General features: G+C 47.7%; 110 protein-coding genes, 3 rRNA genes and 5 riboswitches (1 of these 118 running past the window's edge). Of the genes, 35 read left to right on the top strand and 78 right to left on the bottom strand.

What is annotated here, in order from left to right; all coding sequences use genetic code 11:
• The 15 genes from rrf to mtnK form a co-directional block, all read right to left on the bottom strand.
• Nucleotides 1-116: ribosomal RNA gene (gene rrf / locus ACV3PA_RS00005) — 5S ribosomal RNA — on the bottom strand.
• A 46-nt stretch (nt 117-162) separates the two neighbouring features.
• Nucleotides 163-3,076, bottom strand: a 23S ribosomal RNA gene (locus ACV3PA_RS00010).
• A 164-nt stretch (nt 3,077-3,240) separates the two neighbouring features.
• Nucleotides 3,241-4,802, bottom strand: a 16S ribosomal RNA gene (locus tag ACV3PA_RS00015).
• Together the 16S, 23S and 5S rRNA genes form the textbook arrangement of a ribosomal RNA operon.
• Before the next feature lie 318 nt (nt 4,803-5,120).
• The gene (locus tag ACV3PA_RS00020; protein ID WP_456125257.1) at nt 5,121-6,041 is read right to left on the bottom strand and encodes a proline dehydrogenase family protein; all 921 of its coding nucleotides are present in this window, start codon (nt 6,039-6,041) and stop codon (nt 5,121-5,123) included.
• Between the two features lie 75 nt (nt 6,042-6,116).
• Nucleotides 6,117-7,421, bottom strand: a complete 1,305-nt coding sequence (locus ACV3PA_RS00025) for an NCS2 family permease (RefSeq protein WP_456125937.1) — start codon at nt 7,419-7,421, stop codon at nt 6,117-6,119.
• Between the two features lie 135 nt (nt 7,422-7,556).
• Nucleotides 7,557-7,658: riboswitch (purine riboswitch) on the bottom strand.
• Nucleotides 7,659-7,809: 151 nt separating this feature from the next.
• Entirely contained in the window at nt 7,810-8,343 is a 534-nt protein-coding gene (locus tag ACV3PA_RS00030; RefSeq protein ID WP_456125258.1) for a hypothetical protein, read from the bottom strand.
• Nucleotides 8,344-8,641: 298 nt separating this feature from the next.
• A complete protein-coding gene (gene guaA / locus ACV3PA_RS00035; RefSeq protein WP_456125938.1) occupies nt 8,642-10,162 on the bottom strand; it encodes a glutamine-hydrolyzing GMP synthase in 1,521 nt (506 codons plus the stop codon).
• 129 nt (nt 10,163-10,291) lie between these two features.
• Nucleotides 10,292-10,393, bottom strand: a riboswitch (purine riboswitch).
• Nucleotides 10,394-10,433: 40 nt separating this feature from the next.
• Complete coding sequence (locus tag ACV3PA_RS00040; protein WP_456125259.1) at nt 10,434-12,506, bottom strand: transglutaminase TgpA family protein; 2,073 nt, start codon at nt 12,504-12,506, stop codon at nt 10,434-10,436.
• Nucleotides 12,503-13,585, bottom strand: a complete 1,083-nt coding sequence (locus tag ACV3PA_RS00045; RefSeq protein WP_456125260.1) for a DUF58 domain-containing protein — start codon at nt 13,583-13,585, stop codon at nt 12,503-12,505. The genes ACV3PA_RS00040 and ACV3PA_RS00045 overlap by 4 nt, the downstream gene beginning before the upstream one ends.
• On the bottom strand, nt 13,582-14,538 hold the full coding sequence (locus tag ACV3PA_RS00050) for an AAA family ATPase (RefSeq protein ID WP_456125261.1): 957 nt from the start codon (nt 14,536-14,538) through the stop codon (nt 13,582-13,584). Before ACV3PA_RS00050 ends, ACV3PA_RS00045 begins: the two co-directional genes overlap by 4 nt.
• A 365-nt stretch (nt 14,539-14,903) precedes the next feature.
• Nucleotides 14,904-15,908: an ABC transporter permease gene (locus tag ACV3PA_RS00055; RefSeq protein WP_456125262.1), complete on the bottom strand. Its 1,005-nt coding sequence runs from the start codon at nt 15,906-15,908 to the stop codon at nt 14,904-14,906.
• Nucleotides 15,905-17,413 carry a sugar ABC transporter ATP-binding protein gene (locus ACV3PA_RS00060; protein WP_456125263.1) on the bottom strand — a complete coding sequence of 503 codons (1,509 nt, stop codon included), beginning with the start codon at nt 17,411-17,413 and terminating at the stop codon, nt 15,905-15,907. Before ACV3PA_RS00060 ends, ACV3PA_RS00055 begins: the two co-directional genes overlap by 4 nt.
• Nucleotides 17,410-18,492: a sugar ABC transporter substrate-binding protein gene (locus ACV3PA_RS00065; protein WP_456125264.1), complete on the bottom strand. Its 1,083-nt coding sequence runs from the start codon at nt 18,490-18,492 to the stop codon at nt 17,410-17,412. Before ACV3PA_RS00065 ends, ACV3PA_RS00060 begins: the two co-directional genes overlap by 4 nt.
• A gap of 11 nt (nt 18,493-18,503) precedes the next feature.
• Nucleotides 18,504-19,553, bottom strand: a complete 1,050-nt coding sequence (gene mtnA / locus ACV3PA_RS00070) for an S-methyl-5-thioribose-1-phosphate isomerase (protein ID WP_456125265.1) — start codon at nt 19,551-19,553, stop codon at nt 18,504-18,506.
• Nucleotides 19,550-20,716: an S-methyl-5-thioribose kinase gene (gene mtnK / locus ACV3PA_RS00075; RefSeq protein ID WP_456125266.1), complete on the bottom strand. Its 1,167-nt coding sequence runs from the start codon at nt 20,714-20,716 to the stop codon at nt 19,550-19,552. The genes mtnA and mtnK overlap by 4 nt, the downstream gene beginning before the upstream one ends.
• A gap of 78 nt (nt 20,717-20,794) precedes the next feature.
• Nucleotides 20,795-20,898: riboswitch (SAM riboswitch) on the bottom strand.
• Between the two features lie 205 nt (nt 20,899-21,103).
• Nucleotides 21,104-21,205, top strand: a riboswitch (SAM riboswitch).
• 69 nt (nt 21,206-21,274) lie between these two features.
• On the opposite strand from mtnK, the gene ACV3PA_RS00080 reads away from it, so the two are divergent.
• The 6 genes from ACV3PA_RS00080 (at nt 21,275) to ACV3PA_RS00105 (ending at nt 25,722) form a co-directional block, all read left to right on the top strand.
• Nucleotides 21,275-22,465 (top strand): 2,3-diketo-5-methylthiopentyl-1-phosphate enolase, encoded by a 1,191-nt coding sequence (locus ACV3PA_RS00080; protein ID WP_456125267.1) that lies wholly within the window; start codon nt 21,275-21,277, stop codon nt 22,463-22,465.
• Nucleotides 22,462-23,121, top strand: coding sequence for a 2-hydroxy-3-keto-5-methylthiopentenyl-1-phosphate phosphatase (locus ACV3PA_RS00085; RefSeq protein WP_456125268.1), 660 nt, complete (start codon nt 22,462-22,464; stop codon nt 23,119-23,121). Before ACV3PA_RS00080 ends, ACV3PA_RS00085 begins: the two co-directional genes overlap by 4 nt.
• Nucleotides 23,118-23,738: a methylthioribulose 1-phosphate dehydratase gene (locus tag ACV3PA_RS00090; protein ID WP_456125269.1), complete on the top strand. Its 621-nt coding sequence runs from the start codon at nt 23,118-23,120 to the stop codon at nt 23,736-23,738. Before ACV3PA_RS00085 ends, ACV3PA_RS00090 begins: the two co-directional genes overlap by 4 nt.
• 16 nt (nt 23,739-23,754) lie before the next feature.
• Entirely contained in the window at nt 23,755-24,291 is a 537-nt protein-coding gene (locus ACV3PA_RS00095; protein ID WP_456125270.1) for a 1,2-dihydroxy-3-keto-5-methylthiopentene dioxygenase, read from the top strand.
• 126 nt (nt 24,292-24,417) lie between these two features.
• On the top strand, nt 24,418-24,906 hold the full coding sequence (locus ACV3PA_RS00100; RefSeq protein WP_456125271.1) for an arsinothricin resistance N-acetyltransferase ArsN1 family A: 489 nt from the start codon (nt 24,418-24,420) through the stop codon (nt 24,904-24,906).
• Nucleotides 24,907-24,966: 60 nt separating this feature from the next.
• On the top strand, nt 24,967-25,722 hold the full coding sequence (locus ACV3PA_RS00105) for an MBL fold metallo-hydrolase (RefSeq protein WP_456125272.1): 756 nt from the start codon (nt 24,967-24,969) through the stop codon (nt 25,720-25,722).
• Nucleotides 25,723-25,783: 61 nt separating this feature from the next.
• Here the strand turns inward: ACV3PA_RS00105 and ACV3PA_RS00110 are convergent, their stop codons facing one another.
• A complete protein-coding gene (locus ACV3PA_RS00110; RefSeq protein ID WP_456125273.1) occupies nt 25,784-26,422 on the bottom strand; it encodes a pentapeptide repeat-containing protein in 639 nt (212 codons plus the stop codon).
• A gap of 180 nt (nt 26,423-26,602) precedes the next feature.
• Between ACV3PA_RS00110 and ACV3PA_RS00115 the strand changes: the two genes are divergently transcribed.
• The 8 genes from ACV3PA_RS00115 to ACV3PA_RS00150 all read left to right on the top strand — a co-directional run bounded on the left by ACV3PA_RS00115 (nt 26,603) and on the right by ACV3PA_RS00150 (nt 33,147).
• On the top strand, nt 26,603-27,925 hold the full coding sequence (locus ACV3PA_RS00115; RefSeq protein ID WP_456125274.1) for a Y-family DNA polymerase: 1,323 nt from the start codon (nt 26,603-26,605) through the stop codon (nt 27,923-27,925).
• On the top strand, nt 27,909-28,238 hold the full coding sequence (locus ACV3PA_RS00120; RefSeq protein ID WP_053452580.1) for a YolD-like family protein: 330 nt from the start codon (nt 27,909-27,911) through the stop codon (nt 28,236-28,238). The genes ACV3PA_RS00115 and ACV3PA_RS00120 overlap by 17 nt, the downstream gene beginning before the upstream one ends.
• Nucleotides 28,239-28,289: 51 nt before the next feature.
• Nucleotides 28,290-29,102, top strand: a complete 813-nt coding sequence (locus ACV3PA_RS00125; protein WP_053452579.1) for a ZIP family metal transporter — start codon at nt 28,290-28,292, stop codon at nt 29,100-29,102.
• Between the two features lie 350 nt (nt 29,103-29,452).
• A complete protein-coding gene (locus ACV3PA_RS00130; RefSeq protein WP_456125275.1) occupies nt 29,453-30,289 on the top strand; it encodes an undecaprenyl-diphosphate phosphatase in 837 nt (278 codons plus the stop codon).
• 107 nt (nt 30,290-30,396) lie between these two features.
• On the top strand, nt 30,397-30,990 hold the full coding sequence (locus tag ACV3PA_RS00135; protein WP_456125276.1) for a LemA family protein: 594 nt from the start codon (nt 30,397-30,399) through the stop codon (nt 30,988-30,990).
• Nucleotides 30,987-31,724, top strand: coding sequence for a TPM domain-containing protein (locus ACV3PA_RS00140; RefSeq protein WP_456125277.1), 738 nt, complete (start codon nt 30,987-30,989; stop codon nt 31,722-31,724). The genes ACV3PA_RS00135 and ACV3PA_RS00140 overlap by 4 nt, the downstream gene beginning before the upstream one ends.
• Before the next feature lie 18 nt (nt 31,725-31,742).
• Nucleotides 31,743-32,006 carry a DUF1294 domain-containing protein gene (locus ACV3PA_RS00145; RefSeq protein ID WP_456125278.1) on the top strand — a complete coding sequence of 88 codons (264 nt, stop codon included), beginning with the start codon at nt 31,743-31,745 and terminating at the stop codon, nt 32,004-32,006.
• Between the two features lie 178 nt (nt 32,007-32,184).
• Nucleotides 32,185-33,147 carry an EAL domain-containing protein gene (locus tag ACV3PA_RS00150; protein ID WP_456125279.1) on the top strand — a complete coding sequence of 321 codons (963 nt, stop codon included), beginning with the start codon at nt 32,185-32,187 and terminating at the stop codon, nt 33,145-33,147.
• A 49-nt stretch (nt 33,148-33,196) separates the two neighbouring features.
• Here ACV3PA_RS00150 and ACV3PA_RS00155 read toward each other — a convergent pair whose 3' ends face one another.
• Nucleotides 33,197-34,225 (bottom strand): iron-containing alcohol dehydrogenase family protein, encoded by a 1,029-nt coding sequence (locus tag ACV3PA_RS00155; RefSeq protein WP_456125280.1) that lies wholly within the window; start codon nt 34,223-34,225, stop codon nt 33,197-33,199.
• 133 nt (nt 34,226-34,358) lie between these two features.
• Between ACV3PA_RS00155 and ACV3PA_RS00160 the strand changes: the two genes are divergently transcribed.
• A complete protein-coding gene (locus ACV3PA_RS00160; protein ID WP_456125281.1) occupies nt 34,359-35,174 on the top strand; it encodes an aldo/keto reductase in 816 nt (271 codons plus the stop codon).
• Between the two features lie 123 nt (nt 35,175-35,297).
• On the opposite strand, the gene ACV3PA_RS00165 is transcribed toward ACV3PA_RS00160, so the two are convergent.
• The 3 genes from ACV3PA_RS00165 to ACV3PA_RS00175 form a co-directional block, all read right to left on the bottom strand.
• Nucleotides 35,298-36,041 carry a general stress protein gene (locus ACV3PA_RS00165; protein ID WP_456125282.1) on the bottom strand — a complete coding sequence of 248 codons (744 nt, stop codon included), beginning with the start codon at nt 36,039-36,041 and terminating at the stop codon, nt 35,298-35,300.
• Nucleotides 36,042-36,168: 127 nt separating this feature from the next.
• Nucleotides 36,169-36,486, bottom strand: coding sequence for a DMT family transporter (locus tag ACV3PA_RS00170; RefSeq protein ID WP_456125283.1), 318 nt, complete (start codon nt 36,484-36,486; stop codon nt 36,169-36,171).
• Nucleotides 36,483-36,812, bottom strand: coding sequence for a DMT family transporter (locus tag ACV3PA_RS00175; protein ID WP_456125284.1), 330 nt, complete (start codon nt 36,810-36,812; stop codon nt 36,483-36,485). Before ACV3PA_RS00175 ends, ACV3PA_RS00170 begins: the two co-directional genes overlap by 4 nt.
• A gap of 269 nt (nt 36,813-37,081) precedes the next feature.
• Here ACV3PA_RS00175 and ACV3PA_RS00180 point away from each other — a divergent pair, with 269 nt between their 5' ends.
• On the top strand, nt 37,082-37,636 hold the full coding sequence (locus ACV3PA_RS00180; protein WP_029340707.1) for a GNAT family N-acetyltransferase: 555 nt from the start codon (nt 37,082-37,084) through the stop codon (nt 37,634-37,636).
• 148 nt (nt 37,637-37,784) lie between these two features.
• On the top strand, nt 37,785-40,130 hold the full coding sequence (locus tag ACV3PA_RS00185) for an SH3 domain-containing protein (RefSeq protein ID WP_456125285.1): 2,346 nt from the start codon (nt 37,785-37,787) through the stop codon (nt 40,128-40,130).
• Nucleotides 40,131-40,188: 58 nt separating this feature from the next.
• On the opposite strand, the gene ACV3PA_RS00190 is transcribed toward ACV3PA_RS00185, so the two are convergent.
• A complete protein-coding gene (locus tag ACV3PA_RS00190; RefSeq protein WP_055970186.1) occupies nt 40,189-40,482 on the bottom strand; it encodes a putative quinol monooxygenase in 294 nt (97 codons plus the stop codon).
• Between the two features lie 77 nt (nt 40,483-40,559).
• Between ACV3PA_RS00190 and ACV3PA_RS00195 the strand changes: the two genes are divergently transcribed.
• The 4 genes from ACV3PA_RS00195 to ACV3PA_RS00210 all read left to right on the top strand — a co-directional run bounded on the left by ACV3PA_RS00195 (nt 40,560) and on the right by ACV3PA_RS00210 (nt 44,570).
• On the top strand, nt 40,560-41,738 hold the full coding sequence (locus ACV3PA_RS00195) for a M20 metallopeptidase family protein (RefSeq protein WP_456125286.1): 1,179 nt from the start codon (nt 40,560-40,562) through the stop codon (nt 41,736-41,738).
• 62 nt (nt 41,739-41,800) lie between these two features.
• A riboswitch (SAM riboswitch) is annotated at nt 41,801-41,904 on the top strand.
• A 94-nt stretch (nt 41,905-41,998) separates the two neighbouring features.
• A complete protein-coding gene (gene msrA, locus ACV3PA_RS00200; protein ID WP_023467010.1) occupies nt 41,999-42,529 on the top strand; it encodes a peptide-methionine (S)-S-oxide reductase MsrA in 531 nt (176 codons plus the stop codon).
• Between the two features lie 209 nt (nt 42,530-42,738).
• Nucleotides 42,739-43,335 (top strand): ArsR family transcriptional regulator, encoded by a 597-nt coding sequence (locus ACV3PA_RS00205; RefSeq protein ID WP_456125287.1) that lies wholly within the window; start codon nt 42,739-42,741, stop codon nt 43,333-43,335.
• A 29-nt stretch (nt 43,336-43,364) separates the two neighbouring features.
• Complete coding sequence (locus tag ACV3PA_RS00210; RefSeq protein WP_456125939.1) at nt 43,365-44,570, top strand: MFS transporter; 1,206 nt, start codon at nt 43,365-43,367, stop codon at nt 44,568-44,570.
• Nucleotides 44,571-44,623: 53 nt separating this feature from the next.
• Here the strand turns inward: ACV3PA_RS00210 and ACV3PA_RS00215 are convergent, their stop codons facing one another.
• The 4 genes from ACV3PA_RS00215 to ACV3PA_RS00230 form a co-directional block, all read right to left on the bottom strand.
• On the bottom strand, nt 44,624-45,106 hold the full coding sequence (locus ACV3PA_RS00215; RefSeq protein WP_456125288.1) for a DMT family transporter: 483 nt from the start codon (nt 45,104-45,106) through the stop codon (nt 44,624-44,626).
• A 12-nt stretch (nt 45,107-45,118) separates the two neighbouring features.
• Entirely contained in the window at nt 45,119-45,787 is a 669-nt protein-coding gene (locus ACV3PA_RS00220) for a Crp/Fnr family transcriptional regulator (protein WP_456125289.1), read from the bottom strand.
• Nucleotides 45,788-45,802: 15 nt separating this feature from the next.
• Nucleotides 45,803-46,231, bottom strand: a complete 429-nt coding sequence (locus ACV3PA_RS00225) for a DMT family transporter (protein ID WP_456125290.1) — start codon at nt 46,229-46,231, stop codon at nt 45,803-45,805.
• 137 nt (nt 46,232-46,368) lie between these two features.
• The gene (locus ACV3PA_RS00230) at nt 46,369-47,307 is read right to left on the bottom strand and encodes an NAD(P)H-dependent flavin oxidoreductase (RefSeq protein WP_456125291.1); all 939 of its coding nucleotides are present in this window, start codon (nt 47,305-47,307) and stop codon (nt 46,369-46,371) included.
• A gap of 91 nt (nt 47,308-47,398) precedes the next feature.
• On the opposite strand from ACV3PA_RS00230, the gene ACV3PA_RS00235 reads away from it, so the two are divergent.
• Entirely contained in the window at nt 47,399-47,938 is a 540-nt protein-coding gene (locus ACV3PA_RS00235; RefSeq protein ID WP_053452559.1) for a gamma carbonic anhydrase family protein, read from the top strand.
• Nucleotides 47,939-47,984: 46 nt separating this feature from the next.
• On the opposite strand, the gene paaX is transcribed toward ACV3PA_RS00235, so the two are convergent.
• The 12 genes from paaX to ACV3PA_RS00295 form a co-directional block, all read right to left on the bottom strand.
• Nucleotides 47,985-48,869: a phenylacetic acid degradation operon negative regulatory protein PaaX gene (gene paaX, locus ACV3PA_RS00240; RefSeq protein ID WP_456125292.1), complete on the bottom strand. Its 885-nt coding sequence runs from the start codon at nt 48,867-48,869 to the stop codon at nt 47,985-47,987.
• A gap of 73 nt (nt 48,870-48,942) precedes the next feature.
• Nucleotides 48,943-49,710: an enoyl-CoA hydratase-related protein gene (locus tag ACV3PA_RS00245; RefSeq protein ID WP_456125293.1), complete on the bottom strand. Its 768-nt coding sequence runs from the start codon at nt 49,708-49,710 to the stop codon at nt 48,943-48,945.
• Nucleotides 49,707-50,915, bottom strand: coding sequence for an acetyl-CoA C-acyltransferase (locus ACV3PA_RS00250; protein WP_456125294.1), 1,209 nt, complete (start codon nt 50,913-50,915; stop codon nt 49,707-49,709). Before ACV3PA_RS00250 ends, ACV3PA_RS00245 begins: the two co-directional genes overlap by 4 nt.
• Nucleotides 50,912-51,778 (bottom strand): 3-hydroxyacyl-CoA dehydrogenase, encoded by an 867-nt coding sequence (locus tag ACV3PA_RS00255; protein ID WP_456125295.1) that lies wholly within the window; start codon nt 51,776-51,778, stop codon nt 50,912-50,914. Before ACV3PA_RS00255 ends, ACV3PA_RS00250 begins: the two co-directional genes overlap by 4 nt.
• Nucleotides 51,779-51,861: 83 nt before the next feature.
• Entirely contained in the window at nt 51,862-53,370 is a 1,509-nt protein-coding gene (locus ACV3PA_RS00260) for an aldehyde dehydrogenase family protein (protein WP_087681936.1), read from the bottom strand.
• Between the two features lie 5 nt (nt 53,371-53,375).
• Complete coding sequence (locus tag ACV3PA_RS00265) at nt 53,376-54,155, bottom strand: enoyl-CoA hydratase/isomerase family protein (RefSeq protein ID WP_406748603.1); 780 nt, start codon at nt 54,153-54,155, stop codon at nt 53,376-53,378.
• Nucleotides 54,133-54,456, bottom strand: coding sequence for an EthD family reductase (locus ACV3PA_RS00270; RefSeq protein ID WP_023466996.1), 324 nt, complete (start codon nt 54,454-54,456; stop codon nt 54,133-54,135). Before ACV3PA_RS00270 ends, ACV3PA_RS00265 begins: the two co-directional genes overlap by 23 nt.
• A 15-nt stretch (nt 54,457-54,471) precedes the next feature.
• Nucleotides 54,472-54,966, bottom strand: a complete 495-nt coding sequence (gene paaD, locus ACV3PA_RS00275) for a 1,2-phenylacetyl-CoA epoxidase subunit PaaD (protein ID WP_056063796.1) — start codon at nt 54,964-54,966, stop codon at nt 54,472-54,474.
• Nucleotides 54,967-54,980: 14 nt separating this feature from the next.
• Complete coding sequence (gene paaC, locus ACV3PA_RS00280; RefSeq protein ID WP_456125296.1) at nt 54,981-55,766, bottom strand: 1,2-phenylacetyl-CoA epoxidase subunit PaaC; 786 nt, start codon at nt 55,764-55,766, stop codon at nt 54,981-54,983.
• Nucleotides 55,763-56,107, bottom strand: coding sequence for a 1,2-phenylacetyl-CoA epoxidase subunit PaaB (paaB, locus tag ACV3PA_RS00285; RefSeq protein ID WP_023466991.1), 345 nt, complete (start codon nt 56,105-56,107; stop codon nt 55,763-55,765). The genes paaC and paaB overlap by 4 nt, the downstream gene beginning before the upstream one ends.
• 14 nt (nt 56,108-56,121) lie before the next feature.
• Complete coding sequence (paaA, locus tag ACV3PA_RS00290) at nt 56,122-57,093, bottom strand: 1,2-phenylacetyl-CoA epoxidase subunit PaaA (protein ID WP_035411059.1); 972 nt, start codon at nt 57,091-57,093, stop codon at nt 56,122-56,124.
• An 18-nt stretch (nt 57,094-57,111) separates the two neighbouring features.
• Complete coding sequence (locus ACV3PA_RS00295; RefSeq protein WP_456125297.1) at nt 57,112-58,389, bottom strand: phenylacetate--CoA ligase family protein; 1,278 nt, start codon at nt 58,387-58,389, stop codon at nt 57,112-57,114.
• Nucleotides 58,390-58,720: 331 nt separating this feature from the next.
• Here ACV3PA_RS00295 and ACV3PA_RS00300 point away from each other — a divergent pair, with 331 nt between their 5' ends.
• The 7 genes from ACV3PA_RS00300 (at nt 58,721) to ACV3PA_RS00330 (ending at nt 65,583) form a co-directional block, all read left to right on the top strand.
• Nucleotides 58,721-59,122 (top strand): thioesterase family protein, encoded by a 402-nt coding sequence (locus tag ACV3PA_RS00300; protein ID WP_023466986.1) that lies wholly within the window; start codon nt 58,721-58,723, stop codon nt 59,120-59,122.
• Between the two features lie 37 nt (nt 59,123-59,159).
• Nucleotides 59,160-60,302 carry a Glu/Leu/Phe/Val family dehydrogenase gene (locus ACV3PA_RS00305; RefSeq protein WP_023466985.1) on the top strand — a complete coding sequence of 381 codons (1,143 nt, stop codon included), beginning with the start codon at nt 59,160-59,162 and terminating at the stop codon, nt 60,300-60,302.
• A gap of 13 nt (nt 60,303-60,315) precedes the next feature.
• Entirely contained in the window at nt 60,316-61,365 is a 1,050-nt protein-coding gene (gene pdhA, locus ACV3PA_RS00310) for a pyruvate dehydrogenase (acetyl-transferring) E1 component subunit alpha (protein ID WP_456125298.1), read from the top strand.
• Between the two features lies 1 nt (nt 61,366).
• A complete protein-coding gene (locus ACV3PA_RS00315) occupies nt 61,367-62,365 on the top strand; it encodes an alpha-ketoacid dehydrogenase subunit beta (protein WP_456125299.1) in 999 nt (332 codons plus the stop codon).
• Nucleotides 62,366-62,378: 13 nt separating this feature from the next.
• Nucleotides 62,379-63,596 carry a dihydrolipoamide acetyltransferase family protein gene (locus ACV3PA_RS00320; RefSeq protein ID WP_456125300.1) on the top strand — a complete coding sequence of 406 codons (1,218 nt, stop codon included), beginning with the start codon at nt 62,379-62,381 and terminating at the stop codon, nt 63,594-63,596.
• A gap of 1 nt (nt 63,597) precedes the next feature.
• The gene (locus ACV3PA_RS00325; RefSeq protein WP_456125301.1) at nt 63,598-64,995 is read left to right on the top strand and encodes a dihydrolipoyl dehydrogenase family protein; all 1,398 of its coding nucleotides are present in this window, start codon (nt 63,598-63,600) and stop codon (nt 64,993-64,995) included.
• An 87-nt stretch (nt 64,996-65,082) separates the two neighbouring features.
• Entirely contained in the window at nt 65,083-65,583 is a 501-nt protein-coding gene (locus ACV3PA_RS00330; RefSeq protein WP_238238684.1) for a methylated-DNA--[protein]-cysteine S-methyltransferase, read from the top strand.
• Here ACV3PA_RS00330 and ACV3PA_RS00335 read toward each other — a convergent pair.
• The 17 genes from ACV3PA_RS00335 to ACV3PA_RS00415 all read right to left on the bottom strand — a co-directional run bounded on the left by ACV3PA_RS00335 (nt 65,557) and on the right by ACV3PA_RS00415 (nt 85,185).
• Nucleotides 65,557-65,967, bottom strand: a complete 411-nt coding sequence (locus ACV3PA_RS00335) for a VOC family protein (protein ID WP_456125302.1) — start codon at nt 65,965-65,967, stop codon at nt 65,557-65,559. The two genes, ACV3PA_RS00330 and ACV3PA_RS00335, sit on opposite strands and share 27 nt — an antisense overlap.
• Nucleotides 65,968-66,092: 125 nt before the next feature.
• Nucleotides 66,093-67,097 carry an aldose epimerase family protein gene (locus ACV3PA_RS00340; protein WP_456125303.1) on the bottom strand — a complete coding sequence of 335 codons (1,005 nt, stop codon included), beginning with the start codon at nt 67,095-67,097 and terminating at the stop codon, nt 66,093-66,095.
• Nucleotides 67,094-68,590: a UDP-glucose--hexose-1-phosphate uridylyltransferase gene (locus ACV3PA_RS00345; protein WP_456125304.1), complete on the bottom strand. Its 1,497-nt coding sequence runs from the start codon at nt 68,588-68,590 to the stop codon at nt 67,094-67,096. The genes ACV3PA_RS00340 and ACV3PA_RS00345 overlap by 4 nt, the downstream gene beginning before the upstream one ends.
• A gap of 29 nt (nt 68,591-68,619) precedes the next feature.
• Entirely contained in the window at nt 68,620-69,618 is a 999-nt protein-coding gene (gene galE / locus ACV3PA_RS00350) for a UDP-glucose 4-epimerase GalE (RefSeq protein WP_456125305.1), read from the bottom strand.
• Nucleotides 69,619-70,791, bottom strand: a complete 1,173-nt coding sequence (locus ACV3PA_RS00355; RefSeq protein ID WP_456125306.1) for a galactokinase — start codon at nt 70,789-70,791, stop codon at nt 69,619-69,621.
• Nucleotides 70,788-72,911 carry an alpha-galactosidase gene (locus ACV3PA_RS00360; RefSeq protein WP_456125307.1) on the bottom strand — a complete coding sequence of 708 codons (2,124 nt, stop codon included), beginning with the start codon at nt 72,909-72,911 and terminating at the stop codon, nt 70,788-70,790. The genes ACV3PA_RS00355 and ACV3PA_RS00360 overlap by 4 nt, the downstream gene beginning before the upstream one ends.
• Before the next feature lie 14 nt (nt 72,912-72,925).
• Complete coding sequence (locus ACV3PA_RS00365) at nt 72,926-74,920, bottom strand: beta-galactosidase (protein WP_456125308.1); 1,995 nt, start codon at nt 74,918-74,920, stop codon at nt 72,926-72,928.
• A 25-nt stretch (nt 74,921-74,945) separates the two neighbouring features.
• Nucleotides 74,946-75,731: a carbohydrate ABC transporter permease gene (locus ACV3PA_RS00370; protein ID WP_035411101.1), complete on the bottom strand. Its 786-nt coding sequence runs from the start codon at nt 75,729-75,731 to the stop codon at nt 74,946-74,948.
• Nucleotides 75,732-75,744: 13 nt separating this feature from the next.
• Nucleotides 75,745-76,707, bottom strand: a complete 963-nt coding sequence (locus tag ACV3PA_RS00375) for a carbohydrate ABC transporter permease (RefSeq protein ID WP_053452535.1) — start codon at nt 76,705-76,707, stop codon at nt 75,745-75,747.
• 72 nt (nt 76,708-76,779) lie between these two features.
• Nucleotides 76,780-78,090 carry an ABC transporter substrate-binding protein gene (locus ACV3PA_RS00380; protein ID WP_456125309.1) on the bottom strand — a complete coding sequence of 437 codons (1,311 nt, stop codon included), beginning with the start codon at nt 78,088-78,090 and terminating at the stop codon, nt 76,780-76,782.
• 29 nt (nt 78,091-78,119) lie between these two features.
• Entirely contained in the window at nt 78,120-78,602 is a 483-nt protein-coding gene (locus ACV3PA_RS00385) for a hypothetical protein (RefSeq protein WP_456125310.1), read from the bottom strand.
• 222 nt (nt 78,603-78,824) lie between these two features.
• A complete protein-coding gene (locus ACV3PA_RS00390) occupies nt 78,825-79,985 on the bottom strand; it encodes an ROK family transcriptional regulator (protein ID WP_456125311.1) in 1,161 nt (386 codons plus the stop codon).
• A 110-nt stretch (nt 79,986-80,095) separates the two neighbouring features.
• The gene (locus ACV3PA_RS00395) at nt 80,096-80,800 is read right to left on the bottom strand and encodes a hypothetical protein (RefSeq protein WP_456125312.1); all 705 of its coding nucleotides are present in this window, start codon (nt 80,798-80,800) and stop codon (nt 80,096-80,098) included.
• A 106-nt stretch (nt 80,801-80,906) separates the two neighbouring features.
• Entirely contained in the window at nt 80,907-81,035 is a 129-nt protein-coding gene (locus ACV3PA_RS00400; RefSeq protein WP_268760705.1) for a hypothetical protein, read from the bottom strand.
• Between the two features lie 76 nt (nt 81,036-81,111).
• Nucleotides 81,112-81,960, bottom strand: coding sequence for an MBL fold metallo-hydrolase (locus tag ACV3PA_RS00405; RefSeq protein WP_456125313.1), 849 nt, complete (start codon nt 81,958-81,960; stop codon nt 81,112-81,114).
• Nucleotides 81,961-82,044: 84 nt separating this feature from the next.
• Nucleotides 82,045-84,711, bottom strand: a complete 2,667-nt coding sequence (locus ACV3PA_RS00410) for an MMPL family transporter (RefSeq protein ID WP_456125314.1) — start codon at nt 84,709-84,711, stop codon at nt 82,045-82,047.
• 30 nt (nt 84,712-84,741) lie between these two features.
• Nucleotides 84,742-85,185 carry a MarR family transcriptional regulator gene (locus ACV3PA_RS00415; RefSeq protein ID WP_029343331.1) on the bottom strand — a complete coding sequence of 148 codons (444 nt, stop codon included), beginning with the start codon at nt 85,183-85,185 and terminating at the stop codon, nt 84,742-84,744.
• A 133-nt stretch (nt 85,186-85,318) separates the two neighbouring features.
• Between ACV3PA_RS00415 and ACV3PA_RS00420 the strand changes: the two genes are divergently transcribed.
• Nucleotides 85,319-85,510 carry a hypothetical protein gene (locus ACV3PA_RS00420; protein WP_456125315.1) on the top strand — a complete coding sequence of 64 codons (192 nt, stop codon included), beginning with the start codon at nt 85,319-85,321 and terminating at the stop codon, nt 85,508-85,510.
• Nucleotides 85,511-85,550: 40 nt separating this feature from the next.
• Here the strand turns inward: ACV3PA_RS00420 and ACV3PA_RS00425 are convergent, their stop codons facing one another.
• From ACV3PA_RS00425 to ACV3PA_RS00435, 3 genes are all read right to left on the bottom strand, one after another.
• Nucleotides 85,551-86,000 carry a universal stress protein gene (locus tag ACV3PA_RS00425; RefSeq protein WP_456125316.1) on the bottom strand — a complete coding sequence of 150 codons (450 nt, stop codon included), beginning with the start codon at nt 85,998-86,000 and terminating at the stop codon, nt 85,551-85,553.
• 28 nt (nt 86,001-86,028) lie between these two features.
• Nucleotides 86,029-86,478 (bottom strand): general stress protein, encoded by a 450-nt coding sequence (locus ACV3PA_RS00430; protein ID WP_456125317.1) that lies wholly within the window; start codon nt 86,476-86,478, stop codon nt 86,029-86,031.
• A 64-nt stretch (nt 86,479-86,542) separates the two neighbouring features.
• On the bottom strand, nt 86,543-87,277 hold the full coding sequence (locus ACV3PA_RS00435; RefSeq protein WP_456125318.1) for a hypothetical protein: 735 nt from the start codon (nt 87,275-87,277) through the stop codon (nt 86,543-86,545).
• Between the two features lie 123 nt (nt 87,278-87,400).
• On the opposite strand from ACV3PA_RS00435, the gene ACV3PA_RS00440 reads away from it, so the two are divergent.
• Nucleotides 87,401-88,039: a FusB/FusC family EF-G-binding protein gene (locus tag ACV3PA_RS00440; protein ID WP_456125319.1), complete on the top strand. Its 639-nt coding sequence runs from the start codon at nt 87,401-87,403 to the stop codon at nt 88,037-88,039.
• Nucleotides 88,040-88,114: 75 nt separating this feature from the next.
• Here the strand turns inward: ACV3PA_RS00440 and ACV3PA_RS00445 are convergent, their stop codons facing one another.
• The 4 genes from ACV3PA_RS00445 to msrB all read right to left on the bottom strand — a co-directional run bounded on the left by ACV3PA_RS00445 (nt 88,115) and on the right by msrB (nt 96,664).
• On the bottom strand, nt 88,115-89,653 hold the full coding sequence (locus ACV3PA_RS00445) for a diguanylate cyclase domain-containing protein (protein WP_456125320.1): 1,539 nt from the start codon (nt 89,651-89,653) through the stop codon (nt 88,115-88,117).
• Between the two features lie 197 nt (nt 89,654-89,850).
• A complete protein-coding gene (locus tag ACV3PA_RS00450) occupies nt 89,851-92,421 on the bottom strand; it encodes a HAMP domain-containing sensor histidine kinase (protein WP_456125321.1) in 2,571 nt (856 codons plus the stop codon).
• A 146-nt stretch (nt 92,422-92,567) separates the two neighbouring features.
• Entirely contained in the window at nt 92,568-95,414 is a 2,847-nt protein-coding gene (locus ACV3PA_RS00455; RefSeq protein ID WP_456125322.1) for a S8 family peptidase, read from the bottom strand.
• Nucleotides 95,415-95,563: 149 nt separating this feature from the next.
• Nucleotides 95,564-96,664, bottom strand: a complete 1,101-nt coding sequence (msrB, locus tag ACV3PA_RS00460; RefSeq protein WP_456125323.1) for a peptide-methionine (R)-S-oxide reductase MsrB — start codon at nt 96,662-96,664, stop codon at nt 95,564-95,566.
• Between the two features lie 187 nt (nt 96,665-96,851).
• Here msrB and ACV3PA_RS00465 point away from each other — a divergent pair, with 187 nt between their 5' ends.
• The gene (locus ACV3PA_RS00465; RefSeq protein WP_456125324.1) at nt 96,852-97,238 is read left to right on the top strand and encodes a DUF302 domain-containing protein; all 387 of its coding nucleotides are present in this window, start codon (nt 96,852-96,854) and stop codon (nt 97,236-97,238) included.
• A 55-nt stretch (nt 97,239-97,293) separates the two neighbouring features.
• On the opposite strand, the gene ACV3PA_RS00470 is transcribed toward ACV3PA_RS00465, so the two are convergent.
• The 9 genes from ACV3PA_RS00470 to ACV3PA_RS00510 all read right to left on the bottom strand — a co-directional run bounded on the left by ACV3PA_RS00470 (nt 97,294) and on the right by ACV3PA_RS00510 (nt 102,672).
• A complete protein-coding gene (locus ACV3PA_RS00470; protein WP_456125325.1) occupies nt 97,294-98,070 on the bottom strand; it encodes a sulfite exporter TauE/SafE family protein in 777 nt (258 codons plus the stop codon).
• 53 nt (nt 98,071-98,123) lie between these two features.
• Nucleotides 98,124-98,351, bottom strand: coding sequence for a sulfurtransferase TusA family protein (locus ACV3PA_RS00475; protein WP_456125326.1), 228 nt, complete (start codon nt 98,349-98,351; stop codon nt 98,124-98,126).
• Nucleotides 98,352-98,394: 43 nt separating this feature from the next.
• The gene (locus tag ACV3PA_RS00480; protein WP_456125327.1) at nt 98,395-99,531 is read right to left on the bottom strand and encodes an MBL fold metallo-hydrolase; all 1,137 of its coding nucleotides are present in this window, start codon (nt 99,529-99,531) and stop codon (nt 98,395-98,397) included.
• Nucleotides 99,532-99,566: 35 nt separating this feature from the next.
• Nucleotides 99,567-100,142, bottom strand: a complete 576-nt coding sequence (locus tag ACV3PA_RS00485) for a sulfurtransferase TusA family protein (RefSeq protein WP_456125328.1) — start codon at nt 100,140-100,142, stop codon at nt 99,567-99,569.
• 32 nt (nt 100,143-100,174) lie between these two features.
• Nucleotides 100,175-100,471, bottom strand: coding sequence for a rhodanese-like domain-containing protein (locus tag ACV3PA_RS00490; protein WP_023466941.1), 297 nt, complete (start codon nt 100,469-100,471; stop codon nt 100,175-100,177).
• 25 nt (nt 100,472-100,496) lie between these two features.
• On the bottom strand, nt 100,497-100,856 hold the full coding sequence (locus tag ACV3PA_RS00495; protein ID WP_456125329.1) for a rhodanese-like domain-containing protein: 360 nt from the start codon (nt 100,854-100,856) through the stop codon (nt 100,497-100,499).
• A gap of 22 nt (nt 100,857-100,878) precedes the next feature.
• Nucleotides 100,879-101,358, bottom strand: a complete 480-nt coding sequence (locus tag ACV3PA_RS00500) for a DsrE/DsrF/DrsH-like family protein (RefSeq protein ID WP_023466937.1) — start codon at nt 101,356-101,358, stop codon at nt 100,879-100,881.
• Nucleotides 101,359-101,413: 55 nt separating this feature from the next.
• A complete protein-coding gene (locus ACV3PA_RS00505; RefSeq protein ID WP_023466936.1) occupies nt 101,414-101,677 on the bottom strand; it encodes a metal-sensitive transcriptional regulator in 264 nt (87 codons plus the stop codon).
• 146 nt (nt 101,678-101,823) lie between these two features.
• The gene (locus ACV3PA_RS00510) at nt 101,824-102,672 is read right to left on the bottom strand and encodes a LysR family transcriptional regulator (protein WP_456125330.1); all 849 of its coding nucleotides are present in this window, start codon (nt 102,670-102,672) and stop codon (nt 101,824-101,826) included.
• Between the two features lie 117 nt (nt 102,673-102,789).
• Between ACV3PA_RS00510 and ACV3PA_RS00515 the strand changes: the two genes are divergently transcribed.
• Nucleotides 102,790-103,638: a sulfite exporter TauE/SafE family protein gene (locus tag ACV3PA_RS00515; protein WP_456125331.1), complete on the top strand. Its 849-nt coding sequence runs from the start codon at nt 102,790-102,792 to the stop codon at nt 103,636-103,638.
• A 50-nt stretch (nt 103,639-103,688) separates the two neighbouring features.
• Here the strand turns inward: ACV3PA_RS00515 and ACV3PA_RS00520 are convergent, their stop codons facing one another.
• On the bottom strand, nt 103,689-104,546 hold the full coding sequence (locus ACV3PA_RS00520; RefSeq protein ID WP_023466934.1) for a YihY/virulence factor BrkB family protein: 858 nt from the start codon (nt 104,544-104,546) through the stop codon (nt 103,689-103,691).
• Nucleotides 104,547-104,733: 187 nt separating this feature from the next.
• Between ACV3PA_RS00520 and ACV3PA_RS00525 the strand changes: the two genes are divergently transcribed.
• Nucleotides 104,734-105,828, top strand: coding sequence for a nitric oxide synthase oxygenase (locus tag ACV3PA_RS00525; protein WP_456125332.1), 1,095 nt, complete (start codon nt 104,734-104,736; stop codon nt 105,826-105,828).
• Nucleotides 105,825-106,271 carry an NUDIX hydrolase gene (locus tag ACV3PA_RS00530; protein WP_456125333.1) on the top strand — a complete coding sequence of 149 codons (447 nt, stop codon included), beginning with the start codon at nt 105,825-105,827 and terminating at the stop codon, nt 106,269-106,271. The genes ACV3PA_RS00525 and ACV3PA_RS00530 overlap by 4 nt, the downstream gene beginning before the upstream one ends.
• Nucleotides 106,272-106,291: 20 nt before the next feature.
• Here ACV3PA_RS00530 and ACV3PA_RS00535 read toward each other — a convergent pair whose 3' ends face one another.
• The 7 genes from ACV3PA_RS00535 to ACV3PA_RS00565 form a co-directional block, all read right to left on the bottom strand.
• Nucleotides 106,292-107,071, bottom strand: a complete 780-nt coding sequence (locus tag ACV3PA_RS00535; protein WP_456125334.1) for a GNAT family N-acetyltransferase — start codon at nt 107,069-107,071, stop codon at nt 106,292-106,294.
• A gap of 91 nt (nt 107,072-107,162) precedes the next feature.
• Complete coding sequence (locus ACV3PA_RS00540) at nt 107,163-108,548, bottom strand: branched-chain amino acid transporter BcaP (RefSeq protein WP_456125335.1); 1,386 nt, start codon at nt 108,546-108,548, stop codon at nt 107,163-107,165.
• A gap of 218 nt (nt 108,549-108,766) precedes the next feature.
• On the bottom strand, nt 108,767-110,563 hold the full coding sequence (locus ACV3PA_RS00545) for a mechanosensitive ion channel (protein WP_456125336.1): 1,797 nt from the start codon (nt 110,561-110,563) through the stop codon (nt 108,767-108,769).
• Between the two features lie 161 nt (nt 110,564-110,724).
• Complete coding sequence (locus ACV3PA_RS00550) at nt 110,725-112,113, bottom strand: MBL fold metallo-hydrolase (RefSeq protein WP_456125337.1); 1,389 nt, start codon at nt 112,111-112,113, stop codon at nt 110,725-110,727.
• 22 nt (nt 112,114-112,135) lie between these two features.
• The gene (locus ACV3PA_RS00555; RefSeq protein ID WP_456125338.1) at nt 112,136-112,429 is read right to left on the bottom strand and encodes a rhodanese-like domain-containing protein; all 294 of its coding nucleotides are present in this window, start codon (nt 112,427-112,429) and stop codon (nt 112,136-112,138) included.
• A gap of 129 nt (nt 112,430-112,558) precedes the next feature.
• Nucleotides 112,559-114,415, bottom strand: a complete 1,857-nt coding sequence (locus ACV3PA_RS00560) for an ABC transporter ATP-binding protein (RefSeq protein WP_456125339.1) — start codon at nt 114,413-114,415, stop codon at nt 112,559-112,561.
• On the bottom strand, nt 114,412-115,343 hold the 3' portion of the coding sequence (locus tag ACV3PA_RS00565) for an ABC transporter ATP-binding protein (RefSeq protein WP_456125340.1). The gene runs 793 nt beyond the window's last position; 932 of the gene's 1,725 nt are visible here — the last part of the coding sequence; its start codon lies off the right edge, out of view — the gene reads right to left on this strand; its stop codon occupies nt 114,412-114,414. The genes ACV3PA_RS00560 and ACV3PA_RS00565 overlap by 4 nt, the downstream gene beginning before the upstream one ends.

A 115,343-nucleotide genomic window follows, 5' to 3' on the forward strand; every position in this document is an offset into this window, starting at 1 on the left:
GCCTGGCAACGTCCTATCCTCACAGGGGGAAGCCCCCAACTACTTTCGGCGTTCAAGTGCTTAACTTCCGTGTTCGGCATGGGAACGGGTGTGACCACTTGGCTATCGTCACCAGACGACGGGCTCGCGCCCTCAAAACTGAAGTCATCAACAAGCATCTGCTAGAACAAGGCCTCGACCGATTAGTATCACTCAGCTCCACATGTCGCCATGCTTCCACCCGTGACCTATCTACCTCATCGTCTCTGAGGGGTCTTTCTTGATTACTCAAAGGGAAATCTCATCTTGGAGGGGGCTTCATGCTTAGATGCTTTCAGCATTTATCCCGTCCGCACGTAGCTACCCAGCGATGCTCCTGGCGGAACAACTGGTACACCAGCGGTGCGTCCATCCCGGTCCTCTCGTACTAAGGACAGCTCTCCTCAAATTTCCTGCGCCCACGACGGATAGGGACCGAACTGTCTCACGACGTTCTGAACCCAGCTCGCGTACCGCTTTAATGGGCGAACAGCCCAACCCTTGGGACCTACTCCAGCCCCAGGATGCGATGAGCCGACATCGAGGTGCCAAACCTCCCCGTCGATGTGGACTCTTGGGGGAGATCAGCCTGTTATCCCCAGGGTAGCTTTTATCCGTTGAGCGATGGCCCTTCCATGCGGAACCACCGGATCACTAAGCCCGACTTTCGTCCCTGCTCGACTTGTAGGTCTCGCAGTCAAGCTCCCTTCTGCCTTTGCGCTCTACGAATGATTTCCAACCATTCTGAGGGAACCTTTGGGCGCCTCCGTTACTGTTTAGGAGGCGACCGCCCCAGTCAAACTACCCGCCTGACACGGTCCTCCAGCCGGATGACGGCTGCGAGTTAGAGACTCTATGCATGAAGGGCGGTATCCCAAGGGTGACTCCTCCGAAGCTGGCGCTCCGGGCTCGACGTCTCCCGCCTATCCTGTACATCATGCACAAAGCCTCAATATCAGGCTGTAGTAAAGCTCCATGGGGTCTTTCCGTCCTGTCGCGGGTAACCTGCATCTTCACAGGTACTATGATTTCACCGGGTCTCTCGTTGAGACAGTGCCCAAATCGTTACGCCTTTCGTGCGGGTCGGAACTTACCCGACAAGGAATTTCGCTACCTTAGGACCGTTATAGTTACGGCCGCCGTTTACTGGGGCTTCGGTTCAAAGCTTCGCTTGCGCTAACCCATCCCCTTAACCTTCCAGCACCGGGCAGGCGTCAGCCCCTATACGTCATCTTGCGATTTAGCAGAGACCTGTGTTTTTGCTAAACAGTCGTTTGGGCCTATTCACTGCGGCTCTACATGTGTAGAGCGTCCCTTCTCCCGAAGTTACGGGACCATTTTGCCGAGTTCCTTAACGAGAGTTATCCCGCGCGTCTTAGAATTCTCATCTCGCCTACCTGTGTCGGTTTACGGTACTGGCGCCTTCCCCCTCACTAGAGGCTTTTCTTGGCAGTGTGAAATCGTGACCTACGTCCCTACGGGACTCCGCGTCGTTCCTTGACTTTGATGCCTGACGGATTTGCCAATCAGACGGTCTTGAAACTTGCACATGCACTTCCATCCGCATGCGTCACTATCCTCCTGCGTCCCCCCATTGTTCAAACGGTGGATCGGCGGTACAGGAATATCAACCTGTTATCCATCGCCTACGCCTTTCGGCCTCGGCTTAGGTCCAGACTAACCCTGAGCGGACGAGCCTTCCTCAGGAAACCTTGGGCTTTCGACGGAGGGGATTCTCACCCCTCTTTTCGCTACTCACACCGGCATTCTCACTTCCAAACGCTCCACTGCTCCTTCCGGTACAGCTTCACAGCGGTTTGGAACGCTCCCCTACCATTCCTTACGGAATCCGCAGCTTCGGTGGTATGTTTAGCCCCGTTACATTTTCGGCGCGGCGCCACTCGACTAGTGAGCTATTACGCACTCTTTGAATGGTGGCTGCTTCTAAGCCAACATCCTAGCTGTCTAGGCAGCGCCACATCCTTTTCCACTTAACATACACTTTGGGACCTTAGCTGGCGGTCTGGGCTGTTTCCCTCTTGACTACGGATCTTATCACTCGCAGTCTGACTCCCGAGTATAAGTTGCTGGCATTCGGAGTTTAACTGAATTCGGTAACCCTGTGGGGGCCCCTAGTCCAATCAGTGCTCTACCTCCAGAACTCTCAACCTCGAGGCTAGCCCTAAAGCTATTTCGGGGAGAACCAGCTATCTCCAGGTTCGATTGGCATTTCACCGCTACCCACACCTCATCCCCGCACTTTTCAACGTGCGTGGGTTCGGACCTCCAGTCAGTGTTACCTGACCTTCATCCTGGACATGGGTAGATCACCTGGTTTCGGGTCTACGACAACGCACTGAACGCCCTGTTCAGACTCGCTTTCGCTACGGCTCCGCCTCATCGGCTTAACCTCGCGCGTTATCGTAACTCGCCGGTTCATTCTACAAAAGGCACGCCATCACCCATTAACGGGCTCTGACTACTTGTAGGCATACGGTTTCAGGATCTATTTCACTCCCCTTCCGGGGTGCTTTTCACCTTTCCCTCACGGTACTGGTTCACTATCGGTCACTAGGGAGTATTTAGCCTTGGGAGATGGTCCTCCCGGATTCCGACGGGGTTTCACGTGTCCCGCCGTACTCAGGATCCACTCTGGAGGGAAAACAGTTTCAGCTACAGGGCTGTCACCTTCTTCGGCCGACCTTTCCAGGTCCTTCACCTACTGTCTTCCTTTTTGACTCCGTATAGAGTGTCCTACAACCCCGAAGAGCATGCTCTTCGGTTTGGGCTGTTCCCGTTTCGCTCGCCGCTACTCAGGGAATCGCATTTGCTTTCTCTTCCTCCGGGTACTTAGATGTTTCAGTTCCCCGGGTCTGCCTCACGCTACACTATGTATTCATGTAACATGTCCCATCCCATTACAGATGGTGGGTTCCCCCATTCGGAAATCTTCGGATCAAAGCATACTTACTGCTCCCCGAAGCATATCGCTGTTCGTCGCGTCCTTCATCGGCTCCTAGTGCCAAGGCATCCACCGTACGCCCTTCATACCTTGATCTAGCGTTGGTATTCTAAGAACACACGTCTAATGACATGGTTATAAAAAGTTTGATGTCTTGTTGATGTCTTCAGTTTTCAAGGTGCGAGTGTCTCTATCGAGACTGAGAGACGAGCTCTCAAAACTGAACGATGGGCATGTCCCGTAAGGGACGTTTTCCTTAGAAAGGAGGTGATCCAGCCGCACCTTCCGATACGGCTACCTTGTTACGACTTCACCCCAATCATCTACCCCACCTTCGACGGCTGGCTCCTTGCGGTTACCTCACCGGCTTCGGGTGTTGCAAACTCTCGTGGTGTGACGGGCGGTGTGTACAAGACCCGGGAACGTATTCACCGCAGTATGCTGACCTGCGATTACTAGCGATTCCGACTTCATGCAGGCGAGTTGCAGCCTGCAATCCGAACTGGGAACGGCTTTATGGGATTGGCTCCACCTCGCGGTCTCGCTGCCCTTTGTACCGTCCATTGTAGCACGTGTGTAGCCCAACTCATAAGGGGCATGATGATTTGACGTCATCCCCACCTTCCTCCGGTTTGTCACCGGCAGTCTCCCTAGAGTGCCCAACTAAATGCTGGCAACTAAGGATAGGGGTTGCGCTCGTTGCGGGACTTAACCCAACATCTCACGACACGAGCTGACGACAACCATGCACCACCTGTCACCATTGTCCCCGAAGGGAAAACTTGATCTCTCAAGCGGTCAATGGGATGTCAAGAGTTGGTAAGGTTCTTCGCGTTGCTTCGAATTAAACCACATGCTCCACCGCTTGTGCGGGTCCCCGTCAATTCCTTTGAGTTTCAGCCTTGCGGCCGTACTCCCCAGGCGGAGTGCTTAATGCGTTAGCTTCAGCACTGAGGGGCGGAAACCCCCCAACACCTAGCACTCATCGTTTACGGCGTGGACTACCAGGGTATCTAATCCTGTTTGCTCCCCACGCTTTCGCGCCTCAGCGTCAGTTACAGACCAAAGAGTCGCCTTCGCCACTGGTGTTCCTCCACATCTCTACGCATTTCACCGCTACACGTGGAATTCCACTCTTCTCTTCTGTACTCAAGCCTTCCAGTTTCCAATGGCCCTCCCCGGTTGAGCCGGGGGCTTTCACATCAGACTTAAAAGGCCGCCTGCGCGCGCTTTACGCCCAATAATTCCGGACAACGCTTGCCACCTACGTATTACCGCGGCTGCTGGCACGTAGTTAGCCGTGGCTTTCTCGTAAGGTACCGTCAAGGTACGAGCATTCCCTCTCGTACGTGTTCTTCCCTTACAACAGAGTTTTACGATCCGAAAACCTTCATCACTCACGCGGCGTTGCTCCATCAGACTTTCGTCCATTGTGGAAGATTCCCTACTGCTGCCTCCCGTAGGAGTCTGGGCCGTGTCTCAGTCCCAGTGTGGCCGATCACCCTCTCAGGTCGGCTATGCATCGTCGCCTTGGTGGGCCGTTACCTCACCAACTAGCTAATGCACCGCAAGGCCATCTCAAGGTGACGCCGGAGCGCCTTTCATCAGCGGACCATGCGGTCCGTTGAACTATCCGGTATTAGCTCCGATTTCTCGGAGTTATCCCAATCCTTGAGGCAGGTTCCTTACGTGTTACTCACCCGTCCGCCGCTCATTCCACTGCCTTCCCTCCGAAGAGTTCCGTCAGTTTCCTGCGCTCGACTTGCATGTATTAGGCACGCCGCCAGCGTTCGTCCTGAGCCAGGATCAAACTCTCCATAAAGTGTTTGACTTGCTCGTTGTTGTGACCGAAGTCACGATTGACGAAGCTTGCGCTTCATTCGTTTTTGTATTCCGTAGAATACGTTTTTGCCTCATCGTTCAGTTTTCAAAGTTCGTCCGCCGCCTTAGCGACTTTAATAGATTAACAGGTTGTTTTGTTTATGTCAACCATGCTTTTTAAAAATCTTTTCAGCCCCAACGAACCGTTTATAAAAGGCGTCTCGCTGGAACATTTATTAATATAACAACAAAATTCGACAAACACAAGCATTATTTCAAAAAAACTTTGCAAAGAGTTTAAATCCTCTTTGCAAAGTCTTTACCTTCTTAACATGGCGCCTACTGTAAACGCGATATTTGCTGGGCGTTCTGCTAACCGTCTCATCAAATACGTATACCAATCGACACCGTGCGGAACATAGATGACGACACGGTAACCTTGTCGAACGAGCTCTTGTTGTCGCTTCGGTCGCATGCCTTGGAGCATTTGAAATTCAAACTGTGCTCGATCAATATTTTTCGTTTGAGTAAAACGAATAATTTGTCGAATGACCTCTTCATCGTGTGTTGCAATCTGCGTGTAATTTCCATGGAGTAAATTAGTCTTTATTAACTGAAGGTATGTCTCATCCACCGTCTTCTTCGGTTGGATATAGGTTTCATCATCTCCGTCGTATGCTCCTTTAACGACACGTACTGTTGATTGAAGACGTTCTAAATCAAAGCGACTGCGGTATACATTTGCTTGTAGCGCAATTCCGACGTTTGGATAATGTTGATGTACGCGTTCAAATACTTGCACGATCGACTCGATCATCGTCACTTCCTCCATATTGACGGTCACACGCATGTTTCTCTGATAAGCAATCTCTGCAATACGACTTAACTGTTGATAGGCGATATTCGAATCAATTCTTAACCCGATTGACGTTAGCTTTAAAGATACTTGTGCGTCGAGATCATGTTCTTTGATTTGCCCGATGACTTTGATACATTCGTTCGCAATGTCAACTGCGTCCTGTTCAGTCTCAATGAACTCGCCTAAACAATCTACCGTAGCAGCTCGCCCGTCTTGATTAAATTGTTTCACTGTATCAAGCGTCTCTTCTGCACCCTGCCCTCCGACGAATAGGGTCCCGCCAAGCGGTAATCCGATTTTTCTAGCCAATTGAATCAGTAACCTGTTCTCAGCCAAGTACTCGAATACAGGTCCAGTGATTTGCTGTAACATCTGAATCATCCTCTCTCTTCTCCCTTACCCTCTCCCTAACAAAAAAACGTCTTTCTTCTATATAGAAGAAAGACGCCGTTTGTATTAATGCAACCAGATGAAGTAACCGAGGAAACCAAGTGATAACACGTACATAATCGGATGCACTTCTTTTGCTCGTCCTTTTGCAATCATCGTGACCGGATAGAAAAGGAAGCCGAACGCAATCCCTGTTGCGATCGAGTACGTTAACGGCATCATGATGACGGTCAAGAATGCTGGAACCGCGTACTCGAATTTTTTCCAATCAATCTGAAGCAAAGAAGCTGCCATCAGGACACCGACGATGATCAATGCAGGCGCTGTGACCGGTGCTGTAATGATTGCAAGTAATGGTGAGAAGAATAAAGCGAGACCAAAGAATAATGCTGTAACGATTGCCGTCATACCTGAACGACCACCCGCTGCAACCCCTGCACTTGATTCGATGTAGGAAACCGTCGTCGACGTTCCGAGAATCGAACCCGCTACTGTTGCTGTTGAGTCAGCGATCAATGCGCGACCTGCACGTGGTACTTTATTTTCCTTGATCAGACCAGCTTGGTTTGCTACTGCAACTAGCGTACCCGCTGTATCAAAGAAATCAACGAAGAAGAAAGTCAGGATGACGATCATCATTTGAACTGTGAAAATCTCGTTAAAATGTAAGAATGCTTGTCCAAATGTCGGTGCGATGCTAGGTGGTGCTGAGATGACTTCACCAAGGCTTGTTGGAACTGGAATCAATCCGAAGATCATTCCAGCAATCGCCGTCACGATCATGCCGAAGAAGATGGCGCCTTTGACACCGCGTGTCATCAAGATTGCCGATACGACAAGACCAAATACCGCGAGTAGTGTTGTCCCCTTACTTAAATCACCGAGTGAGACGAGTGTCGCTTCATTCGCAACGACGATACCGCCTGTTTTTAATCCGATGAATGCGATGAACAATCCGATTCCTGCTGCAACAGCCATTTTCAATGGTTCTGGAATTGCATTGATGATCATCTCGCGAATACCTGAAGCCGTTAATACCATGAAGACGAGACCTGAGACGAGTACACCGGAAAGTGCAGTTTGCCATGGAATACCCATTCCGATGACGACACTATATGCGAAGAAGGCGTTTAAGCCCATACCCGGCGCGAGCGCAATCGGATAGTTCGCGAGTAATCCCATCGTGACAGAACCGATGATCGCTACGAGTGCTGTAGCACCGAAGACCGCTCCGGCATCCATTCCTGCTTCAGCTAATGTGTTCGGATTGACAAATAGGATGTACGCCATCGCGAAGAATGTCGTCATGCCGGCGATGAACTCTGTACGCATGTTCGTACCAAGCCCATTGAAATCAAAGAAACGCGCAATCGCATTTTCTTTTGCTTTCGGTTGGTGTGGCTGTTTCAATTGTGTGCTCATGATTGCCTTCCTTCCAAATAAGCCGTCTCCTTGAAAACAAAAAACGGCCCTTACCTAAGCGGTAAAAGCCGTTTCAATAAGCGCACGATGTTGCGTGTGCGCCGTAGTAGGAACCTTTACGGTGTTCCTGTAGAGACTTCCGGGCCCTATCCCCAGAATTATACGGCATTATTTATGTTTTTTTAGTGGTATGAAAAATAAGAACAGACACATCGTAGCACGGTCAAATTCATCGGTCAACCATAAAAGCGAAATTTAACCACTTATTTTATCCGAACGTTCGGTTTTGAAAACGTTTTTTTGAAGGTCATTTCATGATTGTTAGAAATCAGTCCTATCACTGAGCGTAGATACTTTTAAAGTAATCGGATAATAGTTCCTCTCCTTTAAATCGATCCTCTAAAACGTTCTGAATCTGCTGTAATTCATTTTCACGTGTTCCGTACGTATTTGAGAATGATCCGAGATAAGAATAAGCATATATCGGGTCATCTGGACATAATTCATGAGCACCTCGTAACATGGATGTGCCTTTTTCTTCCCACTCGTTGTACTCTCCAAAATAATAAGGGGTCATCGAAATCATATAACCAAAACACCATAGAAAGTCCTCATGGTTCATAAAATGACGTAAACCATCATGTGTAACTTCCTTTAGTAAAGATTCTAATTCCTCAATATCTATATCGTTCTCTGTAATTCCTAATGGTCCATGTTCAAAGGTGACGTACCAACAAAAAAAGCCCAGTCGAATGACTGTTTTAAGATCTTCCGGATGTTGTCTCCAAGAATTCAAAAGATATCGTTTAGCTTCATTCCATTTTTCTTGTTTTTCTAATTGATCAACTTCAGTCCATGTCCAGTCTATCATGGGGTGATAACCCTCTTTTCCATTAGATGATGTATTCCATAATACAGGAAGATTTCACGCATCTCAGCAAACTAGAACTAAAGTATCTAAATTCGTCGGTTCAGTTTAAGATTGTCCAACAGTTATATGAATTTGATCACACAAAAAGCCCCCTCTCATTCACAAATCATGTGAACAAAAGAGAGCTTCATTTTGAAATAGAGTTGTTGACGGGGAAACGGACTTCTTCTCACCTATCCCCTTTAAAATGTTGTTACGACAGGATTCATGAGACGAGTCGCCTCAGTAAGTCCAGTACTTATTCCCACTCAATCGTTGAAGGTGGTTTCGACGTCACATCGTACAGAACGCGGTTGACGTTCTGAACTTCGTTGACGATTCGGACCGAGATCTTCTCGAGCACGTCCCATGGGATGCGTGCCCAATCTGATGTCATCCCGTCAATTGACGTGACAGCGCGGATTCCGACGGCATAGTCGTATGTCCGCTCATCACCCATGACACCAACCGAACGGATTGGAGGAAGGACTGTGAAGTACTGCCAGATTTCGCGCTCGAGTCCAGCTTTTTTAATCTCATCACGAAGAATGAAATCAGATTCGCGAACGATTTCGAGTTTCTCATCTGTGATTTCACCAAGGACACGAATCCCGAGACCTGGTCCTGGGAAAGGCTGACGCCAAACGATTTCATCTGAAAGACCGAGTTCTTTCCCTAGTTCACGGACTTCATCCTTGAACAACGTATTGATCGGCTCAATCAATTCAAACTGCATGTCTTCCGGCAATCCACCGACATTGTGGTGTGATTTGATTGTTTGTGCCGTATCCGTACCACTCTCGATGATATCCGTGTAGAGCGTACCTTGGGCAAGGAAGTCCATGTCCGTTAGTTTTGAAGCTTCTTCATCAAAGACGTAAACGAACTCGTTTCCGATGATTTTACGTTTTTGCTCCGGATCTGAGATACCACGGAGTTTATCGAGGAAGCGATCCTGGGCATCAATCTTGATGACGTTCATGTGGAAGTGATCCGCGAATGTCTTCATGACGCTCTCTGCTTCTCCCTTACGAAGTAAACCATGATCGACGAACATACATGTCAATTGATCACCGATTGCTTTGTGAATCAAAGCTGCAACGACAGACGAATCGACACCACCCGAAAGGGCACAGAGAACTTTTTTATCTCCGACTTGTTCTTGGATCTTCGCTACTTCGATTTCGATGAAGTTCTCCATTGACCAGTCGCCCGTACATTTACAGACTTCAAAGAGGAAGTTCTTGAGCAGTTCTTTCCCGAAGACCGTATGGTTCACTTCTGGGTGATACTGCACACCGTACATGTTCAACTCTTCGTTCTTGATCGAAGCGATTGGACATGACACGTTCGTTCCATCGACGACGAATCCGTTTGGCACAGATGTGACGAGGTCGCTGTGACTCATCCAGACCGTTTGTTCAAGCGGTAGGTTTGCATACATCGGTGACGGGTCTTGTAACGTCAATGTGGCTTTTCCATATTCACGATGTCCCGCACGTTCCACTGTTCCGCCGAAATGTTGTGACATAAGCTGCATGCCGTAACAGATCCCGAAGATTGGAATACCGAGGTCGAAGATTTCCGGGTCACACCGGTACGCATCCTCTGCGTAGACGCTACGTGGACCACCTGAGAAGATGATACCAGCAGGTGCGATTTCTTTTACTTCTGCTGCAGTGATTTTATGCGAATGCAATTCACTGTAGACACCAAGGTCCCGAATACGACGTGTGATCAATTGATTGTACTGTCCTCCAAAATCGAGGACGAGAATCATTTCCTGGTCCAAATGTGCTTCCAAATCTGTTCCCGCCTTTCTGATTTCATGCGTACCCTATGAAAAAAGCCCACTCTTCGCCCATAGATAAAATGGAAAAAGAGCAGGCCGCTTCACAAAAAAATGTATACGAAGGGTCTGCTCCTTCATAGTCAGGTCGTTTAAGGTGACCCGGTAGAGACTCTCGCGCCATATTCGCGAGTATATACAAAGGAGATTGCATGTGTGTAATTTACGTTGTTCCCATTGTACCTGTATCGTTTCGTAAATATCAACCCTCTACATGACGAATGATATTTTCGAAATATTCACGTTTTTTCTCGGCCGATAATGATTCTCCACCATAGATCATCCGCTCATAGGCATCCGTTAGTGGTCGCATCGCGTATGTCTCGTAATATCCATCGACTTCGTGCGCCAGTTCAGCAAGCGTCCGCCCATCTTTATAATGGAATCCTTTTTTATCAAGGCGTCGTAAGAGATACCGGTACATCCGGCGGAATCCTTCTGGTCGCTCGATTTGTCTCCGGAAGAAGAGAATCGCGAGTGTCCGAATGATTGGCTTTCGGAACAAGTAGAGGAACAAGAGAACAAGTACCGTCAAGAAGATTGGCCAGAACGGAATCGATTTCTGTTCCGTCTGTCCGGCGCTAGTCGTCTGTTCTTCGTCAAGAAGATTTTCCTGCGGACGATTCGGTGTCGTCGTCTCTGTATTATTTTCTGTTTCGCGTTGTGGATTCGTTTGCTCCGTCTCGTTGTTCGTTTCCCGGTCAATCGTGTATTGACCTGCTCCGTCGAAGCTAACAGTCGGCTCAAGCGGTATCCAGCCTGGTCCTTCAATGTAGACTTCGACCCACGAGTGGGCATTTTTATTTCGTACTGTATAGCTTGTCACAGCAGAACCGATGACATCGGACTCGCCTCCCGTGAATCCTTTCACCCAGCGTGCGGGTAGTCCAGCTGCCCGTAGTAAAACAGTAGCTGAGGTCGAGAAGTTATCACAATATCCGAGTTTCGTCTCGAACAGGAATTGATCAACATAATCCTGATTTTCTTTCGGTACCGCTACTTCTTCCGTATTGTATTCGAAGTTCTCTTCCTCGAAATAATTTTCAATCGCCCGCGCTTTGTCCCACGGTGTTTCTTCACCCTCAACGATTTGTTCTGCTAAATCACGAACACGCTGTGGTAAGCCGTCTGGCAGTTGCAAGTACCGGCGTGTGTCTGCAGCTGATAAATTGAGCGGTTCATCTGTCTGTAACTGCTCTTCTGTAAAGAGTGGATAGGCATATTCAATTTGATAGTTACGCTGCTGATTCGCATCGTCGAGATACGAAATTTTTTGATTGTCGGGATCAATCAGTACATTTTGTCGTTGTTGATCGACAGTCAACCGAACATTATCACCATTATACGGAACGAACGGTAATTCACGTGCCATCTCAAAGGTTGCCGTCTCATTTCTTGTCTTGACCTCTTTTCCGAAATGCGAGAAGAAACCACGCGCATCAATTTCTGGATTCGATTCCGACAGCACCCAACCCTTGCCGGTGTAGATATCTTTCGTCTCGACTCGCCAGTAGCGGTTTCCTTCACTTTCGACTTGGAAGACTTCCCGATCGTCCATCTGAAACGGTCCCCCGAGTTGCTCATCATTGTTTCCATAGCCGACCTTTTGAATCGCATTTGACGGCTCCCCTTCACCTTCAAGACCCGACGTCAAATCGTACCAACTGTCTTGCCATGTCGCATTGATGACAGGACTTTGGACAGCAGCGACGATGACAGCCCCCATGATGAATAAAGCACTTAGCGGACGAACGTACGAGGCGCGCGGTCGTTCGTTAACTTCCGTCGCATAGAGTAATAGCAAAGATAGAATGATTGGATAGAGAATGAACGTCTCTCCCGAATAATCCGTCCACGTATCACAATAGGCGATAAATCCGATGACACCGAAGGCAAGCCCAAACACAAACCCTCGATTCGGGAATGTCCGCCGTGCCAGATAGGCGATCAAGAAACTGATCAGTCCAATCGAAAGTGCAAAGGCTGGTCGTCCCGGTAACTCACCATTGATGACACTTTGAACATCTGAGCTGATTTCGGTAAAGATGCCCCACGGTGCTGCTCCTGGTGTCAAAATCAAATAAAACGACAGGAGTAGTCCACCGAGACTCCCAAGTAAAAAGTAACGTCTCGCGAGATGCGATAACAGTAATGGTAAAAATAACATCGGTAAGAATGACCAAAGATGTTCAAATGTTGTCAATTCGAGAAGTGGTGGCATGAAACAAGTCAGAACGGCTGCCGCGATGGCATTCCAAATCAAGCGTCGCATCATCGCACTCCCCTCCGTTCCGGTGTATAGACATGCACGGTTGCTTCTTGATTAATCTTTGAGATCCATAATTCATTGTTCGACTCAAGGTCCGGCGTGATGAAGAGAACGTTTCCGCTCAGTCGAAGTGCTTTTGACGAGTACTCCCATGATTCGATGAAGGTCCGCGTCCGACTCGGCTGCGCCGTCATCAGATAATGCGTGAGTTTCGCTCCTTCGAGTGGTAACGATAACGATTGAACGGCATGCCCGACAAGATGGATCCGATAGCTCAGACGTCGCTTGTTCAGCTGGTCTGTCGCTTCTGCGAGCATCGAGATGACACGCTCGAAAGCTTCGCCCGCTTCCGTCCCCTCATCAAAAACGATTGTCGTCTCTCGTTCCTGTTCTCGTTCGAACGTCTTCGTCATCAAACCTTGGCGTTTTGCTGTCGCTTTCCAATCAATCTGATTCATTCGGTCACCGCTAACATATTCCCGGACACCAACGACTGTAAAAGACGACTGCCGAAGATCGATCGAGACAGGTGAGATTCCCCCATCGCCACGATCCTCCTCATGCGGAAGTTGAACAGCAAGTCGAGCTGGTTCAATCGCAAGATACGTCTCGACCGGAAACATCCGCTTCCGCTTGAACAACCCGAACGGATCTGTGATTTCGACGATACAACCTGGAATCTGATAGACTCCCCGGCGGATCGATGGAATTGTATAATCGATTTGCTCTGTTTTTCGGTAATGAGCTCGAAGCGGACGGCTGATATCAAGTTTTTCTTCACTGAGTTCATTCGGAATCGCCTCCGTCACTTCAACGGCTCCGACAAGAAACGGGAAACGCCGACGAACCCGTAAGGACACTGGAATATCCGTTCCAGCAACGAGCATCTTATTTGAGACTTCTCGTGTCGCAAGTGCCTGCGTGACGGGCCAAATCAGAAAGAGCGTCCAGTAGACGGTCAAGCCGGCCATGACGTAAAACAGCAAGGAAGCGACATTTCCGCCATCGACGCGTGCATATCCCCATAAGGCAGCCGTCGTCAAAAGTAATACAGCGTAACGCCAACCAATTTGCCACTTCGTCATAGGGACTCCACGTCTTGTTGGATCGGTACAGCAATCTCTTTTTTAATCTGCTCTAAAATCCGTTCCGACGATTGCCCGTGGTAGCGAGCATCTGCTGTCAAAATCAAACGGTGTGACAGAACCGGAATCAAGAGATGTTTGACATCATCCGGTAAAACGAAGCTTCTTCCTTCCATGTACGCCCACGCTTGCGCTACTTTCATCAAAGCGATCGAAGAACGGGGACTCGCACCGAGATACAGCGATCCATTCGTCCGTGTCGCTTGGACGAGATTGACGATATATTTTTTGACAGGTTGCGAGACATGGACGTTCTTGACCTCTTCTTTCATCTGGAGCAGTTGCTCACGACCAATCACTGCTTCGAGCGTTTCAATTGGTTCATCCCGTTCGAAACGCGTGAGCAACTTCATTTCTTGGTGGAAATCAGGATAACCCATTTTGACCTTGATGAGGAAACGGTCGAGTTGTGCTTCTGGTAACGGATACGTTCCTTCATGTTCAATCGGGTTTTGTGTCGCCATGACGAAAAAGGGATTCGGAAGCGTATGAATCTCACCATCGACGGTGACGTTCGCTTCCGCCATTCCCTCGAGTAAGGCAGATTGAGTTTTTGGTGATGTCCGGTTGATCTCATCGGCTAAGACGATGTTTCCCATTAGCGGGCCCGGTCTATATTCGAACTGACTTGTTTTTTGGTTATACATCGATACACCCGTCAAATCTGACGGAAGTAGGTCTGGCGTGAACTGAACACGTTTGAAGGTCAACCCGATCGATCGGCTGAACGCACGGACGAGCATCGTCTTCCCGACTCCCGGTACGTCTTCTAATAGGACGTGACCGCCCGCTAGTAATGCTGCCAATGATTGTGTGATGACATCTTCCTTACCGATGATGACTTTCTCTACGTTGTCGATAATCGCTTGAATCTCCTTAGTGTATGTTCGCATTGTCAGGCCCCTTGCTCTCGTAGTAGTTGAATTTTCTGACTTTTTATATCATCTCATATTCCGCTACGCTTTTAAAGAAATACGAGCAGTTTGTAGCACACGAAAAAGGGGGAACGCCGTAGCGTTTCCCCCTTATTTGTTTCAGGAACGAACACATGCCGTGATCCGTTCTTGAACCGTGCAGTTGCACGTAAAACACGAATACATCCGTGTCAATGGACAACGTTCGTCAAGTCCGGTGATCCTCTTCTTTCAGAAGCGACATGCGATCGTTCCCTCTACATTGGTAATCATTCATGTGCATCACCATCCTTTCATATATTGAATATTACCGAATATGTTATAAACGAAACGTCAAATTTTAATTATTTTTTCCGATACCGCGCATAGGTCGTCGCGAGTGCCAATGCAAGAACGAGTCCTTTGATGATATTCAAGGAATAGTATGGCACCGACAGCATGACGAGACCATTTTCAAGAATTCCGACGAGACAAGCCCCAACGAGTGTACCAAGCGCATTCGGTTTTCCTTGTCCTGCGAACGAGGAACCGATGAATGCTGCTGCGACCGCTGGCATCAAGTAACCGGAACCGGCATTGATTTGCGACGATCCGACTTGAGAAGCAAGTAAAATCCCACCGACTGCTGCGAGTAATCCAGCGATCAGATAAGCGAGTGCCCGGTAACGATTCACACGAATTCCTGTCAATCGTGCGGCTTCTGGGTTTCCACCGATGATATAGAGAAAACGACCATGTCGCGTATGACTTAAGAAGACGTGGGTCACAGCGACGACGACGAGCATGATGACGATGATCCAAGGCGCCTGGCTGATTTTCGCGAATGCTTCCGGAATCGTTCCGACCGTCGGTGTGCCGTCTAGGCGTGGCATCCCAGCACTGATTGAGCCACCACCGGTATAGGTCATTGCTGCTCCTTCGACGATGAACATCGTCGCAAGTGTCGCAAACAAATCGGGAATCTTAAACCAAACGATAAGTAGGATGTTCAACAAGGCGACACTTAAAGACAAAATGAGTGCCAGTCCAATCGAGACACCAAGTGGCAGACTATACCAGACGAAGAATGAGACCACGAATGAACTTGCAAGAGTTGCGGTTGATCCTACGGATAAGTCAAATCCATTGATCGTCAAGGAGACCGTCAAGCCAATCGCAATGATCGTCACGATGGAGATACTTCGTAAAATGTTGATTAAATTCGTCCCTTGTAGGAACGTCGGAGCCGTCGTCGCAAAAAACAAGACGAGGGCAAGAATTGCGAGGACGATCCCCCAGTCATTTAAGAATCCAAGGACAGGACGCAACCCTTTCCCCCGATTCGTTTGTTTCGATACTACCTCATTCATCGTTGCCCTCCTCCTGTCGCATACCACAACAAGGTTTCTTCTGATGCATCTGAAGTCTTCGTTTCATGAACGATTCGACCATCAAACATGACGTAAATTCGGTCCGTGACGGTCAAGAGTTCATCCCATTCACTCGTCGCATAGATAATGCCTTTTTGTTGTTGCGCGAGCTCGTCAATCAGACGATAGATATCTTGTTTTGCTCCGACGTCGACGCCTTTTGTCGGTTCGTCTAAGACGAGTACGGAGACATCCGTCAGTAACCATTTTCCGATGGCAACTTTCTGTTGATTCCCACCGGATAGTTGACCTACTTCCTGCGTCACGTCTGCCACTTTGATGCCTAGTTCCTTGACCCATTTAGACGCTTGATCGGCTTCTTTACGACGGTCCATTAATCCCCAGCGGTTGACGAAATCATGAGCTGCCGCTGCCGTCAGGTTTTCCGCGACAGAATCGGCAACGAGGATCCCTTCTTTTCGGCGTTCTTCTGGAACGAGACCGATTCCTGCTTGAATCGCAGCTTGCGGATTGCGCAGACGATGGACCGTTCCATTTAGGCGAACTTCTCCTGCTTGAAACGGACGATCGCCGAACAACGCTTTACATAATTCGGTTTTACCGGCGCCGACAAGACCTGCGATCCCAACGACTTCCCCAGCTTGGACCGTCAAGGAAATGTCTGCTACGTCCGTATTGGTAGCACCCCTGACCGTAAGTACATTCTCCTCTGTTGCACGTGACGTTTTCACGACAGTCGCAAGATTGCGTCCAAGCATCTGCTCGACGACGGCTTCCTTCGTGATATCCGTTAACAGATGTCGTGAGATGAGTTGACCGTCGCGCATGACTGAGATGGAATCACAAATGTCATACAGTTCCTGTAGACGGTGTGAAATGAAAATGATCCCAAGTCCCCGTTTCGCTAAACGTCGTACGACCGAAAAGAGATGGATTGTTTCTGCCTGACTGAGCGGTGCCGTTGGTTCATCCAAAATCAAAAACCGGCGTTCCTGAACGAGAGCGCGGGCAATCAACACGAGTTGTTTTTCAGCAAGACGTAATTCTTCGACACGTGTCTTGACGGAAATATCCGCCTGTAATGTCGCTAACGCTTCTTTCGCACGTTGTGTGTAACGGCGTTGGGATACGAAACCAGTCATCGTTCCGTCCGTCAGCAGATCGAGACAGATATTTTCAGCGACTGTCAGATACGGAACGAGTGCCACATCGACCTCTTGTTGGACGAGATCGATCCCGATCTGTTTCGCATCCCGAGGTGACGTGATCGACAGCTCTTCCCCGTTGAGACCAATGACTCCTTCATCCGCCGTTTCCGCTCCGGATAGGACTTTCATCAGCGTCGACTTACCGGCACCATTTGCACCAACGAGCGCATGGATCTCACCGGATTTCACCTCAAAGGAGACTTGTTTGAGCGCCTGGACTCCCGGAAACGTTAGTGAAATACCGGTCATCTCCAGGTGATAGACAGTAGACGTCATTGTTTTTTATGGACGTCACGCAACCGGTCCATCCACGGTTCATTGAATTTTTCCGATGTGCTCCATCCTTTGATGATCGTATCGAGATTGTACATCGTCGTATCCTGCTTCAATGCCTTTTGCTCAACGAGTTTCGCGTCGAGATCAAAGCTATCCGGTGTCTTCTCTCCGGCGATTTTCTTAGCCAATAATCGCATATCCGTCTGTCCAATCAAGAACGGATCCACCGCACTCGTCGAGACCCAGTTGCTGCCCTTTTCACGCATCAAGTTGATATCCTGATTCGAGACATCGATCGAAATCAGTGGAATTTCTTGACGTTTGTTATCCTTGAGCGATTTGTAAGCCCCTTTTGCGACTTCATCCCACGCTCCCCAGACGGCGTCAATGCTTCCTTTCGGATATTTCGCGAGGATCGCATTCATCTTCGTTGCGATATCCCCTTGGACATCTTGGAAGTTTGTCGGTCCAACCGTCTCAAGCGTTTTGATTTTGCCGTCTGCTTCGTATGTCTTATAGATTTCCTGACGACGATCGAGTGGGGCAAAACCTGGTCCGAACCAGAGTTTGATGACACGGACAGGCTTTTTGTCCGTCACCTTCGTCACTTCATCAAGCGATAGCTTTGCGAGCTGATGATCGTTTTGGAACGTTTCCGTCACGCCTTTTAGAGATGCCCCTTTTTTCTTCGTGACCGTATCGAACGTCACAACCTTCAGTCCTTTGTCGACCGCCGGTTTGATCATGTCATAGGCATAGTCTTCCTTGCCGTGCGAGATGATGAGACCATCATAATCTTGCTGAATCGCTTGGGCGACAAGTTCCTTGAACTTGACGTCGTTCCCTTCCGAGATGAACGTACTGACTTTAAAGCCGAGTGCTTCGCCTTCACTTCGTGCGCCATCAAGGAATTGTTTCGTATGATCATCCGATGCGAGGTTACGAATGACGGCGATCTTCACGTTCGATTGAACACCTTTTGGTACATCTTTGACGACTTTTGTCGTCGTCGCTTCTCCATTTGCACAAGCAGCTAGTAACAGTGCCGGTGCTAGGACGGCGTAAGCTAATTTTTTCATGAAATATCTCCTTATCCTAAGGGTTGAAGCCCCGCTAATTGTTCAATCGTTTCTTCATTTGGTTGCGTGATCACACCGAGTTCCGTAATGATTCCTGTAATCAACGTATGTGGTGTGACATCAAATGCTGGGTTGAAGACAGCAACGCCTGCTGGTGCTGTCGCAACGCCTTGGATCGCCGTCACTTCCTTCGGATCCCGTTCTTCGATTTCAATCGCGTCACCGGAAATAAGTGAGAAGTCAAACGTCGAGAGTGGTGCCGCGACGTAAAACGGAATACCGAAGGCTTGCGCGAGCAATGCCAATTGGAATGTCCCGATTTTATTCGCTGTATCTCCGTTTCGTGTAATCCGGTCCGCCCCGACGATGATTGCATCGATTTGTTTTTCTTTTAGCGTATGGGCGACCATGTTATCCGTGATCAATGTGACATCAATTCCAGCGCGTTGTAATTCCCATGTCGTCAATCGCGCACCTTGCAAGAGTGGTCGTGTCTCACTTGCAAAAACAGATAACTCAATCCCGCGCTCTTTTGCGATATAAAACGGAGCGAGTGCCGTTCCGTAAGCAGCGGTCGCGATCGATCCAGCATTACAAATCGTCAGGATCCGGTTGCCTGACTGGAACAATTCCAGTGCATGAATCCCGATTTGACGTGACGTCTGTGCATCCTGGTCATATAAGGCGACCACTCGTTTTTCCAACCGTTCGCGGATCTCTTCTACGGACGTGCCGTCTTGAATGATCGGGTTCAGTTGATCGAGGACATTTCGCAGATTGACAGCTGTCGGTCGTGTCGCAAGTAACGTCGCAGATATCTCAAGCAAGGTTTGCTTGTACACCGAAAGCGGTGCTTCGAGCCGGTACGCTTCCTGAACAAGCACGAATCCACCGAATAAACTGATCGCAGGTGCTCCCCGAACGCGTAGTTGTTTAATTGCCTCGACTGCTTGTGCAATGTCCGTGATCACTTCATAGTGTTCTTCCTGTGGTAGACGCGTCTGATCGAGAATCGTCAAGACACGGTTTTCGTAACGAATACTTTGAACGAATGTACTCATCGGCTTAACTCCTCTGTTACGTCAAAGTTTCGTAAATCATCAAATGTTCGGCATTCCGTCCGGCGCTTGATTAAAGCGGCTCCTAAACGGAGGGCGTGACGTTTCCGCTCGAGACGTTCCGTCGTTGAAGTGATTGATTCTAAATCAGCGACTGGTGCGAGACCGATCGTCCGCCGAATCAATTCACATCCTGCAAAGCCAAGTGCATCCTGCAGAATCGTGCTCAGTACATCATCAACGAGTCCCGATGTCTGGAACGGTTCGACCGCTTCTCGTTCCCATAAAGCACGGAATGTTGAAGCAAATGTCAGCCAGAACGTATCGATGTCTCGAATCCGGGCATCACGAAGTGCTGGGTAATCCGGATATGCCGCAAAGAACAGATGCGCGATGAATTGCCCGACATCGAATCCGAATGGACCATAAAAGGCGAATTCCGGATCGATGACTTTCGTTTCCGTTGCCGAGGCGAAGATGCTTCCTGTATGTAGATCACCGTGCAACAAGGCGTCGCCTTTTGTGATGAAAAGGGCTTCGAGTTTCGCGACTTCTCGCTTTAGCGTGTCGTCTGCCCATAGATGTGCCACCTCTTCTTCAAGTCCAACCTCAATTTCATTCGTCTCCGCGTCATGGAACGGATCGGTGAAAATTAGTTTTTCCGTGATGTCACAGAGGTCTGGATTGTAGTACGCTCGGGCGACGCGTTTCTTTTCAACCGGACCAAGCGCAAAGTCCGATGTATGGAATAGAGTCCGGGCGAGATAGGAACCGATGTGTTCTGAAAGCAACGGATACTGTTCACCTGCGAGCAGCCCACTCCGAACGATCGTCAGATGTGAGAGATCTTCCATGACCGTGTACGCTTCTTCATGACTTGCATGAAAGACACGTGGTACGAATGGTACGGCATGTCGCGCGAATTCACGGAGTGCGGATTGCTCAATCCACGCTCGCTCGAGCGATAGCGGCCAGCTTTCCCCAACGACCTTTGCATACGGTAATGCTTGTTTTAAAATCAACCGATGTTCGCCTTCTCGAATCCGAAAGACAAGGTTAAGATTCCCGTCACCAATTTCTTCTGCTTCGACAGGACCGTTTCCGATTAGTCCGAGTGTCCGAACACGATCAATCGCGTCCTGTTCTGTAAATGCTTTGTATGTCATGTCAGTTTCCCCCTATGTGGTACACGAAAAAGCGCCTCTTTTCGTCATCGAAAAGAGGCGCAGGAAAGTCACTGCGTCCTCTTATCTCTCAGACGAAACGTCTGTTGGATGTAGCACCGTGCCTAGTGGTCGGTTGCTGCGGCGTCATCGGGCCAATTCCCTCTGCCAACTCGCGATAAGAGTCGTATGTAGTTGTCGTGTGTGATATTGATTTGAATCTTACGCAATCAACTTCCTTGCTGTCAAACTAAAATCAAGGAGAAACGGACATCGTTTTCATGCCATTTATAGAAAGAGTATTTTCAAAAAAATAAATTTTCTAAAAATAGTTTGACAAGTCGTGACTCTCATGTAAAAATTGCAATTAGATTTCACAATTTCATCCAATTCTTATCAAGAGCAGACGGAGGGACAAGCCCTACGATGTCGCAGCAACCGACCTTTTGGCACGGTGCTAATTCTTGCAGCTATTAAGCTGACAGATAAGAGTCCACGTTCGAATCATTCATGGTCTCTTGTCGCTGACAAGGGACCATTTTTTGTTGAAGGAGGAAAGACATGGCTTATATTACTGCTACTTATCAACTGACCGTTCGTGATCGACTCGAACAACGTGCTGAACAACTCGCACTTGGTTTGACGGTTGGTTCTTGGACGGAACTGAATCATCTTGAACAACAACAACTCGCCTCGTTCAAAGGGGAAGTCGTACATACGGAAGAACGCGACGGTAACGGATATATCACGATTCGTTACCCGGAACACAACGTGTCGCGTGACTTTTCCGCGATTTTGACGACCGTCTTCGGCAAACTCTCACTCGACGGTGAAATCAAATTAACGGAACTGTTGTTACCCGATACATTCACGCCAGATTTTCCAGGTGCGAAGTTCGGCATCGAAGGGGTCCGCTCCTTGATTGGTGTCGAAGATCGTCCCTTGTTGATGAGTATTTTCAAAGGAGTCATCGGACGCGATCTATCGTTCCTTCGCGACCAACTCGAAGGACAACTCGCTGGTGGGATTGATCTCGTCAAAGATGATGAGATCCTATACGACAATCCGTTAACACCAACGATTGACCGGGCACGAATCGGACGTGAGGTCATCGACGCTCACTTCCACCGGACCGGTAAACGGGCGTTGTATGCGATTACACTTAGTGGTCCCGTCTTTACGCTCAAAGATCAAGCCAAGCGATTAATTGATGCTGGAGCGACCGCTTTCTTGCTGAATACCTTCACGTACGGACTTGATGTCTTACGCGAACTGGCAAGTGACCCGGAGATTACTGTTCCGATTTTTAATCACCCATCATATAGTGGCGCGTTGATCGCTAGCCCGAACCACGGTGTTGCAGCTCCTGTCTTACTTGGCACACTCCCACGTGCTGCTGGAGCAGACTTGACGTTATTCCCGTCACCTTACGGAAATGTCGCTTTGCCGAAGGATGTCGCCCGCGGAATCGCGGTCGAAGCGACCCGCCTCGGTCGGACGAAAGCAATCTTCCCAGTACCTTCAGCCGGTATTCACCCAGGACTCGTCGCCCAACTCGTTCGCGACTTCGGGATCGATTCCGTCATCAATGCCGGTGGCGGTGTGCATGGTCATCCGCAAGGCGCAGCAGCTGGTGTCATTGCTTTCCGTCAAGCACTTGATGCGGCGCTAGCAAATGAATCGCTATCAACGGCAGCATCTCGTCATGAAGAACTACGGATTGCCCTCGACGCTTGGGGGATCAAGTCATGACTGTACGAATTCTTTGTGATTTCGACGGCACGGTAACAACGCAAGATAATATCATCGCACTCATGCAGGCCTTTGCACCGACTGATGCCTTCGAACCGCTGAAACGCGGTGTGCTTGACCGAACGTTATCGATTCAAAGTGGTGTCGGGCAGATGTTCGCACTCTTACCATCCGACGGTAAAACAGCCTATCTCGACTTTTTGTTAGAGCGTGCAATCATTCGGGACGGATTCTCAGAGTTGCTTCAATATAGTCGCCGCCAAGGGATTGATTTTTCAATCGTCAGTGGTGGAATGGACTTTTTCGTCGAACCGATCTTAGCACCCTTCCTCGAACAAGAGCAGATTTACTGTAATGTCGCCGATTTTAGCGGTCCATTCGTCCATATCGATTGGCCAAACGCCTGCGATGCCCATTGCACGAACGGTTGCGGCTGTTGTAAAACGTCGGTCGCTCGTACATTACGTAAAGACGGTGACGTCATCATCGTTATCGGTGACTCGGTGACGGATTTCGAGCTCGCGAAACAAGCGGATCGTGTCTACGCCCGTGATTATCTCATCACGTTGTGTGAAGCAAACGATATCGCCTACACCCCTTTTGAGACGTTTCACGATATCGTCGACGATTTAGCACGAGCGGAGGTGACGACATGATATTCATGCGACGTTATGAAGAACTACGTGCCGTCAAACAAGAACTCGCAGCACGCGACTGGTTCCCCGGTACGAGTGGCAACCTTGCCATCCGGACGTCTAGTGTTCCGGTCGAATTCCTCGTCACAGCAAGCGGAAAAGATAAGCGACAGACGACTCCGGACGATTTCGTCCATGTCAATGCGACGGGGCAATTGATTGGTGAGCAACCCGGGCGTCCTTCTGCAGAGACATTGCTCCATGTTGAAGTGTTCAACCGAACGAACGCTGGTTGTTCCTTGCATGTCCATACGATTGCGAACAACGTCATTTCAGAATTGTATGGCGACCAAGGCAGTGTCACTTTTTCCGGCCAGGAAATCATCAAGGCACTCGGACAGTGGGAAGAAGATGCAACGGTCACGGTACCGATCATTCCGAACCACGCTGACATCCCGACGCTTGCCGCTGCTTTTGCGCCGCACGTCACAGCGGATAGCGGCGCCGTCCTGATTCGCAATCACGGGATCACGGTTTGGGCACCGACTGCCTTTGAAGCAAAGAAACACCTCGAAGCCTTCGAGTTTTTATTCAACTATACGTTGACGTTGCAATCATGCCGTCAATCTATCTACTAAAAGGAGGAATCATCTTATGGCAACAGTCTTATTCCAAGAAACAAACACACGGTATACGGATCAAACGGAAGTCGCTGACTTTCTTACGTCACGCGGTGTTCTTTACGAACAATGGGACGTCTCGAAACTTCCAGCGCATCTCGTCGAGAACTTCACATTGACGGATACGGACAAACAAACGATTCTCGATACATTCGCTCCAGAGATCAAGGACGTATCAGAACGCCGAGGGTATCAGACAGCTGATATCATTTCGCTTTCGGACACGACACCGAACCTTGATGAGTTGCTCGTCAATTTCCAAAAGGAACATCATCACACGGATGACGAAGTTCGTTTCATCGTCAGCGGTCACGGTGTCTTTGCCATCAAGGATGAGGAAGTCGGTTATTACAACATCGAACTTAATCCTGGCGATCTGATTTCCGTCCCTGTCAACACACGCCACTACTTTACGCTTCAAGACGATCGTAAAGTAGTCGCCGTCCGAATCTTCGTCACGACAGACGGCTGGGTTCCGATTTATGAGAACGAGACGTCAACTGTCTCTTAAGATCGATAAAAGTGGCGATTTTCTTCTATATGAAGGGAATCGTCGCTTTTTCTTATCTCACAAACATATCACTAGATCGCCACGTAACCGATATAATGAAGAAAAAGCGATGAGGAAGTGAGCGTCATGCATATTCGTCCCGTAACGGAACATGATTTACCAGCGATTCTCGCTATCTACAATGAAGGCATCGAAGACCGGATCGCAACGCTTGAGACCGACCAAAAGGACTTATCCTTCATGACTAAGTGGTTTACGGAACGAACCGAGCGATATGCCGGATATGTCGCAGAAGATGAAACAGGTATCCTCGGCTTCATCTCCCTCGACCCTTATAATCCTCGTCCTGTCTACGCGACGGTTGGTGAGATTTCGGTTTATATTACTCGGACACATCGCGGACAAGGGATTGGAACACGGTTGCTTGAAACGGCTGAACAACATGCCTGTGATCATCAGATGCATAAACTCATTCTCTTCACCTTCCCGTTCAATAAAATCGGACAAAAGCTCTACATCCGCTCCGGCTTCCGGATTGTCGGAACGTTTAAGGAACAAGGACGATTGAACGGAGAATATGTCGACGTCATGGCGATGGAGAAACGCTTACGATAGGATTCATTGAATGCCAGACGGGGAATAGTCAATCCGAGTCATTTAGAGAGGATGAACCTGATGGATATTCAACAAATTCGCAATGCAACGCTCGTTATCACGTATGCCAATCAAGTCTTATTGATCGATCCGTTTCTCGGCGAAAAAGGCAGTTTGCCTCCTTTCGGTCAAACACCGAATGCTGTCGCCAACCCACTTGTCGACTTACCGGTTGATGTCAACACACTGCTCGATCCTGACGCAATCTTTGTCACTCATCTACATGCCGACCATTTCGATGACGCCGCGAAACAACTTCTACCCAAGCATTTACCTCTTCACGCACAGCGTGAAGAGGACGCACAGCAAATCCGAGAAGCTGGCTTCACGAACGTCTCTTCTTTCGATTCAGGCGTGACGATCGGCGATATTCAAATTCACCGAACCGGTGGACGACACGGCGTCGGGGAAATCGGTGAGCGGATGGGGCATGTCTCCGGACTTGTCCTCACCCATCCTGACGAACCGACGCTCTATATCGCCGGGGATACGATTTGGTGTGACGATGTCGCGCACGCGATCGAGCAACATACACCAGACATCATCGTCGTCAACAGTGGGGCTGCCCAATTCCTGACAGGAGAACCGATCACGATGTCACAGCGTGATCTCCTTGCGGTACACGAAGCAGCAGCGGAAGCAACGATCATTGTCTCGCATCTCGAGTCCGTCAACCACTGTCTCTTGCGGCGTGATATGATTGCTGACTTTTTAGCTGCTTTCCACCTTTCTGCTCATTTCCTGATTCCAGATGATGGTGAAACGATGTCGTTTTAATAGTAGCTCTAATGAAAAGAAGTCCTTTTTCGAATCATCTATCGAAAAAGGACTTCTTTTGTTATGGAATGACGAGACCTAATAATCGAGCAAAGGCGACCGCCTGCTCTTCTGTAATCACAGCACCCGGTAAAAAGCGTGGATCGACAGTGATCCCTGACAGTTCCGCCTGCCGAAAATCGAGACCTTTTAACGGCGTTTCAATCCATTGACTATCCTGGAGTCGGACGGTGTCGAGTTTCCAATTCATCGCCTTCACTTCGAAAAACTGCGCTTCCTTCATCGTCGTTTCGGTCCAGCGTTGATGGCGGACCGTACTGCGAATGAACTGTGCGTAATCCGCAAGTCCTTCCTGAATCGTCAGATGATCCAACGTACAATCTTCAAATTGTATCCCTGTCATCCGGCATCCGACAAAGGACACGCGATGAAAACGTGTTTCTTGGAAGTGACATCCTGTTAAATCGCACTGCTCGAACCGAACGTCTTCGAACGAACCACGATCAAAGGTGAGATTTGCGAACGAGACATTTTGAAAACAGACTTGATAAGCATCGACGCGTTCTGTCAGTTCACTCGGCATCGACTCTTTTTCATAACGCGTCCCTTTCAAATACGGGTCATCGATTTCGACTTGATCGAACGTCTCTGGCTGAAGTGTCTTCGGTAATTCTGGTAAACGGATAATCGTCTCTTTCAATGAAGGTTCCCCCTTTTTTCTCTCCCTTAGTGTATCAAACTCCTCTTACATGGGAATAAAACGTTCGAATTCTCCCTCTTGTCAACAGTTTTTATTTTGAGACACTTTGAGACCATGCTATAGTCAAGGAAAATCAAAATAAGAACATACGTTCTTTTTCTATGTAAAGGAGTGATTCAAATGTTTCCTTCCGTCGTTTTACCACAAGATAAACGAATTTTTTGCGTCGACAGTGTCTCTTTTTACGCCAGTTGCGAATGTCAGTATCGTAATCTCCCTCCTTTGACGACACGTCTGGCGGTCGTCTCCGATTTAAAACGAAGCGGGTCTGTCATTCTCGCTGCTACTCCTGCTCTCAAAGCCCTTGGAATCAAAACAGCCGGACGCCTATATGAAATTGAGCAATTGCCGTATGCCGTTCGTCGCACGATTCAACTCGTCGAACCACGTATGCTCGCTTATATGAAGACGTCGATCCGTGTCCTTGATATCCTCCATCAATTTGCTCCACCGGAAGCGATTCGTGTCTACTCTATCGATGAGAACTTCATTGATATGACAGGAACTGATCGCCTTTTCGGTTCTGATTTTCAAGCTGCTCGTCGGATTCAAGAAGCGATTCTGAAACAGACTGGCATTCACGTTCGTATCGGAATCGGACCGAATAATGTCATCGCGAAACTGACCTTGGATCTAATCGGGAAAAAAGCAGGTATCGCTCAGTGTGGTTATGCTGATATCGCGCGACGCTTGCATGATTTTCCGATTCGGAAGATGTGGGGCGTCGGACATCGAATGGAGCAACACCTGCAGATGATGGGCATCGAGACGATTGGTGATCTCGCGATGCGTCCGGTCGAAGAGTTACACAAGCGATTCGGGATCATTGGCGCTGAACTGTGGCACCATGCTTGGGGGCTTGACGCTTCACCGACACTTCTTCCTCCTCGTCACCTGTTTGAGAAAGCTCCTCAACGGACGATTGGACATGGTATGACCTTGATGCAGGACTATTATCAATTCGAACGGATTCGAAACGTCCTCAACGAACTCGTTCAGGATGTTGCTGCACGTTGTCGCTTTTCCAATCAAGTCGGCTGGACCGTCCATATTGGTGTTCGCTATTCCCGAAACGTCGTTCGAAGCGGCTTCTCGCGCCAAGTCCGACTTCCTTATCCGACATCGGATGAACGGATCATTCTTCGACACGTCTTACAGTTGTTCGAACCGAACTGGCTCGATGGGGAACCTGTTCGTTTCCTTTCCGTCTCGCTCGGTCACTTGACTGCTGATCAAGGTACTTTACAGCTCTCACTGTTTGAAGACAATACGCGCAACTGGAAGCGGCGGCGTTTATTAAAAGCAATGGATATCGTCAATCTCCGCTACGGGAAAGGAACGATTCGCCTCGCTGTTTCATTTCTCGATACGAGTGTCGCCAAACGCCGTCTCCGTTTCGTTGGCGGTCATCCAGGAGGTGATCTCCATGACAGCGTATCGTGATCGAGGAAATTTAAAATGGATTCCGTTTCTGATGCCCGAGCACTTACAACTATTACGAGAGTACTATATCCAGATGCACCAACTCGACTTACCTGAAATCGATGAACAGCTGCAAGAATCCTGGCACTTTCTACTTCAAGAAGCTTTAATAGAAGGAAACGAACTCGAAATCACGTATTATAAGGAAAGTAGCTACGTGACGGTCGTCGGTTTTGTGGAACGGCTAGAGCCTGAACGTTCCGTTCTCTTTTTACGCAGTCGTGAAATAGTAGAAATACCTTTTACACGAATCGTCCGAATCGAAAACGGGTAAGCTCTCATACAGATAGTCGTTTCAAATCGTGCCTGGAAAGAAGGAATAGTCATGTTGGATTGGTTTACTTCTCTCCCCGTCGTCGTGCAAGCCTTGCTTGCTGGTATGATGACCTGGGGATTAACCGCACTTGGTGCGGCGCTCGTCTTCGTCTTTACGACGATTGAGAAACGTGTCATGAACATGATGCTCGGTTTTGCAGCTGGTGTCATGATTGCCGCGTCATTCTGGTCTCTGCTCGCTCCAGCCATCGAGTTCACGGAGCAAGACGGTGGAATTGCTTGGATTCCGGCTGCAATCGGATTCCTCGCTGGTGGTTTTTTCGTTCGTTTGCTTGACTTCGTTACACCGCATTTGCACTTATCCGCACCACTCGAAACAGCTGAAGGTCCTTCGACAGGACTCAAGAAAACGACGTTACTGTTTCTTGCAATCACGTTGCATAATATCCCGGAAGGTCTTGCGATCGGAGTCGCTTTTGGTGCCGCTGCCTTAAACATGGACGGAGCGACCGTCGCTGGTGCGTTGACACTCGCACTCGGTATCGGAATTCAAAATATGCCGGAAGGGGCGGCATTATCGATTCCACTACGTGGTGAAGGCATGTCTCGCCGTCGTGCCTTCCATTACGGGCAATTGTCAGCAATCGTTGAACCGATTGCCGCGATGATCGGAGCGGCTGCCGTCTTCTTCGTTCAACCGCTTCTGCCGTATGCGTTATCGTTTGCTGCTGGAGCAATGATTTTTGTCGTCGTCGAAGAATTGATTCCAGAATCACAAGCAGAGAACGGATCTGATTTAGCAACGCTTGGTCTGATGGTCGGTTTTACCGTCATGATGATCCTCGATGTCGCTTTAGGATGAACGAGTTACGAAACGAGTAGTGGACGCAATCGTCTATTGCTCGTTTTTTCTCTTTTTATATTTACGAATCCATTATTGGTTTGAAGTTTTTCTGACCTTGTGTAACAGCAGAAGGATTTTCTTTTCGATCATGCTATCTTAATATCAATGGCGATGACCGAATGTCCTAATACTGTCCTATGAAATGGAGATTGATGCTCAATCTTATTTGAACGAATCCAAGTATCAGGTTTCGTTTGGAGCACATCGTATCCTCTCAGACCTGCGCCCGATATTCCGATTAGTTCTATCTCGTAAGAATAAAACATGATATGTTTTTACATAGCACATCATTATAGAAGGAGATTACCATGCATATCATTGAACTTTTAAAAGCGCTCTTACTCGGTTTCGTCGAGGGTATGACGGAGTTTGCACCGGTTTCTTCAACGGGTCATATGATCATCGTTGATGACATGTGGTTACAAACAACGGACTTTCTCGGTAAATATTCCGCGAATACCTTTAAGATCGTCATCCAGCTCGGATCGATTCTTGCCGTCATCGTCGTTTTCTGGAAACGATTATTCAGCCTAATCGGTTTGTATAAGATTGAAGGAGAACATGATGCGACAGGAACACATAAACTTAAACTACGTCACGTCTTGATTGGTCTTCTGCCTGCCGCTGTTCTTGGATTATTGTTTGAAGACTTCATCGACGAGAATCTTTTTTCAATCGAAACGGTCATCATCGGTCTTGCCGTCGGTGCACTCTTGATGATCGCAGCCGATAAACTCGGACCAAAGGAACCGAAAACGACATCGCTTGATCAGATTACATATCGCCAAGCAGCACTCGTCGGTCTGTTCCAATGTATTTCACTTTGGCCTGGTTTCTCCCGTTCTGGTTCAACGATTTCTGGGGGGGTATTCCTCGGGATGAATCACCGGACGGCAGCGGACTTTACGTTCATCATGGCCGTACCGATCATGTTCGGCGCAAGTTTTCTCTCGCTCGTCAAGAACTGGGACAACATCAATCCGGGTGACTTCGGTTTTTATGCAGTCGGTTTTGTCGCGTCGTTCGTGTTTGCCCTCTTATCGATCCGCTTCTTCCTGAAGCTGATCAACAAAATCAAACTCGTTCCATTCGCAATCTATCGTCTTGTCTTAGCAGCTGTCTTGGCTGTCATCGTCTACATGTAATCATCCAATCGCCAGCTATTTTAGCTGGTGATTTTTAAATTTTTGAAACTAATTCAGTCGCTTAAGGGTATATAGGGATGAGACATACCTAAAGGAGTGAATGCCACATGGCACGCAGAAGTCGGAGTAAATCAAAACTCCCATTAATCATCGGAGTCGTTGTTGTTGCCGTGATTGCCTTTTTAGCAATCGGACAATACAATAGCCTCGTCAACGTAGAAGAAGATGTATCGAATAAATGGTCGCAAGTCGACAATCAAATCAAGCGTCGTGCGGATTTGATTCCGAATCTCGTTGAAACCGTCAAAGGTGTCGCAGGTCAAGAAGAAAAAGTATATGGTAAAGTCGCTGAAGCCCAAGCGGGTCTTGCGCGTGCTGCGTCAACCGAACAACGAATCGAAGCCGATCAGCAAGTCACGTCTTCGCTTCGCGGATTGATTGCCTTACAGACGACGTATCCGGAACTAAAATCAAGTGAACGATTCCAATCGTTGATGGACACACTTGAAGGAACTGAAAATCGTCTCGGAATCGCCCGCAAGGATTACAATGATGCTGTGACACTCTACAACAAAAAACGTCGGAGCTTCCCAACAGCACTCTACGCATCCGCATTCGGATTTGAGAAAAAACCGTATTACGAAATTTCAGACAGCGACCGGGAAAACCCGACAGTCGACTTTAACAGTGATTCGAAATGATTCGGCGGTGGACGCGACTTCTGTTGAGCGCGTTCCTCGTCTTCTTCCTCTTCGTTCCAACAGCTAGTGCCGTTTCAGAACGGACGGGAGCAGCCTTTTTTATTCAAGATGATGCTCGGCTGCTCACACCATCGGAAGAAGCCGAACTCGCGCAACTCGGTCAGGAACTCGAACAATATACGACCGCACAGGTCGTCCTCAAGACGGTTCCCGACTTAAAAGGAAAAGACTTAAGTTCTTACGCCAACGAAACATTCAGACAACAAGGAATCGGTCAAAAAGGAAAAGACAATGGAGTACTTGTCGTCGTCGCTCCAAACGAAAAAGATCGACAGTTTCGCATCGAAGTCGGTTATAAACTCGAAGGAATCTTGACGGATATCACGGCGGGACGTATCCTCGATCAATACGCTGTTCCTTACAAAGAAAACGGTGAATATGGAAAAGCAGCGTCCGAAACGTATAAAGCTGTCGTCAGCGTCATTTCAAAGGATCAATCGCTCGAGTCACAAGATCCACCGAAAAAACAAAATGATGATGGGCTTCCGCTTTGGACGAAGGTACTGATTGGTGCCGCCCTATTGATCTTGTTGTTCCTCGATATGAAGTTCACTGGCGGTATGTTCTTCTTTGCCATTTTGAATATCTTCTCCGCAATCATGCGTGGTGGCGGTGGGAACGGTGGTAGTCGTGGTGGCGGCGGAAGTTCCGGCGGCGGTGGTGCCGAACGGTAGAAAAGGAGTTATTTTTTCATGAGGATCATTTTAGGATATTACATCCTCCTGACCCTCATCGGATTTGGCTCGATGTGGCAGGATAAACGCCGGGCGAGACAACGTGCTTACCGGACACCGGAAGCAACATTATTGATGATTGCTTTTCTCGGCGGTGCGTTCGGTTCTTGGATCGGCATGTACTCTGTTCGGCATAAGACACGTAAAGCGAAGTTCCAATGGCTAGTACCACTTGCAGCAATCTTGCATCTCGCTTTTTGGATTTTTTACACTTCACAATAAAATAAAGTAACCGATAGAGAAGAGAATGTACGGAATCGTGTCCGTCATTTCTTCTCTTTTTCGTATGAGGTCAATGATTATGAAAAAGAGGTTTGATTTCTTTTTTATTCAGGGTAAAGAATTTAACCAATTTAATAAATACATCTTTTTTGATGTACTGAGAGGTGGACATCCCTTTATGTGGCATCCTTGCGCCGAATGTACGACATCAATCCGTTTCGTTGAAGCGGGAGCACTCCATATTCAATCACCAACACCAGAAATCTATTCCTATCAATCATTCGAACAACTCGAGCAGTTATTGACATCGCTTTTACGTGTAGCGGATTATCCTGTGTCTTGTCGCGCCACACAATCGCGTTATGTAACAGCACCTATTTTGGCTTCAGCGCTTCTAGAACAATTAAAGCATCGGTCAGCAATCGATTTCATACAGCATGGTGTCATGACAAGTCACCTGCAACCGATTTATGATATTCAGCAGAATCTTCTCGTTGCGAACGAAGCACTACTACGCGCAGCAGATGACAATACCCCTATCTCACCTGGTGTCCTATTTTCGACAGCATCCAAAATGGGACTACATTCTCGACTTGATCAACGCGCACGTGAAGAAGCGATTCGCGCAACACACCATATCGGGGGTACGTCAAAGACGTTCATCAACTTCCTTCCTTCGACAATCTACAATCCGGAGTATTGCCTGCGTCATACATTTGAGATCGTTGAACGTTATCACGTTGACCCGAGTCGTCTCGTCTTCGAAGTCGTTGAGACGGAGAAAATCGAAGACGTCAATCATTTGAAGCACGTCTTTGAACAATATAAAAAACAAGGTATTCAAGTCGCGCTTGATGATGTCGGTGCTGGCTTCTCAACACTCGATATGTTGTCTTTACTTCAACCGGATTATATTAAGATCGACCGTTCCTTCATCGACCATTGCGATACGAATGCTGATAACGAAGCCTTTTTACGGAAAGCTCGTCATCTGACACGAGAAATGGGAATTCAAATCTTAGCAGAAGGAATCGAACGGCAAGAAGAACTCGATCTTTGCCGCGAACTCGGCTTCGATCTCGGTCAAGGATACTTGCTTGGTCGCCCTGCGCCGTATGCTCGTTTTGCGAAAGCACAATAAAAATACGCACATGTTACCGTCTGATTCGGAACATGTGCGTATTTTTGTGTTAAGAAGTCGCCGAAATCGAAGTTGTTTCGTTACGCATAATCGCGTCGACGAGTTGGTCTGCTGATACTACCGGACGTAGTAGACGGCACAGTTCCTCCGTCGATGTTCGTAAAGCAAGTGCTTCGACGAACTCGAGTGAGACATCAAAATCAGCGAGTGATGTCGGTTGTTGTTGTTGCAGGAGATACTGATGTAGTTCTGTATAATCGGCATCGTTCCCGAGTAGCATCTCTTGAACAAGCAATCCATACCCGACCTTACTGCTGTGTAAGAATGAATGCGTTTCCTGATAAGGAGACAACGCATTATGCACAGCATGTCCGATTGCGCCTCGTGTTGCCGCGTCACCAAAACCACCAATGCTCCCAGCTAACGGAATGACCGTTTCGACGAGATGTTGAATGTCAGCTGGATATTCACGAAAGCGCGTTTCCGACACATCCGTCGATAAGATGAGATCCTTGCAACGTTCAGCCGTTCGCAGTGCCGTCTCGATGATGGGATCTTCTGCCGAAGATCCGCTCAAGGCACGTGCTTCATACCACTTCGCTAATGTATCGACAAGTCCAGCGACAAAGTAATCATACGGACTGGCAGCGAGAATCCGATGATCGAGCAAAAGTGCTTCAATCACGACCGGGAATGTATCAAAACGGATATACTGTCCCCGTTCATCATACATGACACTGAGCGGAGTCCAAGGAGCACAGTTCGAGACGATCGTCGGAATGACAATAATCGGAAGTTGTAATTGAAACGCAACCTGTTTTGCCGTATCGATGACACTCCCTCCTCCAAGAGCGAGAATCACATCGTATGGTGCACATGACTGTTTGAAAGCTTCCACCTGTTGATCTGTACAATGTCCTTCAAATAAAAAGTGAGGGACATCAGGTAAAGCAAACGCTGCTGCTTCATAGGCTTGACGTCCATGAATCAGAACTGCTAATCGGTTACCTATGATCTGTTCCAGTTGGTCGAGTGCATTTTCTTCATGTATGTATTGTAAAACGGCTTGTCGAATCACGGAATCGCCTCCCAATATTTGTTATCGCTCAGTATACGCAAAAGAAGTTGATTCGGCAATCATTCGATTTTTGAAGGAGGAGCGCGTACACTAGAAAAGAGAATCATTCACTAAAAAAGGAGTCGATGAATCGATGCAACAGATCACGTTAAATAACGGTATCAGCATGCCCCAACTCGGATATGGTGTCTTTAAAGTACCAGAAGCAGAAGTATACGAAGCTGTCAGTGAAGCACTCCGTGCCGGATATCGTTCGATCGATACGGCAATGATTTACGAAAACGAAGAAGGTGTCGGTCGTGCTCTGCGTGACTCCGGCATTCCCCGTGAAGAAATTTTCCTGACGACAAAGGTCTGGAATTCCGATCAGGGCTACGACGAAACACTTGCCGCTTTTGAAACGAGTCTACAAAAGCTTGGCGTCGATTACGTCGATTTGTATCTGATTCATTGGCCGATGCCAAAAGAAGATCGTTATGTCGATACATGGCGGGCGCTTGAGCATCTCTATGCAGAAGGAAAGACACGTGCCATCGGTGTCTCAAATTTCCACATTCCTCACCTAGAACGAATTTTAGCCGAAGGATCAATCGTTCCTGCTGTCAATCAGATCGAACTCCACCCGTTTCTTAGTCAAGAAACAATCCGAGACTTTTGCCGTGAGCATGGCATCGTCGTTGAAGCATGGAGTCCGTTGATGAAAGGACGCGACGCGTTGACGCACCCGGTCATTGTTGATATCGCCAATCGTCATCAGAAAACTTCAGCTCAAGTCGTTCTCCGTTGGCACTTGCAACACGACATCGTTGCGATTCCGAAATCTGTCACGCCAAGCCGCATTCGTGAAAACCTAGATGTGTTTGATTTCACCTTGTCAGACACGGATATGCAAGCTATCGATCAATTGAACGCTAACGTGCGAACAGGATCGAATCCGGATGAAAAATGATCATAGGATGACTGTTCTCGGTTAATATTCCATACCAAAAAGAAGATACTTTTCGGATTTGATCCGAAAAGTATCTTCTTTTTTCAATGGATCGGTATGCCTTTAGCCCATCCATTTTATTAATTATCGATCTAGATTGTTGCCGTGATCTTGCTTAGCAATATCATCCGATTGATGTTTCGATTGGCGGTGCTCTTCACCATCCTGCGTTGCATCATGGCCCTTTTCCTCGCGCTCTGTTTCTGGGCGTCGGAAATCATCATCCCGACGCATCGCGATATCCGGTTCACGGTTACCATCGAGCTTTTTCGAATGATCGATGGCCTGCTCATCTTGCGGCATTTTATCGGTACCGGCACGATGTAGATCAATCTCTGCATGCTCTTCTTTTGAATCCTTATCGACATCAAGTGGATTGCCTGAGCCGAGCTGTGCGTTTGAATTCGTATCCGATGACGTATGCGTCTCTTCGCCACTACCATAACGCACCTTAACGTCAGGATGTGTATTGTCTGTATTTAAATGTGGATCGAATTGGATGTCTTGGACTTCAAGTAAAAGCACGAAGCCCCCACCTTCAACTTCCGTTTTCCGTTGCTCGATTTCATTGTCTGGTAAATCAAGTGATCCGAATAAATCATCAACCTCTTGGTCGCGTCCTTTATTTCCACGGATTCGATCAATCCAAGAGGGTTTCGTCGTCGCGATTTCTGCATCCATCTGGCTACGGACGAGTGCGATGTTTGATTTTTCCTTAACGATGACGTAGAAGTCTTCCTCTCGGTGTCCTTGAATGTGTAGTTCGTCCATTTTCGAGATCAGTTCTTCTTCTGAATAGAATGTTCCGACATATTGTTTCGTTTTCATGGATGTTCTCCCCTTATCGACACGATTTGTCATGCGTCACTTCTATAAGGAGTATTTCCTCTTTTGCGTTAAAATATGCCAAAAAACATGCGTTCCGTTAAAACGTCATCTGTTTGACATGAAACGATCATTCCCCAACGAGTTTCAACCCGATTGTCGCACTTAAAACGAGACCGATACAGACGAGCCGTTTCCAGTCTTTTGATTCGTTATAGAGCACCATGCTCAGAATCGCACCACCGGCTGCTCCAATTCCTGTCCATACCGCATACGCCGTTCCCATCGGTAAGTCATTCATCGCCAGCGTCAAAAATAAAAAACTAAGACCGAATCCTGTTCCCATCAACAGTAGATTCTTTGCATTCTTATTCTGATTGAACGTATTGATCAACACGACGCCAAACATTTCAAAGATCCCGGCAATGATTAAATAAATCCAGCTCATGCTGATTTCTCCTCTCCACTGACTAACTTTAGTCCGATGACGCCGACGAGCAAGACGGCAATCAATGCTAACTTTGTTATGGAAGCTGCTTGACCGAACAAGACGATGTCCGTCACGACCGTTCCTGCTGTTCCTAGACCAACAAAGACGGCATAGACCGTTCCGACTGGTAAATGATTACTCGCTTTAATCAGGACTGTAAAACTGACGATGATACAGATGATTGTCGCTCCCCACTCGAGTGGTGTTGCTGCATGTTTTAAGCCGATGACCCAGCCGACTTCAAAACAAGCCGCGACGATAATTCCAATCCAATACTTTGCCATAGTAATTGCCTCCTGATAGATAAATTCAAATGAAAAAGCCCGGGAGCAAGCGAAACGATTCGCTTTACTCCCGGGCTTTTATCCCTCCGTTGCATGGACAAATGCCCATGTTCCTCCCTCGGTCCAGCCGTACGGAACCCTAGAGGATACTTCCTATTCCATTCGATACACCCACCCTAGCACGCCCTTTTTCTCGTGTCAAACAGGAATTCGTTCCCGATTTGTCTAATAGTATCAAAGTGACTTCATCTGAAAGAGGAGGATGCTGCATGCGTTATAAAATCAATGATCAACTTCGAATTCGTCGTTTTACACCAGAAGATGTAGAAGCCGTTCACGCCTATGCATCACAACCCATCGTCAGTCAGTTCCAGTCATGGGGACCGAATTCCGAAACCGATACGAAACAATTCTTACATGATGCGCTTGAAAGTGAACTCGAGACACCAAGACGCCGGTACGTTTTTGCCGTGACGTTCCCAAGTGACGTCGTCATCGGTGCTGGTGAACTCGTCATCACAGACGTTGAAAATAAAATTGCTGAAATCGGATACGTCCTCTCACCAGATGAATGGGGGAATGGATACGCGACTTCAATTGCCTCCTTCCTGCTCCAATTCGGTTTTGAAAAATTAGAATTACACCGGATCACAGCAACGTGTGACCCACGCAACGTCGCTTCCGAACGCGTGTTGCAAAAAGTCGGCATGACGAAGGAAGGGCAGCTTCGCGAAACGGTCTACCTCGAAGACCATTGGCGGGATTCCTTGATTTACGGCATGCTCGATTGGGAATGGCAAGTCGATCACGAAGAAGATAACTAATACATGACTTCAAACGATGTGCCGAGGCACATCGTTTTTTTATGACTAATCCTAATCCTCCCATTTTTTTGATTTTTATCAATTTTTAAACAAGCGCATGCTACACTATTCATAATGACAATTTTTAAGAATTGGAGTGAACCTCTTGATGAAAAAATGGACTGCTCATGTTGCAGGACTTGCAGCGACGTTGATGTTGAGCTCGGTTTTACCTGCACCCGCTCTCGCCGAATCACCTCCTGCTCAGATGACAGCAGAAACGCAAACGGTCACAGAGACAATTGGAACAGCTTATTTGCAACAGGATACAGCGCTATTACAAGCTGCCGACTCTACAGCAATCATTCAACAGTTACCAGCAGGCACTACGGTTGAAACATTGGGAACGGATGGTGACTTTACACGCATCAGCTGGCAAAACGGAACAGCCTACATCGTTACCTCTGCTTTGGCAAAAGAAGCACCTGTCTTTCAAAAACAAGAGACTTTCGTATCAAACAGTCTACTCTCTCTTGTCGCTTCTCCTATGGACTCTACAGTCGTTTCGACATTTCCCGCCTATCAACGGGTTGATACATACGGCACATTCGAACAGTTTACTCGCCTGAAATGGAATGATCGCTATGTTTATGTCCCGACGAATCAATTGGAAACACTCCCAAAAGCGACTGGCACATCTTATGCAAAACGCGCAACAACTCTTTTTATGGAACCAAGTACTACAAGTAAAAATACACCTATCACTCTAAATCAAGCCTTCAAGACATACGGCTCAACAGGTAACTTTACACGCGTCGAGACAACAACTGGTTATGCTTTTATTCTAACTGCTGACTTAATAGACATAATTCATCCTGAAAGTGGACTGCGTTACGTTCAGCAACAGACAACAGCCTATTCGACAGCAACGACAAAAGGAAGAGTTGTGCAATCACTTTCTATCAACACCTCTCTTCAAACCTATGGAACAGAAGGTATGTTTACTCGAATTAAAATAAAAGACGATTATGCCTACGTGTTAACAGCACATCTCGGAACGTTAAAATATTATTCACAAACCGCTCGTCTCTATGTTCAACGTCTGACACCGATCTATAGTGCACCGAATGCTTCCGGCTCCATCATCGATCAACAAAAAACAAATACCTTATTAACAATCTATGGTAAAAGTGGCGTATACAGTCGAATTATTTTCCGCGGAGTCCATGCCTACGTTAAAACAGCTGATCTCGGTAGTGGAAAAGTCTATGCATCAACCGGGACACGATACGCGAAACGCAACTTGTCCGTCTATACTTCTGCTTCGACGAAGAGCAAAATTATGTATTCTGTTAAACGGGCTGATAAACTAACGATTTACGGAACGAGTGGCAGTTATACGCGACTAAAAAAAGGCTCGATCTACGGTTACGTCAAGACGAGTGATCTCGTCACGAAAAAACCAGATCTGTATGACGTCACCGGTCAACGTTACGTGACAGAGGACGACGTCGTCATTCGGTCACAGGCAAAACTGTCGGGTAAAAAAATCGGCACGTTGAAAAAAGGAAAATCGATCACCATCTATGGAAAAAGCGGTTATTTTACACGTGTCAAATATAACAATATCTTTGGTTTCGTCGATTCGAGTCGGATTGGACTAAATAAACCAAAAGCAAAAGCGAAAAAAGGGACGACGTTTTATGTGCATTTGGACCAGACTCCCCTCTTCTCCGCTGACGTCGCTTACAGTCGTCCCGCTGCCTACTTAAAAAAAGGAACAAAGCTGATTGGTCTGAAATCAATTGATGATGATTTTTGGCAGGTCCGTTTAGCAAGTGGACAAACCGGCTATGTCCTCAACCCTTATATCAGTACGAGTAAACCCGATATGCGTTTGACACAAAAATCAGTCAACCGAACAAAAATCTATACCGTCAAACAGACGACTTCCTTCTTTACGAGTCCGACAAGTCCAAAAGGCAGCGGACTCGTTGAACAAGGCAAACGCGTTTATCCGCGTCACCGAGTCGGAAACTTCTACGTCATTCAGTCAGGCTGGACACCTGTTTATCTTCCGGTATCCGCTGTGACGATTACGTCCGATAAACGAGTCGTCAAAAAGAATAATACACGTGGTGAAAAATTGATCCAAGCAGCTGTCCAGCATATCGGCACACCATACACATGGGGTTCACAAGATGCCGTGAACGGTGGTTTTGACTGTTCCGGTTTGATTCACTACGCGACAAACAAGGCTGGAAAATATGGTGGTCGGACGAATGTTCGCGGCTACTGGTACGGTGCGTTCTTCACTAACCGCCGGACGAGCATCTCAAGTGGTAAACGCTCAGATATCGTCTTCTTCCAAAACACCTATACAGACGGTCCTTCGCATATCGGAATCATGCTCGATAGCGAACATTTCATCCATGCAGGTGGTTCGCAGCTTCAAATCAACTCGATTTATGAACCACGTTGGCAGGAGCACTTCCTCGGCTTTAAATCAATGTAAGACAAAAAGAGACGAATCCGTCGATTTCGACGGGTTCGTCTCTTCTTATCGCAAAACGTCAGAATGTCATCTCGACGTATTTCGTCACTTGTCGATCCATCAAGTATAATTCAATCTGTTCACGGTATGCTTTATAGTGGTCGGATGCGATATGCGCTTCGAGCGCCTCTTCGTCACGATACACTTCATACAACATGAACTGATGCTCATCCTCGATTGATTGATGCAAGGAATAGCGCAAGCACCCTTCTTCTTTTTGTGCGGCATGATAAACCGTTTCTAGAATCGGGAAGACTTGATCCGCGAGACCTGCTTTGATCGTAAGTACAGCGTTAACGACGATTTCTCCCATGTTTTATGATCCCCTTTCGTGATTACCTGTATCTGTACCCCTTTTCACGAAAAGACACACGTCAAAGGAGCTTGAAGATGCAAACTCAACTTTTTGAAGCACTTGAACAATTCGAACCAACAATGATCGCGTTACGCCGTGATTTCCACCGGCATCCGGAACTTTCTTTTCAGGAAGTCCGCACACCAGAGCGGATTGCCGCCTTTTACGCAGAATGTGGCATTCCTCATCAAACAGCCGTCGGAGGTCGTGGGGTCGTCGCGACGATCGAAGGCAAACAACCTGGTCCGACGATTGCTATCCGCGCCGATTTTGACGCCTTACCCCTTCAAGAAGAGACGACACTCGCTTTCCGGTCAATTCATCCTGGTGTCATGCATGCTTGTGGACACGATGGTCATACAGCAATGGTGATGGCTCTTGCTGCTACCCTTTATCCGTTACGTGCTCAATTGCAAGGAACGATTCGAATCATCCACCAGCATGGTGAAGAGGTCTTCCCTGGTGGCGCAATCCAAATGATTGAAGCTGGCGTCCTCGAAGGGGTCGATGCGATTTTTGCGACACATCTTGAAAATGATTTACCCGTTGGCACGATTGGTTTTCGGGAAGGACATACACTATGTGCCATCGACGAATTCGAAATCATCGTCCACGGTCAAGGTGGGCATGCCCAAGCACCGCACAAAACAAAAGATGCGCTCGTCGCCGGTGCGCAGCTTGTTTGTAACTTACAACACCTCGTCAGCCGACGGGTCGATCCGTTTGAGCCTGCTGTTCTCGCAATTGGTTCTTTCCATGCAGGAACGGCTCCAAATATCGTCACGGGTGAGGCACGCATCGTCGGCGAAATCCGCACGTTCAACGAGACACTGCGGCATCAGCTTCGACAAGAAGTCGATCTTGTCGCTAAAACGACGTGTGCTGGCATCGGTGCTTCGTATTCGATTGACTTCACGACGGGTTACCCGGCGCTTTGGAATCACCCGGACGAGACAAAACTCGTCCAAGAGGCCGCTTCTTTCTTACCGGAAGCATCTGTTCGAGCACTCACACCGATGATGGCGGCAGACGACTTCGCACATTATCTAACGCATGTCCCGGGAAGTTACTTCTTTACCGGCTCCGGATATACGGACGGTCGCGTCAATTATCCACAACATCATCCGCAGTACGAGATTAACGAACAGGCGTTACTGATTGGTGCAAAAACACTCGGAGCGACCGTTTTACGTGCCTTGAATCCTAAGGATTGACTTTATTTCTTATGAAATGGTATCATCACAACAATGATAACGAATGACATCAACTTCATATACCCTTATCAAGAGTGGACCGAGAGATCTGGATCGATGACGTCCCAGCAACCTGCGCATAGCAAGGTGCTACGACCAGCAAAGCGAAAGCTTTGGTTGATAAAAAGCGGCGACTCCTTTTGCAACCAAGCGAAGGAGTCGTTTTCGTTTTCTCGCTGTCAGACATACAATGGGGATTTCCCACGGAGAGGAAGAGACAGATGGAAAAAGCAACATTTGCAGGTGGATGTTTTTGGTGCATGGTGACACCATTTGAAGAATTACCAGGAATCGAGGGAATCGTATCAGGTTACATGGGCGGACACGTCGATAACCCGACATACGAGCAAGTAAAAACAGGAACGACAGGACATCTTGAAGTCGTTCAAATCACGTTTGATCCGAGCCTGTTCCCGTACGAGCGTTTACTTGAACTCTACTGGCCACAAACGGATCCGACGGATGCAGAAGGTCAATTCCAAGATCGCGGCACGCAGTACGCGCCAGCAATCTTCTATCATACGGATGCGCAGCATGAAGCAGCAATCGCTTCTCGTGACGCTCTTGCCGCAAGTAATCGTTTTAAACAACCAATCGTAACGCGGATCGATGCCGCTTCTGAATTTTATCCAGCGGAAGAGTACCACCAAGACTTCCATAAGAAAAATCCAGAACACTACAAAAAAGATCGTGCTGCCTCTGGTCGTGATGCCTTCATTGAACAGGAATGGAAAGATACGACGACGGTTTAATCGTCTCGAACCGAAGAAACAGCTGAAACTGACTTCAAACATTTCGCTTGTTCTCACACCTACTTTTATAGGATGGGAATCAGCGAGTATGTCAATGGAGTCAGTTTTTGTGTTCAGAGAAACCTTTACATAAATTTGTAATCGTTTACAAAAAGGGCATTTTGTTTTACGGTTAATAAAAGTTAACCGGTTAAAAAGGAGATGATTGGATGGAACAAAAAGCGATTCATATATTAGAAAGCTATGAACAGTTAAAGGTGATCAGCGATCCGTTACGAACAAAAATCCTCATGTTTCTCGTCGAACAGCCACATACGGTACACCAGTTAGCTCATTTACTGACATTATCACGCGCAAAAGTGCTCTATCACGTGCGGGAACTTGAAAAGCATGATTTGATTCGCCTCGTTCGAACAGAAGAACAAGGTGGCAATCTATTGAAATACTATCAAGCGATCGCTCGAGGATACATTCCTGCTGATCATCTTCTGAACTTCGTCGAGACGAAAGAGGCAACCCGACAATCGTATCTTGAGGTACTGGACCGGGCAAAAACACGCGTCCTCACCGCTCCGACAACTGCTTTTTCTCCCGTGTCTTCAAACGTCGAAGACTGGATGAGCTTATCGCTCCAAAAAGAACTTACGATGTCTGAAGCCGACTTTCAACGCTTTGCTACAAAGTATCGTGCTTTATTAGAAGCGTTTACACAATCTCCACCTGACGAAAAAGATCGAAAACACTTTTACATCATGACGACCGCCTTTGCGATTGATAAACCACTGTTTGAGAACGACGACGTCTAATCTGGAGGTATATGATGCTACATGTTGAAATGAATACGGAACAATCCCTATTTAAAAATCGCGCCTTTTTGTTTTTATGGGGATCCGGCATGTGCTCCGCCTTTTCCCTCTCAACCTATCTGTTTGTTGAACAATGGTATGTCATCCATACGTTAAACCAGGCATCCTTTCTCGGACTCGTCCTAATGGCTACCTTGTTACCTCGTATTTTTTTGATGTTGTTCGGTGGCGTTTTATCTGATCGCTATAAACGTTCGACGATCATGCGCATCTCAAGTAGTCTGCGGATCAGTTTTATTCTTTGTCTTCTCATGTTACTTCATACCGATCAGCTTACATTGCTAACAATCTTAGGATTCGCCTTTTTATTCGGCAGTGTAGATGCATTTTATTCACCCGCGAATGCTTCTTTACTGCCTACACTTGTTCCAAACGAACAACTTACTAAAGCTAACTCCTTGATTCAAACATCAAATCAAATCGCGCTCTTTTCAGGTCCAATTCTTGGCGGAGTCATTCTCAGCTATTCTTCTTACTCACATGTCTTTCTCGTGATTTTCGGGACGCTCTGTCTGACGCTCCTCTTCACGTATGGGATTCGTGAGGCTAAGACTAAGCGAGCACTCCAGCATTCCGCTCTATCTGAACTAAAAGAAGGGCTTCATTACGTTCTATACTTTCAGCAACTCAAGCAGACACTTTTTCTCGTCATCTGCGTCAATTTCTTTTTCTTCGGACCGCTCTTACTCGGAATTCCTCTACTCGTTCATGATGTGCTACAAGGAGACGCGATGGATTTAAGTTATATGCAAGGGGCTTATCAAATGGGAATGCTCGGAGGAGCGGTCTGGAGTGGTTTTGCGCAGACGAAAGTAAATGGGCTTACCTCATCGGTTCGATTGATTGGCGCCTTAGGTCTATTCCTCTGCTTAATTAGTCAAGTTCAACAGATGTGGTTGTACTTAATCATCCTTTTATCACTCGGTGTCCTATCTTCGATCATCAATATTCGAATCATTACATTTATCCAGTCTCAGTGCGCAGAACAGACGATGGGACGTGTCATGAGTGTCGTCAACGCATCGTCCAACGGTCTCGTTCCATTATCTTATGCCCTCCTCTCGTTTCTACTGTCGTTTCACGTTTCGATCACGACGATTATGTTGTACTGTGGTCTTCTTATCCTTGTCCTCTCGCTCTATTTCAGAAAACGCATGATCCAAATGGAAGATTAGTCCAAAAAAGACAGTGTATTGGAACTCCACTGTCTCCGTTCTGTATTCAATTATTATGAAACACGTTCTACTTGATCCTTTGCCTGTTGTTCCGGCGCCACGACTTGATACCGTTTCAAGACGAAGATGCCACACACCATAACAGCGAGACCGATGAGCTGACCAAACGATAAGTCGATTTGCGGCAAACCGAACCAACCGAACGTATCAACGGCGAGGGCAAAGCTCAACTGCGAAATCAACACGACAGAGATCGCGACGGACGGACCAAGCAGTTGAATCCCGCGCATGACACAAAAGACGACACCGACACCGACGAGTCCACCGAACCAGTAAAGTGGTGACACGTTTTGAATCTGTCCGATCGTTCCACCACGAAACAGGACATATGTGATGCTTGCTCCGATGAAGCCGACGAAGAAAACTAGCGTCGTCGTCGCCCATGCGCCGAATGCATCACTCATCCGAGCATTCAATACCGTCTGTAAACTGATTAACATCCCTGCCAATACGGCACACACGATGCCCATTACCATGTTCGTTCCTCCTTACTCATAGCTGTTACCGTTCGCCTTCTCGCGAATCCGTTCCAAATCAACGATGATGATCTTGCCACGTCGTCGAACAAGAATTTCTTCCTCACACAACTTCGTAATGATCCGGTTGAGATGGCGATAACTCGTCCCAAGCCAGTCGGCGACGTCATGTAAGTTCGACGTCCGCATTTCCTGATAAAACAAACTGTCACTAGCTTCGGACGCAATCGATAATAAGTAGCCTGCAAATCGCTCCTCGACCGTATAGAGTACGTGGTGAGACGCTGATTTCGAGTCGGCATACCACTTCGCTGTAATTGTTCGTAGTAAAAATTGTAGAAAGGCGTTCGTCGTATTGTGCTCGCGTAAAATCGTATACGGCACGCTCAACACCTCGACATCGGTCACCGCCTCAACCGTATTCAACACTTCCCGTTCATTGATGAACTCGGCGTCACCAATCACTGTCAGTGGTGTTTTGAATCGTAAAATCCGTTGTTTCCCTTCTGACGAAGCAGCAGAAATCTTGACCTTGCCTGCGACGATGAAGTACATCCGGTCGATCATCGCACCGGTCGTACAGAGGAGTTCCCCTTTTCGGAAGGTTTCTTGACGCAACCAATCGCGCGTCTCTTCCGTTAAAATCGTATCCAGTCCATATTGTTGGATGACGGTTTCCATGTTCGTCCCCTCCCTTTAAGCAAGTGAGAAAATCGCAACTCCTGCAAGCATGAGACCCACACCAATCCATTGACCACGATTTCCTTGTTTTTTTAAGACACCGAACCATCCTTTTAAATCAATCAGAAAGGCACATAAAATCTGCGCGACGAGTAATAAACACATTGCCCATGTCATACCGAGCGTTTGGATTGCTGTCAGTTCCGTTACGACGACTAGCACGCCAATCAGTCCACCGCTCGCATAAATCAACGGTAACTGACGGAATCCGCCGATTTTCCGATCTCGTACGAAGCTATAAATGACTAAACACCCCATCAGACCAACAAAGTGGACGATCAATACGGATAACCACGGTCCGACGCCTGTCGCAAGGCGCGCATTGAAAATGCCTTGCAGGGCGATGAACAGACCGCTCATCAAAGCAAACACGACTCCTTGCACGTCATCTCCTCCTTTTAATCTCTACACTAGAGTAGACCTTATTCGTACCTCACTTGAAAAGGACAAATGTCCCATTTTCAAAAAAACATGAAAAAACCCGCTTTCCACAAGCGGGTTTACGGGTCATCCCTGTATGTTCATGTCGCAAAACGAGCAGTCGTCCGCTTCAACTGTTCCTCTGCTTCCGCCATCATGCGCGTAAACAACTCGGCAACCGTTGGCACATCACGAATCAAACCGGCAACCAATCCAGCGTTGACGTATCCTTTTTCCTGATCGCCTTCAAGAGCTCCCTTTATGTGATACGACTCGTTCGTCTGATCGAGAAATGCAGAGGGAGTCTCTGCTGTGAGGTGTTCGACATAAGGTCCGTCAAGGACACGTCGGACAAACCCGACAGAGCGTCCGATGATGCGTGTATCGGTATCTGTCGCCTCCGTCAAGCGCGATTTATAAGCTGGATGGACTTTCGCATCTTCCGTCGCGATCAACCGTGTTCCGAGCTGGACGCCGGCAGCACCAAGCAATAAGACCGCTGCCAGTCCACGCCCATCGCCAATCCCACCCGCTGCAAGAACCGGAATCTTGACCCGGTCAACGAGCTGCGGAATCAATGTGAGTGTTGTCAGTTCAAGCGGGGAATTGATACCTGCCGCTTCAACCCCTTCCGCTACGAGTACATCAGCGCCTGCCTGTTCTGCCTTCAACGCCTGTTTGACCGAGGCGACGACGGCAATCGTTTTGATGCCAGCAGCTTGTAGTCGCTCTATGTATGGTGCCGGATTTCCTGCCGACAAGGAGACGACCGGAATCTTTTCTGCAATCGCGAGATCGATCAGTGCTTCCGTATAAGGAGACACACGAATCGCGATGTTCAAGGCAAATGGCTGCTCCGTCAGGGTTCGTGTCTCCTGAATCCGAGACGCTACTTCCTCGACCGACAACGTACCGCACCCGAGCGTTCCGAGTCCTCCGGCATTCGACACCGCTGCCGTGAGGACTGCATGACTAATGTTACCCATCCCTCCTTGGATCAATGGATAACGAATCTTGAATAGCTCACAAATCGGAAACATATCTTTCCTCCGTTCTCGACTCCCACCGCATGATATACTGACAGGGAATGAATAGTAGTTCATCTTATCCTAGAAATGAGGTCGTTCTGTTATGAAGATTCCGTATCAATCGATTCATCCGAACGTAGCATCCGATGTATTCATTGCTCCTGGCGCTTATCTGATTGGGGACGTCACGATCGGTTCCGAGTCTACCGTCTGGTTCAACGCTGTCTTACGCGGTGACGAAGGACCGATTACAATCGGAAAACGCTGCAGTATCCAAGACAATGCGACCATCCATCTGTATGAAGGGGCGCCCGTCGTTATCGAAGATGAAGTGACGGTCGGACATAATGCCATCTTACACGGTTGTAAAATCGGACGTCGCTCCATCGTCGGAATGGGGGCGACCGTTCTTGATCACGCAGACATTGGTGAAGAATGCATCATTGGGGCGAACACATTGATTCCATCAGGAAAAGTCTTCCCACCCCGTTCGCTGATCATCGGCTCACCCGGTAAAGTCGTGCGTGAACTGACGGAAGCGGATCTCGCGATGATTCAGGAGTCGATTGATTCCTACGTCGATAAAGGATATGCCTTCCGAAACATCCTCGCAGGATCAGCTGAACAGAACACATCTGAATGACATGAATGCGGGGCGGATCGTGTGATCCGTCCCGCTCTTTTGTATATCATCTTTCCGCAAACAGTGGGTGTTCTGTTGCATCATACGAAGCACTGCGTTGTGACACATCGTGTGTCTCTTCAAAGATTGATTCAAAGAACCGGCTCGCTGGTTGCGCAAGCAGACGGTAATATTGCTCAAACAACAGTGCCGCATGGTGTCCGCTCCAAGCATCCGGTAACAGTTCTTGCGGGAGTCCCGGATCCGTAAAGAGGAATTTCCGGTACTCATGTACGAGCATCGTCCGTTCAACGAAACACTGTTCATCCGTCATTTCTCCTAGTTGAAGCTGACTCTGATGGATGATGTATTGCCGGCTATAATCCGTGATGAACGTCTCGTAACGTTCCTGCAATTCCTCCAGTGGAAAAGCGCGCTCAACAAGGGATTGATCTTGTTTTGGACCGTGGTATTCACCGACGAAGAAATCGACATACTCTTCGATTTCGTATGCTTCAATCAATCGTTCAGCCTCTTTTTCAAGCGGATTTGGTGAGATCCAAACCCCGTTTGATAAGTTGCCAAACCCACTCCACGTCAGTTCTTTACGGAGTTCGTCGCGAATCTGTCGCTTATCTTCTGGAATCGTGTACATCAGCGTCCGCCACTTTCCGTCCCAGTCGTGTGGTGTTGATTTATAGATCCGGCGCGCTGCTTCTTCCATCCGTTCCACCCCACGCGGCGTCAACGAATAGAAGCTTTTACTCCCCTGCTTCTCGGAGACGAGCCAGCCTTGTTTGACCATCCGGGAGACTGCGACCCGGACCGCTTGTTCGTTATGTCCAAACTCTTTGACGAGTCGAATTAAACTCCCGACCCAAATTTGATTGCCGTAATGACGGATATAATCCCCGTAAATCGTAAAGATCATTGATTGGGTGTTCGCACTCATGGTATTCACTCTCTCTTCAGTCGTTCATAGTGTGTATCGTTAGTATACGGGTTATTTCAAACGTCGACCATCCTCATCTTCCTTGAAAGCGTGGTGGTCGTTTTTCAGCGAAGGCTTGTAGCGCTTCCTGACGATCGGCGGTCGGGATGACAACTTCATAGGCTTCCGTCTCGAGTTGCAGTCCTTGTTCGAGCGAGACATCCCGCCCTTGATCAATCGCTCGCTTTGCTTGTCGCAAGGCGATGGGACCGTTCTGTAACATCTGATTGGCAAACTCAAGACAGGTCGTCATCAACGCTTCCCGAGCGACGACAGCGGTCGCGAGTCCGTAACGTTCCGCTGTCATCGCATCGATTTTTTTCGCCGTGAAGATCAATTCCTTTGCTCGTGTCTCCCCGATCAACCGTGGTAAGCGTTGTGTTCCGCCAGCACCAGGAATGATCCCGAAGCTAGTCTCTGTCAACCCGACGAGTGCATCCTCGACGAGAAATCGGAAATCACAGGCGAGAATCCATTCAAAGCCACCACCGAGCGCGTGACCGTTGACGGCAGCGATTGTGGGTTGTGGTAATTGTGCGATTGAGGTGAAGACGTTGCGAATCGCAAGGACATTACGTCGGACTTCTTCCTCATTCAAATGGACGCGTTCCTTTAAATCGGCACCAGCACTGAAAGCTTTACCGGTTCCGGTAAACAGGACGACCCGTGCTTCCGAGTCGACTGACAACGCATCGACTTGTTCCTGTAAGGCGACAAGCGTCGGATAATCGAGACAGTTCAAGCGTTCTGGGCGAGCGATCCGGACAATCGCAATATAGCCTTCTCGTTCTAAATGAATCATACGAGTCCCTCCCGATCGACGACGAGTGCGATCCCTTGCCCAACTCCGACACACATCGTAGCGAGACCATACGTCCGGTTCGTCCGGCGCATTTCATGCAATAACGTCGTCAAAATCCGCGCTCCACTTGCGCCGAGCGGATGACCGAAGGCAATCGCTCCGCCGTTGACGTTGACTTTTTCGCTCGGTAGACCGAGTACTTCAATACAAGCAAGACTTTGAGCCGCAAACGCTTCGTTCAACTCAATCTGATCGAGCTGTTCGACCGTCAACCCTGCCCGTCTAAGAACTTTTTCCGTCGCGTCGATCGGTCCGATGCCCATGATGGCGGGCTCAACGCCTGCTGTCGCACTCGCTCGGTAATATCCAAGCGGTGTCAAGCCGAGTTCGTTTGCTTTTTCTTCACTCATCAATAACAGCGCCGACGCCCCATCGTTGACGCCAGATGCATTTCCCGCTGTCACGGTACCGTTCGGGAATAAAGGACGAAGCGTCGCGAGTTTCTCGCGTGTCGTCTCAGGGCGTGGGTGTTCATCTTGATCGAAGACGCTGATGTTGCCTTTTCGGTCCGTTTGCGTGACCGCAACTAGTTCTTCCGTGAAGCGCTGTTCCTCGATGGCTCGTTTTGCGCGTTGCTGACTCTCAAACGCAAAGTCATCCTGTGCTTCGCGTGAGATGCCGTACTGACGGGCGACGTTCTCAGCTGTCTCCGGCATCGAATCCGTTCCGTATTTATCTGCTAAGCGATCATTGACGAACCGCCAGCCAATCGTCGTATCATACATCGTCTGATTGCCACGCGGGTTGGCTTGATCCGGCTTTGCGAGAACGAACGGTGCACGCGTCATGCTTTCCGTTCCTCCAGCGATATAGATATCCCCTTCACCTAACGCAATTCCGCGAGCGGCTGCAATGACAGCATCGAGTCCTGATCCACATAAGCGATTGATCGTCGTACCAGCGACTTCGACCGGTAGACCAGCCAGCAGTCCGGACATCCGGGCGACGTTCCGGTTATCTTCCCCCGCCTGATTCGCATTGCCGAAAATGACTTCCTCGATCGTCTTTGGATCGACTTGCGGATTGCGCTTAAGCAACGCTTCGATGACACGTGCCCCTAAATCATCCGGGCGAACTTGACGCAACGCGCCGTTATAGCGACCGATCGGTGTCCGAACGGCATCGATGATGGCGACACGTTTCATGACGTCACCTCCCGATTCGTGTAGTCATAGACACCGCGCCCTGTTTTACGACCAAGTCGACCAGCTTTGACATACTGTTCTAGCAGTGGTGCCGGACGGTATTTTTCACCGAGCTTCTCATGGAGATATTTTAGGTTGTGGAGCCTTGTATCGAGTCCGACCAAGTCACCGAGTTCAAAGGGACCCATCGGATAATTCAATCCGAGTTTGATCGCTTTATCGATTTCTTCTGGTGTCCCAAGCCCTTCTTGCAACATATAAAAGGCTTCATTTCCGACAAGCGCACTGATGCGCGAAGTCACGAAGCCAGGAAACTCACGGATGACGACCGTTTCCTTTTGCATCTGACGCGCCACTTGCTCTAAGGCAGCAACCGTCTCATCCGACGTCTCAAGACCACGAACGAGCTCGATCAATGGCATCAAATGAACCGGATTGAAGAAATGCATCGCCATGACCCGGTCTGCGCGGTTCGTAAAGGACGCAATTTCCGTCGGACTCATCGTTGACGTATTCGTCGCGAAATAACAGTCCGGACGCGCATTGGCTTCTAGCGTTTCAAAGACTTGCTGTTTGATTGTCAGTTGTTCCGGTACCGCCTCAATGACGAGATCTGCTTGTTGTGCAGCTGTTGCTAAATCCGTCGACAAACTTAATCGATCGAATAGTCCCTCGACTTCGCTCGCGGACATTTTGCCTCGCGTGATGCCTTTCTCCGCGATACGTTCGAGTTCTTGATAGGCACTTTCGACATACGCTTCTTTAATATCAACGAGTGTCACCTGAAATCCGCGGTGTGCGGCAACGTACGCAATGCCACGTCCCATGACGCCGGATCCGACGACAACGATTTGTTCTACCATCTGATTTCCCCCTTATCCCCTGTATCCCCTGTGCTGTTAAAAAAGGCTGGACTTCCCGACGGAACTCCAGCCTTCCCTCTTGCTTATAGTCCGAACGGATTGAGTGGACGACTGCCGTAATACGACAAGATACTCTTCGTTTCTGTGTACAGATCAAGTGTTTCGATACAGAGTTCACGACCGAATCCTGATTGTTTATACCCACCAAACGGTGTACCTGGGAAAGCAGAAAACGGACAGTTAACCATGACGATACCGGCTTTGATTTGGTTGGCAACGCGCGTCGCTTTTGCACCGTCTTTTGTCCAAACCGCTGATCCGAGTCCAAACGATGTGTCGTTCGCTAAACGAATCGCTTCTTTTTCATCTTTGAACGGCATGACGACGACGACCGGTCCGAAGATTTCTTCATTGACGGCTTTCATTTCATGCGTGACGTCCGTGATGATCGTTGGTGCGTACCAGAAGCCTTTTTCGTATCCTTCTGGTGCTGAAGCGTGACCACCTGTGACGATTGTCGCTCCGTCTGCTTTCGCTGACTGGACGTATCCATCGATGACATCGACTTGTTGTTGGTCGATGATCGCTCCAACGTGTGTCCCTTTATCAAATGGATTGCCAAGAACGAGTTGTTTTGTTTTTGCGACGAATTGCTCCATGAATGCGTCGTAAATATCCTCGTGAACGTAAAGACGTGAGCGTGCTTCACACGATTGACCACTGTTGTAGAAGATTCCGAACAACGAACCATCAACGGCTGCTGTCACATCTGCATCTTCAAACACGATGTTCGGTGATTTTCCACCAAGTTCGAGCGTGACTCGTTTTAGTGTTTCCGAGGCACGTCCCATGATGTCTTTTCCGACTGGTGTCGAGCCCGTGAAAGCGACTTTATCGACGTTTGGATGTTCGACGAGATGATTGCCGATTTCGCGTCCTGAGCCTGGGATGACGTTGACGACACCCGCTGGCACACCAGCTTCTAAACAAATCTCACCGAGAATGATCGCTGTCAACGGAGTCAACGTCGCTGGTTTGACGACGACCGAACAACCGACTGCGATTGCTGGTGCGACTTTCCAAGCTGCCATCATCAATGGATAGTTCCACGGGATGATTTGTGCACAAACACCGACCGCTTCTTTTTCTGTATAGTTATGGAATTGTCCCGGCACGTTATTGACGACACCACGATGACCGACGATCGCACCTGCGTAGAATTCAAAGTCTTCAATTGCTTGCGTGACTTGTCCTTGCGCCGCTGCTAGTGATTTCCCTGTATCGAGAATCTCGAGTTCAACGATTTCGTTGAAGCGGGAGCGCATGATGCTCGCAATCTTATTTAAGATTTGCGCGCGTCGTCCGACCGGCCACATCTTCCACTTCCCGTGATCAAACGCATCCCGTGCGGCTTGAACGGCACGATCAGCGTCTTCCTTCGATGCTTTTGCAACTTCCGCAATCACTTCACCTGTTGCCGGATTATATGTTTTAAATGTCTCTCCTGTTGCACCTTCGACTTGTTCGCCGTTAATGAGCAAATGATAGACGGACCGTTTCATTTCAAGTGTTTTTTCATGTACTGTCGACATTGTATTCACTCCTGTTCCTGTTGATTGAAAATCGGTGGACGTTTTTCGAGAAAGGCTTGCATACCTTCTGTTTGATCGGCTGTTGCGAACAACAGATAGAAGTTCCGACGTTCATGCTCCATGCCATCTTGTAACGATAAATCGACGGCTTTGTTTGCTGCGTCCTTGATCAGTCGTAACGCCATGCTCGGCTGGTTCGATAACCGCTCTGCCATCGCAAGCACCGTCGCTTCGACGTCCGTCGTCACTCGATTGATGATGCCAAGTCGTTCTGCTTCGTCTGCCTGCATCCGGTCACCCGTGAAGAGCCATTCGAGCGCCCGCGTCCGACCGATGCATTTCGTCAACCGTTGCGTCCCACCTGCTCCCGGCATGACGCCGAGTCCGACTTCTGGAAAACCGAACTGTGTCGCAGGATCGGCGTAGATTAAATCACAAGCAAGTGCGAGTTCGAAACCGCCTCCGAGAACAAAACCGTGGACACCTGCAATGATCGGCTTTTTGATTCGGCTGATCCGGTCCCAGTCCGCGAATGGATCGAGAAGTTCCATCGAGATCGGTGTCGCTTCGAGCATCTCCTCGATATCGGCACCTGCTGAAAATGACTTTCCATTCCCAGTCAAGACGATGACCGTCACCCGGTCGTCGCGGTCAAACGTCTCCATCGCCTCAACGATTTCGCGGACCATCGTCCGGTTCAGCGCATTGTATCGCGCCGTCCGGTCAAGCCGAATTCGACCGATCCGACCAACCGTTTCCGTCTTAACGTACTGTTGTGTCGGCATGGACATCTTCACCAATCATCAATGTGACGAGATCCCCCGCAAAGCTCATCAAGTCTTTCCCTGAGGCTTTTCCTTCAAGAGAACGCATGCCAGCTTGCATCGCTTCCTGACTTTCATAGACCATCTCGCACATCAAGTAGTACTTTCCATCTCCACCCATTGGTGACCCGACGATTTTCGTGACGTTCATTTCTTGTAGTCCTGGAATTTTTGCTGTTAACGGACCATGGACTTCAAAGTAATGCTGATCGAATGCTTCCTTGTTTTCCGGGTGTTTGTACAATGCGATTAATTTTGCCATAGTGATTACCTTCCTTCACATGAGAGTAGAGACGGGTTTCATCGCCTCGAATGGATTTTTACACGATTTACAGTAGAGAATACTTCGACAAGCGGTCGGTCCAAATAAATTTTCCATCGTCACATACGTCGATCCACAATACGGACAGTCGATTTCCCACTTCCCTTGTTCGAATCGAGGGGGTGCGATGCCGAATGCTTTCAACCCTTGCATCCCTTGTTCTGTGATTCGGTCCGATGTCCACGGTGGATCAAACCGGAACTGGACGTCGACCTGTTCGACGTTCGGAATCACCTGCAAGGCAGCTTCGGTATTTTTTTTAATGATTTCAAGCGCTGGACAACCGAGAAACGTCGGGAGAAGCGTGACGTGCACCGTGTAGCCATGCGCCGTCGCTTCCGCGTCCATCGTTTCGACCATGCCAAGATCTAAAATACTGACGCTATCGATTTCTGGATCCTTCACCCCGTTCAGGGCTTCACGGATCGCATGTTGAAGTGTCGTCGTCATGCTTCCCTCTCCTTTCACCACGTCGCCGTCTGATCAATCAGGTAGACTTCTCCGAGTGTCGCGAGTGCGTCATTCAAATCTTCCGTGTGATTGCCGTCCCGTCCATTGTGTGTCATCTGCATTTCTGGAAGGGTTACGTTCAATTCGACGAGTAACGGCGTGATCGTCTGATACCAACGATCAAGTAAAATCCCTTGCCCCTCAATCAACCGCATCTCTTCGATCAGTTGACCGTGTTCACCATAATCGAACATGTCGCCGAAGTCGTAGAGGACTTTTTCTAGGGATGCATCCATCTTCTGCCGCGCCGTCTCCGTCGATTGATAAAGCTGGGTGAACCATGTTTGCCAGTGCAGCAAATGATAGTACAACTCCATGTTGATCTTGACGGCAGCCGCAGCGAGAGGCTCGTAACTGCTCGATTTCAACGCATCAATCCGGATCTTTTTCGCGACCGTGTAGCAATAGTTCCGGACGACGGCGAATGCCCAGTCATATTCAGGCTTCTCCATGTAGTAGCCAGGTCCGTTGACACGTTCGACGAGAATCGAATTCTTTCGTTCATGCGCCAGTCGGACATGAGCTAATGCATCAGCATTTCCTTCGCCAAGTTCTTCGAGAAGTTGGTAATACATCGCCGCGTGTCCCATCGAATCTTGCGCAATCGACGACGAAGCGACGTCCTCTTCGATATGCGGTGCGAGTCCGAGCCATTCCGAACCACGATACGCGTAGAGGAAATCATCATCCGCGAGTTGATAGAGTAAGGAAGCGAGTGCCGTCCGTTCTTGTTCCGTCATTTGGAATCGCCTCCTTGCCAAGACATGATCTCTTTTTCATCGAGCATCTGTTGCTCGTAATGACGCCATTTTTTCTTCAAGTAGCCGTATCCTTTGGTCGTCCGGTAATCTTTATTGTCGAGGCGTTGGAGCATCTGTTTCTCATCGGGTGATAAACCACGGATATCTTCGCGTTTGACGACCCAGATGTCGACGACCGGTTCCCGGCGCATGAAGTTTTCTTGTGCCATCAACAGTGCCATCTCCTTGTTCGGAGCGAGCAAGCTGAATTGATGGGTGAACGCCGCGTTCGGCGTCCGTTTGCTAAAGACTTCGAATTCGTGATAGAACGTTTCGTTCATCGTGCTTTCCCCTCTCATGCCTTCGTTTCAGCAAGTGCATCCCGTACCCAGGCGTTATTTTCATAAGATGTTCGGCGCAGGTCCAACCGTTCCTTCGAACGTGGTCCTCCCCCTTGGATGATCGTCTTGAATTTCGTCCAGTCTGGCTGTGCATATTCCCATTGCCCTGTTTCTTCATCAAAACGTAACGTCGGGTCTGGAATGACGAGTCCGAGTGAACGAATCCGTGGCACGTATTTCGTAAAGAAGTTTTGCCGGAGCTCTTCATTCGTTTTCGTCCGAATCTTATAGGCGATCGTCACGTCCTGTTTTGATGTCCCGGTCGTCTCTTTCGAGGCTGGTCCAAAGAACATCAACAAGGATTCCCACCACTCATCCAGTGATTCCTGAATCATCGCCCGCTGTTCCGGTGTTCCTTCTGCGAGTGCCATAATGATTGACTCGCCGTGTTGCGCGTGGAAGACTTCCTCTGCACAGATGCGTTGCAAGGCACGTGCGTACGGTCCGTACGAAGCACCGAGCATGTTCGTCTGGGTGATGATTGCCGCGCCATCGACGAGCCAACCGATCATCCCGGCATCAGCCCATGACCGTGTCGGCATGTGGAAGACGTTATGGAACTTCAATCGTCCGGTGAATAAATCGTCCATCAAATCCCCGCGTGTCTTGCCATACGGCTTCATCAAATCCTCGACGACACGAAGCAATAATTGCCCGTGTCCCATCTCATCCTGGACCTTCGCCATGATGCCAAGTTTCCGTCGAAGCGATGGTGCTTTTGGAACCCATTCTTTTTCCGGAAGTGCACCCATGATTTCACTGATACCGTGCATCGAAATCAGTTTAATCAGTGTGTCTCGGTAAAAAGCAGGCATCCAGTCATCGGCTTCAATTTTTTCACCTTGCTCGATTCGTTCCTTGAAGCGTGCTAATTTTTCGTCTTCCGTCAGTTGGACGGGTTCGAACAGTTGTGTTGCATCATACATGCTAGTTCCTCCTTTGAATCAGACGAGTGATGTCGAGCGTCGATCAACGATCCGAACGGCTTTTCCTTCCGATCGTGGTAACCCTTGATGCGGGTGACAGACGAGATCAATGGAAATGAGGCATTCCGACTTGATGGCGTCACATATCGAACGCATTTGTCGTTCTGAGATATTTTCGAATTCGATATGTAGCTCAACAGCATCGAGTCCGGCTTTACGCACGAGATGGATTTGATAATGTGGCGTCACGTCTGGTTGTTGGAGCAAAACCCGCTCGATTTCTGACGGGAAGACGTTGACCCCTCGGATGATTAGCATGTCGTCCGTCCGCCCTTTGACACGTGACATCCGTGTCGTCGTCCGTCCGCAAGCGCACGCCTCATGCGTGATCGATGCTAAGTCACCCGTCCGGTATCGAATGATTGGAAGCGCTTTCTTTTTTAAACTTGTAAAAACGAGTTCCCCGACCATGCCATCTGGTACCGGTTCCCCCGTAACGGGATCGACGACTTCTGTAATGAATAAGTCATCCATGATATGAAGACCTGCCTGCTCCTGACACTCCATCGCGACACCCGGTCCCATGATTTCACTGAGTCCGTAAATATCGAGTGCCTGCAGATTAAAGGTCTGTTCGAGTGTCTTTCGCATCTCTTCCGACCATGGCTCGGCTCCGAAAATGCCATAACGCATGCTGGTCTTCCGTGGATCGATACCACGTTCGATCATGCGTTCTGCCAAGCGTAAGATATACGAAGGCGTACCACAGATTCCGTCCGGTCGGAAATCCTCGATCAATGTGATTTGGCGATCCGTGTTGCCGCCGGAAATCGGTAGGATCGTCATGCCTAGTTTTTCTGCACCTGCATGAAGACCGAGACCACCTGTGAACAATCCATACCCATACGCATTGTGCAGCAAATCGGCTGGTGATCCACCAGCTAAGACTAAACTGCGTGCTACGGCACCTGCCCAGTCATCTAAATCTTCTTGCGTATATCCGACGACGGTCGGTTTACCGCTCGTTCCAGACGACGCATGAATCCGGGTGACCTGTTCCCGTTCAACGGCAAATAGCCCGAACGGATAATGATCGCGTAAATCTTGTTTACGTGTGAAAGGAAACTTTCGTAAATCCTCGATCGTTTGAAAATCATTCGCTGTCATCTGTAAGGTTTGCAGACGTTCTTGATAGAACGGGACACGCGTGACCTGTTCCATCGTTTGGCGCAATCGCTCCATCTGTAGCTGCTCCCTTGATTGAGCATCCATCGTTTCGTGATGTTGATCGTACATACCTGCACCTCCTCATCATGTATACAATAATAAAACGGTCGTTTGTTTTTAGTTATATGTTTAACGTACGACACGTTCACAATGTTGTCAATCTTGTTTTGTTAAATGCTCCCAAACGATTCTTACTTTATCACTTCAACGCACCTTATCGATAAATTAATCAACATTAAACAAGAGATTTCATGATAGACAGTCTTTTTTTGGAAAATATTTCTGAAATGATTTGCTCATTTTGTAACGGGTTGATAAAATATCGTGTGACAAGTGTTATACTATTTTTGGTAAGACCACTTGATTGAATGAAGATTCGGTGTTGTGAAAGGGGATCACGATGAAACTAGGATTAGCTGTCGGGGATACAGCAGAGATTCAAGCGGTCGTCTCAGAAGATATGTTTGCACGATTTGAAGGTCAGCTCGTTCATCCTGCATACTCCACCGTTTCGATGGTTTATCACATGGAATGGGCAGCACGTCAACTGATTTTGCCTTACTTAGAAGCTGGTGAAGAAGGTGTCGGGGGTGCAGTTTCACTGAAGCATCTTGGTATGGCAGCTGAAGGAACACGATTGATCGTTACCGCTACAGTAACTGCGATGACATCACGTCGCGTTGACGCTAGCATCGAAGTCCGAGACGGACAAACAATCATCGGTACAGGGGAAGTCACACAATTCATTTTAGAAAAAAGCCGGATTCAAGAAAAATTGCAAAATAACGTTCCAACAAAATGAAAGCGCTTACTTATATTTGATAGAGGAGGACTCTACTATGAACATGTTAAATCCATCTACAAATCCAACGCTCTCGATCATGGAAAAAATCGCTGGTCACGAACAAGTCGTCTTTTGCAACGATCCTGTCTCGGGGTTACAAGCCATCATCGCCATTCACGATACGACGCTCGGTCCTGCTCTCGGTGGATGCCGTATGGCGCCTTACGCTTCTGTTGATGAAGCACTCGACGATGTTCTGCGTTTGTCACGCGGTATGACGTATAAATGTGCTGCCGCTGATGTTGATTTTGGTGGCGGTAAAGCCGTCATCATCGGTAATCCAGCAACGGATAAATCACCGGAGCTTTTCCGTGCCTTCGGTCGCTTCGTCGATTCGCTTGGTGGTCGGTTCTACACGGGAACGGACATGGGCACGACGATGGATGATTTTGTCCACGCTAGCCGAGAAACATCACGAATCGTCGGCATTCCGGAAGCCTTTGGTGGTAGTGGTGATTCATCGATTCCGACGGCTGAAGGTGTCGTTTACGGGCTTCGGGCGACAATTGAGACGTTATTCGGTTCAGACGACTTAAGTCGGGCAACCTACGCGATCCAAGGACTCGGAAAAGTCGGCTTTAAGGTCGCAGAACAACTGTTGCTCGCCGGTGCGACGATTTATGTCTCTGACGTCAATGAAGCGGCCCTCGCAGCAATCGTGACTCAAGCTGAAATGGCGCCTGGCACGGTTCGCGTCGTCTCCCCTCACGAAATTCATCTGACGGATGCTGATATTTTTGTCCCGTGTGCATACGGCGGTGTCATTCACGCCCAAAACATTGCCCTCTTACCGTGCAAAGCCATCTGTGGTTCTGCGAACAACCAACTCGCGGAAGAACAACTTGCTCACGTCTTGATGGATCGTGGCATCTTATATGCCCCAGACTATATCGTCAATGGTGGTGGTCTGATCCAAGTAGCAGACGAACTCTATGGAGCGAATCATGAACGGGTTCTCTTAAAGACACGCCACATCTACGACGCAGTACTCGAAGTCTTCAAGGAATCGCAAGCAGAAAACATCACGACGGTCGAAGCGGCGAACCGGATGTGTGAAAAACGGATGCAGATCCGGGCGAAACATAACAACATCTTCACGAATACGACAAAACCAAAATGGGATATCCGTAACCACTGAAGGAGGGACTGACATGGAGCAACATTTTCCGATTCAACGCATCATCGATGAAGAAGGTCGCGTCATCGATGCATCAAAAGAACACGACCTGACAAAGGAGCTCGCCCTCACCCTATACGAACAGATGCATCGGATCCGGACATTCGACCGGAAGGCAATCAACTTACAACGCCAAGGTCGACTCGGCACTTATGCACCGTTCGAAGGACAGGAAGCAGCTCAAGTCGGTAGTGCACTCGCGTTGTCCGATCAAGACTGGTTATTCCCGACGTACCGAGATCACGGTGCGACATTGACGTTTGGTGCTGACATGATCCGGACGCTCCTCTACTGGAACGGTCGTGTCGAAGGTTGTGTTCCGTCTGAGAAACACATCTTCCCTCCTGCCGTTCCGATTGCAACGCAAATTCCGCATGCCGTTGGTGCCGCGTGGGCTGAAAAACGAAAAGGCACGACGAACGTCGCGGTCGCCTACTTTGGTGACGGAGCGACGTCTGAAGGCGACTTCCATGAAGGAATGAACTTCGCAAGCGTCTTCCAAGCACCGGTCGTCCTGTTTAACCAAAATAATCAGTTTGCGATTTCTGTTCCGATCGAAAAACAGATGCATTCCGAGACAATTGCGCAAAAAGCGATTGCCTACGGAATGCCAAGTGTTCGGATTGATGGAAACGATGCCTTTGCCGTCTATTTCACGATGCAAGCAGCCGTCGAACGTGCGCGTTCTGGCGGCGGACCAACATTGATTGAAGCCGTAACGTGGCGGTTTGGTGCTCATACGACAGCAGATGATCCAACGAAATACCGGGATCAAGCACGCTCGCGTGACCGGGTTGATCCACTCGATCGACTCGAACAATTCCTAAAACACCAAGGCTATTTTGACGAAACATGGATGCAACAGATGCAGGAACGACATCAAACAGAAGTCGAAGCAGCAGTAGCCGCGATGGAGCAATTTAAGGCACCAGACGTCAATGATCTGTTCGATCATACGTACGCGACCTTACCGGTTGATGTCCAGCAACAAAAAGAAGCGTATTTGCTAGCAAGGGGGAAATGAGATGGCAACACCAATCAATCGTCAAACAGAGATGACACTCGTTCAAGCTGTCACGGATGCCCTGCGGACAAAATTGTCGGAGGATGAGACGACACTCGTTCTTGGAGAAGATGTCGGAAAAAATGGCGGTGTTTTCCGAGCGACGGACGGCTTACAAGAAGAGTTCGGTGAAGACCGGATCGTTGATACACCGCTCAGTGAAGCCGGTATCGTCGGTACATCGATCGGACTTGCCATCAATGGTTTTAAACCAATCGTCGAGATTCAATTTCTTGGCTTCATCTATCCTGCCTACGAACAAATCATGACCCACGTTTCTCGAATTCGAATGCGGACGATGGGACGCTATAGTGTCCCGATGGTCATCCGTGCGCCTTATGGTGCCGGCATCCGGGCACCGGAAATTCATTCCGACAGTACAGAAGCACTCTTTACATCGATGCCCGGTCTAAAGGTCGTCTGTCCGGCAACACCGTACGATGCAAAAGGCTTGTTGATTGCTGCCATTGAAGATCCAGATCCCGTGTTGTTCCTCGAGTCGATGCGCAGTTACCGCTCATTCAAGGAAGTCGTACCGAGCGAGTCCTATACCGTTGAGATCGGAAAAGCTCGTTGCGTCAGTGAAGGGACGGACGTGACGTTGATTGCTTGGGGGGCAATGGTCCAGGTGGCACAAAAAGCCGCTACGGCTGCAAAGGAACGCGGTATTTCTTGCGAGGTGCTCGACTTACGCACGCTTTATCCGCTCGACCGGGACACGATCGCCGCTTCCGTTCAAAAGACCGGTCGCGCCGTCATCGTGCACGAAGCCGCAGCGATGGGTGGTCTTGGTAACGATCTCGTCACGTTGATCAACGATACAGCGTTTCTTTATTTACGGGCACCGATTGCCCGTGTGACCGGTTTTGATGTTCCAGTACCGCTATTCGCCCTCGAAGACCATTACATTCCGACGCCGGAACGAGTCCTTGCGACGATTCAGCGTACGGTCGAGTTTTAAGGAGTTGGGTCCCATGATCGAAGTCAAGTTACATGATGTCGGGGAAGGTATGACGGAAGGTGAAATCGCGCATTATCTCGTTCAAGTCGGAGACCACGTCACGACGGATCAACCGGTCGTTGAGGTGGCGACCGATAAGATGGTCGCTGAACTACCAGCTCCTGTTTCCGGAATCGTCAAGGAAATCATCATTCCGGTTGGTCAGACGGTGCAAGTCGGTACGACGTTGTTGCATATCGAAGCAAGCAACGCTTCTGACATGCCAGTTGCGGTAACACCTGAAGTGTCGCGCGTACCTGAACCAGCGCCTGTCGCTGTCGCCGCCCCACCTGCTCAAGCACCTCCAACAAAACGTGTCCTAGCGACGCCGTATACACGAAAACTTGCTCGTGACCACGGGATTGATATCGAAGCTGTGACTGCTTCGGATCCGTCAGGTCGGGTTTCAGAAGACGATGTCCTTCGCTTCGCCAACGCTGCAGCTACTCCACAGGAGACGATTCCACCAATCGTTGAGGAAGTCACGCAACAACGAACGCCACCAGAAACGATTCCGTTCCGTGGTATTCGTAAGCAGATCGCGAAAAAGATGACGCAATCACTGTACACGATTCCGCATGTCACTCACTTTGAAGAAGTCGACATGACGCGCTTGCTCGCCCTACGTGCCGAATGGAAAGCCGCTGGACGAAACATCAACATCAATGCTTTCTTCATTAAAGCCTTGATCGTTGCCTTAAAAGACTATCCCGTCTTCCATGCCAAACTCGATGAAGCGAATGAATGTATTCGATTAGAGCAGGATTTCCACTTCGGAATGGCAACCGAGACACCGGACGGACTAATGGTTCCTGTCATCCGTCATGCCAATCAGCTCTCACTGACCGAACTGCATGATCAACTGATTGCGCTGCAACAACGTGCTCAAAACGGTGCCTTACGTGCAGCGGACTTAAAACCGAGCACCTTTACGATGAGCAATGTTGGTCCACTCGGTAGTACAGGGGCTACGCCAATCATCAACTATCCGGAAACGGCATTGATTGCCTTCCACAAGACGAAAAAACGAGCCTGTGTCGATGAAGACGATCAAATCGTCGTCCGCTCGATGATGAATTTGTCGATGTCGTTCGATCATCGCGTCGCAGACGGGGCAACAGCTGTTGCCTTTACAAATCGATTCGTTTCACTGATTGAACACCCGACTACCCTACTTTTGGAGTTGATCTAACATGGTTGTTGGCGAACTTACACAAGAACGGGATCTCTTGATTATCGGTGGAGGTCCCGCTGGTTATACGGCAGCGATCCGTGCTGCGCAAGGCGGTCGTAAGGTGACACTGATCGAACAAGCTGAACTCGGTGGATTGTGTCTGAACCGAGGCTGTATCCCGTCAAAGGTCTATGCGCATGCAGCAGAAGAAATGCTCCGCTTGCCCCATCTCGAAGATCTCGGATTTACGGTCCCTGCTGTCCATGATTTCAGCAAAATGAATGCTTACCGCAATCGTGTCGTGCAGCAATTACGTCAAGGTGTTGCTGCCCTCTGTCAGGCGAACCAGATTGAGCATATCTCTGGTGCAGCTTCCTTCCTGTCAGAGGACCGAATTGGCGTCGAATCGGGACATCAGTTCGACACGTATCGATTCCAAGACGTCATCATCGCGACCGGTAGTCACAGTATCCAGCACGAGGAATCGTGCCGACTGAATGCCGAGCAGCTCTATCAACTCGAGCAGTTACCCGAGAGCTTATTGATCATTGGATCCGACACATTAGCACTTGAAGCTGCTGCCTGTTTCCATGCTCTCGGTACAGAGGTGACGCTGTTCGCAGATCAATTCCCACTCGAAGCAAGCCTTGAAAAGGAATTGAAGCGGACGTTCAAAAAACAAAAAATCCGTCTCGTTTCGGATGTCGTAACACAGATTGATGCTTCGTCGAACGCGACCGTCACGGTCATGAAAAATGGAGAAGAAGTCGCCTATCATGGCGCCTATCTGTTCCAATCCCTTTCCCGGATCCCAAACAGTTTGACGCTCGGTCTCGAACGGATCGGTGTGACGCTTGCAGAAGATGGAACGATTCCAGTCGATGCCTACGGACAAACCAATCAACCGCATATTTACGCGATTGGTGATGTGACCCCTGGTTCACAGTTTGCCACCCGTGCGATTCATGAAGCGAAGCGGACCGCAGCTCATCTGTCTGGTCAAGACGTCGATCCGACAACACCGTATTATCCGACCGTTTTGCGGACATTTCCACCGATTGCTTCGGTCGGGATGACAGAACAGGAAGCGACAGAAGCGGGCCATACTGTTCAAATCGGACAATTCCCGCTGAACGCAAATGGAGCGACGACGATCGAAGGTGGCAGTGGTTTTGTCAAGGTTATTGCTGACGAACAGACGTCACTGGTTCTTGGCATTCATATGATCGGTGACGATGCTCATCGTCTTGTCGGACAATTCACCCAAGCACTAGAACTGACAGCGAAACGAGAAGATCTTCTTTTCCCTGTCATGGCACACCCCAGTCGAAGCGAAGCGTTGACGGAATCGATGGAAGCCTTATTCGGTCAATCGATTCATCTCCCACCACGGCAACAAGTTGGTTCGCGTGCATAATCAAAGGGGTGCTCAGTAGAAGCACCCCTTTCTTGTTCTTATTCTCCTCACCTATCATTTCATTTCGTGTAGAAAGGACAACATGTCATGGAACTGTACTTCACTCGCTTACACTGGAACACCCATACGTTTCCGGTCGCCGCTACAGCGGATGGTCTCTGTTATGTCGGTGCTTGGGATGAACCGGAGGAGTTATTTGACGACTGGTCGCGCAAACACTTTCCTCGTGCAGAGCGGATTGCCTCAGACACCACCCTCGCTCCGTATACGGAACAGCTACTGGCTTATCTGAATCAGCAGTCGACGACACTTTCCTTTCCGCTTGCGCCTGTCGGTACACCGTTTCAGCTTGAAGTCTGGCACGCATTACGCGCGGTTCCATATGGTCAAACCGCCACCTACTCCGACATCGCCGAACGGCTCTTTCGCCCAAATGCGACACGTGCGATCGGAACAGCGATCGGAAAAAACCGCTTACTGCTCGCGATTCCGTGTCATCGGATCATCGGCAAAAAAGGAGATCTCCTCGGCTACCATGGTGGACTGAACATGAAGCGAACGCTACTCGCGCTCGAGCAACGTCTCTGACTCTCGCCCTTCTTCACTGAAAGACAGGGCAAAAAGAATCCCGAACGGATCGCGGACTTGCGCATACCAGCCCCCAAAGTCTGCTACAGCAAGCGGGATGACGATTTGACCGTCTGCCGCTAATCGCTGATACAACTGCTCTACTTCTTCATATGAGGTACAGGTCAGTAACAAATGGAGCGAAGAAGTGTCGTTTGGCGCGTCACTTTCGTCCCATAGCATCAATTCAAACGCGCCGTTGGCTAAATGTGCGTGGTAAACGGTATCTCCTGCTTCATCGAGTAAGATACGACGACGTGTCATCTCAAATACGTTCTCATAATAAGTGATTGCCCGCTTCGCTTGTCCCGAAAATACGAGACACGGGGTCGCTGCATATAACAAGGAAATTCCTCCTTTGTGAATAATCACATACTCCTTTCGCCCTTTTCTTTTGAATCCCTTTTCCATATATAAAAGCCCCACTTCCCTGTCTAATTAGACACGGAAGTGGGGCTTTTTCGAATCAATCAAGATATTACACCAAAACGATAGGCTGTTTTCCAGTGATACGTCTCACCTGATGACAATAGGATCGATGGGAAATCGGGTTCATGGACCGCATTCGGATGGACTTGAGTCTCAAGGCATAAGCCAAGCGACGGTCGAGCAGGAACACCATGAATCGTATAGTCGGTCAAGAGTTGCGTCCCGGTATAAACCACGACTGCCGGCTGATTCGTCGTAACGTCGACGAAACGACCAGACACCGGGTCTACCAGTCGTAGCGTATCCTCTCGTAAAATAAACGGATGATCGTAGCCGTTTCCGACAGCAATCGTCTCGGGATGCTCAAGCGTAACCCCGTCACGAATCGACTGACCGCTCCGGAAATCGAACGGTGTTCCGGAGACATCCCGTTGTTCGCCCGTCGGTAAACCGTCTGACTGGACTGGTAAGTAAAAATCACTTGGTAACGTCAAAATATGATCTAACACATCTCGCTTTGCATTTCCCGATAGGTTGAAATACGTGTGATTAGTAAGGTTAAGTGGTGTCGTCTGATTCGTCACAGCCGTCATCTCAAGCATCAACGTCGTTCCCTCTAGTCGATAATACACATCAAGCGTGACCGTTCCAGGGTACCCTTCTGCTCCATCCGGACTATTTAAGCGCAAGTGGAACAATGTATCCGTCGCTTCAATGACTTCAAACCATGCTTGATCAAACCCATGAATCCCACCATGCAGATGATTCGCACCGTCGTTTGCGACAAGCGGATAGACTTCTCCCGCTACTTCAAAGCGTGCCTGTCCGATTCGACCAGCGACACGTCCAACGATTGCTCCAAAATAAGGTGAATGTTGTTGATAGTCTTTCACCGTTTCAAGACCGAGGACGACGCTTTCTAAATGACCATCTCGATCGATCGTCCGGATATCTTGGATGATGCCACCATAGTTCCAGAGTGTCACTTCGATGCCTTCCTGCCGTAACGTATGTCGGATCAAATTTTTCTCCAGTAGTTGTGTCATCGTTGTTCCTCCACCGGTTGGCGCGTCACGAGTTGAACGAATCGTCCGAACGCCGCCTGCCCTGCTTCCGTCTGTTTAAAGACACCACAGTCTTCGAGTCCACGGACGAATTTCGCAGCAACTGCTTGCTCGACGTATGTCGTGGCGTCTTGACCGTCATACGTTTGCTTCAGTTCCTGTGCCCACTCAGCATGCGCTACTGCTACTTCGTCGACTTCACCCGTGATGAACTGTTCGACCTGTTGCAACTCTTGTAGCAAACGCGCCGGTAAGACCGCCAGTCCCATCACTTCGATCAAACCGATATTTTCTCGTTTGATATGGTGAATATCAGCATGCGTATGGAAAATACCATCCGGATGTTCTACTGACGTTCTGTTATTTCGTAAGACAAGATCAAGCTCGAATTGTCCATCGCGCTGACGGGCAATCGGTGTTACCGTATTGTGTCGTGTCTCACCGGTATGCGAACGAATATCCTGACTCTCATCCGTATACGTCAACCACGTCTCATAGACAGTCGTCGCCGCATCGAGTAATGCTGATGGATCTGTACTCTTCAGACGTAACACACTCAGTGGCCAGTGTAATGTTTCACCGGTGACCGTCGGCTGATCTGGGAAAGTAAAGGATGTTAAAGCGTTCGCCCGGTCCATCGCAAACGTATACCGTCCACCTTGGTAATGATCATGGGTCAAGATGGACCCACCGACGATCGGAAGATCCGCGTTCGAGCCGGCAAAGTAATGCGGGAATTGCTCGACGAAGGCGAGCAGGCGCGCAAAAGCATCGCGATTGATGACCATGTCACGATGTTCCTGCGACAAGATGATGCTATGTTCGTTGTAATAGACGTATGGTGAGTATTGTAATGCCCATGATTCTTCTGTCAGTGTCAACGGAACGATCCGGTGATTCGCACGTGCTGGATGATTCGCACGACCAGCGTAGCCGACGTTTTCGACGCACAACAGACAAGTTGGATAGTTCGACGCCGTTGGTGCCTCCGTTCGAGCTGCCGCAATTTCACGTGGATCTTTTTCCGGCTTCGATAAGTTGATCGTGACATCGATCGTCCCGTAAGCCGTCTCTGCTTGGTACCGTTTATTCTTAGCGATTCGTTTTGTTTGGATGTAATTGCTCGCTTGGCTCAGTTGATAAAAATAATCCGTCGCCGCTACCGGTGATTCAGTATACAGACGGCGGAACGTCGCCGTCACGTCAGAGGGACGCGCGACGAAGACATCCATCACGTCTGCAGCAAACTGTTCTTTGTCCTCAAGACGCGCCGGTAGCTGTCCGCTTGTGATCAACACTTCGATCATGTCGTCTAAAATATCTGGAATCGAACGTGACGCGACGTCCGCCTGTTCTTCAAAGGCAACTTGACCGACTCGCGCTAGAATCCGATTTCGGGCATAGATTGCATCTTCCGGTTCAATCAATCGCTCACGGATTGCTTGTGCTACTAACTGTTGGATGAGTTCATTCATCGCCGTCACTCTCCTCATTCTTTCTCTCTTTAACGAACGCTCGTCCGGTACCCTTCTGGGTTATGCGCATGCCAGTTCCAGGCATCACGGATGATTGTTTCGATGTCTGTCCGTTGTGGTGTCCAGCCGAGGACTTCTTTCGCTTTTGCAGATCCAGCAATCAAGATACTCGGATCTCCTGCCCGCCGTTCGACGATGCGTTCCGGAATCGGATGTCCCGTCACGCGACGTGCTGCTTCGATGATTTCCCGAACGGAAAACCCTTGGCTCGAACCAAGATTAAAGACTGTGCTATCGTTTCCGTCCGCCAAGTAGTCGAGTGCCCGCACGTGGGCATCGATCAAGTCCTCGACATGAATGTAATCGCGGATGCAGGTACCATCTGGCGTCGGATAATCATCACCGTAGATTGAGATCTCTGCCCGTTGTCGGTTTGCAACTTCAAGAACGAGTGGGATCAAATGGGTTTCCGGTGTATGGTCTTCTCCGATTTCACCGGTTGCGCGCGCACCAGCGACATTGAAGTAACGTAACGCGACGTAACGTAAGCCATACGCTTGTTCACACCATTGCATCATCTTCTCCATCATCAACTTCGTCTCGCCGTATGCATTCGTTGGACGTGTTTCCGCTGTTTCGAGAATCGGCATCTGTTCCTGTTCGCCATATGTTGCTGCCGTCGAAGAAAAGACGATCTGTTTAATGTCATGGGCAACCATCGCTTCAAGCAACACTTGTGTACCATAGACGTTGTTATCAAAATAGCGTAACGGTGCCGTCATCGACTCTCCAACGAGTGAGAAGGCTGCGAAATGAACGACTTGTTCAATCGTTTCTTCCGTAAAGACGCGATCGAGAAAAGCACGATCGCGAATGTCTCCTTCATATAGACGCGCCTGCGGATGAACCGCTTCACGATGTCCGGATTGCAGATGGTCGATGATGACGACATCTTTTCCAGCATCAATCAATTGATAGACGGCATGGGAGCCGATATAACCGGCTCCACCTACGACTAAAGTTGCCATTTAGATGACCTCCCGTTCGATTTCACGTGCTCCATCACCGACCGTCGCCGTATAGAACGTCGCCGGGTATCCGATGCGTGCTTCATATTGTTTACCGACAGCTTGTTTGAAAGCGTCGACCGCCTCGTCTTCGACGATCGCAATCGCACAGCCACCAAAACCAGCACCTGTCATTCGTGCTCCGAGTACGCCGGATTGCTCCCAAGCGGCTTCGACGAGTGTATCGAGTTCAAGCCCCGTCACTTCATAGTCTTCCCGTAACGAGACGTGCGATGCGTTCATCAACTGACCAAATGACGTCAATTCTCCCGCTTCCAGTGCCGCAAGCGCCTGAAGTGTGCGTTCATTTTCTGAAATCGCATGCCGTGCGCGACGCATCAAAGTTTCGTCTTCCCACGCGACTTTTGTAAATTCAGCTGTCGTCCACTGTCCGAGCGCTTCTCGTGGCGTGACTTCGTTGAGATGGGCGAGTGCTGCTTCACACTCTGCGCGGCGTTCATTGTATTTTGAATCCGCCAGTTCACGGCGTTTATTCGTATTCATAATGATGATCGTATACCCTGTCAAATCGAGTGGCGCATACGTGTAGTCGAGCGTCTCACAATCGAGCAGTAGACCAGCACCCGCTTTTCCCATACCAATCGCAAATTGATCCATGATGCCACTGTTGACGCCGATATAGCGATTTTCAACTTGTTGTCCGAAGCGAACGAGATCAAGTCGCGGAATCTCTAATGCGTACAATCGATCAAGCAAGACACCGATGACGAGTTCAAGCGAAGCCGATGACGAAAGACCGGCACCGTTCGGAATGTCACCTTGGATCAGGATGTCGCATCCCGTATCAATTCGGTAACCCACTTCTTGTAAGACTGAAATCATACCCTTTGCATAGTTCGCCCAACCATGTGTCGCATCATATGCGAGTTCGTCGAGTTCCACTTCGATGATGCCGTCCTGTTCAAAATTCAGTGAGTAGAAGCGGAATCGTTGGTCGTCACGCTTTCGAGCAATCGCATGTGTCCCGAACGTCAACGCGCACGGAAAGACGTGACCGCCATTGTAATCCGTATGCTCACCGATTAAATTGATCCGTCCTGGTGCAAAGAAGCGATGCGTCGACGGTGAGCCAAACCGCTGTTCAAATTGTGCTTCTAACGTCTGGTCTGTCATACGATCGTCTCCTTTGATTCGAGTAGTGTGAGCACACGATGAACAGGTTTAATCCGTAAGCAACGCGCTTCATAGTCCGTCGTGTATGAGAACGTCAAGCCTTGTTGCATCAAGTAAGTGCCGCTTAACGTCCGGTCCTCGACTTGATAGCGCATCGCCGGGTCGAGTCCTTTTAATGTGAAGTGATACTGATGTGCCCCGTACTGTCGAAGTGGCGCGATCGCGAGCAACACCGTTTCTTCTTCTGATGTATATTGCATGACGCTTGGCGTCTGTTGTGTAAAAGCAGATAGACGGTACTGGACACCGCGTTGAATCGTCGGACGAATCGCTTGATATGTCTCAATCCAGCCCTTTGCTTCCGCGAGTTCATCCGTTGACCACTCACTTAAGTTGCCACCGATGCCGAGTGTTCCTTGCATCGAGGAGACGAAGCGTGTCGAAAGCGGCACGTTACGTCCATTCAACCAGTTCGGTCCGTCCGTCACCCAGCAGCTCATCATCTTCGCATTGTAGGCGTAAGAGAAGTCATGCTGGATCTGCAAGCGATCGAGTGGATCGGTGTTATCACTCGTCCAGACTTGTTCCGTTCGTGAGAGGATCCCGAGATCGATCCGTCCGCCACCGCCAGCACATGCCTCAAAGTCGACTGTCGGGTGCAAGCGACGTAACTCATCAAAGATGCGGTACAACGCATCGACGTGACGTTTCCATAGTTCTTGTTGGCGATCCGTCTGGTCTTTTGGGACACCCGGTTCAGAGAAGGCACGATTCATGTCCCATTTGATGTAATCGATTGCGTGACGTGTCAGTAAATCGTCCATCATCTCAAGAATGAACTGCTCGACTTCTGGTAATCCAAGATTTAAGACATATTGATTCCTTGACGTCGTCCGGACTGCATCTCGTGCATGGTAAATCCAGTCTGGATGCGCCCGATATAAATTAGAATCAGGATTGACCATCTCTGGTTCGACCCATAGTCCGAATTGTAAGCCTTGTTGTTTTACATACGAGATCAAAGGCTCTAGACCGTTCGGAAACTTTTCCCGATTGACGTGCCAGTCGCCAAGTCCGGCTTGATCGGAATGGCGTTCGCCGAACCAGCCGTCATCGACGACAAATAGTTCACAACCGATTCCTGCCGCAAGATCGACGAGTTCACGTTGACCAGATTCTGTCACATCAAAGTACGTCGCTTCCCATGAGTTATAGAGAACAGGACGATCAGCCGAACGCGGCATGATGACGTCACGCTGGAAAGCATGCGCATGGGCGCTCATATCTGCAAACCCATCAGCATAGCCGATGTAGAACGTTGGTGTCGTCAACTGTTGTTGATACGATAGTTTCCAACTGAAGTCAAACGGATTCATGCCACCTGACAGTTGGACAAAACCGAACGCATCCTGTTCGACGTGAATCGCCCAGTTGCCAGAGTAAGCAAAATGTCCGTAAATGACTTCGCCGCTATCTTCTGTTGCGTCTTGTTCGAGTGCGAACCAGGGGTTCGCTTGGTGACTCGTCACCCCACGCCGGCTTTCGATTGTTTGGCGTCCTGGTGTCACGGATGTGACCTGTTTCTTAAACTCACCTGTCCACATCCCAGCGAAGTGATGCAGCTTTAAATTCGGTTGATGCCAACGTCCCATCGCAAACGACTGGGCTGCTGTCAAACGAACAGGTAATCGTCCCGCGTTTTCAACGACAATCGAGCGACCAATGATATCGTAATCAGCGAATACTTCATACCGAACACCGACGCGCAAGTCCTGTAATGGATCAAAGAGCCAGAGCGTCAATTCAGTTTCCGTCTGTTCAGCGCGTTCAAACTGGAACTGATGAATCCGTTGTCCATCCTCTCGTTCCGACTTCAATGTCGGTTCCGTATACAACATCTCACCGAACGGTACGAAATCGTACGTCGCGACGCCGTCTGGTGATTCAAACGAACTGTGCGCGACGACCGGACTCGGTAACGCTTCATAATCATCTCGATATGGTAGCTTGGCACCGAAATACGTGTGGATCAGCTTGCCGTTCGCACCGATTGTGACGACGTGAGCGACCCGTTTCCCTTCGATGACGAAACGACGTCCTGCTACTTCAAAGATTGCCATGGTTCTCTTCCTCCTTACGTCGTCAGAATCAGTGTCTCGAGTGGTGCGAGCTGGACCGTTCCACGATATGTCTCGTTCTTTGTTAACGCTTGGTATGTTCCGTCTAAAATGACGTCACGTGCTTCTTTCGTGTCATGGTTCATCAAGAAGAGGAAATCTCGTTTTTCACCGTGACGACGCACGATTTCAACTTGACCCGGAGCATCAATCATCTCGATGCCAGCCTCAGTGAACGCTTGACGGTAAATCGTATCAATCATCGCATCATCAATCGATGAGCCGATGTAGGTAATTGTTCCTTTATAAGCATTGCGCGTCACAGCCGCTACACCCTCGTAGAACGTATCTTCATAGACAGCAAGCGTCTCTGCTGTCGTTGGCGTGATCAAGTCACACCAGAGACGTGCTGTTGACGATTGTCCTGCCATCTCCCCAATTCCTGCTACCTTATGTTGCTGAACGGATTGGAGTGACTCATATTCGTCGATCTCGATTCCGGCATACGTTGCGAATTTACCCGGTAACGTCGTCGGGACGACATGGTTGCGTGCATCTTTGACACCTGTCCGGTACGTGAAGATGACGTGACCACCTTGTTCCATGTATGCAATCAAGGCGTCATCGAACGTTGGATTCGTCAAGAAATAGAGCGGGACGATGATCAATTTATAACGAGATAAATCGTCACCTGGGAAAACGATATCTGTTGCGACTTGTTGACGAACCGCTCCACCATAGAAACGAACGAACTCTGTTCGGAAATCAAACGCATCACTATGCGGCTGGTGCGTCCAAGCCCATACGTTTTCTTGATCGAAATAGACACCGACCTTCGCGTCGTAACGGCTCGCGTTAATCTCATCGCCGTACGTATTCAGCTCCGTCATGATTTGTTTGACTTCTTCGAATTTCCGCTTCGGTTTTCCATCATGATCGATGATGCCGTGACAGAACTCCTCTGTTCCAAAGTGAGCAGCGCGGAACCGGAAGTAGACGATCGCTTCCGCGCCCCGAGCGACTGCTTGGTACGTCCAAAGGCGAATATGACCTGGTCGTGGCAAATAACCGATTTTGCTCCAGCCTTGTGCGCCACTCAACTGTTCCATGACCCAGAAGCCTTTTCCTTGTTTCGAAGAGCGGCAAAGATCGTGATCACTCGCCATCTTCTCGAACCGGTTCGGCTCCGGTAGTCCACCCCAGACCGGGTAGTTATCGAACGCGACATAATCGAGGTCCTGCGCCATTTGTTGTTGGTTGACAGCCATGTCACTGTAGACCAAGTTATGCGTGATGAAGACGTCTTCTGGAATATAGCGACGTAAGACATCGACTTGTAATTTGTTGTAGTACGTATAACCGTCAGCACAAAAGCGATCGAAGTCGACGAGCAGGGATGGGTTATGTTCCTGGTAGACTTTACGCGGTACCGGGATCTGTTCCCACGCCGTGTATGTCTGACTCCAGAAGACCGTTCCCCATGCTTCGTTCAAGGCATCAAGTGTCCCGTAGCGATTCTCTAACCAGCGCTGAAAAGCAGCGCGATCGACATCACCGTAAGACCGGTCCGATTTCTCATGCCCATATTCATTATCCGTTTGCCACCCGATGACACGAGGATGTTGACCGTATCGTTTCGCCATCTCTTCCGTGATTTTGACGGATAGACGCTGATACGTTTCGCTGTGAACCGTATAGTGACGACGGGCACCAAAGCTGATCGTCACACCGTTCTCATCGACCGGTAGAATCTCTGGATACTTCGTACATAACCAAGCCGGTGGTGTTGCGGTTGGCGTCCCGAGTACGATATCGAATCCTTCGGCACTTAAGCGTTCGATGACATCATCCCAAAAGCTGAAATCATAGACGCCTTCTTCAGGCTCCATCATCGACCAAGCGAATTCGGCGAGACGAACGACATTCACACCAAGCTCTTTCATCAGTCGGAAGTCTTCCTCCCATAATGCTCGTGGTGTTTGTTCTGGATAATAGTCGACTCCTAAATACATTGTGCTCCCCCTTACGCAAAAACAATTATTTTACTGCACCCGCCGTCATTCCTTTTTGGAAGAAACGTTGGAAGAAGATATAGAAGATCATCGTTGGTAAACTGATCAAAACAAGTGAAGCGTAGATTTTCCCTGGGTCCCCACCGAGCGCATCCTTGAAGAAACTTGGTGCCATCGTGACTGTCTGATAGGCAGGATCTGTCATGAACGTAAGAACCATCAAGTACTCGTTCCATGAGTTGAGGAACGCATAGATTAAAGCTGTTGCAAGCGCTGGTTTTGCGAGTGGTAGCATGACTTTGAAGAAGACTTCAAGAATCGTCGCACCATCGATATACGCTGCTTCCATCAATTCGTTCGGCAATTCATCAAAGTACCCTTTGATAAGCATCAGACCGAATGGTAAGAAGAAGGCAACTTCCGCTCCGATCAGTCCCCAGTGGTTGTTCAGCCCGTCAAATGAACGAAGCGTGAAGAACAACGGAACGATCATCGAAGCGACCGGTAACATGAGTCCAGCAAGAACCATGTTGAACAAGAGACGTTTTCCAGCAAACTCAAGCTTCGAGAACGCGAACGCTGCGAACGCCAAAATCGTGATCGAGATGATGATCATGAAGAAGGCGACGAAGAAACTGTTGAAGACGAACGTTGGGAAGTTCGGGTTTTGCAATGTGGCAATATAGTTGTCGAATCCATTGACTCGGAGACTCTCTTTGAACATGACGAAAATCGGGAATAACCAGACGATTGACGCTAGCGCCAATACGAGGTTAATCATCCAGCGGCTTTTTTTAGATTCTACATCCATGAGTCGTTCCTCCTTAGTTATCCATTTTCTTTTGTACACGCAATTGGAAATACGTGATCAGCAAGGCGATCGTGAGTAGGATGATGGCAACAGCACTCGAGAAACCAACTTCCTGTTGCAACATCGACTTTCGGAACAGGTATGTCGAAATAAACTCAGTCGACGACCCTGGTCCACCAGCTGTCGTGATCCAGACTAAATCGAATGTCTTCAGACCACCGATAACTCCGAGAATCGACAGAGTGAACGTCGTTCCTTTCAAGTTCGGGAAGACGATGCTCCACAATGTCCGGAAGAATCCAGCTCCATCGATTTTTGCTGCTTCGAAGATTTCCTTCTCAATCGTCAGCATCGCCATGTAGTACATGACCATCGAAGAACCCGTCCACTGGAAGATGTTGATCGCAATTACGGAATAAAGGGCGATATCCGGATCACCGAGCCAGTTCTGCTCGAGACTACCAAGACCAATCGCACGGAGGAACTCATTGATATAACCAAACTGGAAATCATAAATTTGTGAGAATGCCGCACCGAGTACGACAGGGCTCAAAACGACCGGGAAGAAGAAGACTGACTTCATTGCCGTTCGCATTGGTCCTGGTGTATGCAGGAAGTACGCCAAGACAAGACCGATACCGGCTTGGATCGTGACCGTCAAAATCGTGAAGATGAACGTATTCTTCAGCGAGAGATAGAAGTCTGGATCTTGGAACATCTCAGCATAGTTGTCGAGTCCGACGAACGCTTTGTCAAACGAGATCCCGTCCCACGAAAAGAACGAGTTATAGGCGTTATAGAAGATCCCATAATAGATGAAGCTGACGACGAACAAGACGATCGGCGCAACGAACGCCCATCCGACCAGGTTCCGCTTCATGTTCTTTTTCTTCTTTGGTGCAGGCGTGCGTGTCGCTACCGGCTGGAGCGGTTCTGCTTTTGGTTTAATCGGCAATTCCTGTCGCTCTGTCTGCATATGGATTCCCCACTTTCCTCAAGTTCAAAAATTAGGAAGTGGTACGCAGGCGTACCACTTCACTGTCGAGTCTTATTTCGCTGATTGATCCGCTGCGTCTTGAACGCGTTGTAGTGATTCTTTCGGATCTTGTCCTGTTGCGATGTTTTGAAGTTCCTTACCGAGAATATCGTTTAATTTCGTATCCCGGATACCACGGCTAGCAACCGCTTTTGCTAATGTGTCGTTCAACATCTTGTACGACTCTTTTTCACCTTCAGATGTGAAGGCAGCGTCTGAATCAACTTTGACGTCCTTGATTCCAGGTGCCATCTCGAACTCACCCATGTAGACTTCTTGACCTTTTCCTTGGCTCATGAAGGCGATGAATTCAGCTGCACCCTCTTGTTGTTTCGACTCTTTGTTGACACCAAGTGCCATATCGATTGACGCGATGACTGGCTGCTCTGTTCCACCTGCTAAGTTCGGGAGTGGAACGAATCCGAGCTCATCGTCGATTTTCCATTTTTCTTTTTTCTCAGCTGTTGTCATCGAGTGTGCTTCCCATGAACCGATGACCCACATCGCTGCTTTTTTATCGAAGAATTGGTTCATCCCGTCATTGTATGTCGCAAGACCAAGTGCACCTTCTTGGAAGACTTTATCTTTGAAGAGGTCTTGCCAGATTTGAGCTGTTTTAACCATCTCGTCATCCGTCCACTTCGCTTCGCCTGAAAGAACTTTTTGGATGTATCCTGGCGCTACTTGGTGGCTGAGGACGTTGTAGACGTCGATATCGATCCACGCATCCTTTGCTCCGAGCATGAGTGGGATGACTTTGTCGCCTGAGTCTTTGATCTTCTTAACTGCGCTGACTGTTTCTTTGTAGTTCTTCGGTGGTGTCACACCGTATTTATCAAGCATCGTCTTGTTATACATCAAGTACGCTTGACCTGTGAAACCGATTGGAACAGCATATTGTTTGCCGTCAAGTGTCGTCTGTTCGATTCCGAGCTCGACGAACTTATCTTTCCAGCCTTTACCTGCTGCTTTATCCATGTACGAATCAACTGGTACGACGCGATCCTTGTACTGTTGGATCATTGGTTCTTTCAGACCGATGATATCTGGACCCTTACCTGACAACATCGCAACTTGTAATTGTTTTTCATAGTCTTCACTGTAACGTTTGAATTGAACGACGTATTTATCTTGCGAATCGTTGAACGCATCAACGACTGCTTTCCCCGCTTCTGGTTGTGGTGCCCAGCCCCACCAGGTAACGATTGTCTTACCATCTTTTGTTTTCGTTTGTTGCTCATCTTCGCCACCACAAGCAGCGAGAAATGCGGATAATGTCAGGACTGATGCTGCAGCAACGAGTTTCGTTTTTTTGAATTTCATGTAAGAGCTCCCCTTTTATGTGTAAGTAGTCAAGCGTATCGTCTAGCATGTTCCCCTTCGATTTGTGCTTTTTGGCACCATTCTTCAATCACCTTCGTCTGAATCGGCATTCCCTGTAGCTGAATCAACACGCGGGCGATCAATCGAAGACGGTACGCCAGCGTATCGACGTCCGGTCGGACGAAGAGATACAACTCTCCACCGAGCGTCAAACAACCGGCAGATCGCATGTGTTGCATGAGTGCGCGTAATTCGATGTATCCGCTCTCATTTTTTCGGATGTGTAATTCGGATGAACGGATCGTCAGGACCCCTTGTACCGATGACATCCGGAATTGAAAAACACCGTCACGTCGTGGTCGGACGAGCACGATATCCTGCTCGTCTGTCGGGACATCGCCTGGACCCTGTTCTGTCATCTGTTGCGTCGATCGTTGAAAATAAAAACCGCGGATTGCTCCGTAACGCCCGAAAGCTTCACGGTACGAAACCCATGGATCGTGTGGTTCCATTGCGCGATGCCTCCCTTTCCTGCTTCAGCTTGATTAGCCCCTGCTAACCTGCATCCACCTCCACTTAGTAGACCATGAACTTAGTAAATTAAATTTATTATCTAACTTTACATCGACTATAGCACATCACTTTTTATTTTGTAAACGGTTTCAATAAAATATTTTTTGAACACTAAAAATGCTTCCATAGTCTGCTTCGTCGCAGAGTATGGAAGCATTGGATTAAATCGTTTGAAATAAGCTATTTGTCGCGAGGGCTGCCGCACTGAGCGCTCCTTGTTTTTCACCCCATGGGACCATCTTGACATCGGTTTCACGTGAAGCAGCGGTCAATGCCGTATGCTCGACGCGTTCCTTGATTTGGTCGACGATGTTTGGTGCGAGCTCGAACATCGGTCCTCCAAGTAATATCCGCCGCGGATTGAGCAGATGAATCGTATTCAAAACACCGATTCCGATGTATTCCCCAGCTCGTTCATATGCACGAACAGCCTGTTCATGACGCTCGTTCAATCGCTTGCGCAAATCGGCAAGTGTTACGACTTGAGGATCAACGACAGCATAATCCCGTAATAATGATTTCTCTCCGGCTAATGCCTCGAGACATCCCCGATTCCCACACGAACAAATCGGACCATCAAGATCCAGCCGCATATGTCCAACTTCCCCCGTAATATGATGTTGTCCATCGACCAGCTGTCCATCGAGCACATATGCTCCCCCAATACCTTCACCAGCATAAAGGTAGAAAAACTGCTCGACTCCGACACCCTCTCCGAACAACAACTCGAACGACGCGAGTGCCCGGACATCATTTTCAATGAAGACCGGATAATCAAAACGGTCCTCAAGTCGTGCCTTTAATTCCACATCATGGAGATGGAAACGTGGTGCGAAGAGGATGACACCCGTCTCGGGATTGACCATCCCATGGACAGAGATACCAATGCCATGAATCGTCCCACATCCATTGATTTGCTCAATTAAGACTTCACATAAGCGACCAATCGCCTCAATTAATTCATCATTCGTCTCAAAGCGCCCCACCGCTTCCGACTCATAAATCGTATTTCCACTCAGATCCGCAACAACACCAATGAACTGGTGACTTGTTGCGTCAATCCCGATGACATATTGTTCTGTCGCAACGAGTTCGAGCATGATCGGTTTTCGTCCCCCGTTCGACACGCCCAGCTCTCGCTCCGTCACGAGTTGTTCTGCAATCAATTCACTGACGATATTTGATACCGTCGGCTTCGTCAAGTTCGTACGTTGTGCCAACTCGACCCGCGAAATCGGTTGATGCATCCGAATCAAACGTAAGACGAGTGCTCGATTATAAGAACGCATCCATTTAGAATTACGCGGTGTTTCTTTCGCCATGTCCCCCTCAACCCCTTTGGTCTGTCTCTTTCCTATCTTCGCATATTTTGTAAGGGATTTCACGGTCTCATCAAAAAACCGTTCATCTGCTGAACGGTTTTTGTGCACTTTCATGATTCGTCATACGGTTGTTCCAAAATCAAGACACGTGAACCGTCCGGATTTTCTGTCAGTTCGATCTCGACAATCGCTTGTCCGACTAGTAAAACAATTGGTAAGGATGGATCATGATTACGGAAAAAACCGATTTTCCCTTGATAGGTATCCATGTAGTCCGCATATAAAAACGTACCGTTGACGTGTAATTCATCCTTCGTGCGATTGAACGTCAAACGTGGTACACCATACCAAGCTTCTCCGTTCAAATAAAGCAATGGACGCTCTCCGACTGCTTCATTCATCGCTCGTCGTACCTCAATCGCTCCTGTCGTCTCATAGTACAATCGATCCTGACCACGTGTTGCGATGACAATCGGATGTTTCTGATACAAGACGACTTCTAAAATTTCATCCGCCTGTTCTACGAAATAACCGGTCTTATCCGACTGAGCAAAACTAATCGTGTACAACTGCATCCAGGAAACGATATCCGCCACTTGAACCGGTTTATGGAAAAGCGCAGAAACGAGCAGTGTTTCTTGCGGGGTCACAATCAGATTGACGGATATATCCGCTAAACGGATTGTCCGGATTTGTGTCGAAGGATACGTATGATCATAGCTTGGAACAAGCATTGCTTCATAATGATTATCCTTCTCGACCAATTCAATCGATGGCATACGTCGATCAAAATCCGCAATTTGAATTCGTTTCATTCGAACTCTCCTTTCACTTTCTCCAACAACCTACGAAAGTTATTACCCAATATTTGGTCCCTATGCACTCCCCTGAATTCAAAAAACCGGAACGCACGTGTTCCGGTCATTGTAGATACAAATCATATAGTAGATAAAGGATGCCTCCGACGATGATCAAAAACGAAAAAATACCAGCTTTCCCAAAAAAGACGCGATCGACAGTATCATCGCGTTCAAATCTTTGCTTTGTCATGCAGTATCGCTCCCTTTAACAAGCTTGTAGTACTTCTCTTTTCGACATCTTGTACCCGATTCCTTGTTACGATCTGTCATTTCATTCCATTAGCAAAATAGAGCAATGTTTCGGTTTCATCTTCTGTCAAGGAACGTCCTGTTTCTTCCGCATACAATGTCCGCATGTCTTTTAGTTTTCCACCGGTCGCCTCTGTTACGCGGATCGCTCGACGTAACATCTGGACTTCTTCTTCAAATTCCGATTTCGGCATCGCTTCTCCATGCGACCAAACATAATGATCAACATCTAAACGAGCGAGTGCTACTAGTAAACGCGTCGTTCGTTCCACCGTATAATTCCACTTCCGCGAGAAGATATCAGCATACATCGCGTCGCCTAAGAACACGACGCGTTCTTCCGGAATATAGACGAGTAGACTTCCCGGAGAATGATCATTTTCAACTTCAATCAAATGACAGTGTACTCCACCTAAATCGAGCTCCAGTTGTCCTGTAAAACCAATCGTCGGTAAGACGACTTCGATGTCGCGCGTTGCCCCAAACTCAAGTTTGATCGCGTCCGCACAAAATGGAATCTCAATCCCTTGATCCATCCGTTCTTGTAACGCTTCATCCGTCCAGGCGTATGGTTGCATCTCTTTCATGCGCTTAATCGTTTGTTGCGTTGCCATCGCTGGAAGACCGAGATGTTTCATCCCAAAAATATGATCCCAGTGCCAATGTGTCAGTGCCAATAAGTTAGGTGCCCCGAGATCCCGTTTCTTCATTTCTTCTAAGAACAGCGCGGCATGGGCTGATGAGTTTCCCGCATCAATCATCAATTGATGATTTTCTCCACGCACGACAGCAAGAATCGGGCGATCCGTCTCGCTAACTGGTGTCTGATACCAAATTCGTGAAGTCAGTTGTTTGAAGTGTTGCATAATCTACCTCCTTATTATCTGCTCTTAGTATACGTCACGAAAAAACCGAGTTCATCTAGAAGACGAACCCGGTGTGGTTAGTTCTTATTTTTTAGTGTTTGGTCGAAACGGCCACCAGACCCCTTTACCAAACGATACCGTGATCGCTGGAATCAAGAGTGGTAAGACGATCAATCCATATAGGAGTAGACCTGTAATGACGATTGTTGCGATTTGAACGAGACTCAAGACACCAGATGGCATCATTGCCCCAAATGTTCCTGCAAGAATGATTGCTGCCGTAATGATGACAGATCCCATCTTTTTCATCGACAAGAACATCGCTTCCTTCGTATCAAGACCATTGATCGTCTCTTCCCGGAATCGGTCGAGTAAGAAGATCGAGTAGTCGATACCAAGGGCAATCAACATGACGAATCCGAAGAACGGAACAGCCCAACTGATTCCGTCGTATCCGAGTCCGTTGACGAAGATCAACTCAGCAATCGACATCGACGTGTAGTACGTCAGCAATAACGAACCGATCATGAACAATGGCATGATCAACGAACGGAACATAATCGCTAAAATCACGAAGAGACTGATTAACATGACAGTCACCGTTCGTTTGAAATCGGCTTTTGACGTATCATTCAAGTCACTGTTGACGCTTGAAATACCACCATACGCGACTGTACTGTCTGCAAACGGTGTACCTTTAATCGTATTTGCCGTCGTCTTTTTAATCGCAGCAACGGTTTGAATCGCTTCCGGTGAATACGGATCATCTTCAAGGATGACTTCGAATTTCAATCCTGTCTGTTGATCGATGGCATAACGATCGATCGCTGGCTTAAAGGCTTTATCTGACAACGTATCTTTTGGAACGAACACACCGGTTCCACGAATCGATGTCGCTTGACCCATTTCGTCCAGAAGATCCGAAATCTCTGCAAGACCACTTTCGATTTTTGTCAGTCCTTCATTCGCTTGACCGACACCATCTGCAAGTTGCGTCAACCCATTTCCAAGTTGACCAGCTTGTGCTCCTTGAGACGCAATCCCGCTCGCTGCTTGACTGATGCCAGCTTGGACTTGGCTCAATTGACCAGATAACGCATTTAACGTCCCGACCGTTTGTGGGATGTTTTGAGTCGACTGTAACCCTTGACCGACGAGCGTCAACTGTTGGTTGATTTGCCCGAGTCCGTCTGCTGCTTGTTGTAATTGGCTAGCGCCTGCTGAAGCAGCATCTCCTGCCGGTAACTGTCCTGTGATCCCGTTGAGATTATCCTCAACCGTTGTCAAACCAGACTGAACGTCTGTTAGACCGGCTGTTGCTTTCTTCATGCCATCAGCAACTTGTTTTAATTGACGATCGACATAAAAGTCATCGATGACTTCGCCAGTCGGGCGAGAAATCGAGCGAACGGATTTAACGCCATCAACCTTGACGAGTTCACGACTTAATTGTTCTGCATAAGGAACTGTTTTTTCCGTAATCAAATCTTTGTCACTCTTAAGGATGACATTGACCGGTAACGACTCACCTGCACCAAAACCATCAGAGATTGCATTGAGTCCTTTGACCGTCTCATACTTCGCACCAATCTCATCAACTGTATTGAAGGATAGATCATCATCATACGTAAAGAGTGTCGGTACCGTAACGACAGCGACGATGATCATCGCGAGTAACGGACGACGGATCGATAATCCGCCATAATGTGCCCAAAGTTTGCTATCTTGGTGACTCGCTGCCTTTTTCGACGGCCAGAATAGCTTTTCTTTGAGCGTCGCCATGAAGAATGGAACGAGTGTGAATAAGACGAGTAAAAGTACGGCAATCCCAACTGCAACCGCGACCGATGACTTAAAGATCGGGAAATCCGCAAAGCCGATTGCTGAGAAACCGACAAGAACAGCGAGTCCACTGATCAGTAGAGTTCGTCCTGCTGTTTTATACGTGTTGACGATTGCCGTCTCGACATCGTGTCCTGCCGTCAACTCTTCCTTGTATCGGCTGAGTAGCAAAATACAATAGTCTGTCCCAATTCCGAACAGAATCGCGACGAGGAAGATTTGCGTATAGTTTGATACCGGGAAGCCGAACCAATCGACGAAAAAGGCGACGAGTGATTGACTGATCAGGTACGTAAAACCAACCGCAACAAGTGGGACGAACGGTGTGACGACCGAACGGAACACGAGTAAAAGAAGTCCGAAAATTAAACCGACTGTAATGAGCTCAGTCCGCTTCAGCCCTTCTTGCGAGCTCGTATTGACGTCATCATTGATTAACGCTTCACCTGTTAGATAAATCGTTTGATCCTTCGGTAAGAGATCTGTCCGGATTTGTTTTGCTAGTTTAACGATCTCTTCTTGCGAACCGTCGACTGTGATTGGCACAAGGACCGTCTTTTGATCTTTTGAGACGAGCTGTCCTTCCGTCTCTTTGTTTTCAAACGGATTGAGAACATCCGTGACTGGACGATCCAGTGCTTCTAAATCTTTGACGATTTGACCAATTGATTTTCGATCGGCATCACTTACTTTGTCTTTGAGCGGAATGACAAGAGAAATCGTTTCTTCACTCGCTCCCGCTTTTTCTAAAATATCAGCTGCTCGCTGTGAGTCCGCATCATTTGCAAGTTGAATCGCACCTGCTTCTTCTGCTTGTTTAGCTAAGTTTGGTGCCGTGAATAGTAGCCCCACTGTAACGATGAGTAATAGCGCAAGAATTGCCCACCGCCATTTAACGATTTGTCGCATGTCTGATTCTCCTCTTCCTTCTATCTGTCTTTAGTCGTTCAACTGCAAAATTTCTTTGATTTTCTTAAAGGTTTCGATGAACTGAATAATTTCTTCTTCCTCGACTTTTCCTTCAATCAAGTTTTCAAGATACGTATAGATTTCCTGCTCTGCTTCTGTCGCAACTAACCGTCCTGATTCCGTCAGTGAAATGTACTTCGTCCGGTGGTCATCTTCTCGTCGTTCGACGATGACAAGTCCTTTTTCCGTCAATTTCTTCAAACGATTGGAGATCGCGCTTTTATGGACGCCCTGTACTGCTGCGAGACGCCCTGACGAAATCGGTCCATATTTGCCGACAAGCTTCAAAACATGCAGTTGTTCTGGCGAATACATTTGCCAAACGGGCGCTTCAACAGACTTTAATACACGTTCCGTTCCGTGGATCATGACTTCTTCAAACAGGAGGACTGCTTCACGTAGATTGTCTTTCATTTTTAGTTTACCCCCTAAACTCATGACATTAGTTTAGCCCCTCAACTAGAAACTTGTCAACTTCAAACTGTCACAATTTTTCATGCAAAACATGACTATTTTCGATATGATAGAGCTAGAGAGGAGCATGCTTATGTTGACTTTGTTTTGGATTGCGTTAGTCATCTGTCTTGTCGGACTCGTCTTTACGTTACGGATTGCTAAGCAACCAGCAGAAGAACGTTACGACTACAAAACTTCGGCAAAAAACATGTCTTGGATGTATTTCATTTTTCTCCCGATCATTCTGATTTTATTAGGACTCTTCTATTACTTTTTAACATGACATAAAACAGCACACATCGACCGATGTGTGCTGTTTTATGTCACTTCAAGGTTTTCGGACGGACGATATAAATGTCACATTTCGCATAACGGGAGATGTTTTCAGAAACACTCCCGATCATGATTCGTTCCATTGCATTCATTCCGACTGCTCCACAGACGATCAACCCTGCGCCGACGCGTGGTGCGATAACCTTTGGAATCAATGTTTTCGGAGAGCCATTTTCAATGACGAGTTCGACTGTCTCTACTCCCGCTTCTCGTGCCCGTTTTTCATAACGATCAAGTAGTTCTTGCGCATATTCGGTAACGTTCTGATCAATGAAGCGCTTATTGGCACGGACATTAGCAAATGTCTGAATATCGATAACATGGGCAATGACGAGTTTTGCATGATCGAGTTTTGAAAATTTGACCGCTTTTTCAAAAGCTAAATCGGCTGTCTTCGATCCATCGACTGCGACTAAAATCGTCTGATACTGGCTCTCCATCAAGAATCATCCTTTCTGCACGACTCTCTTACAGCATCCGATCATTTTCATTTTCAAGGGCACGATTTTCATGATCAAGCTTACGTTCCGCCTCGATTCCTTCCGGCTCGGTCTCAAGAATACTCTTCGGCTCCGGTGCAGGACGCGACGCGCCCGCTTCATCTGCTAGGAGAACATATTCTCCCTGTTGGACGCGCAAGACGTGTTGACGGATATCTGACTCCGGTAATCCAAGTTCCGTAAATGCTGTTTGTATTTCCTCAGCAGAAGCTGGTTTTCCAGTAAATCGTTCAAACAGTGTTCGTTTTCCAGAGACGAGTTGCGCAGCAGATTGTCCGCGTAACATGGCCATATCTGTTTTGTCTTGCAATACGACATACAAATCTTCTTCTAGATAGCCCGCAAAATGTAAATCCTCGATTTTTCGAATCAAATCTGTTTCGTTTTGATAGACACCAATCCATTGTTTTTTTCCCACGATGTATGTCCCCCTCTTTTATAACAGCTATAGGGGATATACCCCAAATTCACCTAAAACATGACTAGGTTGAAGAAGACTTCGAAGAATGCTCCCGAAAGAATCGCTGTCGTTTATAGAAGACGTAATAGCAGACGAGCAATGCACATACGATTCCGAGACCCGTCACAATCTGTTGCAAGAGCACAAGACGCTCGTTCAAGAACAATCCAATCAAATACCACACGAGCACGAGACCAAACACCCAATCTGAATGAATCACGATGAATAAGAGACCACCGATCATCGCTACTATAAGTGCAACCGTACTCCATTGGCGTTCAGAAAGACCGAACAGTGAAGTGAATTGAAAATCAGATAAGATCCGAAACGGTAAAATCAATAGCATCGTACTCATCCAAGCGAGCAACACGGAAAACGGCGAACGCATCCAAGGCGAGCGTCGTGGATGATACTGAATTTTCATATAGACTAAGCAAAGACTGATGAATGAAATGGTCGTCCAGACGAGTTCCCACGGCGGTCCGGTCATACTACTGACACCAAGCGTTACGAGCGATAACGCGAGCCATCCCCCAATATCTTCTATCAATTCTCGATCTGCCGGGAAGGCACGAACTGGTCGGATACACCAAATTAAGAGTGTCGTAAAAACGACACCCGCAATGGCATCAAAGAAAGGTGCCGGAACAAGAGGTAACGCAGGAATAGTGACTGGATGCGGCCATACGACGCGTGCTAGCAACACAAAGAGGAATGCTCCTATGTTCATGAAGCGTAAGACTGTTAAAAATTGCATCCGCCTCTTCACCTCCTCGTTCATTCTGTTATTCAATTCCCGTTGCAGGAGTTAGAAAAACAAAAATGTCACTTTGTTCTCTTACCAAATTCCGGTACGATGAAAAGAAAAGGAGGAACGAGAATGGACGCATTTTTACTGCCTTATCAGTACAACTTCATACGAAATCAAGTCGATTTGCTACAACATCAATTCGCTGCCGTTCATGACCCAGATGTCCGTGATGCGGTCCGGTACAGTGCCGCTGAAAAAATATTCGATCTATTGCCCGTACTGACACCGGGGCAAGAAGCCTTGTTGACGAAGATTCGTGACGCCGAATCCGAACAGGACCTTCTCGCGTATTTAGCACACGTCGAACCTTTTGTCCAACCATTTCCAAGTATTTCGGAATCACGCATCCGACAACTCTTCAAAAAAACGAAAAAGTTGCATATCCCACCACTCGATTCCTTCGAATGGGCACAGACGACGTTTTTGAGCTGGAACGATACCGGAAATCGAAAAAAGTATTTCGTCTATCCTTTAGATGGTGAATGGATTGGTGTCGAAAGTAGCTATCTGCCGTCGATTCAAAAAGGAATTTGCGCGATTTGTCATACGTATAGTGATATTACACTCGTAACCGCAACGACACGTCGTTCAGCGGAACAACATCAGACGATCGGTCACCATATGTGCATCGATAGCGATGCGTGTAATCACGCCGTGACGAATCCAGATATCATTGAAACCTTTCTAGCACGCATCCAAAAGAAATGATGTCAAGAGAAAGACGCTCGTATGCTGATCTACTTTAGTTCAGCATACGAGCGTCTGTTTTAAACACGACTTCGTTTAGATGGGCGTTGTCGATTCCTCGTGTAAATAAAATTGATTTTTCCCACGACGCTTTGCCTCATACATCGCAAGATCCGCCTGCTCGATCAAGTCCGATCGAGACGCTGCATGTGCAGGATAGATTGCTCCACCGATACTTGCCGTCACAGGAAGTGGCATGATACCGTGGTGGAACGGCTGCTCGAATAAGGAAATAAGATGTTCCCCACACTGCACAACTTCAGTTTCTTGTTCAACGTCAAACAATAAGACGACGAACTCATCCCCACCTTGCCTTGAAATGACTGTATTCGGTGGTAGTTTCTTTTGTAAGCGTGTCGTGACATCAATGATGAGTTGATCTCCGACACGATGTCCGTACGTATCATTAATCTTTTTGAAGTGATCGATATCGATAAAGAACAAGCCAACTTGTCCTTCACTCGCTTCAGCTCGGTACAGGGCATCTTGAAACAGTCGCGCAAATAAATAACGATTCGGTAATCCGGTTAAGGCATCATGGTACGCCATATGCCGCATCTCTTCCATTGCAGATGCCAATGCTTCCGTTCGCTCCTCTACCTTCGCCTCGAGATTCTCGCGTAACCGTTGATTATCAACGACGATCCGGATTTGACGAGAAATCAATAACGGGATGGCAATCATCAGGCCAATCGTCAAACCGTTCCAAGTGATGGTTTGACGTGCCATCGTGACGAATAAAATCAATAAGAACAAATAAGGTGTAATCAAACGTAAGACATCGATCCATCTCCGTGTGACGTCATGCGTCACTGAGGATTCCTCAGCGTCAAAGCGATACGCGGCAAGCCCAACGATCATGACAGTCGCTAGCCACAATGGATCGAGCCAACTTGATGGAATCGGATAAGCAAATCGTTCGAGTACGACATACAAAAGATCAGCGAGTAACTGAAAATGAAACGCGAGTAAAATCAATAATAACGAACTACCATTTCCCCGCTTCATCAAACCAAAGAATAAGACAATCATTCCACCAAGTAACAATAAATCGCCGATCGGATAACGTAACCACAAGATTGTTTCGATCGTCAGCAATTCATTCGCTTTTAAATACGGTGTTACTAAATAATGCCAAGAAAGTGAGGCGGCAACGACTAAAATAATGAACTCATCAAATAGAAAAACACGTAAATTAACTTCGCGTCGTCGATTTCTCAAAAAGTAACCAAAAGCAATGATATAGATCAAAATTTGAAGACAAAAAATCAAATCAATCCAGTCAAACGGCTCCGTTCGTGTTCGTCCTTGGATGAAATAAAGGAGTTGTCCACTTTCGCCTACTCCAAGCATTGCGTTAGCTAACAATAATAATAGAAATAAACGAGAAGTAAAAGGTCGTCTTGTATGACGTCGCTGTGCCTGCCAAATTAAATAGAGGGAGATCGATACGCCACCGATCGTGAACAGACTGTTTACAGTTTGACCTAACACCGTATCCGTCCCAACGTATGTCACCCAGCCGATATGAATGAGAAGCCAGCTGATAACAACTCCCAACCATTTCTGATACATGACGAATCCCCCTCTCCTTTTTTAACTATAGTTCGTTTGTCCTACAGGTATATCGGTTCATGCTTACTGTTTATTCACTCTTTTTTTATTTTATTACTATCTTTTTTCGGAAGTTTGACCATTTTGAGCTCAACAAAAAACCGTGCTCACACCTTAGCGGTCTGAACACGGTTTGACCATAACGTATCACATTATCTTTAACTGGAACGTCGATTCTCTTCCTTCGACTCGATTGATTCGGTTAGACTAAGCGGTAAAACGATGATAAACCGACTGCCTTTCCCGACTTCAGATTCAACATGAATAACGCCTTCGTGTTCTTTGACGATTTCCTTACAGATCGATAAACCGAGTCCAGTCCCGCCGATTCGACGTGTATCCGAATTATCAACACGATAGAATTTATCAAATAAGTGTGCGAACGCATGGTGTGGAATCCCAATCCCTTCGTCCTTCACTTCAATGATAGCTTGATCGTCTTTCGTATCAATCCAGACATCCACGCGCCCACCGTCCGGAGAATACTTGATCGCGTTATTGATCAAATTACTCATCAACTGCTTAATCCGGTCCTCATCACCTAGAATCAACGGGCGATCTGGACTGAGTAATTGCAAATGAAGATCGTGTTGATCACTTGAGGCATCATACAAGGACATCACCTGTTCGGTTAAGGTAAACAAATCGAGATGCGCCATTTGATACAACTGTCCACCCGACTGCATGCGCTGAACATCCAAGAAATCTGTCACAAGATTGGATAATCGTTCTGTCTCGTTATGGATTGTCGTTAAATATTTCTGTTGTTTCGAATCATCGATCTTTCGATTTAACATCAATTCTGTAAAACCATAAATCGATGAAAGTGGTGTACGTAACTCATGTGAAACAGTGGAAACAAGTTCCGTTTTTAAGCGATCTGCTTCTGTTTCCCGGGTAATATCCCGTAAGACGAGGATGATTCCCTTCCATCCACCGACCACATCAATGCGTTCCGCGTAGACTTCAAGGTGAGCAGTATTGTTTCGAACGTCAAAGCGAACCTTATCCGGTGAAATTTCACCCGCACGAATCAAATCCAAGTACATATTAAAGGCTTCGACATCATCGACTAACTGACGCATGACATTTATGACATACTCACTCGATGGCAATGTTCGATCTACCGTAAATTCCGATTGGAGTTCCGGAATTAATTCAAACAACGGACGATTGACGTATAACTCTCCATTCCCATCCTCGAGATAGATGATTGCTTCCCGGATCGAGTCCAGCACTTGCTCTGTTTTTTCTTTTTCCTGACGCATCCCTTCATAAGACCGTGTCCGTAAAAGAGATAACGTCATCTGTTGCGCGAACTCCCGAATATCCGTCAACTGTTGTCCTTTATATGCGGATTTGTAACGCACGAGGTAGATGGCAGCAATCAATTCATGCGTTTCTGGATCTTGAACGGGAATCGTCACTTCATAGGTGCTAAATGAATACGGATGATCCTTCTGACGCGTTACCCGTTTCTCCGATTGAACGAATTCCATCTCACGAACAGCGCGATTAATGACGGACATTTCATCTTTCAATAAAACTTTTAAATAGTCCATCGTCATGCCGTTCGTCGTTGCCCCCATAAACTCCCCTTCTTCATAGAGCAACAGGGCGCCATACTCTGAGGATGTGATATCGATCATCTTTTGAACAATTGCTGGATACGATTCGACAGTTTCGCGAACGGCAAGTGCCTCCGTTAGTTCACTACGTAATCGCAGCTTTTCCTCATTCTTTTTCGTCGTCTGGTACGCTTCTTCGAGTTCCTCTTGCTGCGCCTGTAACTCTTCTTGTTGCGCGAGCAATTCCTCACTTTGCGCTTGTAATTCTTCGTTTTTCCCTTGCATCGCATCCGTATGCGCATTCGTCGTCACGACCATCCGGTTAAAGGAAGCACGTAGTAATCCGATTTCGTCTGGACGTTTCTCTGCCGTTTGATCGATTTCAATTGATTCCTTACGGGCAAGTTTTTGATTATCGTCTACTAGTCGTAACAATTGCCGTGTCATCCGACGAAGGAACGGGTGAACGAATAAGAGAATGAATGCGACGAGCACAATGATACTTGAGATCCAAATCCATTGTGATTTTGCGACCTCACTCCGTAATTCTCCAACAGCCGTTTCTTGCTGTTGACTTAAATTCGTCCGATATTCGTCAAGCGCTGCAGATGCTTTTTCAATATCTGGTGTAATATCGATTGAACCGTCTGCGGTTGGCTTTAATCGTCCTTGATCGACAAGACGCTCGGCAATCGGTAAAGAAAACAGACTGTCACCTTGTAAAAAATCCTCATTGATTCGATTCGCCTTTTTTTCGTTGACGTAAGACTGGGTCAACGGAAATAAGGCATCGTAGTATAATTCATATAGATTCGTCATTTGTGCGGCGAATTCTTCTTCTTCATCCGTTTTTGCATTTCGCATGAACCAATCCGTCTCACTTTTAATATCTGTTCGAAGTGCTTGAACCTCGTCAAATCGGTCCTGGTCTCCAAATATGACGAATCCTCGTAAGCCAAACTGAACCGTTTGCCAATTGTCCCATAAATCATTGGCTCGGCGATTTTGTTCACTGATCGTTTCAAGATTCGCTTTAGATGTTTCAATTCGCCCTTCCATGTAGTCATAGACAAAGAACGAAGTAATCGATACTACGACCAGTACTGCATAAAAAACCGTCAGCAGTTGCCGACCGATTCGTCGCCGAATCCAATTCATCATGAATGTATCCTCCTCATCATTCACTGAATGATGCTTTTTCATTTATCTCTTTTAATATAATAGAAACGCTTTCGAAGCAACAGCTAAGATGTACAAAAAAAAGACCTTTTCTCGGAATGTACCCGAAAAAAGGTCTTTGTATACCCTTATTTTTTCGCTTTCTTGACTGTCACAGAAGTTACAGGACTCACTTGTCCGCGTGTGTTCTTTACATAGACAGATAGTTTCGCTTTTGCTTTTTGCTTCGGAATTTTGACGGAGTAATTTCCTTTAGAAGAAACCGTTCCTTTTCCGATCACTTTTTTCTTCGCATCTTTTACATAGACACTCAATTTCTTTTCAGCTGTACCCGTTACTTTCGTTTGACCGGCATAGACTGATTTTACTTTTGGAGCAGTTGGTGCTGGTAAGACTTTTACGACAGTCGGTTTACTTGTGCGTTTTGCAATATCTGTTACCGTAACGATCAAGCTTGAACCACCAACTTGTTTTGGTAACTTCGCGCTAAACTTACCTTTTGCATCGACTTTCGCTGTTGCAATTTTCTTTTGTTTCGCATCTTTGACTGTAATCGTACCACCCGCAAGAGCTGTACCCGTCATTTTTGTCGCACCGGCAAGAACCGGTTTTACTTTTGGTGCTGCTGGTGCTTTACCAGCAATAACTTCTGTGCGTTCTGACGTGACGTCAAGTCCGTTTACGTAACGAACCGTTAACACGGTCCCTTTAGTTTGACGCGGAATCGTCACACTATATTTTCCGGATTTAGCTGTAGTAGACCCCAACTTCTTAGTTGACCATACTTCAACCTTTGTTCCGGATTTAACTGTTCCAGTGACAGTCAGTTTATTATCGTATACTTTGTTAACAGCTCCACTTAAATTCAATTGCGAAATTGCCCGAGGAATACTGACTTTTCCGTATCCTGAAACTGGACTGACATAGGCAGGAAACTTAAATTCAAGCTCCTCTCCCTCTTCTTCCTCAAACCAATCATTCGGGTTTTCGAAAGCTAGTGGTTCTGCACTTTTTTGTAGAATTTGTTCGATTTGTTTAGGTGTTAGTTTAGGATTAAGTGACTTCAAGATTCCCGCAACGGCTGCAACGTGTGGTGAAGCCATACTTGTTCCATCCATGTAGACCGTATTACCGTCTGGAATTAAACTCGCAACTTTTGAACCTGGTGCTACGACATCAAGTCCTACTCCATAATTCGAGTAATCCGAAACCATACCGAGCGTATTCGTTGCTCCAACAGAAATCGCATACTCTGAATTTGCTGGGAATCCAACCATCATATCGTAATCGTTTCCAGATGCTGCAACGACCGTAACACCATGATCCGCAGCATATTTCATCATATAAGCCATTGTGCGGCTTTCACCACCACCAAGACTCATGTTAATAACTTTGGCTCCATGATCAACAGCATATTTAATTCCAAGTGCGATTGCATCTGTTTCTCCTTCACCATTTGCATTCAAAACTTTAACCGGCAAGATTTGTGCCGACTGATGGATCCCTTGGATCCCGTAATCGTTGTTGATCGTCGCTGCGATGACTCCTGCTACGTGTGTTCCGTGACCATTATCATCAATCGCGTCACCGTCGCCGTTTACAGAAACATAGTTTTTCTCATTCGCAATATCAACTTTCCCTTGTAAATCCTTTAAGCGATAATCAACGCCTGTATCGATGACTGCAATTTTAACAGGTGCTAACTTTTTCCCACTAAACCGTTTTTGGAACTCCTCAAAACCAATGCCAACGTTCGGGAATTGTTCGAAAACTGTTTTCTTATTGACGGCCCATTGGTAATCAAAATTAATATCACTTGTTGCTTTGTAAGTTTGAATCTTTTCAACATATTCGACAGCTGATGAGCGACCAATCGATTGCTTTAATGCTGATGCTGATTGCCCTTTCACCGTCGGGTCTTCTGTCACAACAATGAAATCACCAGCTTTACCGAGTGGTAAACGCTCAACATCTGCCGATTGAATTCCGGCTATTTTCATTGAACTAACTGTTTTCCCTGGTTTTAATTTAACGATAAACCGTGTAGTCTCTTTTGACTGAATGTTCATCCCTAGAGTTCCGAATGTATCGTCTAAAGTACTACCGCTTAATTCCGTTACTTTCATTTTTTTAGCGTATCCATCGATTTCTTCTGCAATCACAGCAGGCGATGCATCGCGTGACAATTTATAGAGACGGTCGACCGCTTGTTGATCTGTCTTTGTCATCGTGTACGATGTTCCACGTACAAGCGCCTCCATTGCGGGTTTCAATATTTTCAAATCTTCGTACGCTTGTTGGCGCTTATCCTTATTGAAAAGAAGCGTTTTGACGACGTACGGTGATGTTTTGTAATAAAGTGACGTCAAAGCACGACCTGCATCCGATTGACTCAATACTTGTTTTTGAATCGAGTGCATCAGAGCTAGCATTGGTTTTTCTTCTTTTGTTTGTTTTAATGCTTCTTCTGCCATACAGCTGATATCGCTGATTGGCTCGTATTCAACAGCCAATTTGACGTTATTGTATGTTAACTTAACGTTTGCAGCTTTTGTCGTTTTCCCCTCTTCGATATTCGGGTAATATTCGACTTTGACATAATACGGTCCATCCCATGCATACGGAACAGCTAATTTTGTCGGTGCTTTTTCGTTCGGCTCTGCTTCTGTCCGGTAACGATCGAATGTATCATCTTCAGCTGCCATCGCTTCACTCGGATAAGCTGTTACTTGAACAGGTTGATCCGTATCGATCGATAACTCGAAGTGTGATGCAGTTTTTTCTATACCCGCTTCATGATTGACACGGTACCAATATGTATTTTTTTCTGCCATTCCGGTCTCGAGTGTCGTTTCTTTTCCTGCTTGTAAAAGTGTTGCGTTTGCAAGAGCGGTCTCCGCCTTTGCAGTAGTTGGTCCTACTCCGAGCGTTAAAACTAAACAGCTCAGCATGACCCAAATCATCAATTTCTTCACACATGCTCCTCCTTCAAAATGGATATACTTTAATTTAATTATAAACAGTATATGGATAAAATGGATAATTAATTTATAGTGAAATCTTACAATTTTGAAAGAAAGACGCATCATGTTCTAAAGAACACGATGCGTCTTCCCAATTCCATTCATTTAAAATCTGCTACATATTCGCCGTATCCCTCTTGTTTCAATTCCTCTTTCGGTATGAAACGTAAGGCAGCCGAGTTCATACAGTACCGTAACCCAGTCGGTTTTGGTCCATCCGAGAAGACGTGTCCGAGATGCGCATTTCCATGGCGACTCCGGACTTCCATTCGTTTCATTCCGATTGAAAAATCACTTTTCTCAATGATATTACCCGGCTCGAGTGGTTTCGTAAAACTTGGCCATCCCGTTTTCGAATCATATTTATCATTTGATGAAAACAGTGGTTCACCAGAAATCAGATCGACATAGATCCCGTCTGCTTTTAAATCATGATACGGATTATCAAATGCTGGTTCCGTTCCATCCTCTTGTGTCACTTTATACTGAATTGCGGTTAATTTCTTTTTGATTTCTGCATCAGATAATTTGGGATAGGTTGGAAGATCGAGCTTTGGTTGATCATTCCAGTAGCGATTGATAAAATCGTCGCGTCCAGAAGCTGCCCGGTAAAACTTATATTTTTTCTCGTTCGTTAAATAATAATCCTGATGGTATGCTTCTGCTTCGTAAAAAGGACCTGCTGCAATCAATGGTGTGACGATTTTATCATCGAAGACCTGTTGTTTCTCTAAATCTTGTTTCGATTGCGCTGCGATTTCTTTTTGTTTCTCATTTGTATAGAAAATCGCCGTCGTGTACGATTCCCCTTGGTCGACGAATTGACCGTTCGCATCCGTTGGGTCAATCTGACGCCAGTAGACATCTAACAACTGCTTGTAGGAGATGACATTCGGATCAAACGTGATCAACACCGCTTCCCGATGCCCTGTCGTCTCTGCCGAAACCTGGTTATACGTTGGGTTCTCAACATCCCCGCCCGTATAACCGGAAATGACCGACTTCACTCCTTTTAACTCCTCAAACGGTGGCTCCATACACCAGAAGCATCCGCCAGCTAAAATCGCCGTCTCTTCCGGTTGATAGCTCAATTCCTTACTACCACTTGATTTTGCCTGCTGTTGCTGGAACACGAAGTATCCCCCGACCATGATGACGATGAGACCAATGACGGATAAAACTGTCCACATTCGTTTCTTCATCTCCCTTCGCCTCCTTTATTTAGCTTACGTCACGTGACGTCGATTGGATGTTCTTTTATTTAACTGTACCGCGCTTACTCTCTCTTGTCGTAGCATGTGCTCAAACACAGCACATTGAATCATCCGGATTACAGAAGCACGATCAGGGAATAGACTCTATAACCTAAAAACACCAGGAGGGGTATTTATGTTTGATTATACTGTTACATCGCATCACGACTTGGATCATGTCATGACTCAATTGAAGCAAGCTCTATCAGAAGCATCGTTCGGTGTCCTATGGGAATTTGATTTAGCAAAAAAATTCGAAGAAAAAGAACTCTCGTTTGATGAAAACTATCATATTCTCGAAGTATGTCAACCAAAAGAAGCGCATCGCGTCGTATCCCACGATTTACGAGCCGGCTACTTTCTCCCTTGTAAAATCGTTGTCTACACAGAAGATGGACAAACGAAAATCGGTATGCCAAAGCCGACTGCCCTGATGGACTTAGCAGACGAAGCAGAACTAAAGACAGTCGCAGAAGAAGTGGAACATACGCTACGTCACGTGATTAATCAGTCCGCCCAATAAGAAAAACGCTCTGCCTGTACGCATGAAACATCGTACAAGTAGAGCGTTTTTTTGTTCATAAGATATCGATCCAAATCTTTACGGCTGTCGCTAAAATCAGGACAGCGAGAATGACCTGGAGAATCTTCGTATTCATCTTCTTCCCGGCGATTGCGCCAAGCGGTGCTGCAATTAAACTAGCGATGACCATGATGGCTGCAGGACCCCAGTCGACTTGTCCTGTCGTGATTTTACCGACAGTTGCGCCGATCGACGAAATGAACGTGATCGCAAGCGATGAAGCAATCGTCATCCGTGTCGGGATTTTTAAGAGGACAAGCATGATCGGGACGAGTAAAAAAGCACCTGCTGCCCCGACGATTCCGGCTCCGACACCAACGATGAATGCGGATACCGCCGCAATGATTTTATTGAACTGGACCTGATCGAGCGGAATGTCGTCAATCCCTTTTTTCGGAACGAACATCATGATCGCTGCCGTTAACGCGAGAACACCGTAGACGATATTGATTGTGTCTTCAGCCAAGATATTTGAACCATAGGCACCGATGAAGCTACCGATTAAAATCGATCCTCCTATGTAGACGATCAATGATTTATTTAAATATCCGCCTTTGCGGTACGCCCAGACGCCACCAATCGTCGCAAAAAAGACTTGAATTGCACTGATCCCCGCGACTTCGTGGGCGGAAAATGCCGCAAAACCGAGTAGTGGCGGGATATACAGTAACATCGGATATTTAATGATTGATCCGCCAATCCCTAACATTCCTGAAATGTAGGATCCGACGAATCCGATTAAGAAAATCGTCACGATAAAACCTAATTCCATCGTTTATCACTCCTTAAAAAAAAGAGAGCCGTAAATCAGCTCTCTTTTCGAAATTAACCTTTTTGAATCCAGAATTTTAGGACGTTTGCTTCTTCTTCATGCTTGACGAGTTCATGACCACCCGATGTCGCCCACGCTTGAAGATCGTTTTTTGCCCCTTTATCCGTTGCATGGACTTCAAGGATTTGACCTGATTCGAGTCCCGCGATGGCTTTTTTTGTTTTCACGATTGGCATCGGACATGCGAGTCCTTTTGCGTCGAGTACGAGTTCTGATTTCATCTTGTATTCCTCCTGAATGATTTGATGTTAGATATGAATTGGTTTAGCGGACCGCACAGCGGTTCGGACCGACTTCCATTTCCCGTTGTGTCTCGAGATCGGGTGTCTGTTTGCCCATGTTCGTTTCACGGATGTCTTGGTACGCGTTCGGTTGTGGTGGCAGGTTCTCTGTGACCATCTTCCGGAATTCAGTTTCATCGTCGATGTTGAGACCATGATTGTTCGCAAGTAAGATGCTTAATTTCTCCGCTACACTACCGTCCGTGTTCAATTCTTCAATGATCATGAAGTGTGCCGGCAGAACAATCAGTTCCGGTGAAAGATCACGATACGTGTTGTAGAGTGAATCGCGTAAGTCACCGACCCAGTCTTCCGCGAGACCAGCTAAATCCGGACGACCAATCGAATCGATGAATAAGATATCACCCGTCAACAAGTAACGCTGATCGACGATGAATGATGTTGATCCAATCGTATGTCCCGGGGAATAAAGCGCGCGTACTTCAATCGCCGTATCCCCGACTTGAACCATACTACCGTCTTCAAGTGGCGCATAATCGAATGTGACATCTGTTGCATCTTTAGGTGGCAACCAATACGTCGCCCCTGTTTTTTCTGCGATGTCGCGTCCTCCAGAAATATGATCCGCATGAAGATGTGTATCAAACACATGCTTAATCGTGACGTTGCGTGATGCTGCATAATCTAGATAAACATCCGTCATTCGTGTTGCATCGACAAGAACAGCCTCTCCTTCTGAGATGACCATATACGAGAGACATCCTTTACCGATTCGGACAAACTGGATGACTTCCCCTTGATCAGCTCCCGTATCGTTCAACGTTCCCAGTGAAATTGGTTCTAGATGTTCACTCCATGCTTTCATGCCGCCTGACAAATACGATACGTCTCGCCCTGCTTCTTCCAGCATATCGGCGACGAAAATCGATGAACCTTCTTTTGCGCAAACGACGAGGACATCCTGATCCGTCGGAAGCTGATCGAGAATCTCCTCGACACCATCCAACAATTCAAAATAAGGAATGTTGAGGTACTTGAAGTTCTCTCCTTCAATCTTCCAATCTTGAAACGCATCTTCATTCCGTACATCTAAGATGAACAGAGACTCACGTCCAATGATTTTTTTCGTAACTTGTGCGGCTGTCATTGCTTGTGCCATATCTACTAGTTCCTCCTCTGCTTTACGCTGTTGAATTATTTCGCTGAAACGAGTGTTGTCGTCTCAAATGCCCATTCCTGCATACCCGGTACGACATTGTGGACCGTGTAGCCCTTGTCACTGAGCTGTCGGCATGCCATATCACTTCGACTGCCAGTCCGGCAGATGACATAAATCGTCTGATTCGAATCCAGTTCCGTATGTCGTGCCTCAAGTTCGCCTAACGGAATATTGATCGCTCCCGGTACGTGGGCGAAGGCATATTCTGCTTGTTCCCGAACATCGAGTACCGTGATTGAGTCGTCCTGACGTGCCGCTTCAACTTTTGCGTTGTCGACGGTTTGGTTGAATGCTGCAGGTTCCGTGACATCGCCCGTCGATTTCCGAACGTAATGACGGAGTACTTCGCCTTCTTCAATCGTACCGAGGTAATGATTACCGGTACTGTTCGCCCAAGCACGAAGATCTGCAGTCGAACCTTTATCTGTCGCCTGGACTTCAATGACTTGTCCCGGTTCTAACGTCTTGATTGTTTTTTTCGTCCGCACGATTGGCATGGGACAAGCGAGTCCTTTTGCGTCCAATACGATATCTGATTTAATCATAGTCATACAATTCGCTCCTTTATGGTGTGGGGTATTATTTATTTCGTTTCGCCTTCGTACGACATCATGCCGCCATCCATGTTCGTCACGTCATATCCTTGTCCTTCGAGATATGTCGTTGCGCGACCACTGCGTGCACCTGAACGACATACCATGACATACTCTTTTTTCTTGTCGAGTTCGTTCATCTTGAATTCAATCAATCCGAGTGGAATATGGATCGCTCCCGGAATCATTCCTTCTTTGACTTCATCGACTTCTCGGACATCAATGACGTTCAGTTGTTCACCACGTTCGATTTTTTCCTGTACTTCTGTTGCTGTCATGCGTTTCATATTCATTTCCTCCTCTTCATTCGATTCAACGCCAGGCATTCATTCCGCCACGGACTTCCGTGACATTCGTATAACCGGCTTTTTTTAATACTTTGACGGCTTGTTTGCTTCGCATTCCGCTTTGACAGATGACGAGCACTTCTTTGTCTTTCGGGATTTGATTCAGTTGACTGTTTAACGTTTGTAATGGAATATTCTTAAATCCTTTGATGTGATTGCCCTTGAATTCTGCTGGTGTCCGAACATCGAGATAAAATCGTTTGCGGTCGTTTAGTAACGGCTTCAGTTCCGTGGTCGACACTTGCTTGACGCCTTTTGTTGGGGCGAACATCTTATAAGCGAGATAGCCGACGACGAGCAACAAGATAATCGATAGTACATCCATGCGTCATTCCTCCTTCAGATCATTAGATGAATAGATTGACGTTTCCGTTCTCCGCATCAGCGAGATAGGCGGCAACTCCTGCGTACTCAATGCCGTCGTGCAATTCTTCCTGTTTTAAGCCGAGCAGATCCATCGTCATCGTACAGGCGACGAGTTTGACATCCTGTTCTTTTGCTAATTCAATCAAGTCTGGAAGCGGCATCGCATTGTGTTTCTTCATGACGTTTTTAATCATTTTTTGACCTGCACCACCAAAGTTCATTTTCGAGAGTGGCATCTTATCGGCACCGCGTGGCATGAACTTACCGAACATCTTCTCAAGGAATGTTTTATCCGGCTGGATTGGTTCATCTTTACGCATCGCATTCAAACCCCAGAAGGTATGAAAAATCGTGACTTCGTGATCGTATGCGGCTGCACCGTTGGCAATGATATAAGCTGCCATGACTTTGTCGTACTCTCCACTAAATAAAACGATGGTTGTTTTTTTCGTATCTGACATGAACGTAATTCCTCCATTTTTTACCCTAATGGGTATATTAATTCGTAAAAATTTTTCATCTGCTTTTCATTAAGAGTTGAACAGCCTCTGCAACGGCTTGTTCATGATTTTCCGTCGCATCATCCTGACGAACACAGTCAATCAAGTTCTCACTGACGACAAGACCGATGACACGATCGATTGCACTACGTGTCGCACTCAGTTGTGTGACGACATCCTTACAGGACGCTTCTTCTTTCATCATTCGAACGATACCGTGGATTTGTCCTTCAATCCGATTCATCCGATGAATGATGCGATCTTCATAACCGTTTTCCATATGAAGTCCATCTCCTTTTTTCAAATGTGATCTGCGTCATACCTCATTAGTACATTTCATACAATAATACCTATAGGGGTATAAGTCAACGAAAAAGATTTCCAGATTCATCACTATGTTCAGTGATTCCGAAAATCTTTTTGTAGTCAGCCTTTCCAATTCGCCTCTAAAAAATCGATCCAACGCTCGGCTAGTCGAGTGGGCATCTTCTCTGGTAATACATAGCGAAACGTCCGGTTGGAGATTTCTTTCGCATGAAGCGTAAAGCCTTCAGACGGGAAGGACGTGACAAGTCGTTCTGACAGCGCTGCAATACCACTCCCATTTAAAACAAGTTGTCGCGCTAAATAATTCGCATCTACTGTAATCGTTCGAGCGGGAACGATTGACGACGCATCAAGCCAACGATGAAGTGCATAGCGAGAAGCGGATCCTTCCTCGCGAACAATCCACGTCGCGTCTTCGAGTGCAAGATGTGTCGCTCCAATGATATGCAGCTGATCTTTCGCAAAGACGATTTGTCTTATTCCATCAAGTAACAGTTCACCTTCAATCATACCGAGATCAATCTCACGATGTCGCAAAGCTGCTGCCACTTGATCATGATTCATCAATTGGATGTCCAGTGAGACTTTAGGATGCGCATGTGAAAACAGATGGATCATATCATCAAGCAATATCTCGTGGATCGTATGTGTTGCTCCAATCCGTAGCGTCCCTTGGAAGACCCCTTCCGATTCATCTAACTGCGACTGCATCTGTTCGAGTTGGAATAGAATTTCTTTTGCATGGCGGTAGACAATCCACCCCATTTCCGATACCTCAACCCCTATTGCGAAGGAATCACGTATTAATAACGAATGCCCGACATCTTCTTCGAGTCGTTTCACGTGAACACTAATCGTCGGTTGCGACAGAAATAACTGCTCCGCTGTTTTCGTAAAATGACGTGTCTCGACAAGTGTAACGAATGTTCTCAGTTCCGTTAATTTCACGAATTCTCACCCCTTTATTACATTTAATAATCATTTATATTTAGTTAATTCATTTTTATAATCAATCATTCCTCTTTCATACTCAAAGTATCACGTATTAGAAAGAAGGATAACTTCATGACTTATATCTTATTTATTTTGTTGGGTGCTATCATCGGCATTCTCTCCGGCTTTTTCGGAATCGGTGGCGGCATCATTCTCACCCCACTGTTATTAATTCTCGGCTATGAAGCGAGTACTGCAATCGTCCTCAGTCTGTTACTGACACTCGGTTCGACTATGACCGGTACACTCTCGCATCTCCGCTTAAAGACATTCCGTTTTCGCGATGCTGGGATCATCGGTTTATCTGGGATCATCGGTTCAGCGGTGATCACACCAGTCGTCTTTTGGCTCGAGCGTCATGCTGGTGCCGATGTCGTCTTATCCAGTCTATATATCGTCTTACTGCTCGGGTTTTCGATTCAATTTCTACGCCCCCGTTCAAAGGAGCGTCCGTCTTTTCCGGTTCATGATGCTTCCGTCATGAAGCTCGTCGTCATCGGTCTCGCTGCCGGAATTCTCTCTTCGTTGATGGGTGTCAGCGGTGGGTTCTTACTAACCCCCCTCTTGATTGGTTGGGTTCGCTTCCCGCTCAAACAAGCAATCGGAACGAGTATTGCCTCTGCAACCCTTATCGTTCTCGGAGGCGTAACGAGTTATGTCGCTTCCGGAACCAGTGCCCCGTTATCGCTTGGTCTTGCCCTGATCGTCGGTGCATTCATCGGCTCACCACTCGGGGCTTCACTCTTACATCGCTTTAATGAATCGTTCGTCCAAAAGACATTAGGAATCTTTTATGGTGTCGTCGCCTTGAGCGTCATCGTCAAAGTGTTCGGTCTTCCTTATCTGTCCCTCGTATTGCTCACTTTGTTCACACTCAGTCTGTTGAGCGTCTTCGGATACCGGATTCTTAAAACTGCCTAAACGAAAAAGCAGCTGACACATCGTCAGCTGCTTTTGTTCGTGCTCAATCGTTAACGCACGCTCTCTTCTTTGATTTTTTGCGGCTTCATGATTTTTGCTTCTTTTTTCTGACGCATGCGTTCCGCATTCATTAGTCCCCCTAACATCAGGACGACAGCAGATAAATAGAACCATGTCATCAAGACAATGATTCCGGCAAGCTGACCGTAAAGACGATCATAACTCCCGAACTCAGCGTAATAAGAGAAAAATTCTGAAACGACTTGCCAAGCAATCGTTGCAAAGATTGCCCCGGGGAGTACCTGACGAACCGTCAGACGGACACTCGGTAAGATCCGATACAATAAGATGAAAAAGACAAGTAAGAACAATGTCCCGAGTCCCCAGCGGAATAAGAACCAAATCCAAGAGTAGTTCGTCACGAAATCAGCGACGATTGCAAAGTGGTTGATGAAACGACGTGTTAGTTTCTCTGAAATTGGAACAATCAACGAAATCGGAAGAATGATCATCATCCCGATCGTAAAGGCAAAGTCTTGTAAGAGTCCGCGCCAGAATGGTGCTTTTCGTGTCACTTCAAGTGCATCATTCAGCGAGCGGACAAGTGACTGGACCGACATCGAAGCGAGCCAAAAGGCTGCGAGGAAACTGATCGAGGCAAGTTTAAAGCCACCCTGATCAAAAATTCCAACGACGTTCCGCTGAATCAAGTCGTACGTTTCTGCCGGAGCAAACGGTCGAATCAAATCAAGTACGTTATCCGACGTAAACGGTAAGAACGAGACGATCCCAACTACGAATAATAAGAATGGGAATAAGGACAACATCAGATAATAGGCAAGCTGAGCCGATTTATCAAAAAAGGCTTCACCAAAAAAACGGGCAAATACAGGTTTGATTAAAGACATACAAATTTCCTCACTTTCAACTAATTCTCTACACTATCCCCCATTTCATACCTCCTTTAAACTTTTGGAAGTCTTTTGAACTTATAACAACCTTATACATCATTCAAGTTTGGCGCTTCGGTTCTGCGCGGGGTACACTAGGAGCAGAGATTGTATCGTGCTTGTTTTTCAGAAAGGATTTCGATTCGTGTACCCACTCATTCAATCCGAAGCAGAACGCTTCTTTACTTCTTATATAGAGCAATACCCCGAAATGGCCGGACGTCAGCAAGAAGTCATCCGTTCGATTCAAACGACGGGAACATATGAGCAGACGGCTTCTGAGCTGGCGTTCGGTGCCAAGCTCGCTTGGCGCAACAGTAATCGCTGCGTTGGACGCCTCTTTTGGGAACAACTCCATGTCTTTGACGCGCGGGATGCGTTGACCGTTGAAGCGGTCCGCGACGCGTTATTTGAGCATATCCGATTCGCGACGAACCAAGGACGGATTCGCTCGACGATCACGGTTTTCCATCCGACACGGGTTCGGCTCCACAATCACCAACTCGTTCGTTACGCTGGTTACGAAACGGACAATGGCATCATCGGTGACCCGGCTTCCATTCAACTAACGCGCCAATGCGAAGCGCTTGGTTGGACAGGAGCAAAGACACCGTTCGATATCCTCCCCTTATTGATCGAACTTGATGGACAAGTCAGCCTGCATCCGATTCCTGACGAGCTCGTCCTTGAAGTTACTATCACGCATCCTGACTATGATCTGTTTGATGGTCGCGAAGTCCGCTGGTATGCTGTACCGATGATTGCCGATATGCAGCTTGAGATTGGTGGCATCGTCTACCCGTGTGCCCCTTTCAACGGTTGGTACATGGGAACGGAGATTGGTGCCCGTAATCTTGCCGATACGGATCGTTACGATCTGTTGCCGCTTGTCGCAACCCAACTCGGTTTGAACACGTCACGTGAACGGTCGCTTTGGAAAGACCGAGCACTCGTCGAACTAAACGTTGCGGTGCTTGAATCGTTCGAACGCGCCGGTGTTACAATCGTCGATCACCATACAGCTGCGAAACAGTTCGCTCGTTTTGAAAAAAACGAAGCGGCATGCGGTCGTGATGTCACCGGCGACTGGTCATGGCTCGTACCACCGATGAGTGGTGCAACGACGCATATGTTCCATAAAGATTACGACCCAGAAATCAAACGGCCAAACTTCTTTCCAAAATCGTCACAGACAGCGCCTGTGACCGGATGTCCGTTCCATCAAGGAGCCCTGAAATGAATTATGTCGAGCAGTTACGCCAAAAAATCGGTCATGACCCAGTCATTCTCGTCGGTTCCGTCGTCCTCGTCGTGCAGAACGAGCATATTCTGCTGGAGCAACGGAACGAAGCACAAGCCCGCTTCGGCTTGCCCGGAGGATTGATGGAATGGGCGGAATCACCGGAAGAGACAGCGCGTCGGGAACTCGCGGAAGAGACGGGATTAGAAGTAGAACGATTAACGTTACTCGATGTCTACTCCGGTCCGCAATACGTGACGACCTTAGCGAACGGAGACGTTTTTCAAAGTGTTACCCTCGCTTATATCGGTGAACATCCGATTGGTACGCTAAAACAAAGTGACGAAAGTATCAAGTTACAGTTCGTACCCCTTGATGCCTTACCAGATCACTTAGTCGGTTCTCACGCTCGAATGATTGAAGACTACAAAAAGCGCCGCTAAATCGATAGCGGCGCTTTTATTTATAGAGACTGACGCATGATGTATTGTTTCAAATCTCGCTGAGTCCATCCTTCAGAACGTAATGCTTCCCACACCTCTACATCTGTCGATTGATAATGATAGGTCGTCCCTGGTAAACGACGGACGACTTCTGTCGCGTGTCTTGCTTTTTGGTCTGCTGGACCAACGACTGACAAGAGTGATGATCCAGCTACTGCTACTACACTTTCTTCTAATTGATAATAATCCGTTTGTACTTGCTGCATGACATGAGGATCTTGCTGCCAAATGTATTCACCTTGGACATCGTATCGCTTTAAGAATTTTGCTTCTTCGATCGTTGGTAGATCGGCTTCTTGTCGTTCATCCGTTAGGTGAAAATAACCGATTTCCCCAACAATCTTATAACCCAGCGATTCATATAAGCGAACCGCTGGATCATTTCCTTGAATGACTTCAAGCATCAACTCATCCATACCCACTTCTTTTGCATGACTCAATTGTGCTTGGTACAAGGCTTTCGCAATCCCAAGACGACGATACTGCGGAGAAACTCCGAGCCCACCACACCGCATAATGCGTCGTTCATCGATTTTCTTCCAACCGTTCAGCCAGAGACCGACCGGTTTTTCTCCATGATAGGCAATGAACGAATGCTCCAACTGGTTTCCGTCTCGTTCGAGAATACGCTCTTGAAACTCTGCTTCTGATAAGTGCAGTGGTATCAGATAATCCTGAAATCCGTCCTGCATCGCTTGATATGCTGTCTTTACGTCAGGTGCGCGTTGAATATGAATCATCGGAAGACCTCCTTTTCCACTGAGCAGTTTCGCTATCTTGCTTGCGATTTCCTGCACGCAAAAACACCCTTGTCGCCAAGGGTGTCTCTACTTATTGAATTTTAGAGCGGCTACGTCCGTAACCAAAGTAAACAAGTAGTCCGATTGCCGTCCAAACGAAGAAGGCAATCCATGTGAACGGCTGTAAGTTGACCATCAACATGATACAAGCGAGGACTGACAGAATCGGTAGTACTGGAACGAACGGTACTTTAAAGGCACGCTTCAAATCAGGACGCGTCCGGCGTAGGATGATGACTGCAATCGAGATAAGCGCAAATGCTGCCAGTGTTCCGATGTTGATTAATTCAGCGAGTGTACCGAGTGGAACGAATCCAGCGATCAAACCAGCTGTTGTTCCAAGGATCCATGTCGCTTTAACCGGAGTGTGTGATTTTTCATTGACGTCCGAGAAGACTTTCGGTAATAATCCGTCACGGCTCATTGCGAACAAGAGACGAACAAGACCAAATGTCATGACGAGGATGACCGTCGTCATACCAACGATGGCTCCTAAGTCGACGAATCCAGCGACCCAGTCTTGACCTGCGACCTTTAACGCAAGCGATACCGGGCTATCGACCCCTTCAAATTGCTTGAATGGAACGATTCCGACCATGATAGCAGAAACGACGACGTACAGGACGGTAACGATCGCAAGCGATCCTAAGATTCCGATTGGTAAGTTACGTCCCGGGTTTTTGACTTCTTCTGCTGCCGATGTGACGGCATCGAATCCGAGATAAGCGAAGAACGCAATCGCTGATGCTTGCAAGACCCCACTCATACCAAATGGTGCAAACGGTTTGTAGTTGCCTGGTTCGATGTACCAGATACCGACGACGATGAACAAGACGACGACAGCAACTTTGACAAGTACCATGATGTTGTTAACGCGTTTTGTTTCTTTAATACCAAGTGAGAGCAAGAGCGTAATAACCATTAGAATCAAGAACGCTGGTAAGTTGAAGAACGTCTCGCTTCCTGGTACAGCACCTGGAGCAGCCGTTAAAGCCGTTGGTAGCTCTAAACCAAAACCAGCCAAGAGTGACTGGAAGTATCCTGACCAGCCGGTTGCAACGGCACTCGAAGCGAGTCCATATTCCAGAATGAGACACCACCCGATGATCCAGGCTACGACTTCCCCAATCGTCGCGTATGTATACGTATATACACTACCTGAGACAGGAATCATCGATGAGAATTCAGCATAACAAAGGGCTGCGAGCGCACAGACGATAGCGGAAATAATGAATGAAATCGGTAAAGCAGGTCCTGCATAAAGAGCGCCCGTTCCTGTCAGAACGAAAATTCCGGTCCCGATGATGGCACCGATTCCAAGTAAAATAAGGTCAAACCCTGATAAATGACGTGCCAGTTTTGAATGTTGTTTCATATCCATCATCACACTGACATCTTTTTTGCGAAGCAAACTCATGTTTCATCCTCCGAACTTTTCTCTTTTTTCTGAATATTCAAATCATTAAGGTAATTGACTTTCTAATCATAACAAACGATGTCAGGTTCGATAAGTCTTTTTTTCTGTATTTTTTCACAAAGTGGTCAAACCACTTTTGTGACAATACGACAATGCTTTGATGCGTCAACGCAAAAAACACTCTTTCCCCTAAAAGAGAGGAAAGAGTGTACTTGTTATTACGGACGATCGTTTGGATGATCAAGGTTAGGACCTTTATGCTCATCTGGATCGATCGGGTAATCATCTTGTTGTGCTAAATCGTTTTCTGGCAATGCACCTTTTGGTGTACCATGCGTCGTCTCATCTGTTGAAGAAGAGCGCGCTGAACGTGGTGCACGGTCTGGTGTCACATCATCTGCCGCTTGTGAAGCTGCACCTTTTGCTGCATCTTTCAAGCTTGGTGATGAAGAAGTAGATGCTGACTTACTCGGAAGGTTCGATGTGTCGACTTCCGTGTTCTCTGCTTTCTTTTGGAGACGATCGAGGTAACGCGATGCATTATCACGTCCACCGAGACCAAACGCAAGACCGAAAGCAAGAGCAAGTGCCCCAAGGATCAAGATGAAGGCTGAGTTGACGATCGTATCAGCAACACCAAGTTGATCAAGTGCCATGAAGACAGCAAGTGCAAGAATCGCATACTTCGCAACACTTGAAAGGACCTTCAGTTCAGAGTTGCCGAACAGGCTGTCCATCGTACATTTGACGAGGTTGCTGACGATGATCCCGATTGCGAGAATGATGATCGCTGTTAGGACGCTTGGTAAGAACGCAAGGACGGCACGACCGAGGTCGACCATGAAGTCAAGACCAATCAAGTTGAAGGCTTCGACGACGAAGAGAACGACGATGACGATCTCAACGAGCGCACCAACGATTGAGGCTGGTGATGTAGAAGCTTGGTTCGCATCCCATGAACCGATTTTCAAGTGACGTGTCAGGTTGTTGAAACCAAGACGTGATAAGAGATCCGTAACGAATTTCTTAATGAAACGTCCGACATAAAGACCGACAAGAATCAGAACAACACCGACGATGATGTTCGGAATCATACCAAGGACATCGTTCAACATGTTGATCGCTGGTCCTGTGATTCCTTTAATGTTCAATTGATCGAGTGCTGAAATCGTGATTGGAATCAGAATCAAGATGAAAACGACTGTTCCAAGAATCGAAGAAAGTGATTTCGCATCTTTTTGATCCGTTGATCCAAGGTTGAAGCGTGCTGCAAATTTATCCGTTCCAACAGCATGAAGGAAATTCGTCACGATATCGCGGACGATTTTCGCTACGAGGAAGCCGACGAAGAAGATGGCTGCCGCAGCAATCAAGCGTGGAATGAATCCAAGGAATGACGATAACAATTGGCTGAACGGTTGTGAGACACTCTCAATGTTCAAGGCATCGAGGACACCCGGTAGGAATAGAAGCAAGACGAGATAGAAGACGATTTCTCCAGCGATTTTCGGGTAAGATGATAAGTCTGTCTGACCTTGAAGCATCTTGTTCGAACGTACTTTCTCATTCGCCATCAGCTTCGTTCCTGCTTTGACGATGATCATACGAAGAACGACCGCAATGACGTATGCCAATAGAAGAATGAGCGCTGCTTTTAAGATGTTCGGAATTGCCGCGAGTAATGTACTCATCGTATCCGCAAGTGGTCCAGCAATGATGTTCAGATCAAGGATATTGAAGACCAAGATGAGAACGAAGACCATGAGAACCCAAAAGACGACAGTCCCGATGATTTTTTCAGGTGTCCACTTTTTCTTCTTTTGTGGCGCCCCTTCTTTTTGAGGTGACAACTTGTTGACGACCCCAGACTTCTCTAACGCTTTTTGAATCCCGTTTGCAATCAGCTTGGCTATGAGCCATCCAATCAAGAAAATGATGATCGCTCCAAGCAAGTTGCCGAGTGATCCGAGAATGCCGTTCAAGTTCAACGACGTCCCATTCCAAATGTTATTCATCCTGCCACACTCCTTCACCTAAATAAAATTATATATTTCCAACACTTCTTTAATTTCCCCAGCTAAAAGATTTATTAAACCCCTGCCCGTACCAGAATGTGGCGTTTCTTGTTTTCACTACAAAAAACTGGATGGCATATGCTGCCATCCAGTACCAGATTTCATGAGAGTTGTTGATTTAAAATGATGCGCATCGCCGCATATCCGCCGTCAATATTGATGACATCCTTAAATCCAAGTGACTGTAATACGCTGACTGCCATTCGGGAACGGACACCGGATGCACAATGTACAGCAAGCGGTCGATCCGTTGGCAGTTCATCCTGACGTGCTACCAATTTTCCTAAGAGAATGCGTTGTGCCTGATCAGAATGGTGACTGTCCCATTCGGTTTTATTCCGGACGTCGAGGACGCAGACTTCTTTGCGCTCTGCCGCAGCAAGCGCCTCTTCTGCCGTCCAGTCTACATATCGTTCGGACAACGACGTCTCCGGTAATTCCCGGTAATCCACCCAATGCGTGAAGCGGTCGAGACCAATTGATTGGAGATCCCGTTGAATGTTTTCTAGCTGTTCTGGAGTCGAAAGAATCGCGATGTCACGGTCAAACTCAAGTAACCACCCAGCCCAAGTGACGAACTTGCCATCGTACGGAATATTAATGGTTCCAGGGAGATGTCCATCCCGGAATGACTGACCGTCCCGTGTATCGACGATTTGAATCGATGACGGCAAGCTCGAAGCGGTTTCCTGGATGATATCGGCTGCCTCTGTCGTCAATGCAATCCCCTCTTTATTGACGCGTTTCATCATCGCGAAGTAATTCGGCGGTTCTGGTTGGTCCGTTGTCAGTTCTCGAATGAATGCGTCTTCGTCTTCCATTTGTAATGCCCAGTTCGTCGCTTTTTCATAGCCGACCGTTGATGTCGGAACGGCACCGAGCGCTTTCCCACAAGCACTACCAGCACCATGTCCTGGCCAAACTTGGACAAAATCAGGTAACGCTTTGAAACGTTTTAACGAACCAAACATTTGCTTCGCTCCGACTGCTGTCGTTCCTTTGATACCTGCAGCTTCTTCAAGTAAATCAGGACGACCGATATCACCGACAAAGACGAAATCCCCTGTGAAGATACCTATCGGCACTTGTTGATTCCGGTCAAATAATAAGAAGGAGATATGCTCTGGCGTATGCCCTGGTGTGTGCATAACTTCAAGCGTCACATTTCCGATTTTGAACCGGTCACCGTCTTTGACAAGGACATGGTGAATATCCGAGACGAATTGATATTTCCAATTTTCGTCTCCTTCGTCTGATAGATAAGCCGTCGTATCGTATCGTTTAGCAAACTCTTGTGTACCCGAGACGAAGTCAGCGTGAATGTGCGTTTCTGCCGTAGCGGTGATCCGGAGACCTTCTTTTTCTGCGACTTCTAAATACGGTGTAATATCTCTAGCAGGATCGATAACAATCGCTTCTCCCGTCATCTGACACCCGACCATGTATGACGCCTGCGCTAATTTCTCATCATAAAAATATCGTAACAACATCGTGTATACCCCCTCTTGTATATTAAACGATTGTTCCTTCGTAGCTCATCATGCCTCCGCTGACATTCGTCACATCGAATCCAGCTTGCTCGAGATACATCGACGCATTCATACTACGCCCACCAGATAAACAAATGATGTGGACTGGGCGTGACGCGTCGAGTTCAACCGTCCGTTCCGTCAACTCGGATAACGGGACATTTTTTGCTTCAGCGATATGTCCACTTTCGTACTCATGCGATTCACGAACATCAATCAATTGGATCGCACTTTCAGTTAATGTCTGCTGTAATTGTTCTGTCGTCATCTGTTTCATCAAGATTCCTCCTAGTAGATGCCTCTCGGCTGTTGAGTTGTTGAACTTAATATACCCCATACCGTATATAAGTTCAAGAAAAATGCACACAAAAAAGCAGCATCGTCTAAAAGACGACACTGCACTAATTTAAACGACTTCCTTTTCAGAGAATTGGCTGTTGTACAGATCCGCATAAAAACCATCTGCCTCGAGTAATTCTTTATGTGTGCCCTGCTCGATGACACGCCCTTGATTCATGACGAGAATCAAATCGGCATCTTTGATTGTCGACAGACGATGGGCAATGACGAAACTCGTCCGTCCTTCCATCAAGCGACGCATTGCTTGCTGGATGAAGACTTCCGTCCGTGTATCCACACTTGAGGTTGCTTCGTCGAGAATCATGATCGGAGGATCAGCAAGGACCGCCCGAGCGATCGTCAACAATTGTTTTTGACCTTGCGAAATGTTCGAGGCTTCCTCGTTCAAGACGGTATCGTAACCGTCCGGCAACGTCCGGATGAAGTGATCGGCATGTGCCGTCTTCGCTGCCGCGATGATCTCCTCTTCGGTCGCTCCACTTTTACCGTAGGCAAGATTATCTCGGATCGTACCGTTGAAGAGCCACGTATCTTGTAAGACCATGCCAAACGTCGTCCGTAAGTCTTCGCGTGACATCTCGCGGGTATCGATACCATCAATTCGGATCGTACCACCGTTTAATTCATAAAAACGCATCAATAGATTGATCATCGTTGTCTTACCGGCACCCGTCGGTCCAACGATTGCAACGGTTTGTCCCGGTGCAACATCGATGTTCATGTCCTCGATCAAGAGATCATTGCCATAACCGAAATCAACGTGTTCGAACGCAACAGCCCCATCTGCTTTCTCTAGACGATGCGTCGTCACTTCTTTAATCTCTTCTTCTTCGTCGAGTAATTCAAAGACACGTTCCGCCGCTGCTACCGTCGATTGGACGATGTTTGCGATATTCGCCGTCTGTGTGATCGGTTGCGTGAACTGGCGTGTATAGGTGATGAACGCTTGAATATCCCCAATTGAGATGGCTCGTTGTGTGACGAGAATCCCACCGACGATACTGATCAGGACGTAACTGATGTTCCCGATGAACATCATCATCGGCATGATAATCCCGGAGATGAACTGCGCTTTGCGCCCTGCTTCATACAACTCTTCGTTGACGGCATCAAACTGTTCGACCGCTTTGCGTTCATGTCCGAACGCTTTGACGACCGAGTGTCCGGTATACATCTCTTCGACGTGTCCGTTCAACTGACCGAGTGTCCGTTGTTGATCGGCAAAGTATTTTTGGGATCGTTTCAAAATCGGACGAATCGCAAAAATCGAGACCGGCAATGAGACAAGTGAGATCAGTGTTAACAATGGACTAATCGTCAGCATCATGATTAGAATTCCGACGATCGTTACGATCGACGTGATAAATGAAGTAACACTTTGTTGTAACGTACTCCCAATCGTATCGATGTCGTTCGTCACACGGCTCAGTGTCTCACCGTTCGGACGACCATCGTAGTATTTCAATGGCAAGCGTTCGAGCTTATGGTTGACGTCTTCACGCAAATCATAAACTGTTTTTTGAGCGATGCCCGACATCAAATACTGTTGCAAGTAATTGAACAGACTACTGATGACATAAAGTCCAGCCAGCCACAAGAGGATCTGTCCAATTTTCGTGAAATCAATTGCCGCTCCTGGTACACCTTGAAACTTCGCATACGCGCCTTCAAATAATTCCGTAATCGCCGTTCCCATGATTTTCGGACCGGCAATCATGAAGACTGTACTGAGGATTGCTGCTAAAAAGACGCCAATCAGTGCCGTCCGACGAGGACGAAGATACCGAAGCAGACGTCGAAACGTCGCTTTGAAATCTTTTGGTTTTTCACCAAGCATCATCATATTTCCGCCACCGGGACCACCAGGCGGAGGACCGCCGGCAGGTCGTTTTTTCTCACTCATGCGATTTCCTCCTCTGATAGTTGTGACTTAACGATTTCCTGATAGACGGCGTTGTTCGCAAACAATTCATCATGTGTGCCGATTCCAGCGACTTTCCCTTCATCAAGGACGATGATTTGATCGGCATCAATGACGGTACTGACACGCTGAGCAACGATCAAGACCGTGGCTTCACGTGTTTCTTCCCGTAACGCTTTTCGAAGGGCCGCATCGGTCTTGAAGTCGAGTGCTGAAAAACTGTCGTCAAAGACATACAGGTCCGGTCGACGAACGAGGGCTCGAGCAATTGACAAGCGTTGTTTTTGCCCACCAGAGACGTTCGATCCCCCCTGTTCAATCCGCGCGTCGTAACCGTCTGGCATCCGTTCGATGAAGTCGGTTGCTTGTGCGATTTGTGCTGCATGTGCGACTTCTTCGTCTGTTGCATCTTCTTTCCCGAAGCGGATGTTCTCTGCAATCGTCCCTGTGAACAGTAATGCTTTTTGGGGAACGAAGCCGATTTTCGACCGCAGTTCCTCTTGCGGTACGTCTTGGCTATCGACACCGTTGACGCGGATGCTCCCTTCCGTCACGTCATAAAAACGAGGAATCAAATTAACGAGCGTTGATTTTCCCGAACCGGTACCACCGATGACAGCCGTCACTTCACCTGGTCGCGCCGCAAAACTGATATCGGATAAGACCGGTGTCTCAGCCCCTGGGTAACGGAACGTGACGCGATCAAAGACGAGCGTTCCTCTTTCACGGTCAGCGGTTTGAGTGCCTTGATCTGTCATCGTTGGTGTCATTTCCAGCACTTCGTTGATCCGTTTCGCCGAGACCGCAGCTCGCGGAATCATAACGAACATGACAGATGCCATGACGAGAGCGAACATGATTTGCATGACGTATTGGATGAACGCCATCAAGTCCCCGATCTGCATACCAC

The sequence above is a fragment of the Exiguobacterium sp. EA-TM-5 genome (assembly GCF_053878415.1).

Excerpts from the sequence above, each read along its gene's own strand:
- ACV3PA_RS00020 (WP_456125257.1), bottom strand. The coding sequence starts at position 6,041 with ATGATTCAGATGTTACAGCAAATCACTGGACCTGTATTCGAGTACTTG.
- ACV3PA_RS00030 (WP_456125258.1), bottom strand. The coding sequence starts at position 8,343 with ATGATAGACTGGACATGGACTGAAGTTGATCAATTAGAAAAACAAGAA.
- guaA (WP_456125938.1), bottom strand. The coding sequence starts at position 10,162 with ATGATTCTCGTCCTCGATTTTGGAGGACAGTACAATCAATTGATCACA.
- ACV3PA_RS00040 (WP_456125259.1), bottom strand. The coding sequence starts at position 12,506 with ATGATGCGACGCTTGATTTGGAATGCCATCGCGGCAGCCGTTCTGACT.
- ACV3PA_RS00045 (WP_456125260.1), bottom strand. The coding sequence starts at position 13,585 with ATGACGAAGTGGCAAATTGGTTGGCGTTACGCTGTATTACTTTTGACG.
- ACV3PA_RS00050 (WP_456125261.1), bottom strand. The coding sequence starts at position 14,538 with ATGCGAACATACACTAAGGAGATTCAAGCGATTATCGACAACGTAGAG.
- ACV3PA_RS00055 (WP_456125262.1), bottom strand. The coding sequence starts at position 15,908 with ATGAATGAGGTAGTATCGAAACAAACGAATCGGGGGAAAGGGTTGCGT.
- ACV3PA_RS00060 (WP_456125263.1), bottom strand. The coding sequence starts at position 17,413 with ATGACGTCTACTGTCTATCACCTGGAGATGACCGGTATTTCACTAACG.
- ACV3PA_RS00065 (WP_456125264.1), bottom strand. The coding sequence starts at position 18,492 with ATGAAAAAATTAGCTTACGCCGTCCTAGCACCGGCACTGTTACTAGCT.
- mtnA (WP_456125265.1), bottom strand. The coding sequence starts at position 19,553 with ATGAGTACATTCGTTCAAAGTATTCGTTACGAAAACCGTGTCTTGACG.
- mtnK (WP_456125266.1), bottom strand. The coding sequence starts at position 20,716 with ATGACATACAAAGCATTTACAGAACAGGACGCGATTGATCGTGTTCGG.
- ACV3PA_RS00080 (WP_456125267.1), top strand. The coding sequence starts at position 21,275 with ATGGCTTATATTACTGCTACTTATCAACTGACCGTTCGTGATCGACTC.
- ACV3PA_RS00085 (WP_456125268.1), top strand. The coding sequence starts at position 22,462 with ATGACTGTACGAATTCTTTGTGATTTCGACGGCACGGTAACAACGCAA.
- ACV3PA_RS00090 (WP_456125269.1), top strand. The coding sequence starts at position 23,118 with ATGATATTCATGCGACGTTATGAAGAACTACGTGCCGTCAAACAAGAA.
- ACV3PA_RS00095 (WP_456125270.1), top strand. The coding sequence starts at position 23,755 with ATGGCAACAGTCTTATTCCAAGAAACAAACACACGGTATACGGATCAA.
- ACV3PA_RS00100 (WP_456125271.1), top strand. The coding sequence starts at position 24,418 with ATGCATATTCGTCCCGTAACGGAACATGATTTACCAGCGATTCTCGCT.
- ACV3PA_RS00105 (WP_456125272.1), top strand. The coding sequence starts at position 24,967 with ATGGATATTCAACAAATTCGCAATGCAACGCTCGTTATCACGTATGCC.
- ACV3PA_RS00115 (WP_456125274.1), top strand. The coding sequence starts at position 26,603 with ATGTTTCCTTCCGTCGTTTTACCACAAGATAAACGAATTTTTTGCGTC.
- ACV3PA_RS00120 (WP_053452580.1), top strand. The coding sequence starts at position 27,909 with ATGACAGCGTATCGTGATCGAGGAAATTTAAAATGGATTCCGTTTCTG.
- ACV3PA_RS00125 (WP_053452579.1), top strand. The coding sequence starts at position 28,290 with ATGTTGGATTGGTTTACTTCTCTCCCCGTCGTCGTGCAAGCCTTGCTT.
- ACV3PA_RS00130 (WP_456125275.1), top strand. The coding sequence starts at position 29,453 with ATGCATATCATTGAACTTTTAAAAGCGCTCTTACTCGGTTTCGTCGAG.
- ACV3PA_RS00135 (WP_456125276.1), top strand. The coding sequence starts at position 30,397 with ATGGCACGCAGAAGTCGGAGTAAATCAAAACTCCCATTAATCATCGGA.
- ACV3PA_RS00140 (WP_456125277.1), top strand. The coding sequence starts at position 30,987 with ATGATTCGGCGGTGGACGCGACTTCTGTTGAGCGCGTTCCTCGTCTTC.
- ACV3PA_RS00145 (WP_456125278.1), top strand. The coding sequence starts at position 31,743 with ATGAGGATCATTTTAGGATATTACATCCTCCTGACCCTCATCGGATTT.
- ACV3PA_RS00150 (WP_456125279.1), top strand. The coding sequence starts at position 32,185 with ATGTGGCATCCTTGCGCCGAATGTACGACATCAATCCGTTTCGTTGAA.
- ACV3PA_RS00160 (WP_456125281.1), top strand. The coding sequence starts at position 34,359 with ATGCAACAGATCACGTTAAATAACGGTATCAGCATGCCCCAACTCGGA.
- ACV3PA_RS00165 (WP_456125282.1), bottom strand. The coding sequence starts at position 36,041 with ATGAAAACGAAACAATATGTCGGAACATTCTATTCAGAAGAAGAACTG.
- ACV3PA_RS00170 (WP_456125283.1), bottom strand. The coding sequence starts at position 36,486 with ATGAGCTGGATTTATTTAATCATTGCCGGGATCTTTGAAATGTTTGGC.
- ACV3PA_RS00175 (WP_456125284.1), bottom strand. The coding sequence starts at position 36,812 with ATGGCAAAGTATTGGATTGGAATTATCGTCGCGGCTTGTTTTGAAGTC.
- ACV3PA_RS00180 (WP_029340707.1), top strand. The coding sequence starts at position 37,082 with ATGCGTTATAAAATCAATGATCAACTTCGAATTCGTCGTTTTACACCA.
- ACV3PA_RS00185 (WP_456125285.1), top strand. The coding sequence starts at position 37,785 with ATGAAAAAATGGACTGCTCATGTTGCAGGACTTGCAGCGACGTTGATG.
- ACV3PA_RS00190 (WP_055970186.1), bottom strand. The coding sequence starts at position 40,482 with ATGGGAGAAATCGTCGTTAACGCTGTACTTACGATCAAAGCAGGTCTC.
- ACV3PA_RS00195 (WP_456125286.1), top strand. The coding sequence starts at position 40,560 with ATGCAAACTCAACTTTTTGAAGCACTTGAACAATTCGAACCAACAATG.
- msrA (WP_023467010.1), top strand. The coding sequence starts at position 41,999 with ATGGAAAAAGCAACATTTGCAGGTGGATGTTTTTGGTGCATGGTGACA.
- ACV3PA_RS00205 (WP_456125287.1), top strand. The coding sequence starts at position 42,739 with ATGGAACAAAAAGCGATTCATATATTAGAAAGCTATGAACAGTTAAAG.
- ACV3PA_RS00210 (WP_456125939.1), top strand. The coding sequence starts at position 43,365 with ATGAATACGGAACAATCCCTATTTAAAAATCGCGCCTTTTTGTTTTTA.
- ACV3PA_RS00215 (WP_456125288.1), bottom strand. The coding sequence starts at position 45,106 with ATGGTAATGGGCATCGTGTGTGCCGTATTGGCAGGGATGTTAATCAGT.
- ACV3PA_RS00220 (WP_456125289.1), bottom strand. The coding sequence starts at position 45,787 with ATGGAAACCGTCATCCAACAATATGGACTGGATACGATTTTAACGGAA.
- ACV3PA_RS00230 (WP_456125291.1), bottom strand. The coding sequence starts at position 47,307 with ATGTTTCCGATTTGTGAGCTATTCAAGATTCGTTATCCATTGATCCAA.
- ACV3PA_RS00235 (WP_053452559.1), top strand. The coding sequence starts at position 47,399 with ATGAAGATTCCGTATCAATCGATTCATCCGAACGTAGCATCCGATGTA.
- paaX (WP_456125292.1), bottom strand. The coding sequence starts at position 48,869 with ATGAGTGCGAACACCCAATCAATGATCTTTACGATTTACGGGGATTAT.
- ACV3PA_RS00245 (WP_456125293.1), bottom strand. The coding sequence starts at position 49,710 with ATGATTCATTTAGAACGAGAAGGCTATATTGCGATTGTCCGGATCGCT.
- ACV3PA_RS00250 (WP_456125294.1), bottom strand. The coding sequence starts at position 50,915 with ATGAAACGTGTCGCCATCATCGATGCCGTTCGGACACCGATCGGTCGC.
- ACV3PA_RS00255 (WP_456125295.1), bottom strand. The coding sequence starts at position 51,778 with ATGGTAGAACAAATCGTTGTCGTCGGATCCGGCGTCATGGGACGTGGC.
- ACV3PA_RS00260 (WP_087681936.1), bottom strand. The coding sequence starts at position 53,370 with ATGTCGACAGTACATGAAAAAACACTTGAAATGAAACGGTCCGTCTAT.
- ACV3PA_RS00265 (WP_406748603.1), bottom strand. The coding sequence starts at position 54,155 with ATGCCGACACAACAGTACGTTAAGACGGAAACGGTTGGTCGGATCGGT.
- ACV3PA_RS00270 (WP_023466996.1), bottom strand. The coding sequence starts at position 54,456 with ATGGCAAAATTAATCGCATTGTACAAACACCCGGAAAACAAGGAAGCA.
- paaD (WP_056063796.1), bottom strand. The coding sequence starts at position 54,966 with ATGACGACGACACTTCAACATGCGATCCGTGAAGCCCTGAACGGGGTG.
- paaC (WP_456125296.1), bottom strand. The coding sequence starts at position 55,766 with ATGACGGAACAAGAACGGACGGCACTCGCTTCCTTACTCTATCAACTC.
- paaB (WP_023466991.1), bottom strand. The coding sequence starts at position 56,107 with ATGAACGAAACGTTCTATCACGAATTCGAAGTCTTTAGCAAACGGACG.
- paaA (WP_035411059.1), bottom strand. The coding sequence starts at position 57,093 with ATGTATGATGCAACACAACTGTTCGAACCCGTCCAACTGACGGAAGAC.
- ACV3PA_RS00295 (WP_456125297.1), bottom strand. The coding sequence starts at position 58,389 with ATGTACGATCAACATCACGAAACGATGGATGCTCAATCAAGGGAGCAG.
- ACV3PA_RS00300 (WP_023466986.1), top strand. The coding sequence starts at position 58,721 with ATGAAACTAGGATTAGCTGTCGGGGATACAGCAGAGATTCAAGCGGTC.
- ACV3PA_RS00305 (WP_023466985.1), top strand. The coding sequence starts at position 59,160 with ATGAACATGTTAAATCCATCTACAAATCCAACGCTCTCGATCATGGAA.
- pdhA (WP_456125298.1), top strand. The coding sequence starts at position 60,316 with ATGGAGCAACATTTTCCGATTCAACGCATCATCGATGAAGAAGGTCGC.
- ACV3PA_RS00315 (WP_456125299.1), top strand. The coding sequence starts at position 61,367 with ATGGCAACACCAATCAATCGTCAAACAGAGATGACACTCGTTCAAGCT.
- ACV3PA_RS00320 (WP_456125300.1), top strand. The coding sequence starts at position 62,379 with ATGATCGAAGTCAAGTTACATGATGTCGGGGAAGGTATGACGGAAGGT.
- ACV3PA_RS00325 (WP_456125301.1), top strand. The coding sequence starts at position 63,598 with ATGGTTGTTGGCGAACTTACACAAGAACGGGATCTCTTGATTATCGGT.
- ACV3PA_RS00330 (WP_238238684.1), top strand. The coding sequence starts at position 65,083 with ATGGAACTGTACTTCACTCGCTTACACTGGAACACCCATACGTTTCCG.
- ACV3PA_RS00340 (WP_456125303.1), bottom strand. The coding sequence starts at position 67,097 with ATGACACAACTACTGGAGAAAAATTTGATCCGACATACGTTACGGCAG.
- ACV3PA_RS00345 (WP_456125304.1), bottom strand. The coding sequence starts at position 68,590 with ATGAATGAACTCATCCAACAGTTAGTAGCACAAGCAATCCGTGAGCGA.
- galE (WP_456125305.1), bottom strand. The coding sequence starts at position 69,618 with ATGGCAACTTTAGTCGTAGGTGGAGCCGGTTATATCGGCTCCCATGCC.
- ACV3PA_RS00355 (WP_456125306.1), bottom strand. The coding sequence starts at position 70,791 with ATGACAGACCAGACGTTAGAAGCACAATTTGAACAGCGGTTTGGCTCA.
- ACV3PA_RS00360 (WP_456125307.1), bottom strand. The coding sequence starts at position 72,911 with ATGGCAATCTTTGAAGTAGCAGGACGTCGTTTCGTCATCGAAGGGAAA.
- ACV3PA_RS00365 (WP_456125308.1), bottom strand. The coding sequence starts at position 74,920 with ATGTATTTAGGAGTCGACTATTATCCAGAACAAACACCACGAGCATTA.
- ACV3PA_RS00370 (WP_035411101.1), bottom strand. The coding sequence starts at position 75,731 with ATGGATGTAGAATCTAAAAAAAGCCGCTGGATGATTAACCTCGTATTG.
- ACV3PA_RS00375 (WP_053452535.1), bottom strand. The coding sequence starts at position 76,707 with ATGCAGACAGAGCGACAGGAATTGCCGATTAAACCAAAAGCAGAACCG.
- ACV3PA_RS00380 (WP_456125309.1), bottom strand. The coding sequence starts at position 78,090 with ATGAAATTCAAAAAAACGAAACTCGTTGCTGCAGCATCAGTCCTGACA.
- ACV3PA_RS00385 (WP_456125310.1), bottom strand. The coding sequence starts at position 78,602 with ATGGAACCACACGATCCATGGGTTTCGTACCGTGAAGCTTTCGGGCGT.
- ACV3PA_RS00390 (WP_456125311.1), bottom strand. The coding sequence starts at position 79,985 with ATGGCGAAAGAAACACCGCGTAATTCTAAATGGATGCGTTCTTATAAT.
- ACV3PA_RS00395 (WP_456125312.1), bottom strand. The coding sequence starts at position 80,800 with ATGAAACGAATTCAAATTGCGGATTTTGATCGACGTATGCCATCGATT.
- ACV3PA_RS00400 (WP_268760705.1), bottom strand. The coding sequence starts at position 81,035 with ATGACAAAGCAAAGATTTGAACGCGATGATACTGTCGATCGCGTCTTT.
- ACV3PA_RS00405 (WP_456125313.1), bottom strand. The coding sequence starts at position 81,960 with ATGCAACACTTCAAACAACTGACTTCACGAATTTGGTATCAGACACCA.
- ACV3PA_RS00410 (WP_456125314.1), bottom strand. The coding sequence starts at position 84,711 with ATGCGACAAATCGTTAAATGGCGGTGGGCAATTCTTGCGCTATTACTC.
- ACV3PA_RS00415 (WP_029343331.1), bottom strand. The coding sequence starts at position 85,185 with ATGAAAGACAATCTACGTGAAGCAGTCCTCCTGTTTGAAGAAGTCATG.
- ACV3PA_RS00420 (WP_456125315.1), top strand. The coding sequence starts at position 85,319 with ATGTTGACTTTGTTTTGGATTGCGTTAGTCATCTGTCTTGTCGGACTC.
- ACV3PA_RS00425 (WP_456125316.1), bottom strand. The coding sequence starts at position 86,000 with ATGGAGAGCCAGTATCAGACGATTTTAGTCGCAGTCGATGGATCGAAG.
- ACV3PA_RS00435 (WP_456125318.1), bottom strand. The coding sequence starts at position 87,277 with ATGCAATTTTTAACAGTCTTACGCTTCATGAACATAGGAGCATTCCTC.
- ACV3PA_RS00440 (WP_456125319.1), top strand. The coding sequence starts at position 87,401 with ATGGACGCATTTTTACTGCCTTATCAGTACAACTTCATACGAAATCAA.
- ACV3PA_RS00445 (WP_456125320.1), bottom strand. The coding sequence starts at position 89,653 with ATGTATCAGAAATGGTTGGGAGTTGTTATCAGCTGGCTTCTCATTCAT.
- ACV3PA_RS00450 (WP_456125321.1), bottom strand. The coding sequence starts at position 92,421 with ATGATGAATTGGATTCGGCGACGAATCGGTCGGCAACTGCTGACGGTT.
- msrB (WP_456125323.1), bottom strand. The coding sequence starts at position 96,664 with ATGAAGAAACGAATGTGGACAGTTTTATCCGTCATTGGTCTCATCGTC.
- ACV3PA_RS00465 (WP_456125324.1), top strand. The coding sequence starts at position 96,852 with ATGTTTGATTATACTGTTACATCGCATCACGACTTGGATCATGTCATG.
- ACV3PA_RS00470 (WP_456125325.1), bottom strand. The coding sequence starts at position 98,070 with ATGGAATTAGGTTTTATCGTGACGATTTTCTTAATCGGATTCGTCGGA.
- ACV3PA_RS00475 (WP_456125326.1), bottom strand. The coding sequence starts at position 98,351 with ATGAAATCAGAACTCGTACTCGACGCAAAAGGACTCGCATGTCCGATG.
- ACV3PA_RS00480 (WP_456125327.1), bottom strand. The coding sequence starts at position 99,531 with ATGGCACAAGCAATGACAGCCGCACAAGTTACGAAAAAAATCATTGGA.
- ACV3PA_RS00485 (WP_456125328.1), bottom strand. The coding sequence starts at position 100,142 with ATGACTATGATTAAATCAGATATCGTATTGGACGCAAAAGGACTCGCT.
- ACV3PA_RS00490 (WP_023466941.1), bottom strand. The coding sequence starts at position 100,471 with ATGAAACGCATGACAGCAACAGAAGTACAGGAAAAAATCGAACGTGGT.
- ACV3PA_RS00495 (WP_456125329.1), bottom strand. The coding sequence starts at position 100,856 with ATGGATGTACTATCGATTATCTTGTTGCTCGTCGTCGGCTATCTCGCT.
- ACV3PA_RS00500 (WP_023466937.1), bottom strand. The coding sequence starts at position 101,358 with ATGTCAGATACGAAAAAAACAACCATCGTTTTATTTAGTGGAGAGTAC.
- ACV3PA_RS00505 (WP_023466936.1), bottom strand. The coding sequence starts at position 101,677 with ATGGAAAACGGTTATGAAGATCGCATCATTCATCGGATGAATCGGATT.
- ACV3PA_RS00515 (WP_456125331.1), top strand. The coding sequence starts at position 102,790 with ATGACTTATATCTTATTTATTTTGTTGGGTGCTATCATCGGCATTCTC.
- ACV3PA_RS00520 (WP_023466934.1), bottom strand. The coding sequence starts at position 104,546 with ATGTCTTTAATCAAACCTGTATTTGCCCGTTTTTTTGGTGAAGCCTTT.
- ACV3PA_RS00530 (WP_456125333.1), top strand. The coding sequence starts at position 105,825 with ATGAATTATGTCGAGCAGTTACGCCAAAAAATCGGTCATGACCCAGTC.
- ACV3PA_RS00535 (WP_456125334.1), bottom strand. The coding sequence starts at position 107,071 with ATGATTCATATTCAACGCGCACCTGACGTAAAGACAGCATATCAAGCG.
- ACV3PA_RS00540 (WP_456125335.1), bottom strand. The coding sequence starts at position 108,548 with ATGAGTTTGCTTCGCAAAAAAGATGTCAGTGTGATGATGGATATGAAA.
- ACV3PA_RS00545 (WP_456125336.1), bottom strand. The coding sequence starts at position 110,563 with ATGAATAACATTTGGAATGGGACGTCGTTGAACTTGAACGGCATTCTC.
- ACV3PA_RS00550 (WP_456125337.1), bottom strand. The coding sequence starts at position 112,113 with ATGTTGTTACGATATTTTTATGATGAGAAATTAGCGCAGGCGTCATAC.
- ACV3PA_RS00555 (WP_456125338.1), bottom strand. The coding sequence starts at position 112,429 with ATGAAACAGATGACGACAGAACAATTACAGCAGACATTAACTGAAAGT.
- ACV3PA_RS00560 (WP_456125339.1), bottom strand. The coding sequence starts at position 114,415 with ATGAGTGAGAAAAAACGACCTGCCGGCGGTCCTCCGCCTGGTGGTCCC.